Below are 91,308 nucleotides of genomic sequence, written 5' to 3'. Positions count from 1 at the left end.
GGCGAACGACTTGGCGGCGTTCTGGAACAGCTCGTTGCGGGCCACGAAGTCGGTCTCGGCGTTGAACTCGATGACCGCGGCGGTCTCGCCCTTGCCGTCTTCACGGCTGGCGACGGCCACCAGGCCCTCGGCGGCGACGCGGTCGGACTTCTTGGCGGCCTTGGACAGGCCCTTGGTGCGCAGCCAGTCCATGGCGGCTTCCACGTCGCCGTTGTTCTCAACCAGCGCCTTCTTGCAATCCATCATGCCCGCGCCGGACTTTTCGCGAAGCTCCTTCACGAGGGCGGCAGTGATCTCGGCCATGGTCTCTCTCCTGAAATTCGTATGCGGGAACGGCCGGGCTGACTTAGCCCGGCCGCATAACAGTTTCGCCGTCGGTAAGCCTTATGAGGCTCAGACCGAGGCCTTCTCGGTCTCGACGGCGTCGTTGGCGTCCGAAGTCGCTTCCTTGGCGGCCTCGTCGGCCACGGCCGGAGCCTCTTCAGCCTTGGGCTCTTCCGCCTTGGGCTCTTCAGCCTTGGCTTCCATCTCGGCGGCGACGCCTTCGGTTCCGGCCGGGGCGGCCTCTTCCTTGGCGGCGGGCGCCTTCTTGGCCAGGGCCGGCTCAACCGGGTTCTCGGAAGCGCCCAGATCCACGCCCGAGGCGGCGGCGCCGGTGGCCAGGCCGTCCAGCACCGCGTCCGCGATCAGGTCGCAGTAGGTCTGGATGGCGCGGGCGGCGTCGTCATTGCCCGGGATCGGATAGGTGATGCCGTCGGGATCGCAGTTGGTGTCCAGGATCGCGATGATCGGGATGTTCAGCTTGCGGGCTTCCAGGATCGCGATCGCTTCCTTGTTGGTGTCGATCACGAACATGATGTCCGGCACGCCGCCCATGTCCTTGATGCCGCCCAGGCTCAGTTCAAGCTTGTCGCGCTCGCGCTGCAGGGTCAGCAGTTCCTTCTTGTTACGGCCTTCGCCGCCGCCTTCCAGAATGCCGTCCAGCTCGCGCAGGCGGGCGATGGAGCCCGACACGGTGCGCCAGTTGGTCAGGGTGCCGCCCAGCCAGCGGTTGTTCATGTAGTATTGCGCGCAGCGCTTGGCGGCCTGCGCCACCGGATCCGACGCCTGACGCTTGGTGCCCACGAACAGCACGCGGCCGCCCTTGGCCGCCACGTCGCGCACGGCGACCAGCGCCTGGTGCATCAGCGGCATGGACTGCGACAGGTCGATGATGTGGATGTTGGAGCGCGAACCGAAGATGTAGCGCTCCATCTTCGGGTTCCACCGGTGCGTCTGGTGGCCGAAGTGCGCGCCGGCTTCAAGCAGGGTGCGCATGGAGAATTCAGGCAGAGCCATGATCGTTTTGTCCTTTTTCCGATCGAACCTAGCGTGGGCGGTTAAAGACCAAGTGGTCCTCGGAACGGAGCAAACCGGGATGTCTCCCCGGAACGCGCCACGCCCACGTGCGAAGTGCGGGGGCATTTAGGGCGGAGACGCGGGAAAAGCAAGGGCGCCTGCAGGCAGCCTCGGTCGGACATGCCGCCGCGATTCCGCAGGGACGACATCCCCGTCAGGATTGTCGGACGTCACCGGACAAGCCGCGAATCGCCTGCGCGCGGACCGACGCCCTCGGGGACCGGCACGTCGCTCAACTCGTAGTTGGCGTTGATAAACAGCGAGGGCGCGCCCTTGAGCTGAACTTCCTTGGCCACGATCACGGTCCAGGCGCTGTCCCGCGCGACGTCGGCGCTGCCCTCCACGATCAGGCGGGCGGACGGCACATAGATCACGCCCAGCAAACTCTCCACATGGTCCGCTGACACCACAAAGTCCTGCCGGTTGTCCCGCATGGCGCCCAGCACCATCCCCGCGAACGGACCCGTCTTGCGACCGTCCAGGGTCACCCGCGCCCCGGCCTTGAACGCGAATCGCGACGCGCTGTCAAAGAAAGCGACCACGTCTCGCCCCTCCAGCCGTGCGTCCTCGTCGATCACGAGGTCCCCTTGCAGGAAGAAATGGTCGCCCGGCTCCAGAACGATGCGCGCCGTGCCCTTGGCCTCGATACCGCCGCAGTGGCGCCCTGGGGCTATGTAGTGGGTTCCGGACTCCACCCGTATCCGCCGCGTCAGCTCCTGCACGCCGCACACCAGACCCAAACCGTCCCGGTACTCCAGATCCAGATTGACGAAGGGATCATCCACCGGCGCCGCGTCGGTGCCGGCCTCCGGCGTCATCAGGCCCCTCGCCGTGGTGACCGCGTGGATGGCGGCGGCGGTCAGCACCGCGCTGCCCTCCACCTCGATATCTCGGTTTGAATGGACAAGGCAGGCCGGGGCGTTCAGGCGGCTGCGGTCCTTCACATAGAGCATCTGATTGCCCGACGCGCCGGTCACCAGGACACACAGGGGCACCATGCCCATGGAGGTGCCGGTCGCCTCCGCGTGCAGGTTCCAGCCCCCGGGCGGCAACAGATTGGCGAAGAAAGAAGGCCGGTTGGCGTCCAGGGTGACCCGAATGGCTCTTTGACCCTGCAGATCGACGATATTGTAGCCGCCCTCCACCGTGGGCGCCTCCCGCCACTCGGAAAGGTGAGAGGCGACGAAGGACCGGGCGCGCTCCGTGGCGTTGGAGCCGTCCGTGGCCAGGCCCAGATCAGCGGCTGCAGCCAGCGCAGCAGCGTCCGCAATATCCTGCAGACGAACCTGGGTCGCCTGAACATGAGTCAGGTCTATAGCGCCGGCGACGAGCAGACCGACGGCCGGCAGACCCAAGGCGAACTTGATCGCGATGGTCCCGGCCTCATCTCGCCAGGCTCGCCACAGGACGGACGGGCGTTTCATCCCGCGGCCCGGGAGCGGGACAGGGCGCCGTAAGCCATCAGATCACGCCGCATGCGCCCGGCGCGCAGCGCGAAGGCGATCTGATAGCTGAGAAGCCGCCAGTTCAGCGGCTTGGTGACGAATCCGTCGGCGCCGGCCCGGAAGGCCCAATCTATGGACGCCACATCCTCGCGGCTGGTCTGAACGATCACAGGCGTATGCTGGGTGCAGAGGTTGTCCCTCAGCTTCTTGATCAGGCCGAAACCGTCCAGTCCCGGCATCTCAATGTCCGTGAGAATCAGATCGTAGCGGCCGCCCTCGGCCATCCGATAGCCCTCGGCGCCGTCGCAAGCGACCTCGATGGTCGCCGTGTCTGTAGCCAGATGCACGGCGGCGAACTCGCGCAGGATCGGGTCATCGTCCACGAACAGGATCGTGGCCGCACCCAGATCCACATATTCAAAACCCGACATCAGTACTCAGGCCGGTTCCGGCCTCCCTCTTCCGCAAGATACAGATTAATCGCGGAGTCATTAACCGGCGGTATCGTCAGACACTTGATAAGCTTGACCATAAAGGCCGCCGTGAAATCTCGAAAAACCATCGGTCGTCGTCTTGTCATGCTCGTGCTTTCGGCGCTGGCGGCCTCGTTCTTGACCACGGCGGTCCTGTCCGCCGTGATCGAGGCGCGACGACAGGTGGATCTGGAGGCCCAGCGCCTGACACAGGCCGCCCGGGTGATCGGCTCACTTTCCGCTGACGCCGTGAGAGCCGGGGACCGCAGCGGCGCCTTCGAGGGCGTGCGCTCGATCCGCCAGATGCCCGACGTGACCTATGCCCGCATCGAAACCCTGGACGGGGCGGTGCTGGCCGAGACGGGCAGCGGGCTCCGGTTGGCAGGCGACGCACAGGTGCAGGCGGGCGAACGGCCGTCCTTGTGGGCGATCCTGACCACCGACAGCCTGCAAGCACGGGCTCCTGTCGTCAGTCAGGGCGAAACCGTGGGCGAGATCGTGCTGTTCAGCCGCGCACCCGGTGTTCGCGAACGTATCCTGTTCGCCCTCTGGATCAGCCTGGCGGGCGCCGGCGTGGCCTTGCTGGCCGGGCTGGCGGTGGCCCTGCGGCTGGGACGGCGTATCAGCGGCCCTATCAGCGCGCTGGCCGCGCATATGGGCCGGGTGCAGGCCACCCATGACTATTCGCGTCCCGCCGACGTCAGGGCTGACGGCGAGATCGGCGATCTGGTGCAGGGCTTCAACGCCATGCTGACGGGAATCCGCGAGCGTGACGCCCGCATCGCCCGCCAGGTCGAGACGCTGGAAGACGAAGTCGCCGAGCGCACCGCAGACCTGGCTCAGGCCAAGGAGGCGGCCGAAAGCGCAAACGCAGCCAAGTCGGACTTCCTGGCCGTCATGAGCCATGAAATCCGCACGCCTCTGAACGGCATCCTGGCGCTCAGCGACATGCTGACCCGCGCTGATCTGCCCGCCCGCCAACGACGCCACGCCGACGTGATCGCCAAGTCGGGCCGATCCCTGCTGGGCGTGATCAACGACATCCTCGACTTTTCCAAGGTCGAGGCGGGCAAGATGGATCTGGAGGTCGTGCCGGTGGATCTGGCCGAAGTGGCCGAGGACGTGGCCAGCCTGTTCATGGAACGGGCCCGCGCCAAGGGGCTGGATCTGGCCGCCTATGTGGATCCGCACCTGCCGCCGGTGTCGGCGGACCCGGTGCGCCTGCGCCAGGTGATCAGCAATCTGGTCAACAACGCCATCAAGTTCACTGAGACGGGCGGCGTTCTGATCCGCGTGGAGGCCGACCCCGCGCAATCGGGACGCGTCCTGATCGCCGTGGAGGACACCGGGCCGGGCATTCCGGCCGACCGCCTGCCCACCCTGTTCGAAGCCTTCACCCAGGCCGACCAGTCCACTACGCGACGCTATGGGGGCACCGGGCTGGGACTGGCCATCTGCGACCGGCTGGTGCGAGCCATGCAAGGCGAGTGGCGGCTGGACAGCGAGGTGGGACGCGGCTCCTGCTTCGCCTTCTCCGCGCCCTTGCCGGCGGTCGAAATGAACCTTGCGCTCCCTGCCGACCTGTCCGGCCTCAACGTCGCGGTCGGAGACGTCGGGCCCATGTCGGGCCGTGCCCTGTCCCTTTATCTGGACTCGCTTGGCGTGGGACGACGCCAGGCGGACGCCTTCCATCTGGTTTTCGGACCGGTGCGGCCGCCTTCGGCCCCCGAAGCGGTCCTCATCGCCCTGGACGAAGCGCAGCAGGACACCGCCGACGCGGCCCTGCCGCAACCCCTGCGCCGGGCCGACCTGATCACCGTGCTGATCCAGGTCAGCGAAGGCCGGGCGCCCCGCCTGGACGGTCGAGAGGCGCAAGCAGTCGATGACCTGCCCCGTTTCCCGGGTGTGCGGGTGCTGGTGGTGGACGACTCCGACGTCAATCGCGAGGTGGCCGCTGAAACCCTGGGCCAGCTGGGCGTCGTCGTCAGCGTGGCGGACGGTGGCCAGGACGCCATCAACCGGCTGCGCGCGCAGACGTTCGATCTGGTTTTCATGGACGGCTCCATGCCGGGCATGGACGGCTTCGAGGCGACAGCGCGCATCCGGGCCGAGGAAGAGAAAAGCGGACGGGGCCGCGTGCCCGTCCTGGCCCTGACCGCCCACGTGATCGGCGCCGGCGCGGACGCCTGGCGGCGGGCCGGGATGGACGGCGTGGTCCACAAGCCTTTCACCGTCCGCGACCTGGCCGCTGCCCTGCTTCGGATCTGTCCAGACAAGGCGGTGGCCGGTCCGGCGCCGTCCGAGAACGCGGCCCCGGCGGACAGCGACAGCGAGCTTTTCGACCCGCAGGTGCGCGGCGAACTGGAATCGATCGCCGCTCGTAAACCCGAGTTTCTGGACCGGGTTCAGGGTCTGTATCGCGCCAATGCGCCCCTGCGCGCCGCTGACATCGACGCGGGCCTCAAGGGCGGCGACATGGAGGCGACTGCGAGGGCGGCCCACGCACTGAAGTCCATGAGCCTCAGCATCGGCGCGCGCGCCGTCGCAAAGGCGGCCTCGGTCGTGGAAGCCGCCGCCCGGGCGGGCCATCCCGATGTGCGGGCGGACGCGGCCGCGCTGCATCAGGCCCTTTCCCGGACATCGGCGGCGCTGTTCGGTGACGCGCCCGCCCGCGACCCCTTCGAGGTGGAGTTCGAGCGGGCCATGGCGCAAGGCGACCTGCGCCTGGTTTACCAACCCATCGTCGACCGGACGGGTTCGTCCTGCGACAAGGTCGAGGCGCTGCTGCGGTGGTCGCATCCCGAGCGCGGGGTCCTGTCGCCGGACGCCTTCCTGTCCGATGTGGCGCGCGCAGGCCTGGGCCCGCGCCTGACCGACTTCGTGCTGCGCCTGGCGATGACCGACATGGCGGCGCCCATGAGCCTGAACGTCGCCGTCAACGTCTTCCCCGAGGAATTCCAGGCGCCGGGATTCGCGGCCCGGGTTCGGGCCTCCCTGACCGCAGCCGGCTTCGCGCCCGAACGGCTGGAGATAGAGGTCACCGAAACGGCCATGCTGGACCTTGAACGGTCGGCGGCCGCCATCTCGGAGCTGAAGGCGCTAGGCGTAAAGGTCGCTCTGGATGATTTCGGCACCGGCTTCACCAGTTTCCAGGCGCTCCAGGACCTGCCTTTCGATACGCTGAAGATCGATCGCTGCTTCGTTCAGGATTGCCTGACCAGCACAGCCTCCGCCGCCATCATCCACGCGGTCATCGGCGTCGGCCGGGCGCTGGGCGTCCGCATCATCTGCGAGGGCGTGGAGACAGCCGAACAGGCCGCGTTCCTGAAGACAGCGGGGGCCCACTGCCTGCAGGGCTATCACTTTCACCGGCCCATGGAGCGCGACGCGCTTACAGGCCTGGCGATGCTGGCGGCGTGAGCCGTTAAGCCTGTGCGTTAGGGCCTTGGCGCCCTTTTCGTGAGATCATGGGCGTGGAGAAACCGTCATGGCCGCCATCCTCATCGTCGACGACGACCCCGCGATCCGGGCCATCGCCACTGAATTCCTTCGGGACGGCGATCACGCCATCGTCGAGGCGCGCGACGGACACGAAGCCCTGCGCATCCTGAATGCGGCGCCCATCGATCTGATGGTGCTGGACATGCTGATGCCCGGCAAGGACGGGCTGGAAACCATCATGGAAAGCCGTCAGTTGCATCCCCGCGTGCGCATCCTGGCCATCTCCAGCGGCGGCAGCATGGACGCCAACTACCTGCTGGCCATCGCCAACACCCTGGGGGCGGACGCCGTTTTGTCCAAACCCCTGACCGCCGCCCGGTTCAGGCGCGCTGTGCAGGATTTGCTGAGGCCGAACATTCCATCCGGCGCCGGCGCCCCGGAGCGAAAGCCCGGCGGTTTCGCGACGCCCTGAACTTTTCTTCTACTCCGCCCCGCCCCGGATCACGTCCACCACCGCGTCCGCATCGTCATTGGGCACGGCGAAGCTCAGCACATATTGCTCCACCTTCCAGCCGTCGTCGGTCAGACGCAGCGCCCCCGAGCCGCGCAGCGTCCCATACGACGCGTGGTTCAGCACCTCGTCGAACCAGGCGATGCAGCGGCAGTCGATGTCCGCGATGGTCACCGTCCGCGCCGTCGGCGCATAGGTCCAGCCGTTCTCTTGCGAGAAGTGGGGCTCCGCATAGGCCCGGAACTCGGCCAGGCTCCAGCGCTCCTCCGCGTCCGTGCCGATGAACCGCGCGTCCGGCGTGAACAGGTCGAAATAGGCCGCCCCGTCCGCCTCGGACGCCGTCGCATGCAGCCGGTCCAGCACCGCCCCCACGGCGGCTTCCGCTCTTTCCGCTTCAAGCGTTCGCACCGCCGCCACCGCCTCCTCCGGCGTTTTGCCCCACGCGGGCGCGGCGATCAGAAGGGCGACGGCGATGATCAGACTGCGCATGGAACGGCTCCCAGATTTCGCCGCCCAGTGTGCCCCTATTCCCCGCTTTCAGGAACCGGATAGGTCTCGGGCTTCAGCACCCTGGCCAGCCCGGCCAGATTGCGGGCCGCATTCCGCGCCACCCGGTCGGCGTAGTCGTGGCCCTCGTCCGTCTCCGTATAGTCCGGCCCCGGTCCCGGCCCCAGATGCCAGTAGGCCCAGCTGTGCCCCGGAATGGTGAAGCCGATGTCGATCAGGGCCTGGCACGTGGTGCCCACGATGTGGTGCGCCCCGTCCTCATTGCCGGTGATGATCACCCCGCCCACCTTGCCGAAGGCGGCGGGCCGGCCCGTGTCGTCCGTCTCCGACAGCATGCCGTCCATGCGCTCCAGCGCCCGCTGGCAAACGCTGGACGCCTGCCCCATCCAGGTGGGCGTGGCCATGACCACGATGTCGGCGGACATGATCTTGTCGTGCACGCCTGGCCAGTCGTCGCCCTCGCCCTCGTCCGTGGTCACCCCCGGCTTGATGTTCAGGTCCACCAGCCGGACCATCTCCACCGAACACCCCTCGGTCTTCAGCTGCCCTTCCAGAGCCTTCGCGAACGCCTCCGTGCTGGACGATTTCGGCGAGGGCTTGAGGGTGCAGTTCAGGATCAGGGCGCGCATGGGATCTCCTTTCAGGGACCCCACATCAACCCCGCCCGCCGCCGACCGTTCCTCTCGATTTTCCGCTCATCCCCGCGAACGCGGGGACCCAGTGCTTTGGGTGTTGCAGCGGACAAGGACACACTCCACTCGCCAGTCCTGAGGCGCCGGCGTCAAGCTGGACAGGACTGGGTCCCCGCGTTCGCGGGGATGAGCGGTGTGTAGGAAAGGCGGCCGGCCCGTTCCCTCAACTGTCCGCGATCCGCTCCGGCAGCGGCGCCCCGATCACCTCGGCCACGGCCCACTGGGTCGCCAGAAACAGCGCATCCCTCTGGTGGTAGTAGTTCGACAGCGCCACCACCGTCACATCCTGCGCCGGGTGATAGGTCACCAGCGCCCGGAACCCGGCCCAGCTGCCGGTGTGATAGATCTGCCCGGCCAGGAACCCCGGCTCCATGCGCGATCCCAGGTCCGCCATGAACAGCCCATAGCCCCAGCCCCGCGGCGGCCGTCCCGGCGGGCCCTCGTCCCCCGGCGGATTGTGCGGGCTGGTCATCTGGCGATAGCTCTCCGCCGACAGCAGGCTCCCCCCGTGCAGCGCCCGGTTCCACGCCAGCAGATCATCCGCCGTCGAATACAGGCCGCCCGACGCATAGACGATGGAGGCATTGGACTCCGGCTGCGGCGTCCGCCCGCCCGCCAGCCACGCATAGCCCATGGCCGTCTCTACGGAGCCGTCGTCGAACCCGGTGTCCGCCATGCCCAGCGGGTCGAAGAACTCCGTGCGCAGCCAGTCGTGATACCCCCGTCCCGTCGCCGCCTCGATGATCGCGCCCGCCAGGTTGTAGCCCGCGTTGGAATAGCGGATGCGCGTCCCCGGCTCGAAGCTGAGGCCAAACTCCGCCGACGCCGCCGTCAGCTGTGCGGGGGTCTGATACGTCGTGCGCATCTCGCCCCAGCCCGGCCGCTGCATCAGGTCCGGAATGCCCGAGGTGTGGCTCAAAAGATGGTGGATGCGCACCGGCGCCCAGGCCTCCGGGCACGGCTGGATCCACCGGCACACCGGATCGTCCACGCTCAGCACCCCCTCGTCCTGCAGCCGCAGGATCGCCGCCGCCGTGAACTGTTTCGACACCGAGGCGATGCGGAATTTGGTGTCCAGCGCCATGGGCTGGTCCCGCTCATGGTTGGCGGTCCCGTACACCCGGCGGAACAGCACCTCGTCCCCCCGCGCGACCAGCACCGCCCCGCTGAACCCGCCGGTCACCGGCAGGGCGTCGATCTTCGCCGACAGCTGCGGCAGCTGATCCACCACCACCGGCTCGGCCCGCACAGGCGCCGCCGGAACCGCCGCCTCCGCCTCATCCACTTGCCCCTGCCGCTCACACGCCGAAAGGGACAAGGACAGCAGGAAAAGGCTGGAAAGCAGAACTCTGGTCACGCACGCATCCATACAGGGGGAAGTCGAAACCCTACTCTGCCTTCGAGGGCTGCGAGAGAGAAGCTAAAGTTCAGAACAGCGGGAGCTTGACTCTGACGGCTGAAGGAGGGGCATATAAGAACATATCAGGAACATTTAATGCCCCCGTCGCCGCTTCACCATCTTCGCCGCCAGCTCGCGACCCTGGAGCCCAGGTCGTGCGCGCCCCTGCGGCCCTTTCGGCTGGGGATGGAGACTGTGGATGCGCGTCTTGGCTCTGTGCGGGTTGATGCAATTCACGAAATTCTACCCGAAGCGCCCCGTCAGGCGGTCGGCGCTCACGGGTTCGCCCTGGGGCTGGCCTCCAGGGTTTCGGGCGCCACCGTATGGATCCTCCAGACATCGGGACGATCCGAAGTGGGGGAGCCCTTTGGCCCCGGGCTGTCGGCCTGGGGCCTGGACCCCGCCAAACTGGTCATGGTGCGGGTGCAGGGCGCCGCGTCCCTGCTGGCGGCGGGCGAGGAGGCGCTGCGCAGCGGGGCGGCGGGCGCGGTGATCATGAGCGGCTGGGGCGAGGCGAAGGTCCATGGTCTGACCGCCAGTCGAAGATTGATGATGGCGGCGCGCAGCGGCTCGACCCTGGGCCTGCTGGTGCGGGCCAACGCCGAGCCGGCGCCCAGCGCGGCGGAGACCCGCTGGTCCATCGCCTCGGCCCCGTCTGCGCCCCTGTCCGCCAATGCACCGGGGCGACCCGCTTTTCGCGCGCGGCTGCTCCGCAGCCGGTCCGGCGCGCCGCCGGGCGAATGGATCATGGAGTGGGATCGTGAGACGCGCCGCTTCACCGCGCCGTCGGCATCTGGCGGTGTGGTTTCCGTTCCTGCCGACCGACCGGCTGCGGCGGACGCAGGCCGATCCCGCGCCGCCTGAACACCCCGTCGTTCTGGTGGACAAGGACCGGGGCGCGCTGCGTCTGACGGCGGCGAACCCGGCCGCCCTGTCGCTGGGGCTGTCGCCCGGCATGACCCTGGCCGACGCCCGGGCGCGGGTTCCGGATGCGGAGGCCCTTCCCCACGACGGCGAGGCCGACGCCCGGCTGCTCCGCGCGGTGCTGGAGGATTTCGACCGTTTCACCCCCATGGCCGCTCTGGACGCGCCCCACGGCCTGATGCTGGACGTGACTGGCTGCGCCCACCTGTTCGGCGGTGAAGAGCGGATGATCGAGCGGGTCAGGGCCCGGGCCGAGCGCCTCGGACTGCAGGTCCGGCTGGCGCTCGCTCGAACGCCCCAGACCGCACGCGCCCTGGCCCGCTTCGGCCCCGGCGGCGTCGCGCCGGAGGGGCAGGACGTGACCCTTGCGCAGCGCCTGCCCGTGGCGGCCATGGAGCTGGCCCCGCGCGATCATCAGGCGATCAGGCGGGCGGGGCTCAAGACACTCGGCGATCTGGACGACCGCCCCCGCGCGCCGCTGGCCGCCCGGTTCGGCGCCGACTTCCCCGACCGGCTGGACCGGGTGATGGGGCGGGTGGATGTGCGCATCACGCCCCACCGGCCGCCGGCGCCGGTCACCGCCGACCGGGTGCTGGCCGAACCGATCACCGATCTGGACGCGGTCCACGCCGTCATCGCCGACCTGCTGAGGGACGCCGAACAGCAGCTCGAAACCCGGGGCCAAGGCGCGCGCCGGTTCGTTCTTAGCCTGTACCGCCTGGACGGCCACGTCCGCCGCATCGCCCTGCAGACCGCCCGTCCTGTGCGGGAGGCGGGCGCAGTCATGCGCCTGTTCCGCGAGCGGCTGACGGCGCTGGCCCGGCCGGTGGATCCCGGATTCGGCTTCGACCACCTGCGTCTGGGCGCCGAGCAGCTGCGCGCCGTCGCGGCCCGGCAGATCGCCTTCGACCAGCGCCCCCACGGCGGCGAGGCCCTGGACGCCCTGATCGACCAGTTGAGCGCCCGATTGGGGCCCGAGGCGGTGCTGCGCGTCACGCCCGTAGCCTCGCATCTGCCGGAGCGATCCAGCCGGCTGGCGTCCGCCCAAGCCGCGCCAAGCGGCGATGAGTGGCCCGCGCCCGACCCGGACTCACCGCCGCTGCGGCCGCTGCACCTGTTCGATCCACCCCAGCCGGTGGAGGCCGTGGCCCTGGCGCCCGACAGCCCCCCTGCCCGCTTTCAGTGGCGGCGCGCCGTCCACCGGGTCATCCGCGCCGAGGGCCCCGAGCGTATCGAGGCCGAATGGTGGCGCGCCCCCCGCCACCGGGTGCGGGACTACTACCGGGTGGAGGACGAGGAGGGCCGCCGCTTCTGGCTGTTCCGCGCCGGCGGCTATGGCGACGATCCGCCGCCGCGCTGGTACGTGCACGGGCTGTTCGCATGAGCACCCCCATCCCCACCTATGCCGAACTGGTCGCGGCCAGCAATTTCTCATTCCTGCGCGGCGCCTCCCACCCCAAGGATCTGGTGCTGACCGCCGTACTGCGCGGTCACACCGGCATGGGGCTGGCGGACCGCAACACCGTGGCGGGGGTGGTGCGGGCGTGGAGCGCGTTGAAACAGCTCAAGGAACACGGCGGAGCGCCCGAAAAGGTCCGCACCGGCGGCTCGCCCGGCGAGGTGATCTTCGTGGAGGATGCGACCGGCGGGCCCGATCTTGCGGCGGTCATCCGGGAACGGGCGCAGGGCTTTCGCCTGCTCACCGGCGCGCGGCTGGTGTTCGCCGACGGGACGCCCGACATCGTCGCCTATCCCGAGGACCGGGCCGGATGGGGACGGCTGACGCGGCTACTGACGCTGGGTTCGCGCCGGGCGAAAAAGGGCGACTGCCTGCTGCATCTGAACGACCTGCTGGCGGACCCGGACGGGCTGCTGCTCATCGCCGTTCCCGACAAGCAACTGGACGCCCTCCCCGACCTTCTGGCCCGCCTGAACGCGGCGCGACCCGGGGCGGTCTGGCTTGGGGCGGCCATGCACCGGCGGGGCGACGACCGGCGGCGGCTGGCGCGGCTGGTGGCGCTGGCCGAGGGCGCGAACACGCCCCTGCTGGCCATGAACGACGTGCTCTATCACGCGCCGGAGTCGCGCGATCTTCAGGACGTGCTGACCTGCATCCGCGAGGGCGTGACCATCGATCAGGCGGGGCGGCGGCTGCTGGCCAATGCCGAGCGCCATCTGAAGCCTCCCGAGGAAATGGCCCGCCTGTTCGCCGACGCGCCGGGCGCCTTGGCGGAGACCCAGACCCTGCTGGCCCGCTCCGCCTTCGATCTGGACCAGCTTCGCTACGAATATCCCGAAGAGCCCATCCCGCCGGGGAAGACGCCGCAGGGCTGGCTGGAAACCCTGGTGAACCGCCGCCTGCCGGTGCGCTATCCGGACGGCGCGCCGGACAAGGTCATGGCCCTGATCCACAAGGAACTGGCCTATATCGCCGCGCGCGATCTGGCGCCCTATTTCCTGACCATCCACGACATCGTACGGGTGGCCGAGGACAAGGGCATCCTGTGTCAGGGGCGCGGCTCGGCGGCCAATTCGGCGGTCTGCTATGTGCTGGGAATCACCAGCGTCGATCCGGTCCACCATGATCTGTTGTTCGAGCGCTTCATGTCTGCGGACCGCAACGAGCCGCCCGACATCGACGTGGATTTCGAGCACGAGCGGCGCGAGGAGATCATCCAGCACATCTATGAGACCTATGGCCGGGAGCGGGCGGGCATCGCCGCCACCGTCATCCGCTATCGCCCCCGCAGCGCCATCCGCGAGGTGGGCAAGGCGCTGGGCCTCACCGAGGACGTGACCGCGCGCCTGGCCTCCACCCAGTGGGGAAGCTGGGGGTCGTCCATTCCCGACGCCCGGATCGAACAGGCGGGCATGGACCCGGCCAATCCCATGATCCGGCGCGCCGTGGACATGGCCGGGCGCATCCTGGGCTTCCCGCGCCATCTCAGCCAGCACGTGGGCGGCTTCATCCTGACGCGCGGGCGGCTGGACGAGCTGGTCCCCATCGGCAATGCGGCCATGACGGGTCGCACCTTCATCGAATGGGACAAGGACGACATCGACGAGCTGGGCCTGATGAAGGTCGACGTGCTGGCGCTGGGCATGCTGACCTGCATCAGGAAGGCGCTGGACCTGATGAAGGTCCATGAGGGCGTGGACCACGACCTGGCCTCAGTCCCGGCCGAACAACCGGACGTATACGACATGCTGTGTCGGGGCGACTCCATCGGGGTGTTCCAGGTGGAGAGCCGGGCCCAGATCAACATGCTGCCGCGCCTGAGGCCGCGAGAATTTTATGATCTGGTGATCCAGGTGGCCATCGTGCGGCCGGGCCCCATTCAGGGGGACATGGTCCATCCCTATCTGCGCCGTCGCAAGGGTCAGGAGGACGTCGTCTACGCCAGCCCGGCGCCGCCCCATGACCCGGACGAGCTGAAGACCATCCTGCACCGGACCCTGGGCGTGCCCCTGTTTCAGGAGCAGGCCATGAAGGTGGCCATGGTCGCCGCCGAGTTCAGCGACCGCGAGGCCAACGGGCTGCGCAAGGCCATGGGCACCTTCCGGGGCGACGGCACCCTGCACACCTATGAGGACCGCATGGTCGGGCGGATGATCGCGCGCGGCTATGACCCCGAATTCGCCCGGCGCTGTTTCGAACAGATCAAGGGCTTCGGCTCATATGGATTCCCGGAAAGCCACGCGGCCAGCTTCGCCCGGCTGGTCTATGTGTCCAGCTACATCAAATGCCGGCACCCCGCCGCCTTCGCCGCCGCACTGCTGAACAGCCAGCCCATGGGCTTCTACGCCCCGGCCCAGATCGTGCGCGACGCCCGCGAACACGGGGTCGAGGTGCGGGTGATCGATGTGAACCATTCCCTCTGGGACAACACCCTTGAGGGCCCGGCCGGTGCCCTGGCCCTGCGGCTGGGCCTGCGCCAGATCGACGGGTTCCGGCAGGAGTGGGCAGAAGCCATGGCCGCCGCCCGCGCTCGCCCGTTCGACGGCGTCGAGGGCCTGATGCGCCGCGCCCGGCTGCCCGTGGCGGCGTTGCGCAAGCTGGCCGACGCCGACGCTTTCCGCTCAATCGGTCTGGACCGGCGCGAGGCCCTGTGGGCCGTGCGGCGCCTGCCCGACGACGACGCCCTGCCCCTGTTCGCCGCCGCCGGCGCGAGGGAGTTGGGCGAGGAGCCGGACGCCGCCCTGCCCGCCATGGCGCTCAGCGAACATGTGGCCGCCGACTACCAGACCACGCGCCTGTCGCTGAAGGCCCATCCCATGGGCATCCTGCGCCCGGTGTTCGCAGCCGAGGGGTTCCTTACCTGTGCGCAGGTGGAGGCGAAGCGATCCGGCTCGCGGGTGCGCACCGCCGGCATCGTGCTGGTGCGTCAAAGACCCGGGAACGGCAAGGCCATCTTCATCACCCTGGAGGACGAGACCGGCGTCACCAATCTGGTCCTGTGGGTGCGCACCTTCGAGACCTACCGCCGCGTGGTCATGGGCGCGCGCCTGCTGGGCGTGGAGGGCGTGGTGGAGAAGAGCGTTGAGGGCGTGGTCCACCTGATGGCCGATCGCCTCCACGACCGTTCGGCGGACCTCAACCGCCTGTCGCCGGACCACGAGCCGGTGCTGCAGCTGTCAGGCGCCGACGAGTTCATCCACCCCCAGCACCCCCGCGACCTGCGCATGCTGCCGGGTTCAAGGGATTTTCATTGAAGGAGAGGATTGGCTGGGGAACTAGGACTCGAACCTAGAATGACGGTACCAAAAACCGTAGTGTTACCATTACACCATTCCCCAGCAGGATCGGCGCAGCCCGGCGGCGAACGCCGGGGAGGCGGTCGAATACGCCAAGGCGTTTTCGGATGCAACACCGCTTTTTGCTGGTTTTTTGCGTTGGCGAAGAACTGCGCTTGCGGGCGTCGGGACGCGTGGTTATAAGCCGCGTCCTTGAAGTCGGAGTGTGGCTCAGTCTGGTAGAGCACCGCGTTCGGGACGCGGGGGTCGCAGGTTCGAATCCTGCCACTCCGACCACTATTCCCGCCCTATCGCTCGGCGCGCGGCGCCTCGCTGCTTGAGGGCAGGTATTCCCGCTATTCCTTCGCTTTGCCGGCCACCGCGTTCAGATGGGCGCCCACCGCCTCGATGGGGCGCCGGCCCAGCGCCTTGCGGCGGGCCAGAAGCTCGGGCGATCCGGCGTCGTGGTCGGCCATGAGGCGGCGGACGAAGGCGCCGTCCCGGACCTCGGCCAGCACCGCGTCCATGGCCTTGCGCGAGGCGTCGTTGATGACGCGCGGGCCGGTCAGATAGGCGCCGTATTCGGCGGTGTTGGAGATGCGGGCGAAAGCGCCGGCGATGCCGCGCTCGAACATCAGGTCGGTAACCAGCTTGACCTCGTAGAAGCACTCGAACCACGCCACCTCGGGCGGATAGCCGGCGTCCACCAGCTTCATGAAGGCCTGATCAATCAGTTCGCCCACGCCGCCGCACAGGACCACCTGTTCGCCGAACAGGTCGCTTTCGCACTCATCCTTCATGGTGGTCTCGAGGATGCCCTTGCGGCCGCAGCCCAGCGCCGCAGCATAGGACAGGCCCAGCCCCCTCGCCTGCCCGGTGGCGTCCTGATGCACGGCGAACAGGCAGAAGACGCCGTCGCCCTGTTCGTAGATCTCGCGGATGCGCGGCCCGATGCCCTTGGGCGAGGCCAGGATCACGTCCACGTCCGGCGGCGGCTGGATCAGACCGAATCGCACCGACAGGCCGTGGGCGAACACCAGAGCCGTTCCGGGCCGCACGTGGGGCGCCAGTTCGTCGGCCCACAGGTCCCGATGGGCCTCGTCCGAGACCATGATGGCCAGCACCTCGGCCCAGGTCGCAGCCTCGGACGCCGTGACCACCTGAAAGCCGTCAGCCTCGGCCTTGGCCCGGGTGGCGGAGCCGGGCTTGAGCGCCACGCGGATGTCGGCAACGCCGGAGTCGCGCAGGTTCAGGGCATGGGTGCGGCCCTGGCTGCCGTAGCCGATCACCGCAACCTTGCGGGCGCGGATAATGGACAGGTCGCAGTCGCGGTCATGGAAAACGGGCAGAGGCGTGCTTAGGTGTTCAGTCATGAGCACAGACATAACCCCTTCCGCCGTCGTCGCCTTCTGGAAAGAGGCCGGTCCCGAAAAGTGGTTCGCCAAGAACGACGCCTTCGACGCCGAATTCCGTCGCCGGTTCCATGACGCCCATGTGGCCGCCGCCCGGCGCGAACTGGACGACTGGATGGAGACGCCCGAGGGCGCCCTGGCCCTGTTGATCCTGCTGGACCAGTTCCCGCGGAACAGTTTCCGGGGCACGGGCCACGCCTTCGCCACCGATCCCTTGGCCCTGACGTTCGCCGAGCAGGCCGTTGAACGCGGGCATCACAAGGCGTTCGATTTCCCCCTTCGCAACTTCCTCCTGCTGCCGTTCCAGCACTCGGAGCGGCTGGAGGATCAGGACCGGTACATGAGCCTGACCGACGGGGACGCGGAGGCTGAGAAATGGGGCAAGGTTCACCGGGACATCATCGTGAAGTTCGGACGGTTTCCCCATCGAAATCCTGAACTTGGCCGCATTACCACACCTGGAGAGCAAGCCTTTCTGGATGAGGGTGGATTCGGCGGGTGAGCTAGCCTCAGCGCGCGAAAAACAGTCTAACCGGACTACAACTCTTCTCCGAGCGCCCTCCTTGTCATCCCGGCCGACGCGAAGCGGAGAGCCGGGACGGGACGTCCTCGACGACACCGCCCGGACAGCCGCGAGGCTGAGCCGGGCGACCGGGCGACGGGCCCTTTGGCCCGGATCGTCGCGGCGCGCCGTCCGGGCCCTCTCACGGGCTGTCCGACCCGTCCCGGATAGCGTCTGCGGCGCTTCCGGGATGACAAGGTGTGCCATGGGGCGGGTCCGGGAGATTGGACTCTGAACTGACCTGCCCTGTCACGCCATGAACTGACAAAGTCTGACAACCCCGTTCCCCGACTCCCGATTTTTGAATCGCTCAGCTAAGCTTTGCCGACTCAACCTTTGGGGGAAACATAATGAGCCGGACCACCATCAATTCAGCCCTTTGCGCCGTGGCGGCGGGCGCGATCGCCCTTTCGGCGGCCCTGCCCGCCGAGGCCCAGAACCGGCGTTCCGGGGCCCAGCGCACCCAGGACGACATGATGGCGTCCATTCCGCGCTGCGCCCGCAATCTGGGCACCGTCGCCATCGCCGACGGCCAGGCGGACGTGTTCCGCGAACTGCAGCTGTCGCCGCCGCAGAGCCTGCTTCGCGCCGTCATCCAGCGCTCGGGCTGCTTCACCCTGCTGGACCGGGGCGCAGGCATGAGTCTGGCCCAGCGCGAGCGCGAGCTGGCGGCGGGCGGCGACCTGCAGCGGGGCTCCAACGTGGGCGGCGGTCAGGTGCGCGCGGCGGATTATGTGCTGGTGGGCGAAGTGGCCAGCCAGAACTCCAACTCGGGCGGCAACGCCCTGGCGGGCATCGCGGGCGGACTGCTGGGCCGGCGCAACGCCACCCTGGGCGCCGTGGTCGGGGGCATCAGCACCCGGCGGTCGGAGGCCAACACCGTTCTGTCCCTGACCGACGTACGCACGTCCGAGACGGTGATGGTCACCGAGGGATACGCCTCGCGCAGCGACATCAGCTGGGGCGCCGGCGGCGCGGCGGCGGGCGGCTCCGGCTTCGGCGGCGCGGTCGGCGGCGGCTACGAGAACACCGAGATCGGCCGTATGGTGGCCCAGGCCTTCATCCAGGCCTATGCGGACATGGTGACCCAGATGGGCGGCATGAGCGCCGACGCCGCCGAGGCCGCGCCGATCCAGACCTTTGTGGTGCAGCAGGCGACCACCATGCGGTCGGCGCCCGAGACCGGCTCGGTGGTGCGGGCTCTGCCCGAGGGCCTGCGCGTCTATCCCACCGGCAATCGCGAGGGCATGTGGTGGGAGATCATGGACGACAACGACAACATCGGCTGGGTCCAGAACGACCGGCTGGCGCCGGGAACCTGATCGTCCGACGAATGCGAACCGAAGGCGGCCTCTGAAGCGATTCAGAGGCCGTTTTCGTTGGCGTAGCGGTCCACGGCGCGTCGGGCGGCGAACAGGCTCATGCCCGGATTGGCGGCGCGCACGGCGTCGGCGGCCTCGTTGCGGGCGCCCTGGCGAAGGTGGTGTTTGGCGGCGCCGGGCAGATCGGCCTCGTCCGCGTCGACGCCGCCGCGCTCATAGCGGCGGGCGCGGTCGACGGTGTTGTCGGCGCGGATGTTGCGGCGTCGGCGGTTGCCGATGCGCTGGGGATCCTTGCGGGTGTGGGACCGGCCCATGAGGTAGCCGATCAGGAACATGGCCGTCAGGGCGACGATCGACACCAGATTGATGTTCGCCGCCAGGGTTTCCAAAGCGTCCACAAGCGCCTCCGTCATAACTGTGGGCAAGGGTCAGGGCAGATAACACCCAGCTTCGCGAATCGGTCCCCAACCGGCAACCTGACCGCATGAACGCCCTAGCCGCCATCGCAGACCTTGAGGCCCGCACCGGCGCGACGCCGGCGCCCGCCGACCATCCCGAGTTCCAGTATCTTGGCCTGTTGCAGGACATTCTGCAAAACGGCGTCGAGCGCGGCGACCGCACCGGCACCGGGACGCTGGGCGTCTTCGGTCGTCAAATGCGGTTCGACCTGTCCAAGGGCTTTCCCCTTCTGACCACCAAGAAGCTGCACCTGCGTTCGATCATGGTGGAGCTTTTGTGGTTCCTGCGCGGCGAGACCAACATCGCTTGGCTGAAGGACAACGGGGTCAGCATCTGGGACGAATGGGCGGACGCTGAAGGAGAGCTGGGCCCGGTCTATGGCAAGCAATGGCGCTCGTGGTCCGCGCCGGACGGGCGGGTCATCGACCAGATCACCCGCGTGGTCGAGAGCCTGAAGACCAATCCCAACAGCCGGCGCCACATCGTCACCGCCTGGAACCCGGCGGACGTGGACGACATGGCCCTGCCGCCCTGTCACTGTCTGTTCCAGTTCTTCGTGGCCCACGGCAAGCTGAGCTGTCAGCTGTACCAGCGGTCGGCCGACGTGTTTCTGGGCGTGCCGTTCAACATCGCCTCCTACGCCCTGATGACCCTGATGATGGCGCAGGTGACGGGGCTGAAGCCCGGCGAGTTCGTGCACACCTTCGGCGACGCGCACCTGTATCTGAACCATCTGGATCAGGCGAAGCTGCAGCTGACCCGCGAGCCGCGCCCCCTGCCCACCATGACCATCGCGCCCCGGGACGACCTGTTCGCTTTCGGGCGGGAGGACTTCGTGCTTGAGGGCTATGACCCGTGGCCGCACATCAAGGCGGCGGTGGCGGTATGATCCTGTCCGAGCTGTCCGCCTCGGTCCTGCGCATCTCCGACATCTACGCCCGTGAACACGGCATCGAGCGGGACCGGGACTGGGCGCTGCTGAAGATGCAGGAGGAGTTGGGGGAGCTGACCGCCGAGCACCTGCGGCTGTCGTCGCGGGCGCGGGGCGTGGGCGACCCGGCGGCCCTGGCCGACGAGGCGGCGGACGTGCTGGGCATGCTGCTGATCTATTGCGACAAGGCGGGCATCGACATCGAGGACGCCATGCGGCGCAAGTGGCTGAAATGGCTGGAACAGGACGCGGCCTGAGATGATTCCCCTGTCCCTCGTGGTGGCGCGTGCGCGAAACGGCGTGATCGGGCGTGACGGCGACCTGCCGTGGCGGCTGCGGTCCGATCTGCAGCGCTTCAAGCAGATCACCCTGGGCAAGCCGTGCATCATGGGGCGCAAGACGTGGGACAGCCTGCCGCTGCGGCCCCTGCCCGGCCGGCTGAATCTGGTGCTGACGCGGGATTCTTCGTTCGAGGCCACGGGGGCGGTGGTGTGCGAGAGCTTTTTCGAGGCGATCGAGATCGCCGCCGAACAGGCCGAGGAGGAAGGCGCGCAGGAAATCTGCGTCATCGGCGGCGCGGCGCTGTTCGAGATGGCCCTGCCCCGGGCCAAGCGGCTGTACATCACCGAGGTGGACGCGGAGCCCGAGGGCGAGGTGCTGTTCCCCGCGTTTGACGAGGCCGCGTGGGTCGAGGCGGCGTCAGAGCGCCATGAGCCGGGCGAGAAGGACGATCACGCCTTCACCTTCCGGGTGCTGGAAAAACGGGCCTAGCGGCAGGGCGCCCAGCGGCGGCAAGGCTCGGACATCTCGCCCCGGCGCGCGATCAGGGCCGCCTTGAGCTGCGCCGCCATCAGACGCGCCAGAGAGCCGATGGCGAACATCATCAGGCCCATGAAGGCCAGCATGGCGCCGATGGCGACCCGCCCGCCCATGTCGTGACCGCCCACGCCGAACACGCCCAGCGCCACGGCCGCGCCCAGCAGGCCGATGGTGCCGAGCACCCCGACGATCCAGGTCGCACGCCACAGAAACAGAGCCAGCACGCCGACACGGGGCCGGTTCGCCAGGTTTTCGATCAATCTCGGGTCCATGTTCGCCCCTCCTGAATGCCAGCATCGCTCACGAACGAACAACGATCGATGAACGAAACCTGACGACGCCTGAATCCAGATAGGAAGCGGCGGAAGAAAGGCCAGAGGCTTACGGTCCGGTAATGTGCCGAAATGTCGGCCAACGGTTTCCTTCCGGCCCGGCTTTATCCCTGCCGACCAGCCCTAGGTCAGCGTCATCATGGCCGAGCGTTCGAAATCCTTCAGCTCGTCCAGCCGGCCCTCGCGGATCTTCTCGACCCAGTGCGGATCGGCCAGCAGGGCGCGACCGACGGCGACGAGGTCGAACTCGTCGGCCTCGAGCCGTTTGATCAGGCCGTCCAGCGAGGCGGGTTTTGAGCCGGCGCCGCCGAAGGCTGCGATGAACTCGCCGTCCAGACCGACCGAGCCGACGGTGATGGTCGGCAGGCCTGTGATCTTCTTCGTCCAGCCGGCGAAGTTGAGATCGGAGCCCTCGAACTCCGGCTCCCAGAAGCGACGCTGCGAGCAGTGGAAGACGTCGACGCCGGCCTCGATCAGGGGCGTCAGCCACTGTTCCAGCTCGGCCGGATCGTGGGCGTTCTTCGCCGTGAAGTCCTGTGACTTCCACTGCGACAGACGCAGGATCAGGGCCATGTCAGGGCCCACGCCCTCGCGCACGGCCCGGACCACCTCGGCCCCGAAGCGGGCGCGGTCGCCGATGGTCCCGCCGCCCCAGCGGTCGTCGCGGTCGTTGAGGGCGCTCCAGAAGAACTGGTCGATCAGATAGCCGTGGGCGCCGTGGATCTCGACAGCGTCGAAGCCGAGGTCGCGGGTGGCGCGGGCCGAGCGGCCGAAGGCCGCGATGGTGTCGGCGATGTCCTCATCGGTCATCGGCTCCAGCTTGCGTTTGCCGGGGCTGGTCATGCCCGAGGGGCTGTCGACCTGGCCGAGGGGGGTCCAGTCCTCGCCCTGGCCGCGGGCCGAGCCCACGTGCCACAGCTGGGGCGCGATCAGGCCGCCGGCGGCGTGGACGTCCTCGACCACCTTCTTCCATTCGGGCAGGGCTTCGCCGTGGAAGACGGGGACCTTGGGGTCGTTGCGCGCGGCGGAGCGCTCGACCACCGTGCCCTCGGTGATGATCAGCCCCACGCCGCCCTCGGCCCGGCGGCGGTAGTAGCCGGCCACGTCGCTGGTCGGAATCCCGCCCGGCGAGAAGGACCGCGTCATCGGCGCCATGACGATGCGGTTGGGCATCTTCAGGGACTTGACCTGGAAGGGGCGGAACAGGGCGTCGAAGGACATGGGCGGCTCGAGCTGAGTGACTGGAACCGTCAAGGTGGCGATTAGAGTTGCGTTTGGAAACCCTCGAGGGCGAGTTTCTCCACATTCCGGGCGGATCGAGCCCGGCGCCCGTTTCCCCGGGGCGGGGCTTCGTGCCACTGTCGAGGACGCCCGGGGGATGGGGCGGAACTCCGGGGGATCCGACATGGGCGTTTTCAGCTGGCTGACCGGCAGCCGGACGGCGCCGGCGGGTGTGGCGCGCGAGCCGGCGGCGGCCTTGCGCGAGCGGCTGCTGGGGCTGAACCGGGACACCTCGCCGATCGTGATCCGCGACGGCGAACGCGAGGGGGTCGACCTGGTCGCCGAATGGAAGATCGTCGACGCGGAATGGTACGAGGTTTTCGCCAAGGCCGGCCTTCAGCGCGTCTTCAAGGTGCTGATGACGTTCGACGAGGCGAACGGCGTCGTGCGCTCAGGGGATCAGGCATGGTCGGTGGAATGGCGGGCGGGGACGCCCGAACTGACCCTGGCAGGCTCGGCGTTCCGGGGCCAGTCGTGGGAGGTGAGCTTCGAGAGCGTCTACGCCTTCCGCGAGGACGGATCGTGGGGCGAGGTCTACAGCTATAAATTCAACACTGGAGAGCTCAAGGGGCCGCTGTGCAAGGCGGCGGCCGAGGCCGGCTGGGGCTGGAAGGGCGTGGCCTTCGGCAAGCTGTGAGTCCGGCGTCACGCGCGCGGAAGATCGGCCAGAAGGGCCTCGTCGTACATGCGGCTTTCGATGCGAGCCTCCAGCGCGACGAACTCGTCCCGCATCCACGAGGCGTCTTCGCTGAACATGCGGTGCGCGATCTCCGTGAGGCTGTCCTTGCCGAGGATGTCCTCGCCGGCCAGCGCGCGCCAGACATCGATCATCCGCTCCCGGCGGGGCGGCATGAAGCGAAGGGTGCTGGAGGACGGCGGGCTGCTGACATAGCAAAGGGCGATCTTGCGCAGGGTCGAGAAGTGCCGGTGTTCGAGCGTTTCGGGCGCCTCGGCGATGCGGGCCCGCAGCCAGTTGGTCAGGTCCGTGACGGTCATGCCCAGAAGGCCCATGCCCATGGCGGTGGCCTGGGCCTGATGCAGGCCGGACTCCAGCGACAGATCCCAGACCATGTCCTCGAACACGTCCCGGCCGGGCGGCCCCAGAAGGGCGGCGCCGAGGAGGATCCCGGCGAAACAGTCGGTGGAGGCGTGTTCGCGCGCGTCGGCGATCAGGCGGTGCATGAGGTCCACGTCGCCGATGCGGCCCACAAGGGCGGGCAGATATTCCTGAAACAGCGACTTGCCGAAACACTCGGCGGCGGCCTGCCGGATGTCGTCCTCGAGCCCGTCCAGAGGCAGGTGCAGCAGTCCGACGACGGCTGAGGTGGCCTCGTGCCACTCGCGCCCGACGGCGTAGCGGAACAGCATGTCGCGGGTCCGGGCCATGCCGGCCCAGCCGAACGCCCACAGTAGATCATGAGGTGCGTCGGGCTTCAGCGCGCCGTCCGCGACGAAGGCGGCGTGCAGCCGCTCCGCCAAGGGCAGATCGCCCAGACGGACGAGCGGATCGACGAGGTCGTAGCGGTCGTCCGGCGCGGCCATGAACACGGGCAGCAGGGCCTCGGCGTCCTCGGGCGTTCCCAGGACGGCGATGACGTCCAGCAGGGCGTCGCGCTCGGGATGGCGCAGACCGGGTTCGGCGACGAGGCGGCGGGTGGCGTTCAACATGGCGGGAAACTAGAGCGGCGACATGCCCGTGCAAGAGGCGGTCAGGTTTCGAGAGCCAGCGCCCCCGCGACGCGTTCGGCCACCTCGGCGAAGCGGCGCGCCGCCGGGCTTTCAGGAGCTCCGATCATCAGAGGCCGGCCGGCGTCGCCGGACTGACGCAGGGCCGCGTCCAGAGGAATGTCGCCCAGGAAGTCCACGCCCAAACGAGCGGCCTCGGCCTCGGCGCCGCCCTTGCCGAAGACGTCGCCGGACATGTTCTCGATCAGGCCCAGGGTGGGCACATTGACCCGGTCGAACAGGGTCTTGGCCCGGCGGGCGTCGGCAAGAGCCACTTCCTGCGGCGTGGAGACGATGACGGCGCCGTCCAGGGGGGTCTTCTGGATCAGGGTCAGCTGAACGTCGCCGGTGCCGGGGGGCAGATCGACCACCAGCACGTCCAGCGGCTGTTCCTCTGTGCCCCAGCGGGTCTGGGTCAGCATCTGGGTGATGGCCTGGCTGGCCATGGGGCCGCGCCAGATCATGGCGTCGTCCGCCGCCATCAGCAGGCCCACGGACATGGCCTTCAGGCCCCACGCCTCGTGCGGGACCATGGCGCCGTCCTCATAGGCGGGCTTGCCGGAGATCCCCAGCATGGTGGGAGCGGAAGGCCCATAGACGTCGGCGTCCAGCAGGCCCGTGCGCAGCCCGCGCGCGGCCAGGGCGCAGGCCAGGTTCACGGCCACGGTGGATTTGCCCACCCCGCCCTTGCCGCTGGCCACCGCCAGCACCCGGCGCACATGGGCGGGGCGCTCGGTGGGGACCGGCGCCTTGGCGCGTCCCTGATCGACGGCCTGGGGCGACAAGCTGGCCGTGCGGCGGCGCGGCGGAGTCGCAACGGCCTCGGCGGTCAGGACCACGGACACGCGGGCCATGCCGGGGATGGCTTTCAGCGCCGCCTCGGCCGCGTCGCGGATGGGGGCGTAGAGCGCCGTGTCGCCGGCCGGGACCTCCAGCGCGAAGCCGGCGCGGTCGTCGGCCACCAGCAGCCCCTGCACCAGCCCGGCGGTCATCAGCCCCTGCCCGCTTTTGGGGTCGATCACGGCGTCCAGGGCGGCGATGACGGCGGCGCGGTCGGGCAAGGAGTCTCTCCGGCGGGTTGCTTACGGGGCGTGCGCCGTCATATCGGGTGTCATGGCTCATAACCAAGCGCCGATCGCCCCCGTCACCCTGATCGGGGGCGCCACCGCCTCGGGCAAGTCCCGCCTCGCCCTTGATCTGGCGCGGGAGAGCGGCGCGGTGATCATCAACGCCGACAGCCAGCAGCTGTACGCCGACCTGCGCGTGCTGACCGCCCGGCCGGGGCCGGACGAGGAGGCGCAGGCCGAGCATCGCCTCTATGGCGTGGCCGACGCCACCGACGCCTGGTCGGTGGGCAAGTGGCTGCGGGCGGCGGAGGCGCTGCTGAACGAGTACGGCCCCGCTCGGCGACCACTTGTCTTTGTGGGCGGTACGGGGCTGTACTTCAACGCCCTGACGCGGGGACTGGCCGACATCCCGCCCGTGCCGCCGGAGGTCCGGGCCGAGGTGGATGCGCGCTTCGCCGCCGAGGGCGAAGCGGCGTTCCGGCGTGCGCTGGCCCAGGTGGACGCGCCCGTCGAAGCGGCCATCGCGCCGGGCGACCGGCAGCGGCTGGTGCGGGCCATGGCGGTGGCCCAGGTGGCCGGGCGGCCCCTGTCGGCCCTGCGCGCCGACACCCGACCGATCCTTGCGCCCGGCAGCTATGAGGCCATGGTGGTGGAGCCGGACCGGGCCGCGCTCTACGCCGCCTGCGACACGCGGGTGTCGGTGATGATGGCCAATGGGGCGCTGGAGGAAGTGCGCGCCCTGATGGCCCGGGACCTGCCCCACGGCCTGCCCATCATGAAGGCGGTGGGCGTGCGCGAACTGAGCGGGTACCTGGGGGGCGACACCGGGCTGGATGACGCCCTGGACATCATGCGCCAGGCCACCCGCAACTACGCCAAGCGCCAGCTGACATGGTTCAGGAACCAGACGCCCGATTGGCCACGGGTGGCGCCTGCGCCGTAGGCCTTGGATTTCACCCTTCAATTCCCTATATTGGAGGGGTCCGGGTTCGCCCGGACTATGGCGATAAACGCGCTTGTAATAAGCGGACCGGACCCGGGTGCGATTCCCGGCGGCTCCACCACCTTCTTCCCCGCGTTATCGGCGGAGGCAGCATGGGGCCGACTAGCATCGACGGACGTGTAAAGAAGATTGCTTTCGCTCGTGTTGGCCCAGCGCATCGGGCCTTTAAACTACCTGCGAACGATAACTTCGCTGAGGAATACGCCGTCGCCGCGTAATGCGGTTCCGGTATTTCCGACCTAAGTCCTGAGGGTTCAGATCCTCAGGCGGGGCCCGGGAGGCGCCTGGCAACAGAAGCCTCCCACTTAACCGTCATTTGAACTTTCGCCGCGCCGCCCGCGCCGCTATCACTCCGCCCACGGGTCGAGCGGACGACCCATAGGGCTTGCGGAGACGATATGGCTGAAGCGCCTGTGCGTGACGAAATGGGCTACGAAGCCATGGCCCAGAACGCCCTGAGAGGCGTCGTGCGCGCGGCGCTGGAACGGGCCGCCATGCCCGAGGGGCTGCCCGGGGAGCACCATTTCTACATCACCTTCAAAACCCGGGCGAAGGGCGTGTCCGTGCCCCCGGACGTGTCCGAGAAGTATCCCGACGAGATCACGGTGGTGATGCAGCACCAGTACTGGGACCTGACCATCGACGACGAGGGCTTCTCGGTTCTGCTGAAGTTCGGCGGCCAGCCCAAGAAGCTGGTGACGCCGTGGACGGCCGTGGTGCGGTTCTATGATCCCAGCGTGCAGTTCCTGCTGCAGTTCGAGGCGCCGGAGATCCCCACCGAGCCCGAGCCGGAGGATGAGCCGGACGAACCGGCGCCCCCGGTGGACGACGGGCCCAAGGTCGTTTCACTGGACCAGTTCCGCAAGAAGTAGTTCCCGTATATCGTCACTCGCCGAACCGAGAGTCCGACGGGGGTGACATGTCTTCCTTTCTCGCCGACGCCCTGATCATCATGGGTGTCTATATGGCGGCCTTCGCCCTGCTGTTCGCGTCCTACAAGCGCAGCGGCCGGGTCTGGGTGCTGCGGCACTGCATCGTGCTGCCGGGACCGGGACGGTCGAAAGGGCGAACCTGGGTGTCGGGCTATCTGGGCGAGGCCGTGATCCTGACCCTCGCCGCTGGGGTCACCCTGGTGATCCTGTACTTTACGCCGGATGTCTCGCTGGCCGCGATCCTGCGGCGATGGTGGTGGCAATCGCTTTTGATGACGCTCTTCGTGGCGGCGGTGATCCACTACTATTCCTGGAAGATCGTGGGCGCGGCCGCGCGCGCGGGGCGCAAGCCGGTGTACTGCCGCCGCCTGCGCGCCGCCTATTCCACCTATAATTTCTACAGCGTCTGCCTGTTCGGCATGGGCGCGATGATCCTGTTCATGCTGGCCGGGCAGTTCCTGCACGACTCCGCTGCGTTCAGCGCCGAAGCCGAGCGGATCACCACCGCCTTCGCCGAAGCCCGTCAGGTCGCCAACGGGCCGCCGGCGGCGGACGCCACCCTGCGGGACAACTACGTGGAAGCGCTGGCCTATGCGGAGTCCGGCTACGGCGGCATCGGCCTGGCCGGCAAGATGCTGCAGGTGCAGTTCAATCCCCTGTTCATTTTCGCGGGCCTGCTGATCGGCATCAACATGCTGATCAACTTCACGCCGCTGAAGCACATGTTCATGGGCGAGGCGGTGGTGATGACAGCGGTGTTCACCTATGGGCCGCTGGTGATCATCGGCCTGTTCGCCCTGATGGCCTATCTGGGGCCTTATGAGTCGATGCTGGAAAGCGCCATCGCGGACCTGCGCGCCTTTACTCCGCCCACAGGAATCGGCGACTGGGAGATCGCCCAGAGGCACGCCGAAATGGTGGTCGAGATTTCCAATCTGCGAAACATCTTCGGCTTCGGCCGCATCATCGGCGGCGAAGGCGGCGGGTTCGCCATCCTTGCGGCGGGCCTCCAGTTCGCCCTGGAGAAAATCGCAGAAAAACGCGAGGAAGACGCCAGGCCCCTTCTGATGCCCGGGCCTCGGTACCGTCCCAATGCGGCGTAGGCGTTTTCTGACGACCGCGATCGTGCTGGCGGGCGCCGCGGTGGTGGCCTACGCCTGCTCCAGCACGCCCGATAATCCCTCGCCCTCATTCTCTTCCACCTGGCCCGGCAGCATGACATCCATCACCGTCGTCACCTGGAATCTCGGCTACGGCGGCCTGGGTGAGGGATCGGACTTCTTCGCCGATGGTGGGCAGGCCTATCTGCCGCCCGGCCCCGGCGCCCCTCGAAAATCGGCGGAGGCCATCGCCGCTTGGCTGGGAGCCAGCGACGCCGACGTGGTCCTGACCCAGGAGAACGCCCGACCCAGCGTGATCAATTTCTGGACGGATCTGAAAGGACGCGTCGATCGCGCCCTGCCCGACCATCAGCGCGTCTTTCACCCTGACTTCCAGACCCGCTATCTGCCGCCGCCCCTGCGCATCAGCAACGGCATGGCCAGCTATGTGCGCCACGGCCTGACCGGCAGCGAGATCTGGCCCATGCCCAGCGACGGGGATCCCTACGACGGGCCGCTGCGGCGACGTTACGGCGCCCTGGCGACGACCATGGACGGCCCGGGCGGCTGCTGGACCTTCGTCAATCTGCACACCTCGGCCTTCGACGAGGGCGGCGCCCTGCGGCGGCGGCAGCTGGCGGCGATCCTGGAACGAGCCGCCGCGGTTCACGCCTCGGGCAGCCGCGTGGTGATCGGGGGCGACTTCAACATGCGGCTGGTGCAGACGGATTTCGCCCATACGACGCTGGAGGAGCATCTGTTCTGGGTCCATGACCTGCCGACCGACGTTCTGCCCGAGGGATGGCGCGTCGTGGCCGACCCGGCGACGCCCACCGTGCGGACCAACGAGCGCCCGTATGTGGCCGGCGAGAACTATACGGCGGTGATCGACGGTTTCATCGTATCGCCGGACGTGGAGGTGATGTCGGTGACCGGTGCGGACCTGGGTTTCCGACATTCTGATCACCAACCGGTGCGGGCGGTGCTGAGCCCCAGGGAGCGGCCCGATCCGTCCGCCTGCGGCGCGGCGTGATGAAGACACTGCGGCTGCTCCTGTTTCTGGCGGTGGTGGTCGCGGCCTCGCCGCATGGCGCAGATGCCCGGGCGGGCGATTTCAGGGGCTGGGCGTCTTTCATCGTCGCCGGCGACTGGACGGACAGCGAGGGCGAGACCATCGAGGCGTTCGATAACGCCCGGCGGGACCTGGCCACAGCGTTTGAGCGCGCCGGTTTCGAGCGCGCACTGATGGCCGACTACACCCTGAACCCGGAACGCCCGGATTCCGTCGCCCCAGGCGAAGCGCTGCAAGGATTCCAGAGCGCGGCGACGCGGGGAACGGCCGGGTGTCTGATCTATCTCACGTCTCACGGCTCGCCAGCGCGCGGGAGCCGGCCCGGCAGCATCGTCTTCGGGCCGAACAACCAGCTGGAGCCGGCGCAGTTGCGGACTGCGGCGGATGTGGCCTGTGGCCAGCGGCCCACAGTCATCGTGATCTCGGCGTGCTTCTCGGGCGGGTTCATTCCGGCGCTGGCGGAGCCGAACCGAATGATCATCACCGCAGCACGGATGGATCGCAGTTCGTTCGGCTGTGGCGGCGGGATCACCTACCCCTATTTCGACGATTGCGTGTTGCAGGCGCTGGAAACGGCGACGGACTTCATCGCCCTGGCCCACGAGGCGCGCGGCTGCGTCGCGGCGCGCGAGCAGGCCGAAGGCCTGTCGCCGCCGTCAGAGCCCCAGGTGGTCATCGGCGGGGCGATGCAACTGCTTTTGCCCACATTGCGGTTCGATCAAGCGCCCCGATGATGCGATTTCCGCTGGTGCGGTCGCGCGGCGTGTGAGAACATAACAGGAACACTGACAAGGCGGGAGGAAGCCATGCCAACCGGCGGATGCCATTGCGGCGCGGTTCGATACGAGATGACGGCGGATGTGGCGCACCATGCCCTGTGCCACTGCACGGACTGCCGCAAGGCCAGCGGCGCGCCGGCCGTGGCCTGGGCCATGGCGGCGGCGGATCAGGTGACCATCACGGGCGAGCCCGTCACCTACGCCTCGTCGGAGCATGGCCGACGGATGTTCTGCGGCGTGTGCGGGACCAGCCTGTTCTACACCAATGAGGTGATCTTTCCGGGCATGATCGACGTACAGAGTGCGACCCTGGATGATCCCGATGCGATCCCACTCGGCGGCCAGATCCAGACGGCGGAGCGGATTGGCTGGATGGGACATCTGGACGACCTGCCCAGCTTCGAACGCTATCCGGGGCCGCCGGAGAGCTGACGCCGATCAGCGGCGACGCACGGCGATGGTGATGCGTTCGCGCTCGCCCTCGTGCCGCTCCACCAGCAGGCGGGCCACCTGGGCGTCGTCGTGGAACAGATAGCCCTTGATGGCGTCCAGCAGGGCCTTGGCCAGATTGTCCAGATCGATGTGCGGCGGCTCGCCCACATGCTCCATGCGGATATCCACGGCGAAATCGCCCCATGACGGACGCGAGGACCATTCCTTGCGCATGAACTCATAGACCAGCGGCTTGTAGTATTTGGCCTGGGTGGTCAGGCCGTCGATCATGATCTCGACCATGTCGCCGCGCTCGCGGGCGCGCACCTTGCCGGTTCCGATCCAGTCCTGATCCATCACGCCCTCGGCTTGCCCCCTGCGGTCTGCGTGCTACACCGCCGCGCACCTTCCCGCCATGCCTGAACGCGAGCGCATCATGACCAAGACACGGACAGAATCCGACACCTTCGGCCCCATCGAGGTTCAGGCGGACCGCTACTGGGGGGCCCAGGCGCAGCGCAGCCTCGGCAACTTCAAGATCGGCTGGGAGAAGCAACCCCTGCCGATCGTGCGGGCGCTGGGCATCGTCAAGCGCGGCGCAGCCGAGACCAACATGGCGCTGGGCCGGCTGGACAAGGACCTGGGCAAGGCCATCGTCCAGGCCGCCGACGAAGTGATCGAGGGCAAGCTGAACGACCACTTCCCCCTGGTGGTGTGGCAGACCGGCTCGGGCACCCAGTCCAACATGAACGCCAATGAGGTGATCTCGAACCGCGCCATCGAGATTCTGGGCGGCGAGATGGGCTCGAAAAAGCCGGTCCACCCCAACGATCACGTCAACATGAGCCAGTCGTCCAACGACACCTATCCCACGGCGATGCACGTGGCCTGCGCCGAAGAGGTGGTGCACCGGCTGGTTCCCGCGCTGCAGACCCTGCGCAACGCCCTGAACGACAAGGCCGAAGCGTGGAAGGACATCATCAAGATCGGCCGCACCCACACCCAGGACGCCACCCCCCTGACCCTGGGCCAGGAGTTCAGCGGCTATGTCCAGCAGATCACCAAGGGCATTGAACGGATTGAGCAAACCCTGCCCGACCTGATGCAGCTGGCCCAGGGCGGCACCGCCGTCGGCACCGGCCTGAACGCGCCGGTCGGCTTCGCGGAAGGCGTGGCGGACAAGATCGCCCAGATCACCGGCCTGCCCTTCACCACCGCCCCCAACAAGTTCGAGGCTTTGGCCGCCCACGACGCCATGGTCATGACCCACGGCGCCATCAACACGGTGGCCGCGTCCCTGTTCAAGATCGCCAACGACATCCGCTTCCTCGGCTCCGGCCCCCGGGCGGGTCTGGGCGAACTGGCCCTGCCGGAAAACGAGCCGGGCAGCTCCATCATGCCGGGCAAGGTCAATCCGACCCAGTGCGAGGCCCTGACCCAGGTGTGCGTACAGGTGTTCGGCAACCACGCGGCGATCACCTTCGCCGGGTCGCAGGGGCATTTCGAGCTGAACGTGTTTAACCCGGTGATGGCCTACAATTTCCTGCAGTCGGTGCGCCTGATGGCCGACGCGGCGGTCAGCTTCACCGACAACTGCGTGGTGGGCATCGAGCCGCGCCGGGACAACATCCAGAAGGGCGTGGAGAACAGCCTGATGCTGGTCACGGCGCTCAACGCCAAGCTCGGCTACGACGCCTGCGCCAAGATCGCCAAGACAGCCCACAAGAACGGCACCACCCTGCGTGAGGAGGCCGTCGGCGGCGGCTATCTGACCAACGAGGAATTCGACGCGTGGGTGCGGCCCGAGAAGATGATCGCGCCGGGCTGACGGCGGTTGTAGCGGGCCACAGCATTTCGACATAGTCTGGGCCCATGGGCAAGGTGGACCTGAACATCGGCATCGATCCCGAACTGCTGGCCCAGGCCGAGCGGCTGGGGATCGACGTCGGCGGCATGGACGAGCGGACGTTGCGGCTGCACCTGCAGAAGGTGGACCCCGCCGGCGCCGAAGAACGCGCCCGGCGATGGGCCGACGAGAACGCCGAGGCGATCCGGGTGCACAACGAGTTCGTCCGCAAGCACGGCGCGTTCGGCGCGGAGTGGCGTCGCTGGTGACGCGGCAGTTCGATGTCTGCCGCTATCCCGGTCAATCGACAGAGACCGACGCACCCTACGTCTGCGTGATTCAGTCCCATTACCTCGCGGGCATGGACACGGTGATCGTCGCGCCGCTGCTGCGAACGACGCTGATTGCGACCGAAAGCCAAGTGGCGGTTCCAGTTTCGGTCGACGGAAAAGACTACGCGCTCGACCTGGCGCTGATGGCGAACATCGAGATGCGCGACCTCGGGCCTGTCGTCGGCAGCCTTCTCGACCATGAGTTCGACATTCGCCGGGCGCTGGACCGGCTGTTCACGGGGTTCTGAAGACGATGGCGGGCGAGATCATCAATCTGAACAAGGCGCGCAAGGATCGGGCACGGGCGGAAGCGAAGGCGAAGGCCGCCGCCAACCGGGCCGCGTTCGGGCGCACCAAAGGCCAGAAGGATGCAGCGGGGATCGAAGCGGAGCGGCTGAATCGTGATCTGGACGGGGCCAAGCGCGAGGATGACTAGGCGGCGGACACGCGCGGCGCCTTGATCAGCAGCATCTGACCGGCCAGCACCAGAGCCAGTCCGGCGAAGGCGGCGATGCCGAAGCTCGCGCCCTCGAACATCACCGACACCAGCATGGCCACCGGCGGCGTCAGGGCCGAGATGTAGGACGCCAGCGCATAGCCGCGCGCCCGGGCCAGGGTGAAATACAGCAGGAACGCCACCACCGAGCCCAGCATCGACAGATGCAGCAGGGACAGCATGTATCGCGGCGTGAATTCGAACGCCCACTCCACCCCGATAGCCAAGCCGAAAAGGGCCAGGAACGCCGTGCCATAGGCCATGGCCCAGGCGGTGGCGGGGATGACCGGGGCGGCGGCGGTCTGGACCTTCCAGGCGAAGACATTGCCTACGGCGGAAGCGCTGACAGCGATCAGGGCGAAGGTCAGGCCGATCATGGCGCGCTGGTCCATGCCGGCGCGCAGCAACTCCGACGCGAACAGCACCCCGACGCCCAAAATGCCCAGCCCGGCGCCCGCCCAAGCCAGCGGCGCGGCCTTCTGGCGCGCAACGACGCGGAACAGCACCAGATTGAGGAACGCCAGGGCGGCGAATATCACCGCCACCACCGCCGAGGCCACGCGCTCCTCGGCCCAATAGACGAAGGCGTAGCCGATGGTGAAGACGAACAGCCCCTGCCCCATCAGGGCCAGATGCTGGCCGCGGGTCATCTTCACGGAGCGACCGGTGATCAGGCATCCAGCGAAGATCACCGCCGCCGCGAGACCGAAGCGATAGGTGACCGAGGCCACCGGATCGACCGTGCCCAGCTGCAAGGTGATGGCGTACCAGGTCGTGCCCCAGATCAGGGCGCAGATCAGGACGCAAGCGAGGGCGACGGGACGGGACACGAAGGACGATCTCGAGCGTTCAAGGTTGAGAGGGACGCCCCGATAACACCCCCGCCCGGCCGCGTCCCATCACAAGCTGAACCGGAATGTATCCGGCGTCCGATTGCCGCTAGACTGATTTGCAGGAGAACTGACCATGCGCCTGAACCCCCTGATGCTCGCCCCCGCCGGAATCGTTCTGGCCCTGGGCGCCTGCGCCACCGTCCCCGCCGATCAGGCCGAGGTGACCGGCGCCGCCGCCTATCGCGAACGCATCCTGCTGCCGCCCGGCCATGTGCTGACGGTTCGGCTGGAGGATGTCAGCCTGGCCGATGCGCCGTCGCGGACGCTGGCCGAACAGGTCACGCCGCTGGAGGGGCGCGGGCCGCCCTATGCCTTCAACCTGGTCTATGATCCCGCCAATATCCGGGACAACCACAGTTACGCGGTCCGGGCGGAAATCCGCGATCCCGACGGCCGCCTGCGCTTCACCACCGATACCCGACATTCCGTCATAACCGGCGGCGCGCCCATGAGCGTGGACATCATGATGGTGGCGGTTCCCTGACGACTTGCCGGCGAGATCAGATGCCGCTGCCGCCCGCCTCGGTCGGGGGCGGCGTGCCTAGCAGGAAGGCGCGTATCCAGGCGGTCATGAGGGCGCGATCGTTTGGGTGGCGCAGGGTTTCGAGCGCCTGATCAGCCAACGCGCCCGGTATGCGGTCCCGGCGCAGTTCCACCAGGGCGGCGGCGTAGTCGGGCTGGAACTCCGGGTGGCACTGGAACGACGCGGCGTCCTCACCCCAGGCCAGGCCAGCGTGCGGGGTGAACTCGCTGGCGGCTATAATCCGGGCGTCCGGCGAGACAGCCACCACCTGATCTTGATGGGACACCGGAATCGCCACGCTGTCGGCCTTGGGGAACATCCAGGGCTCGTGGCGAAGGATGTCGTAACGGTGCAGACCGACGCCCCAGCCCTTGTCCGATTTCTCCACACGCCCGCCGAAGGCCTGGGCCATGGCCTGATGGCCGAAACAGATGCCCAGCATGCGGGTACGGCCCCGCGCGGCGCGCAGCCAGTCCAGCAACGGCGGGATCCAGACGTGGTTCTCATAGACCCCCGCCGCCGATCCGGTGACCACCACGCCCTCAAACGTCGAAGGATCGTCGGGCAGGCGTCCTTCCTGCACATTGAATCGCGTGGTCGGCACGCCGTCGCCCAGCAGCGCCCGGAAGCGCGCGGGATAGTCGTCGTAGTCGTCGCGCAGCGCCTCGGGCGGGACGCCGGTCTCAAGAATGGCGATGCGGGTCATGGGTCGCTCCGGGGCAGGAAGCGGCCCAGCATGGCGGCGTGATCGCCGCCCGGGAAGTCCTGATCCACCCACCAGTCCTCGAACGCCTGCAATGTCTGGCCTACCGCCGGGCCGGACGCCCCGGCCCGCGCGGCGTCGTGGCCGTCCACCGGCAGGCGGGGGATGGGCCAGGCGGCGGCCTGATCCAGCAGGCGCCGCGCGGCTTCTTCCTGTTCCGGCGCCGCGGCCCAAGCGCGCATGAGTTGATCCTCGAACCGACGGCGGCCGAGACGGTAAAGCGCCGCACGTCCGGCCCGCTCATCCATGGCTAGGCTGACAACGGGCTCGGCAAGCAGGGCCAGCACCAGCCGGTCCTTCTGGGCGTTGGACAGGCGCAACGCACGCGCGGCGACCCGCACCCGGTCCGCATCGGCGGGCAGCAGGGCCGACAGCCGCAGCAGCGGATCGGGAGATACCCGGACCATGGACTCGAACAGGGCGAGACCGGCGTGTTCGGGCAGCACCCGCTCCAGCACGCCGGCATCCGCCATCAAGCGCAGGGCCGGGGCCGGGTCCGGTGCGGCCAGCAGCTTGAGCAATTCCTTCGACACCCGCTCGGCGGACAGGCGGGTCATGCCGTCCTTCAAGTCTGCGCACGCCTTCAGCCCAGCCTCGTCGGCCGGGCCACGCCCGTACCAGGCGTGAAAACGGAAAAAGCGCAGTATGCGCAGGTAGTCCTCACGGATGCGGGTCTCCGGCTCGCCCACGAAGACGATGCGCCCGGCCAGGGCGTCGTCGACCCCCTGCCCCGTCGGATCGAACACCTTGCCGTTGGGCGCGGCATAGAGAGCGTTCAGACGAAAGTCGCGTCGCGCTGCGTCCTCGGCCCAGTCGTCTGTGAAGGCGACCGTGGCGTTGCGCCCGTCGGTGGATACGTCCCGGCGCAGGGTGGTGACCTCGTGGGGCTGGCCGCCCGATACCGCCGTGACCGTTCCATGATCCAGCCCCGTGGGAACGGCCTTCAGTCCGGCGGACTTCACAGCGGCCATCACCGCCTCTGGCGCCAGGGTGGTAGCGATGTCGATGTCGTCCACCGGCCGGCCGATCAGGGCGTTGCGCACGCAGCCGCCGACGAAGCGCGCGCATCCGGGCCCGCCCGCCGCCTCCAGCGCCGCGATGACCGCCCGCGTCTGCGGCGCCGTCAGCCAGGGCTGATCGTCCAGACGCGTCACGCCACCTCTTCCCGCGCCGGATTATGCAGACGACCCCAAAGGGAGCGCAGCATGCCTGCGGTGGCGCCCCAGATGTAACGCTCGCCCCACGGCATGGCCCAGAACCAGCGCCGAGTGCCGTCCGGCGCGTCATAGAACTCGCGCCGGTGATTGGCCTCGTCCATCAGGAAGTCCCATGGCGTTTCAAAGGCGTCCGCCACCTCGCGCGGATCGGTGGTCAGGGTGAAGCCGGGCCGAACCCAGGCCACCACCGGGGTGACCAGAAACCCGGTCACCGTCTCATAGGCGTCAGACAGGCCCAGCGGCTCCACATGATCGGGCGACAGCCCCACTTCCTCCACCGCCTCGCGAAGGGCCGCCTGAACCACCGTCTCGCCGGGATCGAGCCGCCCGCCGGGAAAGGCGATCTGGCCGGTGTGGCTGGCCAGGGAATCCGACCGCCGGGTGAGCAGCAACGTCGGGCCGTCTGCATGATCCACGATCGGGATCAGCACGGCGGCCGGGCGAAGCGGACGGTCCAGACGCGGCGCATCCGGGTTCAGATCGAAATCGGAAAACCGCGCACGACGCGGCGCCCCATCCAGAGGATCCAGCGCCGAAATCAACTGTTGACGCAAATCGCTCATTTAACAGCGCCCAGGGCGAAATCGACCCCGCCCGACCGCACGGTCATCCGGCCGTCCGCCAGAGCCGCCATCTCGACCAGTTCATAGAAGACCGACCGTTCGATGCGGGCTTCCAGGTCGCCGCGCACATGCACATAGGGCGTCGGCTCGCCCGTGGCGGGGTCCGTCTCGACCCGCAAGGGATGGTCGGCGCCTGCCGTGACGCGCTCGCCCATGTCGGTGGTGAAGACCAGGTCGTCGCCCTCCCGGTCCACCCGCACGGCGCGGAAGGGCACGTCCTCCACGGTGATCTTCAGCTTCTCGACCGGCGTGACCAGATAGTACGCGTCAGGATCCTTGCGCAGGACGGTGGCCAGCAGACGCACCAACTGGGGGCGACCGATGGGCGAGCCCTCGTGCATCCAGACGCCGTCGGCCCGGATGACAAGATCCATCTCGCCACAGTTCTCGGGATTCCACAGATGCACCGGCGCCGGGCCGCGACCATCCTCCCCGTGTCCGGCGACCGACTGGATGAGGCTGAGCGTGTCTGGGGTCATGCTCTGATGGTAGGCGCCGCAGGCCCCATCGGAAAGGGGGGCCGCCGGAAAGGGGCGCACCCGAAAGGGTCAGTCGGCGCGAACGAGCCCGCTGGGCGCCGAGACCGCCTCCAGCGCCAGCCACAAGAGACGCGCCGGATCCACTGGACCGGGCATCACGGCCCCGTCGATGCGCTGGAAGCCGAAGCGCTCGAAATAGGGCGGGTCGCCAACCAGTAGAACGCCGGACGCCTGGGCCTCACGAGCCCAGTCCACGCACGTGGCCACCAACTCCGCACCGATCCCGGCATTGCGCTCGGTTCGCTCAACGGCGATGGGGCCCAGAAAGAGGGCCGGGACGCCGCCGATGGTGACAGTCCACAGCCGCACCGAACCGATGATCCGGCCATCGTGGCGGGCCACGAAGCCCACCGCTGGATCGCGGCCTTCGCGGAGACGCTCAGCGGTCTTGGCCAGGCGGCCGGGACCAAAGGCGGCCTCGACCACGCGCGCCACCGCCGCCGCGTCGAACACGGTTTCGGTCTGGATCAGCGCAGGCTGGGGCGAAGGAGCGAGGGTCATGGCGCGCGTCGATTCGAGGGGACCGCGCATCTGCGGCCCCCGCCCACGCCCGTCAAGGAGAATCAGCCGGCTTTGGAGAAGTCCGGCGCCCGCTTCTGGCTGAAGGCCATGAAGGCCTCCATGGCCTCGGGGCTCTTCATCTGGGCGCCGAACGCCTCGCCCTCGGCCAGCATCAGGGCCCAGATCGCCTCGGCGTCGCGCATCAGGCGCTTGGTCGAGCGAATGGAATTGGGCGCCCGCGACGCCAGCAGGGTCGCCAGACGCAGCGCCTCGTCATCGACCTGATCGGCCGGGACCGCCCGGTTGGCCAGGCCCCAGTCCAGCGCCTGACGCCCCGTGATAGGCTCGCCCAGGGCGAACAGCTCGAAGGCGCGCTGATGGCCGATGACGGCGGGCAGCAGCAAGGTCGAGGCCGCTTCCGGCGCCAGCGCCAGGTTGACGAACGGAACCGACAGCAAAGCGTCCTCCGCCACCACCACCATGTCGCAGTGGAGCAGCAGCGTCAGACCGATGCCCACCGCCCGGCCTTTCACCGCCGCCACCGCGGGGCGATCCAGCTCGGCCAGAGCCTTCAGGAAGCGGAACACGGCCATGTCGGTGGGTTGGCTGGTTCCCGAACCGATGGCGATGAAGTCGGCGATGTCGTTGCCCGCGCAGAAGCTGTCGCCCTCGGCGCGGAACAGGATCACGCGCACATCCGGGTCGGTCTTCGCCCGCTCGGTGGCCTCGGCCAGCACGGCGTACATGGCCTGGGTGATGGCGTTCTTCTTGTCGGGGCGGGCCAGGGTCACGCTGAGCACGCCCCCGTTCAGCGCCACGTGAACATGCTCGCTCATGCGGGATCTCCAGTTTCGATTCTGCTCCACCAGTCCACGCCGTCCGCGTCGCGTTTGCGGCCGATGCGGCCCTGGGCCTCCAGATGGTTCAGGTGGGCGATGGCTTCGCCCGTGGCCATGCCAAGCACGCCCTCCCCCACTGATCGACCGAACAAGGACGGGAACACGTCAACCGCCCGTTTCGGCTCCGCCAGCGTGCGCTCCAGCCGCCGCAGGGCCACGTCATGGCCGCGCAGCAGGGCGTCCAGCCGCGCATGGGCGCCCCGGAACGGCTCGCCGTGCGAGGGCAGAACCAGGGCGCCGTCAGGAATGCGGCCCTTCAGCGCCGCAAGCGACTCCAGCCAGTCCTTCAGCGGATCGGACAACGGCTCGGTCGGCCAGACCGAGATGTTGGACGAAATGCGCGGTAGCAACTGATCGCCCGCGATGAACAGGTCGTCGTGCTCGCGCAGCAGACAGACATGCTCTGGCGAATGGCCCGAGCCGACGATGATGTGCCAGGCGTCGCCGCCGATGTCGATCCGGTCTCCGTCGCTCAACCGGGTGAACTCCGGCGGCATGGGGCGCACCGCCTTGCCAAACAGGCCGTATCGGGCGCGATAGCCCTCAAGCTGTTCGGCCGACCAGCCTGCGGCGCGATAGAAGGCGACGCCCGCTTCCGGCGCGGGACCGGTGTCGGCCAGCAGCATGCGCGCGGTGACATATTCCAGCCGGGACATAAACAGGGGCGCGCCCGACCGCTCGCACAACCAGCCCGCCAGACCGATGTGGTCCGGATGCATGTGGGTGCAGATCAGACGGGTGAGCGGCCGGCCTTCGAGCGGTCCCGCCAGGGCGGTATCCCAGGCCTCGACCGTGTCGGGCAGGCCCAGGCCCGTGTCTATGACGACCCAGCCTTCGCCGTCCCGGATCGCCCAGACGTTCACATGGTCCAGCGCCATGGGCAGGGAAAAACGCAGCCACAGGACGCCCTCAGCCACCTGAACCGCCTGGCCCGGCGCCGGGATATCCAGGGGCAGGTAATCGGGCCCGCCGGCGTTGCGGCCGGCTCCCTTTGCAATGGCTTGACCGTCGGGCAAGCGCGTCTCCATTGAAAACTCATTGCCACTGTGCCCGCCGCTTGGCCGCAGGTCAAAGGCCATCTGAACGCCACAAGCGGAACACATCACGCCGTTAGGACTTGACCCTTAATCCGGCGCGGGCGAAGCCTCCGCCAACCTGAAAGCTAGGTGAGGATAGCCCTTTGAAGCTGCGTAATTCCCTGCTCGCCCGGTCCGCCGTCGTGCTGACCGTTGTCGGTTTCACCCCCCTGCCCGCGACGGCAGCGGCGGAATCCACGCTGACGGCCGCTTCGGCGACCACCGTCGCGGCGGCGGCCATGCAATCCCGTACACGCCAGAATCGCAACGCCGAGGCGGCGACCTCCGAGCCCCGGACTGGCCCGGAGGTGTTGGCCGAGGCCCAGGCCGTTGTGACCGCCACCAACACCAACTGCGACATCGTCAATGCCGTCAGCCCCGGCACGAACGGCGAGATCAATATCTACGAAGTGGCCTGCGCCAGCGGTCTGGGGCACATCCTCACCGATGGCGAGCAGCCCGCCGCCCGAAACTGCATCATCGTCGCCCAGCAGGCCGAGGAGTACGCGCGGGAGAATCCCGACGCTCCGGCCCAGGTGACCTGTTCGCTGCCTGAAAACGCCGGGGCCGATGAGATCCTGCAGGGCTATATCCAGTCGGCGGGAATCACCTGTCAGGTGGAGGACACCCGCTGGGTCGGACGCACGTCGTCGGGCGAGGAACGCTATGAGGTCGGTTGCGCGGGCGTCGACGGCTACTGGGTTCGCGTGGACTCCGAGGGCGCCTATCAGGATCGGCTGGAATGTATCGAGGTGACTGCGGCCGGCGGTGAATGCCGCTTCACCACCCGTGACGAGCAGCTGGCCGGGCTTCAGGCCCGTTTCGCTTCGGTGGCGCCGCAGGCCTGCACCGCCGAGGACGGTCGCTTCGTGGGCGCCAACGAACAATTCCGGTTCTACGAGGTGAAGTGCTCTGAAGGCTTCGGTTTCATCGCCCAGACCGATCCGGCGGGCGAAGCGATGGACGCTCGTGACTGCAGCCGTCCGCAGATCGTCCCCGGCGGATGCACCCTGACCGACAGCGCCGCAGCCATGGCCGACGCCGCCGAGCAGCGTGTTACCGCCCTGGCCGGAATCGGCCGCACATGTTCCGTCAATGAAGAGCGCATCATCGCGGTGGAGAGCCCGCCGGACGGTTCGCCGGGACGCGAAATCTATGAGTTCGACTGCGCCGACCAGCCGCTTGGTCTGATGGGCTTCTTCCCGGTGGAAGGCGGCTCCGGAGAGGTTGAAGCCTTTGACTGCTTCAGCATGGACGCCCGTGGTCTGGAGTGCCAGTTCGTCACGCGTGACGAGATCAGCACCGCCCTGACCGCCATGGTCACGGCCAGCGAGCGGAACTGCAATGTGGTCGACTATCGCGTGGTCGCCCGCATGGCCAGCCTCGACGGCGACGTGGCCGAGATCAAGTGCGACGACGGCCGCGGATGGTTCGGCGAGTTCCCGGACGACCGCCAGGCCGCCGGTCAGCTGCTGCCCTGCGCCGCCGCCGCCCGTCAAGGCGATGAGTGCGTGCTGTAAGCTCACGGTGAAAGCCGCTGGAAAAGCCCGTCGCATCTGCGGCGGGCTTTTTCTTTTGCGCCGCGTCCCGGTGCGTTAGCGTGGCGCCGTCCTGAACCGCTGAGTCCCTGATGCGCATCGCCACCTGGAACGTGAACTCCGTCAACGCCCGCCTGCCCACCGTGCTGGACTGGTTCGGCCAGGCCCAGCCGGACGTGGCCTGCCTGCAGGAGATCAAGTGCGTGGACGAGAAGTTTCCGCGCGAGGCGTTCGAGGACCTTGGTTACAACGTCGAGACCCACGGCCAGAAGAGCTACAACGGCGTGGCCCTGCTCTCTAAATTCCCGCTGTCGGACGTGCGGCGCGGTTTGCCGGGCGACGATACGGACGAACAGGCGCGCTACATCGAGGCGCTTGTCGAGGCGCCGGCGCCGGTTCGGGTGGCCTCCATCTACCTGCCCAACGGCAATCCGCTGGGCACCGAGAAATTCGACTACAAACTGGCCTGGTTCGAGCGCCTGCGGCTGCACGCGTCGGACCTGCTGACCAATGAAGAAGCCGTCGCCCTGTGCGGCGACTACAACGTCATTCCCACGCCCGAGGACGCGAAGAACCCCGAAGCCTGGACCACCGACGCACTGTTCCAGCCCGAGAGTCGGGAAGCCTTCCGCGCGCTGAAATGGCTGGGCTTCGCCGACAGCCACGAGCTGGGCGGCGAGCCGGCCGGGACCTTCACCTTCTGGGACTATCAGGCTGGGGCCTGGCGGCGGGATCACGGCATTCGCATCGATTTCGCCCTGCTGTCGGCCATGGCGGCGGACCGCTTCCGGGGCATCGAGACCCACCGCGACGCCCGCGACATGGAAAAGCCCAGCGATCACGTGCCCGTCGTCGTCGATCTGGATCCGGAGCCGCCCGCGTGGTCGATGCGCTGAGGATCATCCTGCTGGTGGCCCTGGCCGCCGCCGCCCTGACCACGGCTGGCCTGACTCTGGCCTGGTGGATGGAGCCGCACCGGCGTCTGCGTCGGGCCCTGGACAAGACCCTGGGCGGTTCGTGCGAGGTGGAGGCCGTCTCCCCCGCTGAAGGCCGCGCCTGCGCCCTGGATTTTGACAGCGGTCAGGCGGCGGTGTTGTGGGATCGCGGAGCCAACGGTCTGGTCTATGAATTCGACGAGATCGACGGCGCCGAGATGATCGTGGACGGCCATGTGCTGGCCCGCGTGCGCCGGGGCGAGGCGCGCCGGGCGCTGGACGTCATGGCCCCGGACGCCGGTCAGGTGGTGCTGCGCCTGATGTTCGCCGATCCGCGCCATCCCGAGTTCGAGCTGGACCTCTGGAACGCCGCGACGGGCGCCTCGACCGGGTCGCCGCCGGAAGCGCTCCGGCTGGGGCGCCGCTGGCTGTCCCATGTGGAAGCCCTGATGAAATAGGCGCGGACCGGCCTTCCGACTTTGCGGTCAAAGGGCTAGAAGCACCGGAACTTCCCCTCACCCGCGAGTTTTCCCGTGCCCCGCCTGTTCGACGCCTATGTCATCGCCAACTGGACCGCCGCCGAAGGCAAAAAGCTGGGCGAACAGTCGCTGTGGATCGCCGTGGCCAAGCGCGACGTGCGCATGCGGCTGAAGGTCGAGACTCACAACACCGCCACCCGCGCCGACGGTGAAAAGCTGCTGGCCGACATCCTGTCCGACCTGAACAAGCGCGGCGACCGGGCCCTGATCGGTCTGGACGCGCCGCTGGGATTCCCTGTCGGCACGGCCGCGCGGCTGAATCTGAAGGATCAGAGCTGGTCCGGCCTGTGGGCCTTCCTCGCCGACAATGTTCGGGACAAGCCGGACAACACCAACAATCGCTATCAGGTGGCGGCCAAGATGAACCGGCTGATGACCGATGAGGCGCGGCCGTTCTGGGGCGCCCCGGCCAGCCAGGCCCAGCGCTGGCTGACCACCACCAAGCCCGAGGGCGGCTATGGCGACATCCCCGAACTGCGCGCCACCGAGGTCGCGGCCAAACAGGGCAAGCTGCAGCCCAAGACCGTGTGGCAGATGCACGGCGCGGGCGCCGTCGGCGGCCACGCCCTGATCGGCATCCCCACCGTTCGCCGTCTGGTGGAGCGACTGGGTTCGGCGGCCGCCGTGTGGCCGTTCGGCACGGGCTGGCGCGCGCTGACGCCCGAAGACGTGGCGCCCCTGTCGGCGCTGGTGGTCGAGGTCTGGCCCGCCATGTTCGGCGCGAAGCCCGAGCCCGGCGAGTTCAAGACCCAGGCGGAAGTCCGCGTGGCCGCTGAAACCTTCGCCCGCATGGACGAAAAGAATGAACTGGCCGCCGCCTTCGCCCCGCCCAAGGGCGCGTCCGACGACCTGATCCGTCAGGTCGAGACTGAAGAAGGCTGGATCCTCGGCGTTCGCTGAGCGTGAACCGATAAGCTGCTGATTCTTCTTACCGACTCACATGTCACCGTCATCGCCGGGCTTGTCCCGGCGATCCATACGCTCTGACAGAGCAAGGCCAGCCCAGAAGGCGCCGTGAGTATGGATTCCCGGGACAAGCCCGGGAATGACGGTTGTGGGAGTATGAGGCCCGCTCAGAGCCTGATCAGCTGAGGTGGAATCGCTTCCCGATTGGCCCCGATGCTGTGAAATAGAATCTGGCCTCAGCCGGGCATCCGTCTGGCGACCCGCACGAAGCGGCCAGTCAGCAAGGCCGCCGACACCAGACTGGCCACGATCACGCCCCAGACGATGCCGTCCACGCCCATGCCCATGGGGTGGGCGAACAGCCACGCCAGCGGCATCATCACGGCCCCATAGCTGAACACATGCATGGCCGTGGGCCACCACACGTCGGCGGCCGAGCGCAGGGCCTGGGCCGCCACCACCTGGATGCCGTCGGCCACGAAGAACAGGGTCGCCAGGATCAGGGCCGGGACGGCGATGGCGACCAGAGCCGGGTCGTTGGTGTAGACGCCGATGATCGCCTCAGCCCCCGGCCACACCACCAGGGCGATCGCCAGCGCCAGCAGCGCCGTCACGCCCAGCCCCAGCACCCCGGCGCGGATCAGTCCGGCCCGGTCGTTGGCGCCATAAGCACGGCTGACCAGCACGCCGGTCGCCGCCGACAGGCCCATGGGGTTCATGAACACGATAGCGGACAGGTTCAGCACGATGGCCCAGGCCGCAACCTCCAGCCCGCCCAGCCAGCCGGCGACGATGCTCATGGCGGCGAAGGCGCTGACCTCGATGAAGTAGGAGGCCCCGGCGCCGACGCCCACCTTGTACTGTTCGCGCTCGATCACGCGATCGCGGCGCGGCTTGCGGAAAATCCCCAGCGCCCGGGCGTCCGGCATGCGCACGATATAGACCAGCAGGAACACCACCAGCATCAGGCGCGCAGCGAAGGTGGCCCAGCAGGCCGCCACCGCGCCGTCCACCGGCAGGCCCGAGGTCCCCGGCACCAGCCACAGGTTCATCAGCAGGTTCAGACCGTTGGCGATCCACATGGCCCACATGCCGGGCCGGGGGCGCGACAGGGCCTCCAGAAACAGCTGGGCCGCCACCGAGATCAGATAGAACGGCAGCGACAGGGCCAGCACGATCAGGGGCGCCGCCGCGTCCTGCCCCAGCCCGTCCTCCAGCCCCACGCGCACCAGCGCCCAGGGCCCCGCAAGGATCAACGCCAGCGCCGAGATGATCCCTAACTGAACCGAATAGACCAGGCCGCGCCGGAACACCGCGCCGGCCTCCTCCCGCCGCCCCTGCCCGATCAGGCGCGCGGTCATGACCTGCGTCCCCATCAGCAGACCCACGGCCGTGGTGACGAACACCGACGACGGGGCCCACGCCAGAGAGTGCAACGCCAGTTCGCGCGCCGCGTACTGGCCCACCACGATGGCGTCGGTCAGCCCCATGGTCATGATGCCCACGCGCGCCAGCACTACAGGCCAGGCCAGGGTCAGCAGCTCGCGCAGATCGGCGCGTGTTTCGGGGCGGAGGACGGCGGTCATGGGAAGGCTCAGCGATGGGGGCGCGGAACCTGAAGCGGTCCCCCCGGATTGGCAATAGCGCCCGCGTCACACCCCGAAATGAAACCGATACGCCCGTGAGGGATTGCACCGGGGACAAGGGACAGGGAGAGGGCCATGACCGATCACAACCGCCTGTGCAGGATGCTGCACCCGCTTCACGCCATTCTGCTGGCCTTTCCCATCGCCCTGTTCAGTTTCGCGGTCGTCACCGACATCGCCTATCTGAACACGGCCCAGATGCAGTGGACGAACTTCTCGGCCTGGTCGATCACCGCCGCCCTGTTCTTCACCGGCCTGGTGCTGGCCTGGGCAGGGGTAGAGGCGGTGCTGGGCCGTCGCTCTGCGGGTCTGATCCGGGCGCTGATCTATCTGGCCGTTGTGGCGGTCATGTTCGTGGTCGGCCTGTTCAACATCTTCAGGCACAGCCAGGACGCCTGGAGCTCGGTCGGCCCCGGCGGCCTGATCATGTCCATCGTCTGCGCCGTGCTGGCCTTGATCGCAGGCTGGCTGCTCCACTCACGAAGCTTCACCCGGGAGGCGGGCCAATGAAAATGCGCATGATCAGTCTGGCCGCCCTGTCGCTTGCTGTGGCGGCCTGCAGCGTGGACAGCGATCCCGACCTGAACGAAACCGGCCCGCGCCCTGACCTGCCGCAGGTGAGCGAGTCCTTGGTTCCGTCCATGAATATCGCCACCCCCGCGGCATGGGGCGATGAGCTGCCCAGCGTGCCGGAGGGTTTCACCATCAGCGTGGTGGCCGATGATCTGCGCATCCCCCGGCAGATGCTGATGCTTCCCAACGGGGACCTGCTGATCGCCGAGGGTTCCGGCGGCGGCGCTCCCGCGCTCCGACCCAAGGACGTTCTGGCCGGCATCATCAAGTCTCAGGGGCGCTCCTCCGTGGAAGGGGGCGACCGCATCACCCTGATCCGTGACATCGACGGAAACGGTCAGCCCGAGCTGCAGACCGTCCTGCTCGACGACCTCAACGCGCCCTACGGCATGGCTTATGTGGACGGCTTTCTCTACGTGGCCAATCAGGACGCGGTCATGCGCTTCCCCTATGAGGAGGGGCAGACCGAGATCACGGCGCCCGGCGAGGCGCTGACCCCCCTGCCCGCGGAACTTAATCACCACTGGACCAAGGCCATGACGGCCAGCGCTGACGGCCAGTTCCTGTATGTGGGCATCGGTTCGAACAGCAATGTTGGTGAGCGCGGCATGGCCGTGGAGGAAGAGCGCGCCGTCGTCTGGGAGATCGACCGCGAGACCGGCGCCCACCGCACCATCGCGCGCGGCATCCGCAACCCCACCGCCCTGGCCATCGAGCCGACGTCCGGCCAGCTGTGGTCCGTGGTCAACGAGCGGGACGAGATCGGTCCCCAGCTGGTTCCCGACTATCTGACACAGGTGCGGGACGGCGCGTTCTACGGCTGGCCTTACAGCTTCTGGGGCCAGAACCTGGACCCGCGCGTGCGTCCGCAAGACCCCGATCTGGTGGCCACCGCCATCGCACCCGACTACGCCCTCGGCGCCCACGTGGCCGCCCTGGGCCTGGACTTCGCCGTGGACGGGGGCTGGGGCGGCCAGTTCGGCGTCGGCGCCTTCGTGGGCATGCATGGCAGCTGGAACCGCCAGGACCTGTCCGGCTACAAGGTGGTGTGGATCCCGTTCGCCGACGGACGTCCGGCGGGCGACCCCGTGGACCTGGTCACCGGCTTCTTGAACGATGATGGCGAAGCGCGGGGCCGCCCTGTGGGCGTGCTGTTCGATCCCCGCACCCGCGCCCTGTTCATCGCTGACGACATGGCCAACGTGGTCTGGCGCGTGGCGCCAGAAGGGTGAAGGGCGACGACGGCTTCACCCTTCCAACGTCCTGACGATCAGGTCGACGCCGCCGGAGCGGAGTCGCGCGTCTTCCACAAGGACCAGACCACGCCCGCGGCCAGGATCAGACCCGTGATGGCGAGCGACCATTCGGGCGGGATCTTGCCCAGACCCAGCAGGTCCGCCGCGAACACCTTGCCGCCGATGAACACCAGCAGCACGGCCAGGGCCTGCTTCAGATAGGCGAAGCGGTGGATCACCGCCGCGAGGGCGAAATACAGCGCCCGCAAGCCCAGAATGGCGAAGATGTTCGAGGTGTAGACGATGTAGGGATCGGTCGTGATGGCGAAGATGGCCGGCACCGAATCCACCGCGAAGATCACATCGGCGATCTCGATCATCACCAGGGCCAGGAACATGGGCGTGGCCCACAGGACCATGCGGCCCCTGTCATTGGGCTGGCGAACGAAGAACTTCTGACCGTGCAGTTGATCCGTGACCCGCAGGCGTCCTCGCATCCACCGCACCATCCGGTTCTGGCCAAGGTCGCCGTGAGACTCCCCGGCGAAGAACATCTTGATGCCGGTCACAATCAGGAAGGCGGCGAAGATATAGAGCACCCAGCCGTACTGGCTGACCAGGGCCGCGCCGGCGCCGATCATCAGCGCGCGCAGGATGATCACCCCCAGAATGCCCCAGAACAGCACCCTGTGCTGAAGCGCGCGCGGAATGGCGAAATAGCCGAAGATCATGGCGATGACGAAGACGTTGTCCATCGCCAGGCTCTTCTCGACCGCGAAACCGGTCAGATACTCCATGCCGGACTGCGGCCCCAGCTCCCACCAGACCCAGCCGCCGAAGATGAGGGCCACGGCGATGTACATGCTGGACAGCAGAAGGCTCTCGCGCACGCCGATTTCATGCTGATCGCGGTGCAGTACGCCCAGGTCCAGCACCAGCAGCGCCAGAACCACGCCCATGAAGGCCAGCCACATCCAGGCGGGCTTGCCCAGCCATTCGGCGGCGAAGAAAGTCATAAGGTCCATCAGGACTCCCCTATTTCAGGGAGCGACCCGCAGCGCGCAAAAAGGGGATCGACCGGAAAGGCCGCCGCGCACCGAGCTCGCTCGATGCGGCCCGACATCACGTCTGCCATCAGACGCCAGAGGGGCCCGGTCCGCTGGGCGCCCGAATAAGCGAAACGCGGCGGCCGATCAAGGCCGATCCGCTTGCCACCGCCCCCCTTTTCCCCTATAGGCCGCCGCTTTCCAGGGCTTCGGTCCTGGCGTGGAGTTCCAAAGGGTTCGGGAAGTCATCCCGGCCGCCGCGTCAGGATCCATCGTGGGATTGGACTTTAACCCGGTCCGCCCGCGCCGACGCCCACCAAGGGAGACGACTGCATGGCTCTTTACGAGCACACGGTCATGTCGCGCCAGGACATCAGCGCGCAACAGGCCGAACAACTCAACGACACCATCAAGGCTCTGATCGAGGAAAACGGCGGCTCCGTCGCCAAGATCGAGTACTGGGGTCTGCGCAACCTGACCTACCGGGTCAAGAAGAACCGCAAGGCGCACTATTCGCTGCTCGCCGTCGACGCGCCCCCGGCCGCCATGGCCGAGGTCGAGCGCCAGCTGTCCATCAACGAGGACGTGCTGCGCTGGCTGACCGTCCGCGTGGAAGAGCTGGACCTGGAGCTGTCGCCCCTGCTGGCCCGCCGCGAGCGCGAGCGTGAGCGCTCGGCGCCCCGCTCCGACGACAACGCCGCTGCGGCCGAATAAGGAACCGGATCATGACCGATACGACTGCTCCCACCCCGGGCGCTCCGGCAGGCTCCGGCCCGGCCCGTCGCCCCTTCCATCGTCGCCGCAAGGTCTGCCCGTTCTCGGGCGATAACGCGCCGAAGATTGACTACAAGGACGTGAAGCTGCTGCAGCGTTACGTCTCCGAACGCGGCAAGATCGTGCCCTCGCGCATCACCGCCGTCTCGCAAAAGAAGCAGCGCGAACTGGCCAAGGCCATCAAGCGCGCGCGCTATCTGGCCCTCCTGCCCTACGTGGTGAAGTAAGATGAAGGTCGTTCTGCTTGAACGCGTCGAGAACCTCGGCGCCATCGGCGACGTCGTCACCGTCAAGGACGGCTTCGCCCGTAATTTCCTGCTGCCCCGCGACAAAGCTCGCCGGGCGACGGAAGCCAATCTGAAGGCCTTCGAGGTCGAACGCGCCGCCATCGAGGCCCGCAACGACAAGAACAAGGCCGAGGCCCAGAAGATCGCCGACAAGATCGACGGTCAGACCTACGTCATGATCCGCCAGGCGGGTGAGACGGGCCAGCTGTACGGTTCGGTCGCCGGTCGCGACGTGGCCGAAACGGTCCAGGCTGCCGGTTCGAAGATCGAGAAGTCTCAGGTTGTCCTGCACATCCCGATCAAGACCCTGGGCGTCCACGAAGTGCTGGTCCGCCTGCACGCCGAGGTCCGCGCCACGGTCAAGATCAACGTGGCCCGCTCGGCCGACGAAGCCGAGCGTCAGGCCAAGGGCGAGGACGTGATCGCCAGCCAGTTCGATGACGAGCGTCAAGCCGCCAGCGAGCAGGCCAAGGATCTGCTGGACGGCGGCGCCGGCCAGCACGAGGTCTCCTACGTCGAAGAGGTCTGATCCTTCTCGAACGGATATCGAAACGACGGCGCGGAGAGCCATCTCCGCGCCGTTTTTCGTGGCCTATGCTCAAGCGTCGCCATTCACGGAGCTGGTCATGAACCGCACCATCCTCGCCGTCGCAGCCGCTTTCGCCGTCAGCCTCGCCGCCGTTCCCGCTTCGGCTCAGGACGGCCGCATGACCGTGGCGACGTTCCTGGACACAGCCGAAGATATCCCGCGCAATCCCACGGCCATGCTCCGCGCCGACACCCGCCGCCTGCTGTCCGAGGTCAGGACCGCCACGCGTACGGTTCGCGCCGAACAGGACGCCGCCCAGGCCGCCGGACGCACGCCGCGCACCTGCATGCCCGAGCAGGTCAGCATGGACGCTGACGGCCTGCTCGCCCGTTTCAACGCCATCCCCGCCGGCCGCCGCAACATCACCGTAACCCAGGCCGTGCGAGAGTGGATGGCCGAAGAGCATCCGTGCTCCGGCTGAACGCAAAAGACGAATTCCGGGCCGTCCACAGGCGGGCCGGACTCATCCCCGGTCTTCTGGACGTCCGACCCTGACGCAGGGACGTGCGAGGGCTAGACCCGTCAGTCCATGAATGCGCTCAGCCCCATCCCCACCGACGCCCGGCCCGTGGCCGCCCTGCCCCACAATCTGGAGGCGGAACAGGCGCTGCTGGGCTCGCTGATGTTCGACAATGCGGTGTTCGAACGCCTGTCGGACCGGCTGCGCGGCAGCCATTTCTACGAGCCGTTCCACCAGCGCCTGTTCGACGCCATCGAGGATCATGTTCGCCAGGGGCTGCTGGCCGAGCCCACCATCCTCATGGAGCGGTTCAAGGCGGACCCCGCGTTTCAGGAGTTCGGCGGCCTGCGCTATCTGGCCGATCTGGTGGACCGGGCGCCGCCCGGAGCCAACGCCCCCGACTATGCCCGGCTGGTCTACGACCTGGCCCTGCGCCGCGACCTGATCCGCATCGGCGGCGACATCATCAAGGAGGCGCCGGACCCCGAGACGGCGGCCCTCGAACAGATCGAGCAGGCCGAGCAGTCGCTCTACAACCTGGCCGAGACGGGTCAGCCGTCGTCGGGCTTCGTCAGCTTCGGCCACGCCCTGGCCGGGGCGGTTGAGATGGCCAGCGAGGCCTATCAGCGCGACGGCAAGCTGGCGGGTCTGGCCACCTATCTGGACGATCTGGACCAGAAGCTGGGCGGGCTGCACCCGTCCGACCTGCTGATCCTCGCGGGTCGCCCCTCCATGGGCAAGACCGCGCTGGCCACCAACATCGCCTTCAACGTGGCGCGCAACTACCGCTGGGAGCCGACGCCCGAAGGCCGAAAGACCGTGGCCGGCGGCGTGGTCGCCTTCTACTCTCTGGAAATGAGCGCCGAGCAGTTGGCCATGCGTATCCTGGCCGACGCCTCGGGCGTGTCCTCCGACCGGCTGAGAAAGGGTGAGATCGACGCCTCGGACTTCGGCCGCATCCGCGACGCCGCCGCCGAGATCGGCGAGGCGCCCCTGTACATCGACGCCACCGGCGGTCTGTCCCTGTCGAAGCTGGCGGCCCGCGCGCGGCGTCTGAAGCGCATGGAGCACGGCCTCGACCTGATCGTCGTCGACTATCTGCAGCTGGTCACCGTGGGCGAGGGCAACGGCCAGAAGAACCGCGTGCAGGAAGTCTCCGAGATCACCGGCGGGCTGAAGGCCCTGGCCAAGGAGCTGTCGGTGCCGATCCTCGCCCTGTCCCAGCTGTCCCGCCAGGTGGAGTCCCGCGAGGACAAGCGGCCCCAGCTGTCCGACCTGCGCGAGTCCGGCTCCATCGAGCAGGACGCCGACGCCGTCATGTTCGTTTACCGGGAAAGCTACTACCTGGGCCGCACCGAGCCCCGCGAAGGCACCGAAGAGCACCTGAAGTGGCAGGAGGACATGGATCGCCTGCGCCACCAGGCCGAGGTGGTCATCGGCAAGCAGCGTCACGGCCCCATCGGCATCGTCAAACTGTCCTTCGACGAGGACACCACCCGCTTCGGCAACTTGGCCCAGCAGGGCCGCTACGAGCCGAATTAGGGCGGGACGTGAAAAGAAAATCGGCGGAAACAGCAGACTATCCCTTCAAACGCAGGATTCTTGCGTCATAAGGGGCGGATGCCCTCCCCCGCCACCCTGAACGTCGACCTGAACACCCTCGCGCACAATTTTCATGCGCTGGAGGCCATCTCCGGCGTGCCTGTCCATCCCGTGGTAAAAGCCGACAGCTACGGGCTGGGCGCCACGCCCGTCGCCCGGCGGCTGATGGCCGAGGGCGCGCGCACCTTTTTCGTGGCCCGGGCGGCGGAGGGCGTGGCCCTGCGCGCGGCGCTGGGACCGGACCCCGTCATCTACGTGCTGGACGGCTGTCACGGAGACGGGGCGGCCGAGATCAAGGCCGCCGACCTGCGCCCCATCCTGAACCAGCCCGCCCAGCTTGAGGCGTGGCGGGCGGCGGGCGGCGGCGCGTGCGGCCTGCAGATCGACACGGGCATGAGCCGTCTGGGTTTCCGTCCCGAGGACGCGCCGGAGCCGTTCGAGGAGCTGGATCTGGTCATGAGCCATCTGGCCTGCGCCGACGCGCCCGCCGACTCCATGAACCGACGTCAGCGCGACGCCTTCGCCGCCGTCAGCGCAAAATACCCCGGCGCGATCCGTTCATTCGCCAACTCCGGCGGCTGCTTCATGGGCCCGGACTTCGCCTTCGACGCCGTGCGGCCCGGCATCTGCCTGTACGGCGGCGGCCCCGAGGGTCGGCCGGACGATCGCATCAAGGCCGTGGCCACCCTCAGCGCCGAGGTGATTCAGGTGCGCCCCGTGCCCAGGGGAGAGACCGTCGGCTATTCCGCCGGCTGGACCGCCCCGCGCGACAGCACCATCGCCATCGTCGCGGCGGGCTATGCCGACGGCGTGCTGCGGTCCTATTCGCCACGGGGCAAGGTCTGGCTGGCCGGCGCCCTGAGGTCCATCGTTGGGCGGGTGTCCATGGACGTGATCGCCGTGGACGTGACGGAGGCGGATGTCGCGGTGGGCGACCTTTGCGAAATCTACGGCCCCAATCGCAACATCGACGATCAGGCCACGGCGGCGGGCGCCATCGCCTATGAACTGCTGACGTCCATCACCCCACGCGTGCCGAGGGTGTACATCGGCGACTGAGCCCCCGTCATCGCCGGGCTTGTCCCGGCGATCCATACGCGCGGTCGATGCATGGCCAGCCCTGAATGTTCGGTGATCATGGATTCCCGGCACAAGGCCGGGAATGACGAATAAGGGTTGGCTCTCACGGAAGGCCTGCGTCAGCATCGGACGCACACCCGATCACCCGCCCTTCCGCCTTCACCGATTCCTGCTAGACCCGGCCCATGGCCAGGGACGGTGCGATCTATGTTTGTCAGTCGTGCGGGGCGGTCCACGGCAAGTGGTCCGGCCAGTGCGGCGCCTGTGGTCAGTGGAACTGCATCGTGGAGGAAAGCCAGTCCGCCCCGCCCGGCGCCCTGAAGCCCGCCTCCACGGCGCGTGGGCGCGGCGTGGTGTTCGAGACCTTACAGTCCGACACCCCCGAGCCGCCCCGCATCACCACCGGCGTGGGCGAGTTCGACCGGGTGTGCGGCGGCGGCGTGGTGCCGGGCTCGGCCATCCTGCTGGGCGGCGACCCCGGCGTGGGCAAGTCCACCCTGTTGCTTGAAGTCACGGCCAAGGCGGCGCTGGGCGGCGCGCGGGTGGCCTATATCTCGGGCGAGGAGGCGGTGGAGCAGATCCGCGCCCGCGCCAAACGCATGGGCTTCGCCGGCGCCCCGGTGAACCTGGCCTCCGCCACCGCGCTGCGCGAGATCGTCTCGACGCTCAAGCGGGACAAGTTCGACATCGTCGTCATCGATTCCATCCAGACCCTGTGGTCCGACGCCCATGAGGCGGGGCCGGGCTCGGTCACCCAGGTGCGCGCCTGTGCGGGCGAACTGGTGCGACTGGCCAAGGCGTCGGGCATGGCCGTGGTGCTGGTGGGCCATGTGACCAAGGACGGCCAGATCGCCGGCCCCCGGGTCGTGGAGCACATGGTGGACGCAGTCCTCTCCTTCGAGGGCGAGCGCGGCTATCCGTTCCGCATCCTGCGCGCGGGCAAGAACCGCTTCGGCGCCACCGACGAGATCGGCGTGTTCGAGATGACCGACGCGGGCCTGTCCGAGGTTTCCAATCCCTCCGCCTTGTTCCTGGGCGAAGGCGGCGAGCGGGCGGCGGGCGCGGCGGTGTTCGCCGGCATCGAGGGCTCGCGTCCTGTCCTGGTGGAGTTTCAGGCTCTGGTGGCGCCCAGCGCCTACGGCACCCCGCGCCGGGCCGTCGTGGGCTGGGACTCCGGGCGGCTGGCCATGCTGCTGGCGGTGCTGGAGGCGCGCTGCGGCATCGGGTTCGGGGACCGGGACGTCTATCTGAACGTCGCGGGCGGTCTGCGGGTGTCGGAACCGGCGGCGGATCTGGCGGCGGCGGCGGCGCTGATCTCCTCCGCCGTGGACGTGCCCCTGCCCCAGCGCGCCGTGGTGTTCGGCGAGATCAGCCTGTCGGGCGAGGTGCGCGCCGTGGGCCGGGCCGAGGTCCGCCTGCGCGAGGCGGCCAAGCTGGGCTTCGATCAGGCCATCGCCCCGGAAAGCGCGGCGAACGGCGGAAAGAATGTTAAGGTCATGGGGCTATCTCGACTCGCCGAGGCGGTCGAGCGTATCTCGCAGGGCGCCGTCTGACCTCGCCCACGCTCAGGGACCCTCGCCGACCGTGACTGGCTATGACCTGTTCGCCATCGTCGTCATTCTGGCCTCGGCTGCAGCCGGCTGGATCCGCGGGGGCCTGCGCGAGCTGGTGACCCTGGCCGCCTTCGCAGTGGCGGCGATCATCTCACTGCTGGCCCTGCCCCTGTCCGGCCCCGTGGGCCGCGCCCTGGTCGACCCGGATTGGGCCGGGTCCATCGCGGCGGCGATCGTGGTCTTCCTGATCGTCTATTTCGGCATCCGCATCACAGGCACGGTCCTCAGCCGCCGTCTGCGCGATCACAAGCAACTGAGCGGCGTGGATCGGCTCTTCGGCATTGGCGTCGGCGCAGCTCGCGCTCTGGTGCTGCTGGGCGCCATTCATCTGGTGGCGTTCGCGGCGACCGCTCCGAATCCGCCGCCCGGTTGGCTTCGAGACGCCGCCCTCTTTCCGGTCAGCCATGCCTCGGCCCGCGCGATCCAGACTATTCTGCCCACCGTCGGGCGCGGCGCGGACGCCCTTTCACCCGTCATCGGATCGTCCGTGCGCGACGGTTTTTCCGATGATGACACAGCCACGCCCCAATCCAGCGCTAGCGCGGCGCCGGACTCACCCTAAGTAAGCTTCCCGCCGTCATCGGAGCCCCCACGATGAGCCCCCATCAGATCAACGACGTCGTCGTCCACCGCGAGCACTGGCGGGACGTCGACGACGACCGCCCCCGTCTGGAGTGCGGCGTCTGCGGCGTCTGGGGGGTGCAGGACGCCTCGGCGGTCGTGGCGCTGGGGCTGCACGCCCTGCAGCACCGGGGTCAGGAAGCCTGCGGCATCGCCTCGGTAAGCAAGACCCGCTTTCACACCGAACGGCATATGGGCCTGGTCGGCGACGCCTTCTCCGGCGCTGATCTGGTGGAGCGCATGCCGGGCCGGGCGGCGGTGGGCCACACCCGCTACTCCACCGCGGGCGGCAGCTTCCTGCGCAACATCCAGCCCATGTTCGCGGATCTGGATTCCGGCGGCATCGCCATCGCCCACAACGGCAATCTGACCAACTTCCTGGCGCTGAGGAACGAGCTTGTGGACCAGGGCTCGATCTTCCAGTCCACCTCGGATTCCGAGGTCATCCTTCACCTGATCGCCCGGTCGCGGAAATCGCGCATCGTGGACCGCTTCATAGACGCCATGATGCAGATCGAGGGCGGCTACGCCCTGGTGGCCCAGACCAAGAAGAAGATGATCGGCGCCCGCGACCCGCTGGGCATCCGGCCTCTGGTGCTAGGGCAGCTGGGCGACGCCTGGGTGCTGGCGTCGGAAACCTGCGCCCTGGACATGATCGGCGCCACCTTCGTGCGCGACGTAGAGAACGGCGAGGTGGTGGTCATAGACGAGGACGGCCTGCGTTCCATCAAGCCGTTCCCGGACAAGGCCGCCCGCCCCTGCCTGTTCGAATACGTCTATTTCTCGAGGCCCGACAGCGTGGTGAACGGCAAGGCCGTCTATGCGGTGCGCAAGGAAATGGGCGCCCAGCTGTCGCGCGAGCACGGTGTCGAGGCCGACGTGGTGGTGCCGGTGCCGGACTCCGGCGTGCCGGCGGCCCTGGGCTATGCGCAGGAAAGCGGCATACCCTTCGAGATGGGCATCATCCGCAGCCACTATCTGGGCCGCACCTTCATCCAGCCCAGCCAGGGCGTGCGTGAACTGGGCGTGCGCATGAAGCACAGCCCCAACCGGGGGGTTCTGGCCGGCAAGCGGGTCGTACTGATCGACGATTCCATCGTGCGAGGCACCACCTCGGTGAAACTGGTCCGGGCCGTGCGCGCGGCCGGGGCGAAGGAAGTGCACCTGCGCTCCGCCAGCCCGCCGATCATGTGGCCCGACTTCTACGGCATCGACATGCCGGAGCGGTCGCAGCTGATGGCCGCCAACCTGTCGCTGGAGGAGATGCGCGCGCGTCTGGAGGTGGACAGTCTGGGCTTCCTCTCTGTCGACGGCCTTTATCAGGCCATGGGCGCCGGCCCCCGCGACCCCGAGAACCCGCAGTTCACGGACCACTATTTCACCGGTGACTATCCCACCCGCCTGCTGGACCGCGAGATCGAGGAAAACGGGCGGGACGTTTCGACGAGGCAACTTTCCCTGCTCGTCAGCGCTTAAGGGCGCATGAGCACGGAACTGGGCTACTTCACAATCGACACGCCGGACATCGCCAAGGCGCGCGCCTTCTACGGCGCCCTGTTCGGCTGGGCCTTCGACGAAGCGTCCTCACACGAAACCTACGCCCATGTGGTCGACGCCGGCGTTCCGTTCGGCTTCGTGAAGGGCGAGCACCGGGATTTTTCCCATCTCTACTTCAAGGTTGACGACATCGACGCCGTTTGCGTCCGCGTGGCCGAACTGGGCGGCAAGTGCGCCGTGCCAGCCGCCAGCCGATCGGGCAAATCGGTGACCGCGCGAGACGACCAGGGCGTCAGCTTCGGCCTGTGGCAACCCGCAGAGGGTTTCTGAACCGGCAAGGGTGCAGTGCGGTGGACCTGACAGCGCCGTCCTAGTATGAGCGTCCCCACGACGAACGAGGAGGCGGGACCGGCGTGACCACAGACACAACTTACGATCATGCCTTCTATTCCCAGCTTTTCGACCGCCTTTTCCCGATTACGCGCAGCATCACCGGACCCGGCTTGCGCGAGAGCCTGGCGATCTTCGGCGAGCAGATGCCGCTGCGCATGGACGGTGTCGCCAGCGGAACCCAGGTCTTCGATTGGACGACACCGCCGGAATGGGCGCTGGACCGCGCGACGCTGATCGGCCCGGACGGCGAAGTGATCGCCGACACGGACCGGTCCAATCTGCACGTCGTCAACTATTCGGTGCCGATCGAGGCCGAGCTCAGCCTCGAAGATCTGCAGCCCTATCTGCATTCGATCCCCGCGCACCCTCACCTCATCCCGTATGTCACGTCGTACTATCACGACCGCTGGGGTTTCTGCCTGTCGGACAACGTCCGTTCGCAGTTGAAGCCGGGAAATTACAAGGTTTCCATCGCCACGAAAAAGTATCCGGGCGAAGTCAGTTTCGCGGACAGCGTCCTGAAAGGCGAAAGCGAACAGGAATTTCTACTGAGTTCATACCTTTGCCACCCCAGCATGGCGAACAATGAACTGTCCGGTCCGCTTGTCCTGCTCGGCCTCTACGATCGCATTTCCAGATGGAAACGCCGGCGCCTGACCTATCGCTTCGTCCTTCTTCCGGAAACGATCGGAAGCCTGTGCTATTTGTGGAAGCACGGCGACACCCTCAAGGAACGCCTTGTGGGCGGCCTGGTCCTGACCTGTCTGGGCGGCCCGAACACCCTGCTGAACTACAAGACCAGCAGACGGGAAAACACCGACCTGGACGATCTGGTGAAAAGCCTGGGCGCGGATGGAGGCTTCGCCATTCGCCCCTTCACGCCGACCTCGGGATCGGACGAGCGACAGTATTGCTCCGCCGGATTCAATCTCCCCGTCGGCCAGATGGCGCGCACTGTTTACGGGCAGTATGTGGAGTACCACACCTCGGGCGATGACAAGGATCTGATGGGGATCGACCGCATCGTCGATGCCGTGGACCGCATCGAGGCCGTTCTGAAGCTGCACGAAATCTCCGGGCGCTTCAAAAACCTCGCGCCTTACGGCGAGCCGCAACTGGGCCGTCGCAACCTCTACCCCAGCGTCAACAGCCCGTTGAACCGCACGAAATCCTCGGACTCAGTTCTCGACAACCGAACGGCCCTGAACCGGATTCTCACCGTCCTGAACTATTCGGACGGCGAACACCGGATGCTGGATATCGCCCGACGGCTCGAGTGTGATCTGGTCGATCTCGAGCCGATCATCGAGCGCCTTGAGGAAGAAAAACTACTGGAGCTGGCTCCCCAATGACCATCGTGGCCATCACCGGCGACCATCCGCGCCATTGCTTCCTGGCCAGGCGTCTGGCGGAGGCAGGCCTGCTGTCCGGCTGGATCGTGGAGCGTCGCAAGCCTTTCGTCGCCAAGCCGGGGGACGATGTTCCCGCTGGTCTGCATGAACTTTTCAATCTGCATTTCGCACGGCGCGAAGACGCGGAACACCGGGCCTTCGGCGCGTTGCAGCCGAAAGACGTGAACGTCGAGCAGATGTCGATCGAGGTCAGCGACCTGAACGGCCCCGCCGTCCACGCATTTCTGGCGGAACGCGCGCCACGCATTGTGTTGTCCTACGGCTGCCATAAGCTGGACGACGCCACGCTGAACGCCACGCCGGCGCGTTTCTGGAACACCCACGGGGGCCTGTCGCCGTGGTACCGGGGCGTGGCCACCCACTTCTGGCCCTCCTATCTGCTCGAGCCGCAGATGACCGGCGTCACCCTGCACGAGACCACCTCCGCCATCGACGGGGGCGCCGTCTTCCACCAGACCGGCGCGCCTCTCAATCGCGGGGATGGCCTGCACGACCTGGCCTGCGCAACGGTGAAGGCCTACGTCGATGAACTGCCCACGGTTCTGACCAACGCCCTGAGCCTCGACAGCCCACAGGGACATACTCAGGCGACCGCAGGTCGGATCTGGACCTCAGCCATGTGGCGGCCCGAGCATTTGCGCGTCATCTACGAGCAGTATCAGGATCGGATCGTCGATCTTTGCCTCGACGGAGAGATCACCGGCAAGACGCCGACCTTGGTCCGACCTTTCCTGAACCCGTCGGTTTAACCGGCTGGCGGAGCGCGGGGGGCTCGAGACCTCTTTCACCATGGCCCGCCCCCGCGTAAGCAAGCGCCATGACGGAACAGCTTCCCCTGAAGGACCGCGTCGCCCTTGTGGTCGGCGCCTCACGCGGCATCGGATACGAAAGCGCCATCGCGCTGGCGAAGGCGGGCGCCCATGTGGTCGCCACTGCACGCACCGAAGGCGGGCTGGAGGAACTGGACGACGCCGTCTTCGCCGCCACCGGCAAGCACGCCACCCTGATCCCCTTCGATCTGGTCGACGGCGGCGCCATCGACCGCATGGGCGGGGCCCTGTTCGAGCGCTTCGGCAAGCTGGACATCTGGGTCCACGCCGCCGCCACCATGGGGCCCGAAGGGCTGGTGCCCGTCAGCCATGCCGACCCGCGGCAGTTCGCCAAGATCGAGAAGGTGAACTTCACCGCCGTCTATCGCCTGATCCGCTCGCTGGAGCCGCTGCTGCGTGCGTCGGACGCGGGCCGGGCCGTCTATCTGACCTCGTCGCTGGCGTGGAAGCCGCGCGCCTTCTGGGGCGCCTATGCGGCCACCAAGGCGGGGGGGCAGAACCTGGTTCAATGCTGGGCCGATGAGATCGAGTCCACGAAGATCCGCGTGGCCGTGCTGGATCCCGGCAGGATGCAGACCCGGCTGCGCGCCCAGGCCTATCCGGGCGAGGATCCCTCGACCCTCCCCCACCCGTCCGAGATCGCGCCTCTGATGGTCGACCTGTGCCGCCCCGACCGCGAGCCTCCAAAGGGGATCGTGTCGTTCCGTGAGTGGAAGGACGGGCCGCCGGTGTCGGCGCTGGTTTGAGCCTGATCGGTTAAGATGGAATCGCTTCGCGATTCCGACGATGCCGTGAATCAGGCTCTCGCATTCAACTGGACCGAAATCCGAGCTCAGTTGGACTGCGTCCAACTGAGCCGATTTTGGTCTAGCGTTTCGGCTTGGACGGCCCGCCGGTGCGGATGCGGCCCGAGCGGGAAACCTGACGGGCCCCGCCCCTGGCTTTCTTGCCGGGGATGGAGGCGGCCTTGGCCTTGGAGGCGGCGCGCAGCTTGGCCTTGACCACGGTGGGCTTGGGCGCCGCCGCCTTCTTGGCCGGCGCCTTGCCGGGCAGGCCCTTGGCGGTTTCCTTCGCCTCCTCGGCCTTCTGCGCCTTGGTCACGCGGCGCGGCGCCGTCTTGGCGTCGCCCTTGGGTCGGCTCGGCCCGCCAGAGCCGTCCACGAACGGATTGGCGCCCGATTTGGCGGTCAGCCGCATGGGGGTGCCGGGCAGGTCGAAACTCTCGCGCAGACTGTTGATCAGATAACGCCTGTATTGCTCCGGCATCTGTGACGCGCGGTTGGCGAACATCACGAAGGTGGGCGGGCGCGCCTTGGTCTGGGCGATATATTTCGGCTTGATGCGGCGGCCGTCCACGGCGGGCGGCGGGTGGCGCTGCACAGCCATGGCCAGCCAGTCGTTCAGGTCGCGTGTCTTGACCTTCACCGACCAGGTGTCGTGCGCCTTCAGGATGGCGGGCATCAGCCGCTCCACGCCGCGCCCGTTGTGCGCCGACAGGGCGACGAACGGGGCGCCCTTCAGCTGCGGCAGCATGCGGTCGGCGGTTTCCTTCAGCGACGCCATGCGGGACTGGGGCTCTTCCTCCAGATCCCATTTGGAGATCACATAGATCAGCGCCCGGCCCTCGCGCTCGACCAGATCGGCCAACTGCAGGTCCTGGGTGTCGAAGGCGTTGTCCCGATCCATGACCAGCACCACCACCTCGGCGAAGGTGATGGCGCGGATGGTGTCGGCGACGGACAGCTTCTCGAGCTTTTCCTGCACCCGCGCCTTGCGCCGCATGCCGGCGGTGTCCACCAGGCGGATGTTGCGCCCCTCGTAGGTCCAGTCCACCGAGATGGAGTCGCGCGTGATCCCCGCTTCGGGGCCGGTCAGCAGCCGATCCTCGCCCAGAAGGCGGTTGATCAGGGTGGATTTGCCCGCGTTGGGGCGGCCGATGATGGCCACGCGGATGGGCTTGTCGGCCTCTTCCTGCTCGGCCACCTCGATGTCATGGCTGGCCTTGACGATCGCTGCGTATAGATCAGCCATTCCCTCGCCATGCTCGGCAGAGATGGCGACTGGCTCGCCGAAGCCCAGCCCGTGGGCCTCGCCAACGCCGCCGCCGCTCTCGCGGCTCTCGGACTTGTTGGCCAGCAGGATCACGGGCGTCTCATGGCGCCTCAGATGATCCGCGAAGATGCGGTCCAGCGAGGTCACGCCCTCGCGCGCGTCCATCATGAACAGGATCAGCTGGGCGTCGTCCAGGGCGGCCTCGGTCTGTTCGCGCATGCGCGATTCCAGACTGTCGTCGCTGACGTCCTCGTATCCCGCCGTGTCGATCAGGGTCAGGTCGATGTCGCCGATATTGCCGTCCGCATAGCGACGGTCGCGGGTCACGCCCGGGCGGTCGTCGACGAGCGCAAGCCTTTTGCCCACCAGCCTGTTGAACAGGGTGGACTTGCCCACATTGGGGCGACCGACGATGGCGACCTTGAGGGCCATGAGACGCTTATAGCCCTTTTGTCAGCTCAGCGGATGCTGACCAGCTGACCATTGTCGGTCACGACATAGAGAGCGCCGTTGTAGGCGATGGGCGCGATGAAGGCGGGCGCGCCAAGGTCCAGGCTGGCCACTTCCTCGCCCGTCTTGTGGTCATAGGCCACGGCCTGGCCGTCGGAGTTGACCAGGACCAGGCGGTTGGACGCCAGGATCGGCCCGCTCCACACCGGGCGGACCGTGCGCTTGCCGACACCGAAGAACCAGCCACCCTCGGTGCGGGTGCGGCCTTCGTTGACGTTGCGAATCCAGTACACCTCGCCGTTCTGACGGTTCAGCACAATCAACTCGCCGGCCTTGGACACCGCGTAGACGACATCTCCGGCGACCCAGGGCGCATTGACGCCGGCGAGCGGCGCCTGCCACGCGGGTTGGCCGGTCCGCAAGTCCATCGCGCTGAGAAGGCCGGAGTGGCTGACGGCGTACACGACACCGCGGCTGATCGCCGGACGTCCCGCGATGTCACGAATTTCGGACAGGGCGTTGGTTCGGCTGGTGCGGGACAGAACCTGTGTCCACAGTTCCTGACCGTTGGCGGCCCGGATGGCCGACACTTCGCCGGATGAGAACGGCGCGATCACCGTGTCGCCGGTCACGGCGGGACTGGAGGCGCGCATCAGGCGAGCGGGCTCGGAGATGGCCTGATAGGACCAGGTCAGGCTGCCGCTTTCGGCGTCCAGGGCGATGACCTGATTGTCCACATCCACCGCGAAGACGCGACCGCCGGACACGGTCGGGGCGCCGTGGATCGGCGCATCGAAGGGCGTGGTCCACAGCACCGCGCCGCTGCGGGCGTCCAGGGCGGTCACAAGGCGATAGCCCGAGGTGACGAAAACCCGATCTCCCGATACCGCAACACCGCCGCCAAAGGCCCGGTCGCGGCCGTCAGGGCGGACGCTGGTCTGCCAGATGATGTCGCCGCTGTTCGCGTCGACTGCGCTGACGCGGGCCTCGCCGTCCATGACGAAGATGCGGCCGTCAGCGGCCACCGGCGTCGCGGTGACCTGAGTCATGCGCGAGCCGCCGTCGCCGATGTTGCGGCGCCAGGCCACAGTGAAGTCAGGCGCGGCGATCACGTGCTCGAGCGATTGCTCCACATTGCCGCCAGGCACGGGCCAGGCCGTGATCGCCTGGGGTCCGGGTACGAAGAAGTCGCGACCCGCCAGTTCAGCGCTGGGCGAGAGGTTCTGTTCAAACTCCAGAATGGAGATTCGCTCGCCGGCGGACGCCACGGACTCCGGCGCTTCGCCGTCGCCTCCGAACGGCCAGACGCGTTGCACGGTCGAACAGGCGGTCGCCGTTACGGCCAGGCCGCAGATCAGCGCGATTTTCAGGGGTTTGGACATGGAGCGCATGCTGGCTTTCGATCCTGGGATTACGGCTGGACGGCCGGCTGTGCGGGAGCGCCCTGATCAGGGCCTTGGCCTTGCGCCGGAGCCTGGGTCTGATTCTGACCGACGCCGGGTTGCGGAAGTTCGGCCTGGGCCCGGACAATTTCCGCCATGGACGCGGCGACGCCGGTATCGATGGCGTCCTTAACCAGTTGCGCGCGCTGACGCACCACGTCCGGCACGTCCTGACCGAGTTCCAGAAGCGCGAAAATCGGGCGGGCTTCGGCCACCTGACCATGTTGAATGCGGGCCAGACCCTGGGCCTCACGGGCGTACGCGCTGAACGGACGGTCGTCCTCGGCCAGGGGCGCCAGGCGCGTCTCGATCTCTTCCAGCGGCGCGGTGTCCATCAGCAGGTAGACGGCCTTGAGGCGCGCCAGGTCCGCGATCACCGTCTGGCCCGAGGAGTCCGCGGCTTCATCGAACAGCGCCACGGCCTGCTCGGTGTCACCGGCGTTCAGCGCGATACCGGCGCGCTGCTGCAGCGCCAGCGCCTTGTAGCCGCTGGAACCGGTATCGACCGCCTCCACGAAGGCGGCGTCGGCGGCGTCGGTGTTTCCTTCGCTCAGGGCCTGCATGCCGCGATCATAGTGCGCGGCGGCGGTTTCCGCGCGGCTGGTCTGCCACGACTGCCAGCCCCACCAAGCCAGGGCCGCGACCAGCGCCAGCACCAAAGCCCCGGCGACCCACGGACCCCAGGTCCGAAACAGGCGGCGGTATCGTTCGGAGCGAAGCTCCTCCTCGACCTCTTCGAAGACATCGACCACTTAAAGACAGGCTCCCCGGACACGCTGGCTGTGCGTTCGTGTGTAAAGCACGGCCGCTGACAATTTCGGCGCGACCCTAGAGGCTTGGCGCGCCGCCCGCAACGCGGACGAACCGGGTTCAGACCGGCTTTTTGGAGAAGTAGGTCTCGACTTGGGCGGGAAAACGGCGCGCCCTGACATCTTCGGCATAGCTTTTCGCCGCGCGGGTGATTTCTCCGCGCAGATCGGCGTAGCGCCGCACGAACTTCGGCGACCAGTCGAACATGCCCAGCATGTCGTTGACCACCAGGATCTGACCGTCGCAGGCGGCGGAGGCGCCGATGCCGATGGTGGGCTTGTCGATGGCCTGTGTAATCTCGGCGGCCAGCCCCTCGGCCACCCCCTCGATAACCACCGCGAAGGCGCCGGCGTCGGCGGTGGCCTCGGCTTCGCTCATGACCCGGACGCGTTCGTCCTCGGTCTTGCCCTTGGCCTTGAAGCCGCCCTCGTTCAGCACCGCCTGGGGCCGAAGGCCCACATGGCCCATGACCGGAATGCCCCGCTGGGCCAGATATTCGATGGTCTGGGGCACGGTGGGGCCGCTTTCCAGCTTCACCCCCTGGGCGCCCGTCTCCTTCATCACGCGGGCGCAATTGGCGTAGGCCTGCTCCTTGCCGCCCTCATAGCTGCCGAACGGCATGTCGACGACCACCATGGCCTTGCGCGCGCCTCGCATGACCGCCTCGCCATGCAGGATCATCATGTCCAGGGTCACGCCCACGGTGTTGGGCAGGCCGTGAACCACCATGCCCACGCTGTCACCCACCAGCAGAACATCGCAGTGCTCGTCCAGCATCTCGGCCATGGGCGCGTCATAAGCCGTCAGACAGACGATGGGCTCGCCGCCCTTGCGCGCAAGGATGTCGGGGGCGTGCAGCCGCTTGACCGGTTCCTGCTTTTGAGAAGACATCAGACCTCGTTCGCCAGTTTCATGCCCGCCATGACCGCCGCTGCGATCAGCACCGCCGCCACGGCCCAGAACATCTGCATACCCCCAAGGGCGGCGAAATCGAAATCCACGCCGAGATTGCTCAGCCCGCTCTGGGCCGCCTGGGCCTGAGCGGTCAGGGCGCCGACGCCGGCGTCCATCAACCCCGCGTTTTCAGGGAGGGCGGCGGCAGAAGCCGAAAGTCCCGTCGCCGTGATTTCATCGCCGGCGCTGAAATTCAGGTTCGAGCCGAGCGTTTCCCGCACAGCCACCACGCCGCCGATCAGACCAGCCGCGCCGATGACCACGGTGCGCATGCGCGAACCGGCGGCCAGGCGCTTCTCCACGCCCCGGGCGAATTCCGCGGCGTCGGGCATGGGCGGCGTCTCGCGGAACAGCCGCTCGATGAAAGGGTCGAATTCGTCAGGCGCGGACATCGGCCGCCCTCCCGAGGTTGTCCGGTTCCGGCGAAAGCCGGGCGCGGAGTTTATCCAGACCACGTTTGACATGAGATTTCACAGTCCCGAGTGGCGTATTCAAGGCGGCGGCGATCTCCGCGTGGGACAGACCGGCGCCGTGACACATCGAGACGCATAGCCTCTCGATGTCGGTGAGGCCTTTCAGCGCCTCGTCCAGATCCATGCGGCCCGTTTGATCGGCGTGGACCGGCTCTTCTACAGGCGCTTCGGTTTCAGAGACATAGCGCGCCTCCTTCACCTTGCGCTTGATATAGAGCCGCGCGGCGATCCGCTTGACCCAGGCCCCAAAGGCGCCCTCGCCCCGGAACTCCGCGCATTTCTCGAACGCCTGGATGAAGGCGTCCTGGGCGATGTCGTCGGCCGTGGCCGAATCGGCGCCCATGCGGCGCAGAAGCGCCCGGACCGCCGAGCCGTGCCTGCGCACCAGCTCGCCGAACTCCCGACGTCCGCCGGCCGCCGCCAGGGCGGCCAGCTCCACATCGTGAAGGTCGATAGGATTGGACATGGCGTTCCCCTGTCTTCAGACGCCGGTTCAGTCCTTGTTCTTGTTGAAGAAGCTCAGGACGATGAACGCCAGCCCGATGAAGCCCGGGATAGAGGCGATGCCGCTCATGACGTAGAAGATTTCATTGTCGCCATCGACGAAGCCCAGCGACCAGCCCATCACGGTCAGTCCCAGAGCGACGGCCAGCCAAATGACCCCGATTCGCATATCGCGCGCCGCCGAGGGGACCGGCTTGCGCGTGTCCTGGCTCATGGCTTCGACCATCTCGGCCGGAAGCGGCTGTCCCCTCTCGAGGGCTGTGCGGATGGTTTGCTGGATTTCGCGGCGATCGCGGTTCTTGGAGACGAACACGATGGCGACGATGGCGACGACCATGATGAACGGCGCGAGGGGGATAAGCAGTTCCATATTGAGACCTCCAACGGGGCGGCGTCGTGCCGCGCCCTTCTGACCATATGAGGCGGCTGTCGGCGCGAACGGATGCGCGAACCGACGTGAAATATTCGTAAGGCGCCACCACAACTTCTATCATGAGTTACGCAGTCACCCCCACGCGTTCCTCCCGAGTGAGTGAAGGAGTCCGTCATGCCCAACCGTCGCCGCCTGCTGGGTCTCGCCGCCGCCATGGCCCTCGCGGCCTGCGCCACCACCCCGGCGCAACGCTCGACCGAGCTGACCGTGGTCACCTTCAACATCTGGCACGATATGGGCGACTGGCCTGCGCGTCGGCCGCTGGTGATCGAGGCCCTGCGCGCCACGAACGCCGACGTCATCGCCCTGCAGGAAGTGTTGCAGGACGAAGGCCTGCCGAATCAGGCGGAAGACATCGCCCGGGCGCTGGGCGGCTATTCCGTCCATTTCGTCTCGGTTGATCCGCCGGAACAGGCGCGCCGCTACGGCAACGCCATCCTGACCCGCCTGCCCGTGCTGGAGACGGGCGACCTGCGGCTCCGTCCGCTGGAGGATTCCCGCACCCTCGCCACGGCGCGCATCTCCGTGGGCGGCCGTCCGGTCGTGATCGCCGCCACTCACCTGCATCACACGCCGGAAGGCGGGGCCATGCGGGCCAGCCAGATCAGCGATGCGCTGGGCGCTGTCGACACGGGCACGGATGCGCCGGTGATCCTGCTGGGTGACTTCAACGCCGCGGCCGACGCGGCCGAGTTTTCGCCCGTGCGGCAAGCGTTCGTCGACGCTCTGGGAACCGCCAACCCGCCCGCCGCTGCGCGCTCCACCCTGGTCACCGACCACGGCCACCGCTCGGAACGGATCGACCATATCTTCGTGGAAACGGATCGATTCGACATCTTGTCGGCGGGCCTGGCCGCAGATCGCGCCGTGTCCGGAATCTGGCCATCAGACCATGTGGCGGTCGTAACGCGCCTGCGTCTTCGCTAACGGGCCAGCCGCCGAGCCGCCATCAGGCTGGTGAGCACCAGGATCGCCGTACCGCCGAGAATGGCGGCGGGAAGAACAAGGCTGTCCGCCAGGGCCGGCATCCCCGGCCCCAGCACGGGCTGGAGCGCCCAGGCCAGCAGCCCGGCCACCATGGCCCACGGCGCCGCCGCGCCCACCCGCGCCCAGGCCCGCCGACGCGCCACCCGCTGCATGACCTCGGCGCAGAACACGAGATCGCGCGCAGGCGGCGTCTGCTGCGCCAAGAGGGCGGCCAGTTTCTGGTCAGGGGTCAACTCAGCCATTCGAACCTCCGAGCGCCTGAAGCAGCTTCGCGCGCCCACGCCCAACATGAGACTTCACCGTGCCCAGGGGCAAGCCCAGGGCCATCGACGCCTCGCCGTGGGACCAGCCCTCAGCGAGACACAGCGCCACGCAGGCCCGTTCGTCAGGGGCCAGGGCGGCCATGGCGGCCTCCATGGCCATGCGGTCCTCGGTCGAGACACCGGGCGGCGGCGCGCTCGCCTCCATCCACGCCGTATCGCGCTCTGCGGCCCGCCGGCGGCCCCGCATCCCGTCCCGCGCCTTGCGCCACGCGATCCCGCACAGCCAGGGACGAACCCCGGCCGCATCGTTCAGTGATCGCAACGACGTCCACGCGGTCAGAAACACTTCCTGCGCCACATCATCCGCCTCGGCCCAATCGCCGCCCAGGACGCGGCGAAGGAACCCACGCACCACCCCCTGATGCTTCGCGACGAGGCGCGCGAAGGCGGCGTCCGACCCCGCGCGGGCCGCCGCCACCAATTCGGTGTCGCTGTCGAACACCCGCTCGCCCCCGCGCCGCAGCGACCGTCAGGAGCCGCGTCGCCGCGTGGTCAGGGCTGAAATCAGAGCCCAGACCGCGACCGCCGCCATGGTCAGGGCGACCACTGTGAACGGGAAACGAACCCCCATGTCGGCGCCGAACACCTGCGGCATGTAGGCCGCCACGCCAAAGCCCGCTCCGATCACCGCGAACAGGCCGAACAGGGACCAGTAATTCGTCGGGCTGTCCGAACCAGAGGAAGCGTTGCCCCAAAACTCCGCTTCGGAATCAATGGGTTTGTCCAGCACCTTCATGAGTTCCGGCGGAACCTCCTTGCCGCTGTCCGCATAGCGGCGGACGATGTCCAGCGTCTCGCGCTGGCGGCGATAGTTCAGCCAGCTGGTCCAGCCGGAACCGATGAACCAGGCCAGCGGAAACAGCAGCCACCAGTAGCTGCGGAACAGGTCTTCCATGTCTTATCCCTCCGATGCGCGCGGCGATCATCGCCTGCTTTCCCCCCGTAGTCGCCGCCGATATGCTGGATGGATGCAAACGCAGCAGATTTTTCCGAAGGGCGTCCATGGACCGCGCTGAACGCCGCCGCCTGATGTATCGCGGCTTCGGTCTGTTCGCCGTCATCCTTGGCCTGTCGGGCGCCACGAATGCGGCGGTCATGCTGATCGCGGGCGCACCGCTGGCCGACGAGGCGCGGCTTCTGGTCCCCGCCCTGATCCTGCTGGGTCTGGGCGGATGGCTGTGGTGGAAATCCCGGGCCTGATCCCGGCAATGCTTTGTGATATGCCCCGCCTTTCGGTCCGGGAGCCGGGGCGCTAGGGCTGCGCGCCTTCCCCGATACGATCGGATCCTGGTGAGATGAGTGAGACCGCCGTGACAAGACGCACCCTGATGGCCGCCGGAGCGATGGGCCTTGCTCTGGTGGCGGCGCCCCGCGCCCTCGCGCGCCGCGCCGACAGCCACCGGGCGCGCATCGACGATCTGATCGCCCGCATGACGATTCAGGAGAAGGCGGGCCAGCTCACCCTGTTCAACGACCCGTTCCGCTGGCGTCCCGGCAATGTGAACCCGGGCGACTTCGACACCGATCAGGAAAAGACCGCCCAGCAGATCCGCGACGGCCATGTGGGCGCCCTGTTCAACGGCGTCGGCGCCGAACAGGCCCGCTACGCGCAGCGTCTGGCGCTGGAGGAAAGCCGTCTGGGCATTCCCATGCTGTTCGCCGCCGACATCATCCACGGCCTGCGCACCACCTTCCCCGTCCCGCTGGGCGAGGCGGCCAGCTGGGACCTGGACCTGGCCGAGCGCACCGCGCGGGCGGCGGCGGCCGAGGGCGGCGCCTCGGGCATCCACCAGACCTACGCCCCCATGGTCGATGTGGCGCGGGACCAGCGCTGGGGCCGCGTGGTCGAGGGCGCGGGCGAAGACGTGCTGCTGAACAATCTGTTCGCCGCGGCCCGCACGCGCGGCTTCCAAGGCGACGACCTGTCCGATCCGCTCAGCCTACTGGCCACCCCCAAGCATTTCGCCGCCTATGGCGCGGCTGAGGCGGGGCTGGACTACAACACCACCGACATGAGCGAGCAGACCCTGCGGGGCGTTCACCTGCCGCCGTTCCAGGCCGCCTTCGAGGCCGGCGCCCTGTGCACCATGAGCGCCTTCAACGACCTGAACGGCGTGCCCACCTCGGGCAATCACTGGCTGCTGACCGAAATCCTGCGCGACGAGTGGGGCTTCACCGGCTTCGTGGTGTCCGACTACACTTCGGAACGGGAGCTGATCGCCCACGGCTTCGCCGAGGACGACCGCGACGCCGCCCGCATCGCCCTGACCGCCGGCGTGGACATGTCCATGCAGAGCGGCATCTATCTGGCCCACATCCCCGATCTGGTCGACAGCGGCGACGTGTCCATGGAGGTCGTGGACCGCGCCGTGCGCCGGGTGCTCATGACCAAGGCGGCGCTGGGCCTGTTCGACGATCCCTATCGCGGGACCGACCCCGAGGTGGAGCGCCGCGTGGTGCGCTCGCAGGCCCACCGCGACCTGGCCCGCGAGGCCGGCCGCAAGTCGGTGGTGCTGCTGAAGAACGACAACAACCTCCTGCCCCTGCCGAAGTCGGGCAAGCGCATCGCCCTGATCGGCCCGTTCGTTGACGATCGCTCCAACGTCTTCGGGCCGTGGTCCATCTTCGCGGACCGCGAGATGGGCGTGACCTTCGAAGAAGGCTTCCGCGCCGCCCTGACCGACCCGTCCCTGCTGACCGTGGTCAAGGGCTCGGACGTGGAGACGCCGCTGGACGGCGGCATCGAAGCCGCTGTCGCTGCAGCCCAGGGCGCCGACGTGGTGGTGCTGGCCATCGGCGAGTCCCACAACATGTCCGCCGAGGCCCAGTCGCGGGTGAACATCGTCGTCCCCGCCCCCCAGCAGGCCCTGGCCGAAGCTGTCGCCGCTACCGGCAAGCCCGTGGTGGTCCTGCTCAAGACCGGCCGCGCGCTGGAGCTGTCCGGCGCGGTGAAGGACGCGGCGGCCATCATGGTCACCTGGTTCCTGGGCTCCGAGGAAGGCAACGCCGCCGCCGATGTGATCTTCGGCGACCACGCCCCCATCGGCCGCCTGCCCATCAGCTTCGCGCACCTGTCAGGCCAGCAGCCGTACTATTACAGCCGCAAGGCCACCGGGCGGCCCGAACTGCCCGACGAGTCCGAGTACAAGGCCCGTTTCCGCGAGACCTCCAACACCGCGCTCTATCCGTTCGGGCATGGGATCGGGTATGCGCCAGTGCGCTACGGCAACATCGTACTGGGGTCAGAGACCCTGTCGTGGGACGGCGAACTGACCGCCTCGGTCCGTGTCACCAATACCGGCGACCGTCCGGTGGACGAGGTGGTTCAGCTCTATGTGCGCGACCGCGTCGCCAGCCTGACCCAGCCCGAGCGCCTGCTGAAGGCCTTCCAGCGCGTCACCGTCGCACCGGGCGAAACGGTCGAGGCCGCCTTCACCCTGACGCGGCAGGACCTGCTGTTCGTCGGCCGCGACATGACGCCGACGGTGGAGCCGGGCTGGTTCGACCTCTGGCTGGCCCCGAACGCCCAGAGCGGACCGCACAGCCAATTCCGCCTCGTTCGCTAGACGAAGGCCGCCTCATAGATCTCGGGTTTGAAGCCCACGATCCGGCGGTCGCCCAGGTCCAGCACAGGGCGCTTGATCATGGACGGCTGAGCCAGCATCAGGGCGACGGCCCTGTGCTGATCCAGATCAGTCCGGTCCGCCTCCGGCAGCTTGCGGAAGGTGGTCCCGGCGCGGTTCAGCACAACCTGCCAGCCATGCTCGTCGCACCATCGTTCCAGCGACGCCCGGTCGATCCCGGCCTTCTTGTAGTCGTGAAAGCGGAACTCGACACCGCGCTCGTCCAGCCACGTCCGCGCCTTCTTGACCGTGTCGCAGTTGGGAATGCCATAGAGCGTGGGCGTCATCGAAATCTCCGTCAGGAAGCTCTTGTCGGGTTCGGAGAGTCATAGGTGATCGGGCAAACCGGGCGCCAGTCCGGAAAGGTCTGGAAAACGGACTCAGCCGCCATGCCGAAACGGGTTTTCCGTTGTCCCGGCAGCTCTCGCCGTGTTCAACTCCTGTTACACTCCCCGAACCAATCAGAGGTGTTTCATGTCCCGCGAAGCCGTCATCGTCTCCACCGCCCGCACGCCCATCGGCCGGGCCTATCGCGGCGCCTTCAACGACACCCAGCCGCAGCAGCTGGGCGCCCACGCGGTGCGCCATGCGGTCGAACGGGCGGGCGTCGATCCGGCCGAGATCGAGGACGTGATCATGGGCGCGGCCCTGCAGCAGGGATCCACCTCGCCCAACATCGCCCGCCAGGTGGCGCTGGCCGCCGGCCTCCCCGCCAGTGTCGCCGGCATGAGCCTGGACCGCCAGTGCGCCTCGGGCCTCATGGCCATCGCCACGGCGGCGAAGCAGGTCATGGTCGATGGCCAACAGGTGGCCGTCGGCGGCGGACTTGAGTCCATCTCGCTGGTCCAGAACCAGCACATGAACCTGTACCGCATGAAGGACGAGGCGCTGCTGAAGCTGTCGCCCCACATCTACATGTCCATGCTGGAGACCGCCGAGGTGGTGGCCGACCGCTACGGCATCAGCCGCGAGGCCCAGGACGAATACGCCCTGCAGTCGCAGCAGCGCACGGCGGCGGCCCAGGCGGCCGGTCATCTGGACGCCGAGGTGGTCCCCATGACCACCACCATGCAGGTGCAGGACAAAGCCACCGGACAGGTGTCCGCCAAGGAAGTCACTCTGTCGAAGGACGAGGGCAACCGCCCCGAAACCACGCTTGAAGGACTGTCTTCGCTCAAGCCCGTGTTCGGCGGCGGCGAGAAGATCGAACAGGGCCGCTTCATCACCGCGGGCAACGCCTCCCAGCTGTCGGACGGCGCGTCGGCCTCGGTGATCATGGAGGCGAAGGACGCGGAGAAGCGCGGCCTGACCCCGCTGGGCGCCTACCGCGGCATGGCCGTGGCCGGCTGCGAGCCGGACGAGATGGGCATCGGCCCCGTCTTCGCCGTACCGAAGCTGCTGAAGCAGCACGGCCTGACCGTGGACGACATCGGCATCTGGGAGCTGAACGAGGCCTTCGCCGTGCAGGTCCTGTACTGCCGTGACAAGCTGGGCATTCCCAATGACCGCCTGAACGTTTCCGGCGGCGCCATCTCCATCGGCCACCCCTACGGCATGTCCGGCGCCCGCATGACCGGTCATGTGCTGATCGAGGGCAAGCGTCGCGGCGCCAAATACGGCGTCGTGACCATGTGCGTGGGCGGCGGCATGGGAGCGGCTGGCCTGTTCGAAATCTACTAGGCTTCGGACGCGCTGGTCGGGTCAGGCCCCGGCCAGCGCCCGATAGATCAATAGCCTCAGGGCGTCGCGCGGGGGCGCGGCGCCGGCGGGCATGACCTGGGTCATCACCGTCACCGACAGACCGAGACCGGGCGTGGCCCAAAAGCCGGTTCCCGCCGCCCCGCCCCAAGAGTACTCGCCCGTCGACCCCGGACCCGAGGCGTCGTCCAGACGGGTCACCCCGCCCAGCGCCTGCCCCATCCGCCCCCCAAGCCGCCCGCCGTAGAACTGGGCCAGCCGCGGCTCGATGTGGTCTTGCGGCCCCCACGGGCTCATCATCAGGCGCGCCGAGTCCGTGCTCATGATCCGCGCCCCGTCCACGGCGCCGCCGTTCGCCAGCATGTCGGCGAAACGGCCGTAGTCGCCCAGGGTCGAGACCAGCGCCCCGCTGCCGGAATCCGCCAGTGGCCGCCGCAGGGGGGTCAGCTCGGCGCCGGGCCGGGCACGGTTCAATCCGCCCTCGCCCGCCGTATAGAGGCCCGCCAGCCGCACGGCCTTGTCCTCGGGCACGAAGAAGCCGGTGTCGACCATGCCTAGCGGGTCAAAGATGCGGCGCTTCAGGAAATCCCCCAGCCGCTCGCCGCTGATCCGCTCGATCACCAGTCCCGCGATGTCGAGCCCATAGCCGTACAGCCAGTCCGTCCCCGGCTGATGCTCCAGCGGCAGCTGGCCCAGTCGCCGCGCGAACCCGTCCAGCCCGCCGATCTCGGGGTCGTACATCCAGGCGGCGGCGGTCAGGCCGGACTGTCGATACAGCGGCGCCACGCGCGCATCGCCCCAACTGTTGGCCAGGCCGCAGGTGTGGGTCAGCAGATGCCCCACCGTCATGACGCGGGCCGGAACGCGCGCCTCGCTCTCGCCCAGAACCTGAAGGTCCGCGAACTCCGGCACGATGTCGGCCACCGGCCTGTCCAGCGTCAGTTCGCCGTCCTCGATCAGCAGCACCGCGCCCGCCGCCACCACCGGTTTGGTCATGGAGTAGATGCGATAGATCGAGTCCGGTCCGATGGTCTCGGACCCGGCGATGTGCGCCTCGGTCAGCACCCGCCCACGCTGCGCCACCCGCAGCGACGCAAACGGCAGGTCGCCATGCTCTACGAAGCGGCGCAACTGCGCCACGACCGGATCAAGCGCATCCGAAGCCCGAACGGGACCGGCCGCGAGCCCCGCCAGGGCGGCGCCCGAGATCATCAAGGTGCGACGGTCGATCATGGCGACCTCCTGTCCTTGGCCGGGGTCAGTTCCCGGACGCGGCCACGACGCTCTGAACCTCGCGCTCGGCCTGGGTGAAGCCGTAGTTCGGAATCAGGGCGTCGGCCTGATCCGACACCGCGTCCCACACAGCGATCAGGCGCTCGCCCGCGTCGTCGCCGCCGCCGATGTATTTGCCCTGGCTGAGGGTCACCGTGGCCGTGGCGAAGTGGCCGGCTCCCGCGCAGATCACCGTCCGCGTCGGCGCGCCATCCACCACCAGCGGCAGCAGCGCCGGGCTGACCAGCGCCGGGTCCAGCGCCTTCAGCGCCGCCTCGGGCAGGATGTCCGCCGTCATCTGGGTCGCGGCCGTCGGCGCCAGGCAGTTGACGCGGATGCCGTATTTCTCGCCCTCGATGGACAGCGTCTGCATGAAGCCCACCAGCGCCATCTTGGCGGCGCCGTAGTTCGCCTGGCCGAAATTGCCGTACAGACCCGACGACGAGGTGGTCATGACGATACGGCCGAACTGCTGCTGGCGCATCTGTTCCCACACCGCCTTGGTGCAGATAGCCGCGCCCATCAGGTGCACGTCCATCACCAGACGGAAATCGGCCATGTCCATCTTGGCGAAGCTCTTGTCGCGCAGGATGCCGGCGTTGTTGATCAGGATGTCGATGCGGCCCCAGGTCTCCACGGTCTGACTGACCATGGCGGCCACGGCGGCCTCGTCGGTGACCGAGGCGGCCACGGCCAGGGCCTCGCCGCCCGCAGCGCGGATCTCCTCCGCCACGGAATCCGCCGCATCCTGGGACAGGTCATTGACCACCACCTTCGCGCCCTTGCGCGCCAGATACAGCGCATGTTCGCGGCCCAGTCCCCCGCCCGAACCCGTCACGATCGCCACACGCCCTTGAAGCGCCATGCTCATATCTCCTGTCATCATTTTGATTTATCGGCGGGATCTTAGCCGGCCGCACCCTTGCCGGGCTTGCATATCGACATGAACCCTGCGGCCATGAAGCTGGCCATGCGGTCCTTCACCGCCTCGAAGTCGTCCGAGTTGCAACGCCCGCCGGACAGCCGGTCGATCCGGCCTGTGCGGGCCAGCGTCAGCATCAGAGCGCCGGTGACGAAGTGATAGCCCCAGAAGATGTCTTCCTCGGCGCAGTCCGGCAGTGCCTTCTTGAGAAGGTCGATCAGGCGCAAAACCACCGGATCGAAATGCAGGTCCATCAGTTCGGCCCCATAGGTGGTGTTGGACACCAGCGCCCCCAGGGCGCCGTAGTTCTTCCAGCTCTCGCCACCCTGGCTGTACAAATCCAGATCCGTATCCAGAAACGCCCGCAGGGCGCCCTCAACGGTCGGCTTGCCGCCGGTCGCCGCATCGTATTCTTCCAGCGCCTTCATGCGCAGGCCGCTGGTCACCCCCGCGCGCCGTCCGATGACGGCGTCGAACAGGGTCTTCTTGTCGGTGAAATAGTAGTTCAGCAGGGTGTGGTGGACGCCGACCTTCTGGGCCACGTCCTTCAGCGTCACCCCGTACAGACCGTGCACCGAGAACAGATACTCGGCCGCGTCGAGGATCTGCTCCATCTTGTCGGCGCGCTGCTGCTCCTTGACCGGGCGCTTGCGCGGCTTGTGCGCCGGGCGCGCGACCACCTCACGGGGCTTGGCCTCCGCGACCGCCGCAGGTTTGGTCTTCGTTTTCGGCTCAGCCACCATAGTCTGCTCGCAAACGCATCTTGTCGATCTTGCCCGTGGGGGCCAGCGGCATCTGGTCCAGTCGGATGACCGCGTCGGGAATCCACCACGGGGCGACCCTGTCACGCAACGGGGCAAGCAGGGCTTCGTCGCTTATGGTGTCCGATTCCCGGGTCTGGACCAGAAGAATGGGCCGTTCGCCCCATTTGGGGTCGGGGCGTGCGATCACGGCGGCCAGGGACACCTCGGGGTGCTCGCTGACCACGGCCTCGATCTCGGCCGGATTGATCCATTCGCCGCCGGACTTGATCAGATCCTTGGCCCGGCCGGTGATGATCAGATCGCCGTCGGGGCTGATCCGCGCCAGGTCGCCCGTGGCGAACCAGCCGTCCGGATCGGTGGCGCTATCCTCCTCCCCGAAATAGCGCTGGATCACCGCGGCGCCGCGCACCTTCAGATGACCTTCCACGCCCCGCTGTTCCGGAAGGGCCTTCCCGTCGGCGTCGGTCAGCAGCAGGTCGACGCCGATGGCGGTGCGGCCGGACTTGTGGGCCGCGCGATCCGGATCGGCCGGCCGCGCCACCGTGCCCGACGGCGACATCTCGGTCATGCCCCAGCTGGTCTGGACGACCACGCCCAGCCCCCGCTCGATGCGCTCCATCAACGCCGGCGCCAGCGGCGCCCCGCCGACCACGATCCGCTTCAGCGAGGGGGTCTGAGCCCCCGTCGCCTCCAGATGCTCCAGCAGCGCCAGCCAGACCGTGGCCACGCCCACCCCGACGGTCGCCTTCTCGGCGTTGATCAGGGCGGCCAGGCTCGCGCCATCCAGATAGCGGCCGGGCAGGATCAGCCGCGCACCCACCGCGGGCGCCGCGAACGGCAGGCCCCAGGCGTTGGCGTGGAACATGGGCACCGCCATCAGGATGCCGTCGTCGGCCGTGAACGCCATCACGTCCGCCTGCAGCACCCGCAGCGTATGCAGGAAGCTGGACCGGTGCGTATAGGTCACCCCCTTGGGCGCCCCCGTGGTGCCCGAGGTGAAGCACAGGCCGCTGGGCGCGGTCTCCTCGAACGCCCCCCAGACTACCTCACCCTCGGCCGTTTCGATCATCGGCTCCAGAAAGTCGGTCTGGTCGTCCGCCGCCCCGGCGTCGATCACCAGCACACGCTCCACCAGCGGCGCCCGCGCGGCGATGCGCCGGGCCAGCGGCGCCAGGTCCGCTCCCGCGATCAGGATGCGGGCCTGGGACTGGGTCGCCATGTCGGCCAGTTGCGCCTCGGTCAGGCGGGGGTTCAGCGTATGACACACCGCCCCCATGCCCATGACCGCGTACCAAGCTTCCACATGGGCCTGGGTGTTCCAGGCGAGTGTCGCCACGCGATCGCCCGGCTTCACGCCCAGCCCTCCGAGCACGCTGGAGAGTCTTCGGCTGCGCGCCCTCAGGGCCGCATAGCCGATACGCTCGCTTGAACCGTCGCCACGCGCCGTGACCACCTCGACGCCCGGATGCCATTTGGCGGCATGATCCAGGAACCGGTCGAGGGTCAACGGGAAGGACTGCATCTCCCCGTCGTTCATCGGCAATCCGCTGCTGGAGGAAGCGGCGGCGACGCGACGCCCACGTTCCAGTGCCAGGGCAGATCGCCCTGGGCGCGGCGGCGGCAGACAACCTCCTCCACCAGCTCGAACATGCCCGGCATCAGGTGCTCGCCGGGCGCCGGCGTCTGGTCGAAGGCCATATAGGCCCTCTCCTCGCCGTAAGCCCGCCACTGCGGCTGACCTTCGGCGGCAGGAACCCCGTCGCGCGCGAAGCTGACCCAATAACCCAGCATGGCGTCAGACAGCGCGGATTCCACGTCCGTTTCCGGAATCTCCGGCCAATGGGGCGGCGTCCGGTCTCCGCCGCCGAAGACATAAGGAATCTCGCTGGCGTGGAAGGCGTGCAGCCCGGCCTCGTCGGCGGCCGGATAGCTGTGATTGAAGAAGTACAGGAACGACGGCTGGCCCTGCGCCGTCTGGTTGCGCACCAGCCGCTCGGCGGTCCAGCCGTACATGGCGTCCCGAGTGGTCGCCAGCATGGCCTCGTCCAGATTCCCGGACGGGTAACGCGCCAGCATGTCGTCCGCCAGGTCGCCATAGGCCACCCGGATGGCTGCCTCATAGGCCTCCGCGCTCGCGGGTTCGGGGGGCAACAGGAACCGCAGCGAGCGTATCTCGCCCTCGTTGAACCCGGCCAGGATCGGCACGGACGCCGCCTCGCCCCGCTCGAAGGCCTCCACCGGCTGGGCAGGCAGCACATGGCCGTCCACATTGCCCAGCGGCAGGAAGCCGGACATGGCCGCGCCGATGGTCAGGGCTTGCGGGTCCATGGCCCGCAGCCGGGCGAGCCCCCTCACCTCAAGCTGGCGGCTAAGGGCGACGCCCGCGTCCTCCGCCGACGGCGTCCCGTGCACCGTCTCGCTGAGTGCGGGCGTGGAGATCATGTAGGCGCTCTGGGCCACCGCCTTGTGGAACAGCCCGTGCGCGGACGGCGCGGCCATCAGATACATGACCGACAGGGCGCCGGCGGACTCGCCCGCGATGGTGACATTGTCCGGGTCGCCCCCGAAGGCGGCGATGTTGCGATTGACCCAGCGCAGGGCCTCGATCTGGTCCAGCAGGCCGTAGTTGCCCGACACCCCGTCCGGCGACTCTTCACTCAGGTCCGGATGCGCCAGATAGCCCAGCACGCCCAGACGATAGTTGATGGTCACCACCACGACGCCCTCGGCGGCCATGCGCGCGCCGTCGTACATGGTCTCGCTGCCCGAACCTCCGGTCAGTGAGCCGCCGTGGATCCACACGAACACCGGCGCATTTTCCGCGTTCTGCGGCGTCCAGACGTTCAGCGACAGGCAGTCTTCGCTCATCGCCGGGGTCTCGGCGGGCGCATAGATGCTGCCCGGCCGCGACGGCGGCTGGTGACAGGCGGGGCCGAACGCGGTGGCGTCACGCACGCCGTCCCAGCCCGCCGCCGCTACCGGCGCGCGCCAACGCATCCGGCCCGTCGGCGCCTCGGCATAGGGAATGCCCCGGAAGGCGGCGACGCCGTCCAGCGCCTCCCCCCTCACGGACCCGGCGGGCGCCTCGACCACCGGCGCGTCACTGGCCGACGCGGGCGCCGCCGTCAACAGGGCCGCCAGCCCTGCCATCATGCTCAGGGTGGACCGGATCATGCCGCGACCTCCTTGGATTGGGATTGCTGCCTCAGCGCCCGGGCCAGCCACAGGAACAGGCCGATGGCCAGAAGGTAGAACGGCGTCAGGGTGTAGAACGCCAGTTGCAGCGAATTCTCCGGATTGGTGCGGGCGAAGAAGTCGCTGGCGAAGCCGAGATAGGTGGGGCCGAAGCCCAAGCCCACCATGTTCATCACCAGCAGCAGCAGGGCGCCGGCCAGAACGCGCTGATCGGGGCGCACCTCCTCCTGGACGAGGGTCACCGCCGGAGACAGGTAGAAGTAGTTCAGCCCCATCGGCAGCAGCAGGAAGATCAGCGCCAGCTGCCAGCTCGGGGCCCAGATGAAGCCAATGAACAGCGGCGCCGCCAGGGCCAGACCGATGGCCGGAACATAGCCGTAGGCCGACTTCCAGCGCCGGGCGAACAGATCGACGAGACGGCCCGAGACCAGCATGCCCGCACTGGCGCCGAACAGCACCACAAGGGCGTACCAGACGGCCACGTCCTCCAGCGTCATGCCCTTTTCGCGCATCAGGAACAGCACCGCGAACCCGAGCAGGGCGTAGGTGATGAACTGGGTCGCGGCGCAGGCCAGGGCGCAGCGCAGCAGCACCGGATCGGTGAAGAACATCTTGCAGGTGGCCCAGAAACCCGGGCTGGCCTGCGCCGCGGCCGGTTCAGCCTGAGGGACCGCCGGCTCGGCGGGAGCAATGTCCAGACCACCCTTCTTCGGCTCGCGCACGAAGAACCAGATGATCACGGCGGTGAGCACGCCGATGACGCCGACCCAGATGAAGGCGAAGCGCCAGGAATAGGTCGAGGCGATGGAGGCGCCGAAGGCGACGCCCAGGGCCATGCCGATGGGCGGGCCCATGTTGAACAGGCTGAGCGCCGTGCCGCGCGAGCCCGGCGGGAAATAGTCGGAGATGATCGCATAGGACGGCGGCACCCCGCCGGCCTCGCCGACGCCGACGGCCATGCGCGCCAACGCCAGCTGCGGATAACTGGTCGCCATGCCGCAGGCGGCCGTCGCCGCGCTCCACAAACCACAGGCGATAGCTAGAACCTTGGTCCGGTTTGTCCGGTCCGCCAGCCAGCCCACCGGGATCGCAAGGAAGCAGTAGAACAGGGCGAAATAGAAACCGGTCAGCAGCCCCAGCTGACCGTCGGTGACGCCCAGATCGTCCTGGATCGGCTTGGCCAGGATCCCCAGCAATTGCCGGTCCAGGAAGTTGAGCACATAGACGAAACACAGGATCGCCAGCACGACCCAGGCCCGCAGCCCCGGGCGCGCGGCTGGCGCGCCCGGGGCGAGGGAGGAAGAGGACGCGTCAGCCATCAGAACGTGTACCCCAGACGGACGCCCACCGTACGGGGCCGGTTCACGCCGTACTTGCCGTCAACGAAGGCTTCCGGGTGGACGTAGTTGATGGACCGATCGTCGAACAGGTTCTCCACATAGGCCGCGACCGTGACCTGATCGAAGGCGACAGCGAAGGCGCCGTTCACCACCGTGTACTCCTCGGTCCAGTCATAGGTTGGGCTGATCACGCCGGGCTGGCCCGGGGTGTTCGGGAACGAGCCCGGGAAATCGCCCACATGGATCACCGACATGGACGCGTTGGCCTCGGCGGTCTGGAAGATGTCGAAGTTGTAGTTGACCGTCATGGAGCCGCTGAACTGCGGCCCAGCCAGACGAGCGCCCAGAACAGCGCCGGAGATGGCGGCCTCTTCCGCCGACAGATCATCCACCTCGGCCTCGTTGAGCGCGCCGTTCAGGGCCACCGTCCAGCCGTCGGCCGGAATGGCCCGGACCTCGAACTCAATGCCCCGGCTGTAGGCGCCGCCGATGTTGGTGGCGAACTGAATCTGGTCGGAGGTGCGGTTGGCCTGCACCTGGATGTCGTTCCAGTCGATGTAATAGAGCGCCAGATTGGCGGCCAGGCGACCGTCCATCCATGTGCCCTTCAGACCGACCTCATAGCTGATCAGTTCGTCGGAATCGGCGCCCAGAGGAATAACCAGATCGGTCGGATCCAGCACGCTGACAGAGCCACCCTGAGCGTTGACGATCGGACCGCGGAAGCCGGTCGCCACCGTGGCGTAGGTCGTCAGCGACGGCGTCGGCCGCCAGGACACGCTGGCGCGATAGGACGGACCTGTTTCTTCCGCCTTGACGCCTTCGGCGGCGGCGATCGGGGTGATCGTCAAAGGACCGGGAATACCGAACAGAGCATTCGTCAGATAGTTGCTGTTGTAGCCGCCGGCCTCGGTGAAACCCTGGATATCCGTGCTGCCGTAACGCAGCCCGCCGGTGACCCACAGATCATCGTTGAAGCGGTAGGTCAGCTGACCGAACAGCGCCTGCTCGTGCGAAATGGAGTAGCTGTTGAACCGTTGATAGTACTCGTCCGGCAGGCCGGTGATCCCGCGCGCCGCCAGGAATTCCGGGCTGGAACGGTAGTTGAACGCCACATCCCGGCGGCGTTCAAAATAGAAGCCGCCCAGCACCCAGTCGAACCGCCCTCCGGGGTCTGAAACCAACCGCATTTCCTGCACGAAGGTTTCGTCCGAGGCGTCGGCGTCCAGGGCGAAGGCGATGGCCTGGGCGAAGGTTCCGGCCAGGTCCACGTAGAACAGGGCGTCATACTCCGACCACGTCGACGAGCTGGTCAGGTTCGCGCCGTCGAACTGATAATCGACCGTCAGATTGTAGTTGGTCATCTCGCCCGAGAACCGGTCCGGACGGTCCGACCGGCGCGTGTCCTCGCCCAGCGTCGGATTGACCAGCGAGGAGTCCTGCGGATCGCTTTCCTCGTGAGAGTAACGCAGTTGCACCGCCAGACGGTCGGTCGGCTCCCACAGCAGGGTGGCGCGGCCGCCCCAGCTTTCCAGGGCGTTCGAGTTCTCGATCCCCGTGCCGATATTGTCGATGTAGCCTTCCTCGTCGCGCAGGAAGCCGACGACGCGCAGGGCCAGCTTGTCCTCGACCAGCGGCACATTGACCATGCCGTTGTAACGCTGACGCAGGGAGTCATCCCCCGTTACGCCGATGTCGCCAAGAAACGACGCCTCGAAAGCGTTGGGGTCAGGCGCATGGGTCAGGATGCGCAGGGCGCCGGCCAGCGAGCCGGAGCCGAACAGCGTCCCCTGCGGCCCGCGCAGGAACTCGATCCGCTCCACGTCATACAGGCTGGGATCCAGGATGGTGGAGTTGCCGTTCGACGAGATCGGCAGCTCATCGATGTAGATCGCCACCGTGCTCTGAAGGTTGGCGTTGTAACCGTTTGTGGCGATGCCCCGTGCGGTGAAATTGTTGAAATTGGCGCTGGCCCGGTTGAGCACCACGCCCGGCGTCTCGGTGGCCAGGCCTTCGTAGCCGACGATGCCCTTTTCGGTCAGCTCCTCCTGCGACAGGGTCGTGATGCTCAGGGGCACGTCCTGAATACGCTCGGAGCGACGGGTAGCGGTTACGATCACCTCCCCGACGGATGTGACCTCCTGCTCCTGCTCTTCATTCTGGTTCGGCGCGGTCTGGGCCAGCACCGGCGTCCACGCCCCCGCGACTGCGACGGCGCAAGCCGACGCGAGAAGTATCGCCCTCATCTGTTTTCCTCCCTCGGCGCCGCTCGTGATTGTCGGCGCTCTCGGAAAGGGAGTGGGACACGGTTCCGCTTCACTGTCAACATTCACTCTCGCGCGTGTGAATGTTGCATTGCGGTCTTCACCAGAACTTTGGAAACCCAACCTGCGCCGTGATCGTTCGCATCCCAGGAGGAGCAATGCCCGACGCAATTTTCAACGGCTGGGAGGGCGTGCTGCGCATTCTGCTGATCGCGCCGGCCGCCTATGTCGCGCTGGTCCTGATTCTGCGGATGTCCGGCAAGCGCACCCTGGCGAAACTGAACGCGTTCGACTTCGTCGTCACCATCGCCATCGGCTCGACTCTCGCCTCGGTCATCACCAGCAGCACGCTCTCGCTGGTGGACGGAATCGTCGCCCTGGCGCTGCTGGTGGGCATGCAGTTCCTGGTCACCAGCGCCTCGGTGCGCTGGCCCTGGTTCAATCGCGCCGTCAAGGCAGAGGCCACCCTTCTGGTCCGCAAGGGCGAGCTGCTGCCCCGGACCATGCGACGCCAGCGCATCACCAGCGACGAGATCGAGGCCGCTATCCGCCAGTCTGGCGGCCGCGGCGTCGAGGATGCGGACGCGGTCTTCCTCGAGACTGACGGCTCTCTCGCCGTGACGCGGGCATCCTGATGGAGACGCTTCACGCCTTCATCGGGACCGAGGGGCAGGACATCGGCTGGTTGCAGATGTCGCTGCGGGCGGTGCTGATTTTCGTTCTGGGCGTGCTGATCGTCCGCTTCGCCGCCACCCGGGCCTTCGGCAAGTGGAGCCCCCTGGACATCATCCTGGCCGTCATCGTCGGCTCGAACCTCAGCCGCGCCCTGACCGGCAGCGCGCCGTTCCTGCCCACCGTGATCGCCACCATCCTTCTTGTCGTTCTGCACGGTCTGCTGGCCATGGCGGCGGCGCGATGGTCCTGGCTCAGCACCATCACCAAGGGCGCGTCGATCCCGCTGGTGCGCGACGGAAAAATGGACGAGCCGGCCATGCGCCGCGCGGGCATCGGTCAGGGTGACCTGCGCATGGCCCTGAGGGCGGCCGGCCACAACGATCTCGAGCGCGTCCGTTCCGCCTCGCTGGAGCGTAACGGCGATATCAGCGTCATCGACGAATGATCGCCGACGACGATCTCGCCGAGGACCGTCAGGCCTACCTCGTGCACATCGACCACGAAGCCGACATCACCTTCCCGGCGCAACAGGTCTGTGATCTGACAGACGGCCTCTATCTGGTGGTCAGCGCCCTGAGCCGATCGCGCCTCTATCACCGCATCAAGCGCCAGCTGCCGCCGGGTACCGCATTTCTGGTCGCGCCTCTGGCGGGCGCCCCGAAATTCAAGGGCATGTCCCGTGGCGCGCTTGCCTTCACCCGAAGCATATGGCCGCCGAACCCCTAGCGAGCGCCCTATCGCATCTACCGCGACGCCGGCGCCGTGGTGACCGAGACCGGCCGACAGGACGCCGACGCCCAGCCGTTCCTCGACTTTCTGCAGTCCGACGAGGGGGCCGCCATCTTCGCGCGTTGGGGCTGGCGGGCCGGAGAGCACTAGCCCTTCCGCCTCATGGCTCGGCGCTGCGGCCGCCTAGCGCCCGAGGCCGCCGGCGCTAGGCGTTACGCGCGCGAACTGCGCTGTGTCGCCACGCGCAGGGGCCGGAGACCGTGGTTGCGAAGCTGCGCGCGCACCGACCGCCTTCGCATCGCCGCAGAAGATTTCGTAGAGCATGCCCATGACCGCCTGTGCCCGCTCGTCGGCGATCGAATAGAAGATCGAGCGCGACTGACGGCGGGTCTTGACCAGGCCGTACTGGCGCAGTTCAGCCAGTTGCTGGGACAGAGCCGGCTGCTTGATGCCCAGGTCCGCCTCGAGCTGACCGACCGAACGCTCCTCTTCGGCGATGTGGCACAAAATCAGCAGCCGGTTTGCGTTGGCCAGCTGGCGCAGCAGCTCGGCGGCCTCGGGCGCCTTTGTCTTCAACCGCTCCATGGCGGCGGCCTGGTCGTCGGTCATTTGCGACGCTCGCGATAGTACCAGGGCGCATCGCCGTCGCCCTCGGCGATGGCGTCGTCCAGGGTGGTGGCGGCAGGCTCCAGCAGGGCGTCCCCGGGCGCCCAGCCCGCCGGCGTGGAGGCCGCCTCACGGTCAGAGGTCTGCAGGGCGGTGACGAGACGCAGCAGCTCCTCGACCGAGCGGCCGATGTTCATCGGGTACCAGCTGATGGCGCGCACGACGCCTTCGGGGTCGATGACGAAGGTGGCGCGCACCGTGGCGCTGTCGCTCGAGCCGGCGTCGACCATGCCGAAGGCGTGGCCGATGGCCATGGAGGGATCCTCGATGATCGGGAACGACACCTTCACGCCGAAGCGGCGATAGATGTCCTTCAGCCACGCCAGGTGGGAATACAGACTGTCCACCGACAGGGCCATCAGATCACAGTCGATCGCCGCGAAGGCGTCGGCCTGGCGGGCCAGAGCCACGAACTCGCTGGTGCAGACCGGCGTGAAGTCCGCCGGGTGCGAGAACAGCACCAGCCAACGACCGCGATAGTCGCTGAGGCGCCTTTCGCCCTGGGTTGTGCGCGCGGTGAAGTCCGGGGCCGGGTCGTTGATGCGCAGGGGGCGCATCACGGCGGGGTAGAGGGTCGGCGCGGTGTCGGTGGTTTCCATGGTCGCAAGCTAGGCGCTTCCCTCCGTTTTCGCCACATTAAAATACATACTTGCACAAACTATGAATAAGTATATCTATGGACTCACCCAAAGGGAGACACCCCATGTCCTCGAACACCCTGGATCCCGCCCGCGACCACGCCGCCGACATCGTGCGCGCCGCGCTGGCCGACCCCCGCCAACGCCCTGTGGTCAAATCGTTCTTCGACGAAGCCACCTTCACCGTCAGTCACGTCGTGCGGGATCCCGGCTCTGAAATCTGCGCCATCATCGACAGTGTGCTGGACTATGATCCGGCGTCCGGCCGCACCTCGCACGCCTCGGCTGACGCCCTCATTGATTACGTGAAATCCGAAGGTCTCACGGTCCAGTGGCTGCTCGAGACCCACGCCCACGCCGATCACCTGTCGGCAGCGCCGTACCTTCAGGAACAGCTCGGGGGCCAGCTGGCCATCGGTCACGAAATCCTCACGGTGCAGGAGGTCTTCGGCAAGATCTTCAACGAGGGAACCGAGTTCCGCCGCGACGGCAGCCAGTTCGACCAGCTGTTCAACGACGGCGACCGGTTCGAGATCGGCGGGCTGAAGGCCACGGTGCTGCACGTGCCGGGCCACACCCCGGCCTGTCTGGCCTACGTCATCGGAGACGCCGTCTTTCCGGGCGACACCATGTTCATGCCTGATTACGGCACGGCGCGCTGCGACTTTCCCGGCGGCGACGCCCGAACCCTGTATCGGTCGATCCATCGCCTGACCTCCCTGCCGGACGAGGCGCGGGTGTTCCTGTGCCACGACTACAAGGCGCCTCCGGGCCGTACCGAGTTCGCCTGGGAAACCACCATCGGGGCCCAGCGCACCGGCAACATCCACATCCGCGACGGCGTCAGCGAGGACGAGTTCGTGGCCATGCGCACCCAGCGCGACGCCACCCTGCCCATGCCCAAGCTGATCCTGCCGTCGGTGCAGGTGAACATGAACGGCGGTCGCCCGCCCGAGCCCGAGGACAATGGGGTGCGTTACCTCAAGGTCCCGCTGAACACGCTGTAAGGCAAGGATCCCATGTTTGAGCCCCCGCCCCTTGAAACCCTTCCCTTCGTCTGGCCGCTGGCCGGCGGCCTGCTGGTCGGCCTGTCCGCCGGTCTCTATCTGTTGCTAAACGGGCGCGTGGCCGGGATCTCCGGCCTGACCGCCGCCGCGACCGGCTTGTCGAAGGGCGCGCCGCGCACCCTCGGCCTGGGCTTTCTCGCCGGTCTGCTGGGCGGTGCGGCGCTGGCCTCGGCGCTGATCCGCAGGCCCGAGGTGCAGATAACCTCGGAGGTCTGGCTTCTGGTGCTCGGGGGCCTGATCGTCGGCTTCGGCACGCGCTGGGGCTCGGGCTGCACGAGCGGCCACGGCGTCTGCGGCCTGGCGCGCCTGTCGCCCCGCTCCATCGTCGCCACCGGCGTCTTCATGGCGGTCGCGGCCCTGACCGTCTTCGTCACCCGCCATCTGTTGGGAGGCCTGGCATGAACCGGCTGATCGTCGCCGTCCTGTGCGGCCTGCTGTTCGGCGCCGGGATGGTGGTGTCCGACATGATCAACCCGGCCCGCGTCCTGGCCTTCCTGGATGTGACAGGGGCCTGGGACCCCTCCCTGGCCTTCGTCATGGGCGGGGCGCTGATCCCGTCCGCCGTCGCTTACCTGATCCGCCGGCGCATGGATGCGCCGGTCGCGACCGAGACCTTTCATGTGCCCGAGAGCCGAACCATCGACATGCCTCTGGTCGGCGGCGCCGCCCTGTTCGGCCTGGGCTGGGGTCTGGTCGGCCTGTGCCCCGGCCCGGCGCTGGCGGCCCTGACCACCGGCGAATGGCAAGCCTTCGTGTTCGTCGGCGCCCTCGTTGCCGGCATGGCCCTGTTCCGCCTGACCCTCGACCGAAAAGCCTGAACCAGAAGAAGCCCATAGGGAGACAACGCCATGGATATCCGTCCGCTGGACGAGGCCCTTTCCGCCTCGCCCCAGATCGCCCCTGAGGATATGCCCGCCATCGCGGCCCAGGGCTTCAGGTCGGTGATCTCCAACCGACCCGACGGCGAGGAGCCCGGCCAGCCCAGCGCCGAGACCCTGCGCCAGGCCGCCGAGGCCGCCGGCCTCGCCTTCGCTCATGTGCCCGTGGTCGGCGGCGCCATCTCTGATCAGGACCTGGCGGACTTCAACAGGGCTCTGGCCGACCTGCCAAAGCCCGTGTTCGGTTTCTGCCGCACCGGCACGCGCACGGCCACACTCTGGGCGCTGGCGAACGCCGCCACCGAAAGCCCCGATCATCTGATCGCCCGCGCCAGAAGCGCCGGCTACGACCTCGGCGCCCTGCGTCCCCGTCTTCAAGGAGCCGCGTCATGAGCGCCCAATACGCCCCCCTGGGCTCCTGCGACGTCCTGATCGTCGGCGGCGGATCCGCCGGGATCGCCACAGCCGCCAGCCTCCTGCGACGTCGTCCGGGCCTCGACGTTCGCATCGTCGAGCCGTCCGAGCACCACTATTATCAACCCGGCTGGACCATGGTCGGCGCCGGCGTCTTCACGCCCGAGCGGACCCAGCGCCGCACCGAGGACCTGATCCCCCGGGGCGCCCAGTGGGTGCGGGGTGCTGTCGCGGCTTTCGACCCCGCGCAGGACCGCGTTGAACTGACCGACGGCCGCTGGATCGGCTATCGGATGCTGGTGGCGGCGCCGGGGCTGAAGCTGGACTGGGGGGCCATCCCCGGCCTGGCGGAAACCCTGGGGCGCAACAACGTCACCTCCAACTACGGATACGAGACCGCGCCCTACACCTGGAAGCTGGTCCAGGCGATGCGTAGCGGCCGGGCGATCTTCACTCAGCCCCCCATGCCCATCAAATGCGCCGGCGCGCCGCAGAAGGCCATGTACCTGTCGGCCGACCACTGGCGCGATCACGGCCGCAACGACATCGAGATCGAGTTCCACAACGCCGGCCCGGTGCTGTTCGGGGTCAAGGACTATGTCCCGGCGCTGATGGAGTATGTCCGAAAATATGACATCGACCTGAATTTCGGGTCGAAGCTCGTCGCCGTGGACGGCCCGGCGCAGGTCGCGACCTTCGCCGTGACGGGCGCGGACGGCGAGGTTCGCCAGACGCGGCGCGAGTTCGACTTCCTGCACGTCTGCCCGCCGCAGACCGCGCCGGACTTCATCCGCGAAAGCCCGCTGGCCGCCGAGAGCGGCTGGATCGAGGTGGACGACGCCACCTTGCGCCACAAGCGGTTCGAGAACGTCTTCGGCCTCGGCGACGCCTGCTCGGCGCCCAACGCCAAGACCGCTGCGGCCGCCCGCAAACAGGCGCCCGTCGTGGCCGAGAACGTGCTTTCACTGCTGGATGGCCAGCCGATGCGTGCGGTTTATGACGGCTACGGCTCGTGTCCGCTCACGGTCGAGCGCGGCAAGATCGTGCTGGCCGAGTTCGGCTACGGCGGAAAGCTGCTGCCCAGCTTCCCCAAATGGCTGCTGGACGGGACCAGGCCGACACGCCTGGCCTGGCTGCTCAAGTCCGAGGCGCTGCCGGAGATCTACTGGTCAGCCATGCTGAAGGGGCGGGAATGGATGGCGGCGCCCCAACACGCCGATACCGCCAGCCGACCGCAGCCGGTCAGCGCCTGAGCCGATCGTGGACCTGTCCCTGCTTCAGTATGTGCTGGGCGCCGGCGCCGGCTCCCTTGTCGGCTTCTCGCTCGGGCTGGTCGGCGGCGGGGGGTCCATCCTGGCCGTGCCGCTGATCGTCTATCTGGTGGGCGTCAAGGATCCCCATCTGGCGATCGGCACCAGCGCCTTCGCCGTCGCCGCCAACGCCTTCGCCAACCTGTTGAACCACGCCCGCCACGGCACGGTGAAATGGAAGATCGCCGGCCTGTTCGCCGTGGCGGGAGTCTTCGGCGCGTTCCTGGGCTCCACCCTGGGCAAGGCGGTGGACGGCCAGAAACTGCTGGCCCTGTTCGCGGTGCTGATGCTGGTGGTCGGGGTGCTGATGCTGCGAGGCCGGTCGGCCTCCGGAGACCCCGACGTGGTCCTGACGCGAGGCAATGCGCCGAAGCTGGTCGGAACCGGCGCCTTGACCGGCGTCATGTCGGGTTTCTTCGGCATCGGCGGCGGGTTCCTGATCGTGCCCAGCCTGATGTTTTCGACCCGCATGCCGATCTACTACGCCGTCGGCTCGTCCCTCGTCGGCGTCACCGCCTTCGGCCTGACCACGGCGTTCAACTATGCGCTGGACGGCTGGGTGGACTGGCCCCTGGCGGCCGTCTTCATCGGCGGCGGCGTTCTCGGCGGCCTCATCGGGGCCCGCCTGGCCAAAGCCCTGTCAGGACGGAAGGGCGTGCTGAACACCGTTTTCGCCGGGCTGATCTTCGTCGTCGCCCTCTACATGCTTTACCGCAGCGCCGGCGCGCTCGGCCTGATCGGGTGAGTCCAGGCCACGGAACTCGACGCCCTTGATCTCCTCAGACAAGGCCCATCCAGCGGACCTCGCCCCTCACTCCCACTCGATCGTGCCCGGCGGCTTCGACGTCACGTCATAGACCACCCGGTTCACGCCGCGCACCTCGTTGATGATGCGGGTGGCCGTCTTGGCCAGAACGTCCCAGGGGAACTGGTAGAAGTCCGCCGTCATGCCGTCGGTGGAGGTCACTGCGCGCAGGGCCAGCACCTTCTCGTAGGTGCGCGCATCGCCCATCACGCCGACGGTCTTGACCGGCAACAGCACGGCGAAGGCCTGCCAGATCTCATCGTACAGGCCCGCCTTGCGGATTTCGTCCAGATAGATGGCGTCGGCGTCCTGCAGGGTCTTCACCGCGTCCGGCGTGATCTCGCCGGGGATGCGGATGGCCAGCCCCGGTCCGGGGAACGGGTGGCGGCCCACGAAGGCGTCGGTCAGGCCCAGCTCACGGCCCAGCGCCCGCACCTCGTCCTTGAACAGTTCGCGCAGGGGCTCCACCAGCTTCAGCTTCATGAAGTCCGGCAGGCCGCCCACATTGTGGTGGCTCTTGATCACGGCGCTGGGTCCGCCCGAGGCCGAAACGCTCTCGATCACGTCGGGGTACAGCGTTCCCT

100 protein-coding genes, 2 tRNA genes and 1 other RNA gene (1 of these 103 cut by a window edge) are annotated in these 91,308 nt (G+C 67.9%); 57 read left to right on the top strand and 46 right to left on the bottom strand.

The window, feature by feature from the left end; genetic code table 11:
* The 4 genes from tsf to ACI8U3_RS10570 all read right to left on the bottom strand — a co-directional run.
* Nucleotides 1-303: translation elongation factor Ts (gene tsf, locus ACI8U3_RS10585; RefSeq protein WP_415014833.1), on the bottom strand; the 303-nt coding region annotated here is incomplete at its 3' end.
* A 90-nt stretch (nucleotides 304-393) separates the two neighbouring features.
* On the bottom strand, nucleotides 394-1,338 hold the full coding sequence (gene rpsB, locus ACI8U3_RS10580; protein WP_415014832.1) for a 30S ribosomal protein S2: 945 nt from the start codon (nucleotides 1,336-1,338) through the stop codon (nucleotides 394-396).
* Nucleotides 1,339-1,568: 230 nt separating this feature from the next.
* The gene (locus tag ACI8U3_RS10575; protein ID WP_415014831.1) at nucleotides 1,569-2,822 is read right to left on the bottom strand and encodes a TadE/TadG family type IV pilus assembly protein; all 1,254 of its coding nucleotides are present in this window, start codon (nucleotides 2,820-2,822) and stop codon (nucleotides 1,569-1,571) included.
* Nucleotides 2,819-3,274, bottom strand: coding sequence for a response regulator (locus ACI8U3_RS10570; protein WP_415014830.1), 456 nt, complete (start codon nucleotides 3,272-3,274; stop codon nucleotides 2,819-2,821). Before ACI8U3_RS10570 ends, ACI8U3_RS10575 begins: the two co-directional genes overlap by 4 nt.
* 111 nt (nucleotides 3,275-3,385) lie before the next feature.
* Here ACI8U3_RS10570 and ACI8U3_RS10565 point away from each other — a divergent pair, with 111 nt between their 5' ends.
* Both ACI8U3_RS10565 and ACI8U3_RS10560 read left to right on the top strand, forming a co-directional pair.
* Nucleotides 3,386-6,736 carry an EAL domain-containing protein gene (locus ACI8U3_RS10565; RefSeq protein WP_415014829.1) on the top strand — a complete coding sequence of 1,117 codons (3,351 nt, stop codon included), beginning with the start codon at nucleotides 3,386-3,388 and terminating at the stop codon, nucleotides 6,734-6,736.
* A gap of 67 nt (nucleotides 6,737-6,803) precedes the next feature.
* Nucleotides 6,804-7,229: a response regulator gene (locus tag ACI8U3_RS10560; protein ID WP_415014828.1), complete on the top strand. Its 426-nt coding sequence runs from the start codon at nucleotides 6,804-6,806 to the stop codon at nucleotides 7,227-7,229.
* 9 nt (nucleotides 7,230-7,238) lie between these two features.
* On the opposite strand, the gene ACI8U3_RS10555 is transcribed toward ACI8U3_RS10560, so the two are convergent.
* The 3 genes from ACI8U3_RS10555 to ACI8U3_RS10545 all read right to left on the bottom strand — a co-directional run bounded on the left by ACI8U3_RS10555 (nucleotide 7,239) and on the right by ACI8U3_RS10545 (nucleotide 9,824).
* On the bottom strand, nucleotides 7,239-7,757 hold the full coding sequence (locus tag ACI8U3_RS10555) for a nuclear transport factor 2 family protein (protein ID WP_415014827.1): 519 nt from the start codon (nucleotides 7,755-7,757) through the stop codon (nucleotides 7,239-7,241).
* Nucleotides 7,758-7,792: 35 nt separating this feature from the next.
* The gene (locus ACI8U3_RS10550) at nucleotides 7,793-8,404 is read right to left on the bottom strand and encodes a flavodoxin family protein (protein ID WP_415014826.1); all 612 of its coding nucleotides are present in this window, start codon (nucleotides 8,402-8,404) and stop codon (nucleotides 7,793-7,795) included.
* A gap of 226 nt (nucleotides 8,405-8,630) precedes the next feature.
* Nucleotides 8,631-9,824: a serine hydrolase domain-containing protein gene (locus tag ACI8U3_RS10545; protein WP_415014825.1), complete on the bottom strand. Its 1,194-nt coding sequence runs from the start codon at nucleotides 9,822-9,824 to the stop codon at nucleotides 8,631-8,633.
* Nucleotides 9,825-10,061: 237 nt separating this feature from the next.
* Here ACI8U3_RS10545 and ACI8U3_RS10540 point away from each other — a divergent pair, with 237 nt between their 5' ends.
* From ACI8U3_RS10540 to ACI8U3_RS10530, 3 genes are read left to right on the top strand one after another with little or no spacing between them, the layout of a single operon-like run.
* Nucleotides 10,062-10,730, top strand: a complete 669-nt coding sequence (locus tag ACI8U3_RS10540; RefSeq protein ID WP_415014824.1) for an ImuA family protein — start codon at nucleotides 10,062-10,064, stop codon at nucleotides 10,728-10,730.
* Complete coding sequence (locus tag ACI8U3_RS10535) at nucleotides 10,627-12,174, top strand: Y-family DNA polymerase (protein WP_415014823.1); 1,548 nt, start codon at nucleotides 10,627-10,629, stop codon at nucleotides 12,172-12,174. The genes ACI8U3_RS10540 and ACI8U3_RS10535 overlap by 104 nt, the downstream gene beginning before the upstream one ends.
* Complete coding sequence (locus tag ACI8U3_RS10530) at nucleotides 12,171-15,503, top strand: error-prone DNA polymerase (protein ID WP_415014822.1); 3,333 nt, start codon at nucleotides 12,171-12,173, stop codon at nucleotides 15,501-15,503. The genes ACI8U3_RS10535 and ACI8U3_RS10530 overlap by 4 nt, the downstream gene beginning before the upstream one ends.
* 10 nt (nucleotides 15,504-15,513) lie before the next feature.
* Here the strand turns inward: ACI8U3_RS10530 and ACI8U3_RS10525 are convergent.
* Nucleotides 15,514-15,587 (bottom strand) — tRNA-Gln (locus ACI8U3_RS10525).
* Nucleotides 15,588-15,744: 157 nt separating this feature from the next.
* On the opposite strand from ACI8U3_RS10525, the gene ACI8U3_RS10520 reads away from it, so the two are divergent.
* Nucleotides 15,745-15,821: transfer RNA gene (locus tag ACI8U3_RS10520), tRNA-Pro, on the top strand.
* 59 nt (nucleotides 15,822-15,880) lie between these two features.
* Here ACI8U3_RS10520 and ilvC read toward each other — a convergent pair.
* Nucleotides 15,881-16,897, bottom strand: coding sequence for a ketol-acid reductoisomerase (gene ilvC, locus ACI8U3_RS10515; RefSeq protein WP_415014821.1), 1,017 nt, complete (start codon nucleotides 16,895-16,897; stop codon nucleotides 15,881-15,883).
* Here ilvC and ACI8U3_RS10510 point away from each other — a divergent pair.
* Together ACI8U3_RS10510 and ACI8U3_RS10505 are read left to right on the top strand one after the other, a co-directional pair.
* Nucleotides 16,896-17,438, top strand: coding sequence for a DUF924 family protein (locus tag ACI8U3_RS10510; RefSeq protein ID WP_415014820.1), 543 nt, complete (start codon nucleotides 16,896-16,898; stop codon nucleotides 17,436-17,438). The genes ilvC and ACI8U3_RS10510 overlap by 2 nt on opposite strands.
* Nucleotides 17,439-17,848: 410 nt before the next feature.
* Nucleotides 17,849-18,820 carry a CsgG/HfaB family protein gene (locus ACI8U3_RS10505; RefSeq protein ID WP_415014819.1) on the top strand — a complete coding sequence of 324 codons (972 nt, stop codon included), beginning with the start codon at nucleotides 17,849-17,851 and terminating at the stop codon, nucleotides 18,818-18,820.
* Between the two features lie 41 nt (nucleotides 18,821-18,861).
* Here ACI8U3_RS10505 and ACI8U3_RS10500 read toward each other — a convergent pair whose 3' ends face one another.
* Nucleotides 18,862-19,218, bottom strand: a complete 357-nt coding sequence (locus ACI8U3_RS10500) for a hypothetical protein (RefSeq protein ID WP_415014818.1) — start codon at nucleotides 19,216-19,218, stop codon at nucleotides 18,862-18,864.
* A gap of 86 nt (nucleotides 19,219-19,304) precedes the next feature.
* Here ACI8U3_RS10500 and ACI8U3_RS10495 point away from each other — a divergent pair, with 86 nt between their 5' ends.
* Genes ACI8U3_RS10495 through ACI8U3_RS10485 form a run of 3 tightly spaced genes read left to right on the top strand, consistent with a single transcriptional unit; the run spans nucleotide 19,305 to nucleotide 20,981 of the window.
* A complete protein-coding gene (locus tag ACI8U3_RS10495; RefSeq protein ID WP_415014817.1) occupies nucleotides 19,305-20,168 on the top strand; it encodes a thymidylate synthase in 864 nt (287 codons plus the stop codon).
* Complete coding sequence (locus ACI8U3_RS10490) at nucleotides 20,165-20,467, top strand: phosphoribosyl-ATP pyrophosphohydrolase (protein WP_415014816.1); 303 nt, start codon at nucleotides 20,165-20,167, stop codon at nucleotides 20,465-20,467. Before ACI8U3_RS10495 ends, ACI8U3_RS10490 begins: the two co-directional genes overlap by 4 nt.
* A 1-nt stretch (nucleotide 20,468) precedes the next feature.
* Nucleotides 20,469-20,981, top strand: coding sequence for a dihydrofolate reductase (locus ACI8U3_RS10485; RefSeq protein WP_415014815.1), 513 nt, complete (start codon nucleotides 20,469-20,471; stop codon nucleotides 20,979-20,981).
* Here the strand turns inward: ACI8U3_RS10485 and ACI8U3_RS10480 are convergent.
* Both ACI8U3_RS10480 and ACI8U3_RS10475 read right to left on the bottom strand, forming a co-directional pair.
* Nucleotides 20,978-21,301 (bottom strand): hypothetical protein, encoded by a 324-nt coding sequence (locus ACI8U3_RS10480; protein WP_415014814.1) that lies wholly within the window; start codon nucleotides 21,299-21,301, stop codon nucleotides 20,978-20,980. The genes ACI8U3_RS10485 and ACI8U3_RS10480 overlap by 4 nt on opposite strands.
* A 183-nt stretch (nucleotides 21,302-21,484) precedes the next feature.
* Nucleotides 21,485-22,582 (bottom strand): NADH:flavin oxidoreductase, encoded by a 1,098-nt coding sequence (locus ACI8U3_RS10475; RefSeq protein WP_415014813.1) that lies wholly within the window; start codon nucleotides 22,580-22,582, stop codon nucleotides 21,485-21,487.
* 184 nt (nucleotides 22,583-22,766) lie between these two features.
* On the opposite strand from ACI8U3_RS10475, the gene ACI8U3_RS10470 reads away from it, so the two are divergent.
* Nucleotides 22,767-23,279, top strand: coding sequence for a hypothetical protein (locus ACI8U3_RS10470; RefSeq protein WP_415014812.1), 513 nt, complete (start codon nucleotides 22,767-22,769; stop codon nucleotides 23,277-23,279).
* 8 nt (nucleotides 23,280-23,287) lie between these two features.
* On the opposite strand, the gene ACI8U3_RS10465 is transcribed toward ACI8U3_RS10470, so the two are convergent.
* Together ACI8U3_RS10465 and ACI8U3_RS10460 are read right to left on the bottom strand one after the other, a co-directional pair.
* A complete protein-coding gene (locus ACI8U3_RS10465; RefSeq protein ID WP_415014811.1) occupies nucleotides 23,288-24,310 on the bottom strand; it encodes a hypothetical protein in 1,023 nt (340 codons plus the stop codon).
* Nucleotides 24,311-24,351: 41 nt separating this feature from the next.
* On the bottom strand, nucleotides 24,352-25,428 hold the full coding sequence (locus tag ACI8U3_RS10460; RefSeq protein ID WP_415014810.1) for an Mrp/NBP35 family ATP-binding protein: 1,077 nt from the start codon (nucleotides 25,426-25,428) through the stop codon (nucleotides 24,352-24,354).
* Nucleotides 25,429-25,480: 52 nt separating this feature from the next.
* On the opposite strand from ACI8U3_RS10460, the gene miaA reads away from it, so the two are divergent.
* From miaA to ACI8U3_RS10425, 7 genes are all read left to right on the top strand, one after another.
* Nucleotides 25,481-26,377 carry a tRNA (adenosine(37)-N6)-dimethylallyltransferase MiaA gene (gene miaA, locus ACI8U3_RS10455; RefSeq protein ID WP_415014809.1) on the top strand — a complete coding sequence of 299 codons (897 nt, stop codon included), beginning with the start codon at nucleotides 25,481-25,483 and terminating at the stop codon, nucleotides 26,375-26,377.
* Nucleotides 26,377-26,743, top strand: a transfer-messenger RNA (tmRNA) gene (gene ssrA, locus ACI8U3_RS10450). The genes miaA and ssrA overlap by 1 nt, the downstream gene beginning before the upstream one ends.
* A gap of 92 nt (nucleotides 26,744-26,835) precedes the next feature.
* Nucleotides 26,836-27,309: an SspB family protein gene (locus ACI8U3_RS10445; RefSeq protein ID WP_415014808.1), complete on the top strand. Its 474-nt coding sequence runs from the start codon at nucleotides 26,836-26,838 to the stop codon at nucleotides 27,307-27,309.
* Between the two features lie 47 nt (nucleotides 27,310-27,356).
* Complete coding sequence (locus tag ACI8U3_RS10440; RefSeq protein ID WP_415014807.1) at nucleotides 27,357-28,472, top strand: hypothetical protein; 1,116 nt, start codon at nucleotides 27,357-27,359, stop codon at nucleotides 28,470-28,472.
* 22 nt (nucleotides 28,473-28,494) lie between these two features.
* On the top strand, nucleotides 28,495-29,502 hold the full coding sequence (locus ACI8U3_RS10435) for an endonuclease/exonuclease/phosphatase family protein (protein WP_415014806.1): 1,008 nt from the start codon (nucleotides 28,495-28,497) through the stop codon (nucleotides 29,500-29,502).
* The gene (locus ACI8U3_RS10430; RefSeq protein ID WP_415014805.1) at nucleotides 29,502-30,275 is read left to right on the top strand and encodes a C13 family peptidase; all 774 of its coding nucleotides are present in this window, start codon (nucleotides 29,502-29,504) and stop codon (nucleotides 30,273-30,275) included. The genes ACI8U3_RS10435 and ACI8U3_RS10430 overlap by 1 nt, the downstream gene beginning before the upstream one ends.
* 72 nt (nucleotides 30,276-30,347) lie before the next feature.
* Complete coding sequence (locus ACI8U3_RS10425; protein WP_415014804.1) at nucleotides 30,348-30,752, top strand: GFA family protein; 405 nt, start codon at nucleotides 30,348-30,350, stop codon at nucleotides 30,750-30,752.
* Nucleotides 30,753-30,758: 6 nt separating this feature from the next.
* Here ACI8U3_RS10425 and ACI8U3_RS10420 read toward each other — a convergent pair whose 3' ends face one another.
* Nucleotides 30,759-31,109, bottom strand: coding sequence for a RusA family crossover junction endodeoxyribonuclease (locus tag ACI8U3_RS10420; RefSeq protein ID WP_415014803.1), 351 nt, complete (start codon nucleotides 31,107-31,109; stop codon nucleotides 30,759-30,761).
* A gap of 79 nt (nucleotides 31,110-31,188) precedes the next feature.
* Between ACI8U3_RS10420 and fumC the strand changes: the two genes are divergently transcribed.
* From fumC to ACI8U3_RS10400, 4 genes are read left to right on the top strand one after another with little or no spacing between them, the layout of a single operon-like run.
* A complete protein-coding gene (fumC, locus tag ACI8U3_RS10415; RefSeq protein ID WP_415014802.1) occupies nucleotides 31,189-32,580 on the top strand; it encodes a class II fumarate hydratase in 1,392 nt (463 codons plus the stop codon).
* Nucleotides 32,581-32,624: 44 nt separating this feature from the next.
* Nucleotides 32,625-32,867 (top strand): type II toxin-antitoxin system CcdA family antitoxin, encoded by a 243-nt coding sequence (locus tag ACI8U3_RS10410; RefSeq protein ID WP_415014801.1) that lies wholly within the window; start codon nucleotides 32,625-32,627, stop codon nucleotides 32,865-32,867.
* Entirely contained in the window at nucleotides 32,864-33,178 is a 315-nt protein-coding gene (locus ACI8U3_RS10405) for a CcdB family protein (protein WP_415014800.1), read from the top strand. Before ACI8U3_RS10410 ends, ACI8U3_RS10405 begins: the two co-directional genes overlap by 4 nt.
* A gap of 5 nt (nucleotides 33,179-33,183) precedes the next feature.
* The gene (locus tag ACI8U3_RS10400) at nucleotides 33,184-33,366 is read left to right on the top strand and encodes a DUF4169 family protein (protein ID WP_415014799.1); all 183 of its coding nucleotides are present in this window, start codon (nucleotides 33,184-33,186) and stop codon (nucleotides 33,364-33,366) included.
* Here ACI8U3_RS10400 and ACI8U3_RS10395 read toward each other — a convergent pair.
* Entirely contained in the window at nucleotides 33,363-34,256 is an 894-nt protein-coding gene (locus ACI8U3_RS10395) for a DMT family transporter (RefSeq protein WP_415014798.1), read from the bottom strand. The two genes, ACI8U3_RS10400 and ACI8U3_RS10395, sit on opposite strands and share 4 nt — an antisense overlap.
* Nucleotides 34,257-34,392: 136 nt before the next feature.
* On the opposite strand from ACI8U3_RS10395, the gene ACI8U3_RS10390 reads away from it, so the two are divergent.
* Nucleotides 34,393-34,803, top strand: coding sequence for a YbaY family lipoprotein (locus ACI8U3_RS10390; protein ID WP_415014797.1), 411 nt, complete (start codon nucleotides 34,393-34,395; stop codon nucleotides 34,801-34,803).
* Between the two features lie 16 nt (nucleotides 34,804-34,819).
* Here the strand turns inward: ACI8U3_RS10390 and ACI8U3_RS10385 are convergent, their stop codons facing one another.
* The 7 genes from ACI8U3_RS10385 to ACI8U3_RS10355 form a co-directional block, all read right to left on the bottom strand.
* The gene (locus ACI8U3_RS10385; protein ID WP_415014796.1) at nucleotides 34,820-35,548 is read right to left on the bottom strand and encodes a glutamine amidotransferase-related protein; all 729 of its coding nucleotides are present in this window, start codon (nucleotides 35,546-35,548) and stop codon (nucleotides 34,820-34,822) included.
* Nucleotides 35,545-36,759 (bottom strand): CCA tRNA nucleotidyltransferase, encoded by a 1,215-nt coding sequence (locus ACI8U3_RS10380; RefSeq protein ID WP_415014795.1) that lies wholly within the window; start codon nucleotides 36,757-36,759, stop codon nucleotides 35,545-35,547. The genes ACI8U3_RS10385 and ACI8U3_RS10380 overlap by 4 nt, the downstream gene beginning before the upstream one ends.
* Nucleotides 36,756-37,385 carry an NUDIX hydrolase gene (locus ACI8U3_RS10375; RefSeq protein WP_415014794.1) on the bottom strand — a complete coding sequence of 210 codons (630 nt, stop codon included), beginning with the start codon at nucleotides 37,383-37,385 and terminating at the stop codon, nucleotides 36,756-36,758. The genes ACI8U3_RS10380 and ACI8U3_RS10375 overlap by 4 nt, the downstream gene beginning before the upstream one ends.
* Nucleotides 37,382-37,924 (bottom strand): DUF1285 domain-containing protein, encoded by a 543-nt coding sequence (locus ACI8U3_RS10370; protein ID WP_415014793.1) that lies wholly within the window; start codon nucleotides 37,922-37,924, stop codon nucleotides 37,382-37,384. The genes ACI8U3_RS10375 and ACI8U3_RS10370 overlap by 4 nt, the downstream gene beginning before the upstream one ends.
* A gap of 69 nt (nucleotides 37,925-37,993) precedes the next feature.
* Nucleotides 37,994-38,485 carry a GNAT family N-acetyltransferase gene (locus tag ACI8U3_RS10365; RefSeq protein WP_415014792.1) on the bottom strand — a complete coding sequence of 164 codons (492 nt, stop codon included), beginning with the start codon at nucleotides 38,483-38,485 and terminating at the stop codon, nucleotides 37,994-37,996.
* 62 nt (nucleotides 38,486-38,547) lie between these two features.
* Nucleotides 38,548-39,321 carry an enoyl-CoA hydratase gene (locus ACI8U3_RS10360; protein ID WP_415014791.1) on the bottom strand — a complete coding sequence of 258 codons (774 nt, stop codon included), beginning with the start codon at nucleotides 39,319-39,321 and terminating at the stop codon, nucleotides 38,548-38,550.
* A complete protein-coding gene (locus tag ACI8U3_RS10355; protein ID WP_415014790.1) occupies nucleotides 39,318-40,400 on the bottom strand; it encodes an MBL fold metallo-hydrolase in 1,083 nt (360 codons plus the stop codon). The genes ACI8U3_RS10360 and ACI8U3_RS10355 overlap by 4 nt, the downstream gene beginning before the upstream one ends.
* 164 nt (nucleotides 40,401-40,564) lie before the next feature.
* On the opposite strand from ACI8U3_RS10355, the gene ACI8U3_RS10350 reads away from it, so the two are divergent.
* From ACI8U3_RS10350 to ACI8U3_RS10335, 4 genes are all read left to right on the top strand, one after another.
* Entirely contained in the window at nucleotides 40,565-41,980 is a 1,416-nt protein-coding gene (locus tag ACI8U3_RS10350) for a hypothetical protein (RefSeq protein ID WP_415014789.1), read from the top strand.
* A gap of 110 nt (nucleotides 41,981-42,090) precedes the next feature.
* Nucleotides 42,091-42,894: an exodeoxyribonuclease III gene (locus ACI8U3_RS10345; RefSeq protein WP_415014788.1), complete on the top strand. Its 804-nt coding sequence runs from the start codon at nucleotides 42,091-42,093 to the stop codon at nucleotides 42,892-42,894.
* The gene (locus ACI8U3_RS10340; protein WP_415014787.1) at nucleotides 42,879-43,391 is read left to right on the top strand and encodes a hypothetical protein; all 513 of its coding nucleotides are present in this window, start codon (nucleotides 42,879-42,881) and stop codon (nucleotides 43,389-43,391) included. Before ACI8U3_RS10345 ends, ACI8U3_RS10340 begins: the two co-directional genes overlap by 16 nt.
* A 75-nt stretch (nucleotides 43,392-43,466) precedes the next feature.
* The gene (locus ACI8U3_RS10335; protein WP_415014786.1) at nucleotides 43,467-44,372 is read left to right on the top strand and encodes a cobalamin biosynthesis protein CbiG; all 906 of its coding nucleotides are present in this window, start codon (nucleotides 43,467-43,469) and stop codon (nucleotides 44,370-44,372) included.
* Between the two features lie 242 nt (nucleotides 44,373-44,614).
* On the opposite strand, the gene ACI8U3_RS10330 is transcribed toward ACI8U3_RS10335, so the two are convergent.
* Nucleotides 44,615-45,964: an MATE family efflux transporter gene (locus ACI8U3_RS10330; protein ID WP_415014785.1), complete on the bottom strand. Its 1,350-nt coding sequence runs from the start codon at nucleotides 45,962-45,964 to the stop codon at nucleotides 44,615-44,617.
* 135 nt (nucleotides 45,965-46,099) lie between these two features.
* Here ACI8U3_RS10330 and ACI8U3_RS10325 point away from each other — a divergent pair, with 135 nt between their 5' ends.
* The gene (locus ACI8U3_RS10325; protein WP_415014784.1) at nucleotides 46,100-46,534 is read left to right on the top strand and encodes a DUF2231 domain-containing protein; all 435 of its coding nucleotides are present in this window, start codon (nucleotides 46,100-46,102) and stop codon (nucleotides 46,532-46,534) included.
* An 8-nt stretch (nucleotides 46,535-46,542) separates the two neighbouring features.
* On the top strand, nucleotides 46,543-47,829 hold the full coding sequence (locus ACI8U3_RS10320) for a PQQ-dependent sugar dehydrogenase (protein WP_415014783.1): 1,287 nt from the start codon (nucleotides 46,543-46,545) through the stop codon (nucleotides 47,827-47,829).
* A gap of 38 nt (nucleotides 47,830-47,867) precedes the next feature.
* On the opposite strand, the gene ACI8U3_RS10315 is transcribed toward ACI8U3_RS10320, so the two are convergent.
* On the bottom strand, nucleotides 47,868-48,848 hold the full coding sequence (locus ACI8U3_RS10315; protein WP_415014840.1) for a TerC family protein: 981 nt from the start codon (nucleotides 48,846-48,848) through the stop codon (nucleotides 47,868-47,870).
* Between the two features lie 363 nt (nucleotides 48,849-49,211).
* Here ACI8U3_RS10315 and rpsF point away from each other — a divergent pair, with 363 nt between their 5' ends.
* From rpsF to ACI8U3_RS10250, 13 genes are all read left to right on the top strand, one after another.
* Entirely contained in the window at nucleotides 49,212-49,592 is a 381-nt protein-coding gene (rpsF, locus tag ACI8U3_RS10310; protein ID WP_415014782.1) for a 30S ribosomal protein S6, read from the top strand.
* An 11-nt stretch (nucleotides 49,593-49,603) separates the two neighbouring features.
* Complete coding sequence (gene rpsR / locus ACI8U3_RS10305) at nucleotides 49,604-49,879, top strand: 30S ribosomal protein S18 (RefSeq protein ID WP_415014781.1); 276 nt, start codon at nucleotides 49,604-49,606, stop codon at nucleotides 49,877-49,879.
* 1 nt (nucleotide 49,880) lies between these two features.
* A complete protein-coding gene (gene rplI, locus ACI8U3_RS10300; RefSeq protein WP_415014780.1) occupies nucleotides 49,881-50,468 on the top strand; it encodes a 50S ribosomal protein L9 in 588 nt (195 codons plus the stop codon).
* Nucleotides 50,469-50,565: 97 nt separating this feature from the next.
* On the top strand, nucleotides 50,566-50,949 hold the full coding sequence (locus ACI8U3_RS10295) for a hypothetical protein (RefSeq protein ID WP_415014779.1): 384 nt from the start codon (nucleotides 50,566-50,568) through the stop codon (nucleotides 50,947-50,949).
* Nucleotides 50,950-51,057: 108 nt separating this feature from the next.
* Nucleotides 51,058-52,530, top strand: coding sequence for a replicative DNA helicase (locus ACI8U3_RS10290; RefSeq protein ID WP_415014778.1), 1,473 nt, complete (start codon nucleotides 51,058-51,060; stop codon nucleotides 52,528-52,530).
* 78 nt (nucleotides 52,531-52,608) lie between these two features.
* On the top strand, nucleotides 52,609-53,649 hold the full coding sequence (alr, locus tag ACI8U3_RS10285) for an alanine racemase (protein ID WP_415014777.1): 1,041 nt from the start codon (nucleotides 52,609-52,611) through the stop codon (nucleotides 53,647-53,649).
* 206 nt (nucleotides 53,650-53,855) lie between these two features.
* Nucleotides 53,856-55,223, top strand: a complete 1,368-nt coding sequence (gene radA, locus ACI8U3_RS10280) for a DNA repair protein RadA (protein ID WP_415014776.1) — start codon at nucleotides 53,856-53,858, stop codon at nucleotides 55,221-55,223.
* 31 nt (nucleotides 55,224-55,254) lie between these two features.
* On the top strand, nucleotides 55,255-55,845 hold the full coding sequence (locus tag ACI8U3_RS10275; protein ID WP_415014775.1) for a CvpA family protein: 591 nt from the start codon (nucleotides 55,255-55,257) through the stop codon (nucleotides 55,843-55,845).
* Between the two features lie 32 nt (nucleotides 55,846-55,877).
* On the top strand, nucleotides 55,878-57,380 hold the full coding sequence (gene purF / locus ACI8U3_RS10270; RefSeq protein WP_415014774.1) for an amidophosphoribosyltransferase: 1,503 nt from the start codon (nucleotides 55,878-55,880) through the stop codon (nucleotides 57,378-57,380).
* A gap of 6 nt (nucleotides 57,381-57,386) precedes the next feature.
* On the top strand, nucleotides 57,387-57,731 hold the full coding sequence (locus ACI8U3_RS10265) for a VOC family protein (RefSeq protein WP_415014773.1): 345 nt from the start codon (nucleotides 57,387-57,389) through the stop codon (nucleotides 57,729-57,731).
* An 83-nt stretch (nucleotides 57,732-57,814) separates the two neighbouring features.
* Entirely contained in the window at nucleotides 57,815-59,146 is a 1,332-nt protein-coding gene (locus tag ACI8U3_RS10260) for a DUF4910 domain-containing protein (protein WP_415014772.1), read from the top strand.
* Nucleotides 59,147-59,151: 5 nt separating this feature from the next.
* Nucleotides 59,152-59,955: a formyl transferase gene (locus ACI8U3_RS10255; RefSeq protein ID WP_415014771.1), complete on the top strand. Its 804-nt coding sequence runs from the start codon at nucleotides 59,152-59,154 to the stop codon at nucleotides 59,953-59,955.
* Nucleotides 59,956-60,023: 68 nt separating this feature from the next.
* The gene (locus tag ACI8U3_RS10250; RefSeq protein WP_415014770.1) at nucleotides 60,024-60,782 is read left to right on the top strand and encodes an SDR family NAD(P)-dependent oxidoreductase; all 759 of its coding nucleotides are present in this window, start codon (nucleotides 60,024-60,026) and stop codon (nucleotides 60,780-60,782) included.
* 121 nt (nucleotides 60,783-60,903) lie between these two features.
* Here the strand turns inward: ACI8U3_RS10250 and der are convergent, their stop codons facing one another.
* The 7 genes from der to ACI8U3_RS10215 all read right to left on the bottom strand — a co-directional run bounded on the left by der (nucleotide 60,904) and on the right by ACI8U3_RS10215 (nucleotide 67,205).
* Entirely contained in the window at nucleotides 60,904-62,520 is a 1,617-nt protein-coding gene (gene der, locus ACI8U3_RS10245) for a ribosome biogenesis GTPase Der (protein WP_415014769.1), read from the bottom strand.
* Nucleotides 62,521-62,546: 26 nt separating this feature from the next.
* Nucleotides 62,547-63,920: a PQQ-binding-like beta-propeller repeat protein gene (locus ACI8U3_RS10240; protein WP_415014768.1), complete on the bottom strand. Its 1,374-nt coding sequence runs from the start codon at nucleotides 63,918-63,920 to the stop codon at nucleotides 62,547-62,549.
* Nucleotides 63,921-63,949: 29 nt separating this feature from the next.
* A complete protein-coding gene (locus tag ACI8U3_RS10235; RefSeq protein WP_415014767.1) occupies nucleotides 63,950-64,732 on the bottom strand; it encodes a tetratricopeptide repeat protein in 783 nt (260 codons plus the stop codon).
* Between the two features lie 118 nt (nucleotides 64,733-64,850).
* On the bottom strand, nucleotides 64,851-65,681 hold the full coding sequence (panB, locus tag ACI8U3_RS10230) for a 3-methyl-2-oxobutanoate hydroxymethyltransferase (protein ID WP_415014766.1): 831 nt from the start codon (nucleotides 65,679-65,681) through the stop codon (nucleotides 64,851-64,853).
* Nucleotides 65,681-66,136 carry a hypothetical protein gene (locus ACI8U3_RS10225; RefSeq protein ID WP_415014765.1) on the bottom strand — a complete coding sequence of 152 codons (456 nt, stop codon included), beginning with the start codon at nucleotides 66,134-66,136 and terminating at the stop codon, nucleotides 65,681-65,683. Before ACI8U3_RS10225 ends, panB begins: the two co-directional genes overlap by 1 nt.
* Nucleotides 66,123-66,683, bottom strand: coding sequence for an RNA polymerase sigma factor (locus tag ACI8U3_RS10220; protein ID WP_415014764.1), 561 nt, complete (start codon nucleotides 66,681-66,683; stop codon nucleotides 66,123-66,125). Before ACI8U3_RS10220 ends, ACI8U3_RS10225 begins: the two co-directional genes overlap by 14 nt.
* A gap of 27 nt (nucleotides 66,684-66,710) precedes the next feature.
* Nucleotides 66,711-67,205, bottom strand: a complete 495-nt coding sequence (locus ACI8U3_RS10215; protein WP_415014763.1) for a DUF6249 domain-containing protein — start codon at nucleotides 67,203-67,205, stop codon at nucleotides 66,711-66,713.
* Nucleotides 67,206-67,268: 63 nt separating this feature from the next.
* Between ACI8U3_RS10215 and ACI8U3_RS10210 the strand changes: the two genes are divergently transcribed.
* A complete protein-coding gene (locus tag ACI8U3_RS10210) occupies nucleotides 67,269-68,081 on the top strand; it encodes an endonuclease/exonuclease/phosphatase family protein (RefSeq protein WP_415014762.1) in 813 nt (270 codons plus the stop codon).
* Here the strand turns inward: ACI8U3_RS10210 and ACI8U3_RS10205 are convergent.
* Genes ACI8U3_RS10205 through ACI8U3_RS10195 form a run of 3 tightly spaced genes read right to left on the bottom strand, consistent with a single transcriptional unit; the run spans nucleotide 68,078 to nucleotide 69,359 of the window.
* The gene (locus ACI8U3_RS10205; RefSeq protein ID WP_415014761.1) at nucleotides 68,078-68,383 is read right to left on the bottom strand and encodes a hypothetical protein; all 306 of its coding nucleotides are present in this window, start codon (nucleotides 68,381-68,383) and stop codon (nucleotides 68,078-68,080) included. The two genes, ACI8U3_RS10210 and ACI8U3_RS10205, sit on opposite strands and share 4 nt — an antisense overlap.
* On the bottom strand, nucleotides 68,376-68,906 hold the full coding sequence (locus ACI8U3_RS10200; protein ID WP_415014760.1) for an RNA polymerase sigma factor: 531 nt from the start codon (nucleotides 68,904-68,906) through the stop codon (nucleotides 68,376-68,378). The genes ACI8U3_RS10205 and ACI8U3_RS10200 overlap by 8 nt, the downstream gene beginning before the upstream one ends.
* A gap of 27 nt (nucleotides 68,907-68,933) precedes the next feature.
* Nucleotides 68,934-69,359: a hypothetical protein gene (locus ACI8U3_RS10195; protein WP_415014759.1), complete on the bottom strand. Its 426-nt coding sequence runs from the start codon at nucleotides 69,357-69,359 to the stop codon at nucleotides 68,934-68,936.
* A 107-nt stretch (nucleotides 69,360-69,466) separates the two neighbouring features.
* Here ACI8U3_RS10195 and ACI8U3_RS10190 point away from each other — a divergent pair, with 107 nt between their 5' ends.
* On the top strand, nucleotides 69,467-69,664 hold the full coding sequence (locus ACI8U3_RS10190; RefSeq protein WP_415014758.1) for a hypothetical protein: 198 nt from the start codon (nucleotides 69,467-69,469) through the stop codon (nucleotides 69,662-69,664).
* Nucleotides 69,665-69,774: 110 nt separating this feature from the next.
* Complete coding sequence (locus ACI8U3_RS10185) at nucleotides 69,775-72,030, top strand: glycoside hydrolase family 3 N-terminal domain-containing protein (RefSeq protein ID WP_415014757.1); 2,256 nt, start codon at nucleotides 69,775-69,777, stop codon at nucleotides 72,028-72,030.
* Here the strand turns inward: ACI8U3_RS10185 and ACI8U3_RS10180 are convergent.
* Entirely contained in the window at nucleotides 72,027-72,374 is a 348-nt protein-coding gene (locus tag ACI8U3_RS10180) for an ArsC family reductase (RefSeq protein WP_415014756.1), read from the bottom strand. The genes ACI8U3_RS10185 and ACI8U3_RS10180 overlap by 4 nt on opposite strands.
* A 187-nt stretch (nucleotides 72,375-72,561) precedes the next feature.
* Between ACI8U3_RS10180 and ACI8U3_RS10175 the strand changes: the two genes are divergently transcribed.
* Entirely contained in the window at nucleotides 72,562-73,767 is a 1,206-nt protein-coding gene (locus ACI8U3_RS10175; protein WP_415014755.1) for an acetyl-CoA C-acyltransferase, read from the top strand.
* Between the two features lie 21 nt (nucleotides 73,768-73,788).
* Here ACI8U3_RS10175 and ACI8U3_RS10170 read toward each other — a convergent pair whose 3' ends face one another.
* The 7 genes from ACI8U3_RS10170 to ACI8U3_RS10140 all read right to left on the bottom strand — a co-directional run bounded on the left by ACI8U3_RS10170 (nucleotide 73,789) and on the right by ACI8U3_RS10140 (nucleotide 83,524).
* The gene (locus ACI8U3_RS10170) at nucleotides 73,789-75,018 is read right to left on the bottom strand and encodes a serine hydrolase domain-containing protein (protein ID WP_415014754.1); all 1,230 of its coding nucleotides are present in this window, start codon (nucleotides 75,016-75,018) and stop codon (nucleotides 73,789-73,791) included.
* Between the two features lie 25 nt (nucleotides 75,019-75,043).
* A complete protein-coding gene (locus ACI8U3_RS10165; RefSeq protein ID WP_415014753.1) occupies nucleotides 75,044-75,922 on the bottom strand; it encodes an SDR family NAD(P)-dependent oxidoreductase in 879 nt (292 codons plus the stop codon).
* 41 nt (nucleotides 75,923-75,963) lie between these two features.
* Nucleotides 75,964-76,593 carry a TetR/AcrR family transcriptional regulator gene (locus ACI8U3_RS10160; RefSeq protein WP_415014839.1) on the bottom strand — a complete coding sequence of 210 codons (630 nt, stop codon included), beginning with the start codon at nucleotides 76,591-76,593 and terminating at the stop codon, nucleotides 75,964-75,966.
* A 118-nt stretch (nucleotides 76,594-76,711) separates the two neighbouring features.
* Complete coding sequence (locus tag ACI8U3_RS10155; RefSeq protein WP_415014752.1) at nucleotides 76,712-78,280, bottom strand: AMP-binding protein; 1,569 nt, start codon at nucleotides 78,278-78,280, stop codon at nucleotides 76,712-76,714.
* The gene (locus ACI8U3_RS10150; protein WP_415014751.1) at nucleotides 78,277-79,917 is read right to left on the bottom strand and encodes a carboxylesterase/lipase family protein; all 1,641 of its coding nucleotides are present in this window, start codon (nucleotides 79,915-79,917) and stop codon (nucleotides 78,277-78,279) included. The genes ACI8U3_RS10155 and ACI8U3_RS10150 overlap by 4 nt, the downstream gene beginning before the upstream one ends.
* A complete protein-coding gene (locus ACI8U3_RS10145) occupies nucleotides 79,914-81,257 on the bottom strand; it encodes a spinster family MFS transporter (RefSeq protein WP_415014750.1) in 1,344 nt (447 codons plus the stop codon). Before ACI8U3_RS10145 ends, ACI8U3_RS10150 begins: the two co-directional genes overlap by 4 nt.
* A complete protein-coding gene (locus tag ACI8U3_RS10140) occupies nucleotides 81,257-83,524 on the bottom strand; it encodes a TonB-dependent receptor (RefSeq protein WP_415014749.1) in 2,268 nt (755 codons plus the stop codon). The genes ACI8U3_RS10145 and ACI8U3_RS10140 overlap by 1 nt, the downstream gene beginning before the upstream one ends.
* Nucleotides 83,525-83,700: 176 nt before the next feature.
* Between ACI8U3_RS10140 and ACI8U3_RS10135 the strand changes: the two genes are divergently transcribed.
* Genes ACI8U3_RS10135 through ACI8U3_RS10120 form a run of 4 tightly spaced genes read left to right on the top strand, consistent with a single transcriptional unit; the run spans nucleotide 83,701 to nucleotide 85,096 of the window.
* On the top strand, nucleotides 83,701-84,177 hold the full coding sequence (locus tag ACI8U3_RS10135; RefSeq protein WP_415014748.1) for a DUF421 domain-containing protein: 477 nt from the start codon (nucleotides 83,701-83,703) through the stop codon (nucleotides 84,175-84,177).
* The gene (locus ACI8U3_RS10130; protein ID WP_415014747.1) at nucleotides 84,177-84,662 is read left to right on the top strand and encodes a DUF421 domain-containing protein; all 486 of its coding nucleotides are present in this window, start codon (nucleotides 84,177-84,179) and stop codon (nucleotides 84,660-84,662) included. The genes ACI8U3_RS10135 and ACI8U3_RS10130 overlap by 1 nt, the downstream gene beginning before the upstream one ends.
* Complete coding sequence (locus ACI8U3_RS10125; protein WP_415014746.1) at nucleotides 84,659-84,943, top strand: hypothetical protein; 285 nt, start codon at nucleotides 84,659-84,661, stop codon at nucleotides 84,941-84,943. The genes ACI8U3_RS10130 and ACI8U3_RS10125 overlap by 4 nt, the downstream gene beginning before the upstream one ends.
* 15 nt (nucleotides 84,944-84,958) lie before the next feature.
* Entirely contained in the window at nucleotides 84,959-85,096 is a 138-nt protein-coding gene (locus tag ACI8U3_RS10120) for a substrate-binding domain-containing protein (protein WP_415014838.1), read from the top strand.
* A gap of 33 nt (nucleotides 85,097-85,129) precedes the next feature.
* Here the strand turns inward: ACI8U3_RS10120 and ACI8U3_RS10115 are convergent, their stop codons facing one another.
* Both ACI8U3_RS10115 and ACI8U3_RS10110 read right to left on the bottom strand, forming a co-directional pair.
* Nucleotides 85,130-85,555, bottom strand: coding sequence for a metalloregulator ArsR/SmtB family transcription factor (locus ACI8U3_RS10115; RefSeq protein WP_415014745.1), 426 nt, complete (start codon nucleotides 85,553-85,555; stop codon nucleotides 85,130-85,132).
* Nucleotides 85,552-86,211, bottom strand: coding sequence for a peroxiredoxin (locus tag ACI8U3_RS10110; protein ID WP_415014744.1), 660 nt, complete (start codon nucleotides 86,209-86,211; stop codon nucleotides 85,552-85,554). The genes ACI8U3_RS10115 and ACI8U3_RS10110 overlap by 4 nt, the downstream gene beginning before the upstream one ends.
* A gap of 104 nt (nucleotides 86,212-86,315) precedes the next feature.
* Between ACI8U3_RS10110 and ACI8U3_RS10105 the strand changes: the two genes are divergently transcribed.
* Genes ACI8U3_RS10105 through ACI8U3_RS10080 form a run of 6 tightly spaced genes read left to right on the top strand, consistent with a single transcriptional unit; the run spans nucleotide 86,316 to nucleotide 90,664 of the window.
* Nucleotides 86,316-87,257 (top strand): MBL fold metallo-hydrolase, encoded by a 942-nt coding sequence (locus ACI8U3_RS10105; protein WP_415014743.1) that lies wholly within the window; start codon nucleotides 86,316-86,318, stop codon nucleotides 87,255-87,257.
* A gap of 12 nt (nucleotides 87,258-87,269) precedes the next feature.
* A complete protein-coding gene (locus ACI8U3_RS10100; RefSeq protein ID WP_415014742.1) occupies nucleotides 87,270-87,719 on the top strand; it encodes a YeeE/YedE family protein in 450 nt (149 codons plus the stop codon).
* Nucleotides 87,716-88,135, top strand: a complete 420-nt coding sequence (locus ACI8U3_RS10095) for a DUF6691 family protein (protein ID WP_415014741.1) — start codon at nucleotides 87,716-87,718, stop codon at nucleotides 88,133-88,135. Before ACI8U3_RS10100 ends, ACI8U3_RS10095 begins: the two co-directional genes overlap by 4 nt.
* Before the next feature lie 30 nt (nucleotides 88,136-88,165).
* The gene (locus ACI8U3_RS10090) at nucleotides 88,166-88,588 is read left to right on the top strand and encodes a TIGR01244 family sulfur transferase (RefSeq protein WP_415014740.1); all 423 of its coding nucleotides are present in this window, start codon (nucleotides 88,166-88,168) and stop codon (nucleotides 88,586-88,588) included.
* Complete coding sequence (locus ACI8U3_RS10085) at nucleotides 88,585-89,862, top strand: FAD/NAD(P)-binding oxidoreductase (RefSeq protein WP_415014739.1); 1,278 nt, start codon at nucleotides 88,585-88,587, stop codon at nucleotides 89,860-89,862. Before ACI8U3_RS10090 ends, ACI8U3_RS10085 begins: the two co-directional genes overlap by 4 nt.
* A gap of 7 nt (nucleotides 89,863-89,869) precedes the next feature.
* Nucleotides 89,870-90,664, top strand: coding sequence for a sulfite exporter TauE/SafE family protein (locus tag ACI8U3_RS10080; RefSeq protein ID WP_415014738.1), 795 nt, complete (start codon nucleotides 89,870-89,872; stop codon nucleotides 90,662-90,664).
* Nucleotides 90,665-90,730: 66 nt separating this feature from the next.
* Here ACI8U3_RS10080 and guaA read toward each other — a convergent pair whose 3' ends face one another.
* Nucleotides 90,731-91,308 carry the final stretch of a glutamine-hydrolyzing GMP synthase gene (gene guaA, locus ACI8U3_RS10075; RefSeq protein ID WP_415014737.1) on the bottom strand. 979 nt of this gene lie beyond the right edge of the window, so the window shows 578 of its 1,557 coding nt (coding positions 980-1,557); its start codon lies off the right edge, out of view — the gene reads right to left on this strand; the stop codon is at nucleotides 90,731-90,733.

Origin of the sequence: Brevundimonas sp., from assembly GCF_047617075.1 — a bacterium.
In the GTDB taxonomy this organism is placed as follows: domain Bacteria; phylum Pseudomonadota; class Alphaproteobacteria; order Caulobacterales; family Caulobacteraceae; genus Brevundimonas.
Note: the sequence above shows the minus strand (reverse complement) of the source record. Positions and strands in the feature narration are given on the sequence as shown.

Bases quoted from the DNA above. Each gene is read 5' to 3' on its own strand.
- rpsB (WP_415014832.1), bottom strand. From the start codon at position 1,338: ATGGCTCTGCCTGAATTCTCCATGCGCACCCTGCTTGAAGCCGGCGCG.
- ACI8U3_RS10575 (WP_415014831.1), bottom strand. From the start codon at position 2,822: ATGAAACGCCCGTCCGTCCTGTGGCGAGCCTGGCGAGATGAGGCCGGG.
- ACI8U3_RS10570 (WP_415014830.1), bottom strand. From the start codon at position 3,274: ATGTCGGGTTTTGAATATGTGGATCTGGGTGCGGCCACGATCCTGTTC.
- ACI8U3_RS10560 (WP_415014828.1), top strand. From the start codon at position 6,804: ATGGCCGCCATCCTCATCGTCGACGACGACCCCGCGATCCGGGCCATC.
- ACI8U3_RS10555 (WP_415014827.1), bottom strand. From the start codon at position 7,757: ATGCGCAGTCTGATCATCGCCGTCGCCCTTCTGATCGCCGCGCCCGCG.
- ACI8U3_RS10550 (WP_415014826.1), bottom strand. From the start codon at position 8,404: ATGCGCGCCCTGATCCTGAACTGCACCCTCAAGCCCTCGCCGAAATCG.
- ACI8U3_RS10530 (WP_415014822.1), top strand. From the start codon at position 12,171: ATGAGCACCCCCATCCCCACCTATGCCGAACTGGTCGCGGCCAGCAAT.
- ACI8U3_RS10510 (WP_415014820.1), top strand. From the start codon at position 16,896: ATGAGCACAGACATAACCCCTTCCGCCGTCGTCGCCTTCTGGAAAGAG.
- ilvC (WP_415014821.1), bottom strand. From the start codon at position 16,897: ATGACTGAACACCTAAGCACGCCTCTGCCCGTTTTCCATGACCGCGAC.
- ACI8U3_RS10505 (WP_415014819.1), top strand. From the start codon at position 17,849: ATGAGCCGGACCACCATCAATTCAGCCCTTTGCGCCGTGGCGGCGGGC.
- ACI8U3_RS10495 (WP_415014817.1), top strand. From the start codon at position 19,305: ATGAACGCCCTAGCCGCCATCGCAGACCTTGAGGCCCGCACCGGCGCG.
- ACI8U3_RS10490 (WP_415014816.1), top strand. From the start codon at position 20,165: ATGATCCTGTCCGAGCTGTCCGCCTCGGTCCTGCGCATCTCCGACATC.
- ACI8U3_RS10485 (WP_415014815.1), top strand. From the start codon at position 20,469: ATGATTCCCCTGTCCCTCGTGGTGGCGCGTGCGCGAAACGGCGTGATC.
- ACI8U3_RS10480 (WP_415014814.1), bottom strand. From the start codon at position 21,301: ATGGACCCGAGATTGATCGAAAACCTGGCGAACCGGCCCCGTGTCGGC.
- ACI8U3_RS10475 (WP_415014813.1), bottom strand. From the start codon at position 22,582: ATGTCCTTCGACGCCCTGTTCCGCCCCTTCCAGGTCAAGTCCCTGAAG.
- ACI8U3_RS10470 (WP_415014812.1), top strand. From the start codon at position 22,767: ATGGGCGTTTTCAGCTGGCTGACCGGCAGCCGGACGGCGCCGGCGGGT.
- ACI8U3_RS10465 (WP_415014811.1), bottom strand. From the start codon at position 24,310: ATGTTGAACGCCACCCGCCGCCTCGTCGCCGAACCCGGTCTGCGCCAT.
- miaA (WP_415014809.1), top strand. From the start codon at position 25,481: ATGGCTCATAACCAAGCGCCGATCGCCCCCGTCACCCTGATCGGGGGC.
- ACI8U3_RS10445 (WP_415014808.1), top strand. From the start codon at position 26,836: ATGGCTGAAGCGCCTGTGCGTGACGAAATGGGCTACGAAGCCATGGCC.
- ACI8U3_RS10440 (WP_415014807.1), top strand. From the start codon at position 27,357: ATGTCTTCCTTTCTCGCCGACGCCCTGATCATCATGGGTGTCTATATG.
- ACI8U3_RS10430 (WP_415014805.1), top strand. From the start codon at position 29,502: ATGAAGACACTGCGGCTGCTCCTGTTTCTGGCGGTGGTGGTCGCGGCC.
- ACI8U3_RS10425 (WP_415014804.1), top strand. From the start codon at position 30,348: ATGCCAACCGGCGGATGCCATTGCGGCGCGGTTCGATACGAGATGACG.
- ACI8U3_RS10420 (WP_415014803.1), bottom strand. From the start codon at position 31,109: ATGGATCAGGACTGGATCGGAACCGGCAAGGTGCGCGCCCGCGAGCGC.
- fumC (WP_415014802.1), top strand. From the start codon at position 31,189: ATGACCAAGACACGGACAGAATCCGACACCTTCGGCCCCATCGAGGTT.
- ACI8U3_RS10410 (WP_415014801.1), top strand. From the start codon at position 32,625: ATGGGCAAGGTGGACCTGAACATCGGCATCGATCCCGAACTGCTGGCC.
- ACI8U3_RS10400 (WP_415014799.1), top strand. From the start codon at position 33,184: ATGGCGGGCGAGATCATCAATCTGAACAAGGCGCGCAAGGATCGGGCA.
- ACI8U3_RS10390 (WP_415014797.1), top strand. From the start codon at position 34,393: ATGCGCCTGAACCCCCTGATGCTCGCCCCCGCCGGAATCGTTCTGGCC.
- ACI8U3_RS10385 (WP_415014796.1), bottom strand. From the start codon at position 35,548: ATGACCCGCATCGCCATTCTTGAGACCGGCGTCCCGCCCGAGGCGCTG.
- ACI8U3_RS10375 (WP_415014794.1), bottom strand. From the start codon at position 37,385: ATGAGCGATTTGCGTCAACAGTTGATTTCGGCGCTGGATCCTCTGGAT.
- ACI8U3_RS10370 (WP_415014793.1), bottom strand. From the start codon at position 37,924: ATGACCCCAGACACGCTCAGCCTCATCCAGTCGGTCGCCGGACACGGG.
- ACI8U3_RS10365 (WP_415014792.1), bottom strand. From the start codon at position 38,485: ATGACCCTCGCTCCTTCGCCCCAGCCTGCGCTGATCCAGACCGAAACC.
- ACI8U3_RS10360 (WP_415014791.1), bottom strand. From the start codon at position 39,321: ATGAGCGAGCATGTTCACGTGGCGCTGAACGGGGGCGTGCTCAGCGTG.
- ACI8U3_RS10345 (WP_415014788.1), top strand. From the start codon at position 42,091: ATGCGCATCGCCACCTGGAACGTGAACTCCGTCAACGCCCGCCTGCCC.
- ACI8U3_RS10330 (WP_415014785.1), bottom strand. From the start codon at position 45,964: ATGACCGCCGTCCTCCGCCCCGAAACACGCGCCGATCTGCGCGAGCTG.
- ACI8U3_RS10325 (WP_415014784.1), top strand. From the start codon at position 46,100: ATGACCGATCACAACCGCCTGTGCAGGATGCTGCACCCGCTTCACGCC.
- ACI8U3_RS10320 (WP_415014783.1), top strand. From the start codon at position 46,543: ATGATCAGTCTGGCCGCCCTGTCGCTTGCTGTGGCGGCCTGCAGCGTG.
- ACI8U3_RS10315 (WP_415014840.1), bottom strand. From the start codon at position 48,848: ATGACTTTCTTCGCCGCCGAATGGCTGGGCAAGCCCGCCTGGATGTGG.
- rpsF (WP_415014782.1), top strand. From the start codon at position 49,212: ATGGCTCTTTACGAGCACACGGTCATGTCGCGCCAGGACATCAGCGCG.
- rpsR (WP_415014781.1), top strand. From the start codon at position 49,604: ATGACCGATACGACTGCTCCCACCCCGGGCGCTCCGGCAGGCTCCGGC.
- rplI (WP_415014780.1), top strand. From the start codon at position 49,881: ATGAAGGTCGTTCTGCTTGAACGCGTCGAGAACCTCGGCGCCATCGGC.
- ACI8U3_RS10295 (WP_415014779.1), top strand. From the start codon at position 50,566: ATGAACCGCACCATCCTCGCCGTCGCAGCCGCTTTCGCCGTCAGCCTC.
- ACI8U3_RS10290 (WP_415014778.1), top strand. From the start codon at position 51,058: ATGAATGCGCTCAGCCCCATCCCCACCGACGCCCGGCCCGTGGCCGCC.
- alr (WP_415014777.1), top strand. From the start codon at position 52,609: ATGCCCTCCCCCGCCACCCTGAACGTCGACCTGAACACCCTCGCGCAC.
- radA (WP_415014776.1), top strand. From the start codon at position 53,856: ATGGCCAGGGACGGTGCGATCTATGTTTGTCAGTCGTGCGGGGCGGTC.
- purF (WP_415014774.1), top strand. From the start codon at position 55,878: ATGAGCCCCCATCAGATCAACGACGTCGTCGTCCACCGCGAGCACTGG.
- ACI8U3_RS10265 (WP_415014773.1), top strand. From the start codon at position 57,387: ATGAGCACGGAACTGGGCTACTTCACAATCGACACGCCGGACATCGCC.
- ACI8U3_RS10250 (WP_415014770.1), top strand. From the start codon at position 60,024: ATGACGGAACAGCTTCCCCTGAAGGACCGCGTCGCCCTTGTGGTCGGC.
- der (WP_415014769.1), bottom strand. From the start codon at position 62,520: ATGGCCCTCAAGGTCGCCATCGTCGGTCGCCCCAATGTGGGCAAGTCC.
- ACI8U3_RS10240 (WP_415014768.1), bottom strand. From the start codon at position 63,920: ATGTCCAAACCCCTGAAAATCGCGCTGATCTGCGGCCTGGCCGTAACG.
- panB (WP_415014766.1), bottom strand. From the start codon at position 65,681: ATGTCTTCTCAAAAGCAGGAACCGGTCAAGCGGCTGCACGCCCCCGAC.
- ACI8U3_RS10225 (WP_415014765.1), bottom strand. From the start codon at position 66,136: ATGTCCGCGCCTGACGAATTCGACCCTTTCATCGAGCGGCTGTTCCGC.
- ACI8U3_RS10220 (WP_415014764.1), bottom strand. From the start codon at position 66,683: ATGTCCAATCCTATCGACCTTCACGATGTGGAGCTGGCCGCCCTGGCG.
- ACI8U3_RS10210 (WP_415014762.1), top strand. From the start codon at position 67,269: ATGCCCAACCGTCGCCGCCTGCTGGGTCTCGCCGCCGCCATGGCCCTC.
- ACI8U3_RS10205 (WP_415014761.1), bottom strand. From the start codon at position 68,383: ATGGCTGAGTTGACCCCTGACCAGAAACTGGCCGCCCTCTTGGCGCAG.
- ACI8U3_RS10195 (WP_415014759.1), bottom strand. From the start codon at position 69,359: ATGGAAGACCTGTTCCGCAGCTACTGGTGGCTGCTGTTTCCGCTGGCC.
- ACI8U3_RS10190 (WP_415014758.1), top strand. From the start codon at position 69,467: ATGGACCGCGCTGAACGCCGCCGCCTGATGTATCGCGGCTTCGGTCTG.
- ACI8U3_RS10180 (WP_415014756.1), bottom strand. From the start codon at position 72,374: ATGACGCCCACGCTCTATGGCATTCCCAACTGCGACACGGTCAAGAAG.
- ACI8U3_RS10175 (WP_415014755.1), top strand. From the start codon at position 72,562: ATGTCCCGCGAAGCCGTCATCGTCTCCACCGCCCGCACGCCCATCGGC.
- ACI8U3_RS10170 (WP_415014754.1), bottom strand. From the start codon at position 75,018: ATGATCGACCGTCGCACCTTGATGATCTCGGGCGCCGCCCTGGCGGGG.
- ACI8U3_RS10165 (WP_415014753.1), bottom strand. From the start codon at position 75,922: ATGGCGCTTCAAGGGCGTGTGGCGATCGTGACGGGTTCGGGCGGGGGA.
- ACI8U3_RS10160 (WP_415014839.1), bottom strand. From the start codon at position 76,593: ATGGAGCAGATCCTCGACGCGGCCGAGTATCTGTTCTCGGTGCACGGT.
- ACI8U3_RS10155 (WP_415014752.1), bottom strand. From the start codon at position 78,280: ATGAACGACGGGGAGATGCAGTCCTTCCCGTTGACCCTCGACCGGTTC.
- ACI8U3_RS10150 (WP_415014751.1), bottom strand. From the start codon at position 79,917: ATGATCCGGTCCACCCTGAGCATGATGGCAGGGCTGGCGGCCCTGTTG.
- ACI8U3_RS10145 (WP_415014750.1), bottom strand. From the start codon at position 81,257: ATGGCTGACGCGTCCTCTTCCTCCCTCGCCCCGGGCGCGCCAGCCGCG.
- ACI8U3_RS10140 (WP_415014749.1), bottom strand. From the start codon at position 83,524: ATGAGGGCGATACTTCTCGCGTCGGCTTGCGCCGTCGCAGTCGCGGGG.
- ACI8U3_RS10135 (WP_415014748.1), top strand. From the start codon at position 83,701: ATGCCCGACGCAATTTTCAACGGCTGGGAGGGCGTGCTGCGCATTCTG.
- ACI8U3_RS10130 (WP_415014747.1), top strand. From the start codon at position 84,177: ATGGAGACGCTTCACGCCTTCATCGGGACCGAGGGGCAGGACATCGGC.
- ACI8U3_RS10125 (WP_415014746.1), top strand. From the start codon at position 84,659: ATGATCGCCGACGACGATCTCGCCGAGGACCGTCAGGCCTACCTCGTG.
- ACI8U3_RS10115 (WP_415014745.1), bottom strand. From the start codon at position 85,555: ATGACCGACGACCAGGCCGCCGCCATGGAGCGGTTGAAGACAAAGGCG.
- ACI8U3_RS10110 (WP_415014744.1), bottom strand. From the start codon at position 86,211: ATGGAAACCACCGACACCGCGCCGACCCTCTACCCCGCCGTGATGCGC.
- ACI8U3_RS10105 (WP_415014743.1), top strand. From the start codon at position 86,316: ATGTCCTCGAACACCCTGGATCCCGCCCGCGACCACGCCGCCGACATC.
- ACI8U3_RS10100 (WP_415014742.1), top strand. From the start codon at position 87,270: ATGTTTGAGCCCCCGCCCCTTGAAACCCTTCCCTTCGTCTGGCCGCTG.
- ACI8U3_RS10095 (WP_415014741.1), top strand. From the start codon at position 87,716: ATGAACCGGCTGATCGTCGCCGTCCTGTGCGGCCTGCTGTTCGGCGCC.
- ACI8U3_RS10090 (WP_415014740.1), top strand. From the start codon at position 88,166: ATGGATATCCGTCCGCTGGACGAGGCCCTTTCCGCCTCGCCCCAGATC.
- ACI8U3_RS10085 (WP_415014739.1), top strand. From the start codon at position 88,585: ATGAGCGCCCAATACGCCCCCCTGGGCTCCTGCGACGTCCTGATCGTC.